The 115,343-nt window shown below is 56.8% G+C and carries 107 protein-coding genes, 1 tRNA gene, 2 pseudogenes and 1 other annotated feature (2 of these 111 only partly in view); of the genes and pseudogenes, 45 read left to right on the forward strand and 65 right to left on the reverse strand.

The features are described from left to right. Both GLP52_RS11660 and GLP52_RS11665 read right to left on the reverse strand, forming a co-directional pair. Positions 1-2,814, reverse strand: the 5' portion of a protein-coding gene (locus GLP52_RS11660; protein WP_237272466.1) for an ATP-binding protein. 621 nt of this gene lie to the left of the window's left edge; 2,814 of the gene's 3,435 nt are visible here — the first part of the coding sequence; the start codon lies at positions 2,812-2,814; its stop codon lies off the left edge, out of view. Further along, entirely contained in the window at positions 2,811-4,040 is a 1,230-nt protein-coding gene (locus tag GLP52_RS11665) for a metallophosphoesterase family protein (protein ID WP_093732698.1), read from the reverse strand. The genes GLP52_RS11660 and GLP52_RS11665 overlap by 4 nt, the downstream gene beginning before the upstream one ends. A 148-nt stretch (positions 4,041-4,188) precedes the next feature. Here GLP52_RS11665 and selD point away from each other — a divergent pair, with 148 nt between their 5' ends. Continuing rightward, a complete protein-coding gene (gene selD / locus GLP52_RS11670; RefSeq protein ID WP_237272467.1) occupies positions 4,189-6,357 on the forward strand; it encodes a selenide, water dikinase SelD in 2,169 nt (722 codons plus the stop codon). A 20-nt stretch (positions 6,358-6,377) separates the two neighbouring features. Here the strand turns inward: selD and GLP52_RS11675 are convergent, their stop codons facing one another. Further along, a complete protein-coding gene (locus tag GLP52_RS11675) occupies positions 6,378-6,869 on the reverse strand; it encodes a MarR family winged helix-turn-helix transcriptional regulator (protein ID WP_237272468.1) in 492 nt (163 codons plus the stop codon). A gap of 135 nt (positions 6,870-7,004) precedes the next feature. Here GLP52_RS11675 and GLP52_RS11680 point away from each other — a divergent pair, with 135 nt between their 5' ends. Both GLP52_RS11680 and GLP52_RS11685 read left to right on the forward strand, forming a co-directional pair. Next, positions 7,005-8,195, forward strand: coding sequence for a hypothetical protein (locus tag GLP52_RS11680; protein ID WP_237272469.1), 1,191 nt, complete (start codon positions 7,005-7,007; stop codon positions 8,193-8,195). Next, on the forward strand, positions 8,195-9,430 hold the full coding sequence (locus GLP52_RS11685; RefSeq protein WP_237272470.1) for a Zn-dependent hydrolase: 1,236 nt from the start codon (positions 8,195-8,197) through the stop codon (positions 9,428-9,430). The genes GLP52_RS11680 and GLP52_RS11685 overlap by 1 nt, the downstream gene beginning before the upstream one ends. A 29-nt stretch (positions 9,431-9,459) precedes the next feature. Here GLP52_RS11685 and GLP52_RS11690 read toward each other — a convergent pair whose 3' ends face one another. Next, positions 9,460-9,915, reverse strand: coding sequence for a prepilin peptidase (locus tag GLP52_RS11690; RefSeq protein ID WP_093732703.1), 456 nt, complete (start codon positions 9,913-9,915; stop codon positions 9,460-9,462). A 206-nt stretch (positions 9,916-10,121) separates the two neighbouring features. Here GLP52_RS11690 and GLP52_RS11695 point away from each other — a divergent pair, with 206 nt between their 5' ends. Continuing rightward, the gene (locus GLP52_RS11695) at positions 10,122-11,747 is read left to right on the forward strand and encodes a DUF4331 domain-containing protein (RefSeq protein ID WP_237272472.1); all 1,626 of its coding nucleotides are present in this window, start codon (positions 10,122-10,124) and stop codon (positions 11,745-11,747) included. A 23-nt stretch (positions 11,748-11,770) separates the two neighbouring features. Further along, positions 11,771-11,968, forward strand: a complete 198-nt coding sequence (locus tag GLP52_RS11700) for a hypothetical protein (protein ID WP_093732705.1) — start codon at positions 11,771-11,773, stop codon at positions 11,966-11,968. Positions 11,969-12,052: 84 nt separating this feature from the next. Here the strand turns inward: GLP52_RS11700 and GLP52_RS11705 are convergent, their stop codons facing one another. From GLP52_RS11705 to GLP52_RS11715, 3 genes are read right to left on the reverse strand one after another with little or no spacing between them, the layout of a single operon-like run. After that, positions 12,053-12,922 carry a general secretion pathway protein GspK gene (locus GLP52_RS11705; RefSeq protein ID WP_237272473.1) on the reverse strand — a complete coding sequence of 290 codons (870 nt, stop codon included), beginning with the start codon at positions 12,920-12,922 and terminating at the stop codon, positions 12,053-12,055. Between the two features lie 11 nt (positions 12,923-12,933). Further along, positions 12,934-13,461 carry a prepilin-type N-terminal cleavage/methylation domain-containing protein gene (locus tag GLP52_RS11710; protein WP_237272474.1) on the reverse strand — a complete coding sequence of 176 codons (528 nt, stop codon included), beginning with the start codon at positions 13,459-13,461 and terminating at the stop codon, positions 12,934-12,936. Beyond that, positions 13,458-14,600 carry a penicillin-binding protein activator gene (locus GLP52_RS11715; RefSeq protein ID WP_237272475.1) on the reverse strand — a complete coding sequence of 381 codons (1,143 nt, stop codon included), beginning with the start codon at positions 14,598-14,600 and terminating at the stop codon, positions 13,458-13,460. The genes GLP52_RS11710 and GLP52_RS11715 overlap by 4 nt, the downstream gene beginning before the upstream one ends. A gap of 20 nt (positions 14,601-14,620) precedes the next feature. Here GLP52_RS11715 and GLP52_RS11720 point away from each other — a divergent pair, with 20 nt between their 5' ends. Next, on the forward strand, positions 14,621-15,253 hold the full coding sequence (locus GLP52_RS11720; protein WP_208596031.1) for a hypothetical protein: 633 nt from the start codon (positions 14,621-14,623) through the stop codon (positions 15,251-15,253). On the opposite strand, the gene gspF is transcribed toward GLP52_RS11720, so the two are convergent. From gspF to gspL, 4 genes are read right to left on the reverse strand one after another with little or no spacing between them, the layout of a single operon-like run. Then, positions 15,250-16,467, reverse strand: a complete 1,218-nt coding sequence (gene gspF / locus GLP52_RS11725) for a type II secretion system inner membrane protein GspF (protein ID WP_237272476.1) — start codon at positions 16,465-16,467, stop codon at positions 15,250-15,252. The two genes, GLP52_RS11720 and gspF, sit on opposite strands and share 4 nt — an antisense overlap. Beyond that, on the reverse strand, positions 16,467-17,999 hold the full coding sequence (locus GLP52_RS11730; protein ID WP_237272477.1) for a GspE/PulE family protein: 1,533 nt from the start codon (positions 17,997-17,999) through the stop codon (positions 16,467-16,469). The genes gspF and GLP52_RS11730 overlap by 1 nt, the downstream gene beginning before the upstream one ends. Continuing rightward, a complete protein-coding gene (gene gspM, locus GLP52_RS11735) occupies positions 17,996-18,451 on the reverse strand; it encodes a type II secretion system protein GspM (protein ID WP_237272478.1) in 456 nt (151 codons plus the stop codon). Before gspM ends, GLP52_RS11730 begins: the two co-directional genes overlap by 4 nt. Continuing rightward, positions 18,448-19,515 (reverse strand): type II secretion system protein GspL, encoded by a 1,068-nt coding sequence (gene gspL / locus GLP52_RS11740; RefSeq protein WP_237272479.1) that lies wholly within the window; start codon positions 19,513-19,515, stop codon positions 18,448-18,450. Before gspL ends, gspM begins: the two co-directional genes overlap by 4 nt. 160 nt (positions 19,516-19,675) lie before the next feature. Here gspL and gspG point away from each other — a divergent pair, with 160 nt between their 5' ends. Genes gspG through gspD form a run of 5 tightly spaced genes read left to right on the forward strand, consistent with a single transcriptional unit; the run spans position 19,676 to position 23,814 of the window. After that, positions 19,676-20,161, forward strand: coding sequence for a type II secretion system major pseudopilin GspG (gene gspG / locus GLP52_RS11745; protein WP_237272480.1), 486 nt, complete (start codon positions 19,676-19,678; stop codon positions 20,159-20,161). Beyond that, entirely contained in the window at positions 20,158-20,640 is a 483-nt protein-coding gene (locus GLP52_RS11750) for a prepilin-type N-terminal cleavage/methylation domain-containing protein (RefSeq protein WP_167354521.1), read from the forward strand. The genes gspG and GLP52_RS11750 overlap by 4 nt, the downstream gene beginning before the upstream one ends. Next, on the forward strand, positions 20,637-20,999 hold the full coding sequence (gene gspI, locus GLP52_RS11755) for a type II secretion system minor pseudopilin GspI (RefSeq protein WP_237272481.1): 363 nt from the start codon (positions 20,637-20,639) through the stop codon (positions 20,997-20,999). The genes GLP52_RS11750 and gspI overlap by 4 nt, the downstream gene beginning before the upstream one ends. Continuing rightward, on the forward strand, positions 20,996-21,871 hold the full coding sequence (locus GLP52_RS11760) for a type II secretion system protein N (RefSeq protein ID WP_237272482.1): 876 nt from the start codon (positions 20,996-20,998) through the stop codon (positions 21,869-21,871). The genes gspI and GLP52_RS11760 overlap by 4 nt, the downstream gene beginning before the upstream one ends. After that, positions 21,868-23,814, forward strand: a complete 1,947-nt coding sequence (gspD, locus tag GLP52_RS11765; RefSeq protein ID WP_237273546.1) for a type II secretion system secretin GspD — start codon at positions 21,868-21,870, stop codon at positions 23,812-23,814. Before GLP52_RS11760 ends, gspD begins: the two co-directional genes overlap by 4 nt. A gap of 34 nt (positions 23,815-23,848) precedes the next feature. Here the strand turns inward: gspD and GLP52_RS11770 are convergent, their stop codons facing one another. The 3 genes from GLP52_RS11770 to GLP52_RS11780 form a co-directional block, all read right to left on the reverse strand. After that, entirely contained in the window at positions 23,849-24,634 is a 786-nt protein-coding gene (locus GLP52_RS11770; RefSeq protein ID WP_167354522.1) for a DUF4198 domain-containing protein, read from the reverse strand. Between the two features lie 553 nt (positions 24,635-25,187). After that, positions 25,188-26,153: an ATP-binding protein gene (locus GLP52_RS11775; protein WP_237272484.1), complete on the reverse strand. Its 966-nt coding sequence runs from the start codon at positions 26,151-26,153 to the stop codon at positions 25,188-25,190. Then, positions 26,150-26,626 (reverse strand): hypothetical protein, encoded by a 477-nt coding sequence (locus GLP52_RS11780; protein WP_237272485.1) that lies wholly within the window; start codon positions 26,624-26,626, stop codon positions 26,150-26,152. The genes GLP52_RS11775 and GLP52_RS11780 overlap by 4 nt, the downstream gene beginning before the upstream one ends. A 66-nt stretch (positions 26,627-26,692) precedes the next feature. Here GLP52_RS11780 and istA point away from each other — a divergent pair, with 66 nt between their 5' ends. The 3 genes and pseudogenes from istA (at position 26,693) to GLP52_RS11795 (ending at position 30,560) form a co-directional block, all read left to right on the forward strand. Beyond that, on the forward strand, positions 26,693-28,222 hold the full coding sequence (gene istA / locus GLP52_RS11785; protein WP_237273547.1) for an IS21 family transposase: 1,530 nt from the start codon (positions 26,693-26,695) through the stop codon (positions 28,220-28,222). Further along, a pseudogene (gene istB / locus GLP52_RS11790) lies at positions 28,212-29,004 on the forward strand (IS21-like element helper ATPase IstB). Before istA ends, istB begins: the two are co-directional and overlap by 11 nt. Positions 29,005-29,102: 98 nt before the next feature. Beyond that, positions 29,103-30,560 carry a TniQ family protein gene (locus GLP52_RS11795; RefSeq protein ID WP_272903456.1) on the forward strand — a complete coding sequence of 486 codons (1,458 nt, stop codon included), beginning with the start codon at positions 29,103-29,105 and terminating at the stop codon, positions 30,558-30,560. Positions 30,561-30,597: 37 nt separating this feature from the next. Here the strand turns inward: GLP52_RS11795 and GLP52_RS11800 are convergent. Further along, positions 30,598-31,841, reverse strand: a protein-coding gene (locus GLP52_RS11800) for an IS3 family transposase (protein WP_237272487.1) whose coding sequence is annotated in 2 segments (ribosomal slippage) — positions 30,598-31,538 and positions 31,538-31,841 — 1,245 coding nt in all. Because the reading frame shifts where the segments join, the coding sequence is not laid out codon by codon here. Further along, positions 31,429-31,545 (reverse strand) — a sequence feature (AL1L pseudoknot). It overlaps the preceding gene by 117 nt. 132 nt (positions 31,842-31,973) lie before the next feature. On the opposite strand from GLP52_RS11800, the gene GLP52_RS11805 reads away from it, so the two are divergent. Then, positions 31,974-32,126, forward strand: a complete 153-nt coding sequence (locus tag GLP52_RS11805; protein ID WP_237273548.1) for a hypothetical protein — start codon at positions 31,974-31,976, stop codon at positions 32,124-32,126. Between the two features lie 207 nt (positions 32,127-32,333). Here the strand turns inward: GLP52_RS11805 and GLP52_RS11810 are convergent. Together GLP52_RS11810 and GLP52_RS11815 are read right to left on the reverse strand one after the other, a co-directional pair. After that, positions 32,334-32,411, reverse strand: a tRNA-Arg gene (locus tag GLP52_RS11810). Between the two features lie 531 nt (positions 32,412-32,942). Further along, positions 32,943-33,602: an acyltransferase gene (locus GLP52_RS11815; RefSeq protein WP_237272689.1), complete on the reverse strand. Its 660-nt coding sequence runs from the start codon at positions 33,600-33,602 to the stop codon at positions 32,943-32,945. 151 nt (positions 33,603-33,753) lie between these two features. Here GLP52_RS11815 and GLP52_RS11820 point away from each other — a divergent pair, with 151 nt between their 5' ends. From GLP52_RS11820 to GLP52_RS11830, 3 genes are all read left to right on the forward strand, one after another. Beyond that, positions 33,754-36,252, forward strand: coding sequence for a glycosyltransferase (locus tag GLP52_RS11820; protein WP_237273549.1), 2,499 nt, complete (start codon positions 33,754-33,756; stop codon positions 36,250-36,252). Between the two features lie 251 nt (positions 36,253-36,503). Continuing rightward, positions 36,504-36,983, forward strand: coding sequence for a CatB-related O-acetyltransferase (locus GLP52_RS11825; protein WP_272903457.1), 480 nt, complete (start codon positions 36,504-36,506; stop codon positions 36,981-36,983). Further along, positions 36,980-37,741, forward strand: a complete 762-nt coding sequence (locus GLP52_RS11830) for a sulfotransferase family 2 domain-containing protein (protein ID WP_237272489.1) — start codon at positions 36,980-36,982, stop codon at positions 37,739-37,741. The genes GLP52_RS11825 and GLP52_RS11830 overlap by 4 nt, the downstream gene beginning before the upstream one ends. Before the next feature lie 6 nt (positions 37,742-37,747). Here the strand turns inward: GLP52_RS11830 and GLP52_RS11835 are convergent, their stop codons facing one another. Beyond that, a complete protein-coding gene (locus tag GLP52_RS11835) occupies positions 37,748-38,671 on the reverse strand; it encodes a glycosyltransferase (RefSeq protein WP_237273550.1) in 924 nt (307 codons plus the stop codon). A 90-nt stretch (positions 38,672-38,761) separates the two neighbouring features. Between GLP52_RS11835 and GLP52_RS11840 the strand changes: the two genes are divergently transcribed. The 4 genes from GLP52_RS11840 to GLP52_RS11855 are packed head-to-tail and all read left to right on the forward strand — an operon-like array spanning position 38,762 to position 42,479. Further along, positions 38,762-40,093, forward strand: a complete 1,332-nt coding sequence (locus tag GLP52_RS11840) for a capsule biosynthesis protein (protein WP_237272490.1) — start codon at positions 38,762-38,764, stop codon at positions 40,091-40,093. Between the two features lie 8 nt (positions 40,094-40,101). After that, a complete protein-coding gene (locus tag GLP52_RS11845; protein ID WP_237272491.1) occupies positions 40,102-40,758 on the forward strand; it encodes an ABC transporter ATP-binding protein in 657 nt (218 codons plus the stop codon). Between the two features lie 24 nt (positions 40,759-40,782). Beyond that, positions 40,783-41,685, forward strand: a complete 903-nt coding sequence (locus tag GLP52_RS11850) for a sulfotransferase (RefSeq protein ID WP_237272492.1) — start codon at positions 40,783-40,785, stop codon at positions 41,683-41,685. Positions 41,686-41,714: 29 nt separating this feature from the next. Beyond that, on the forward strand, positions 41,715-42,479 hold the full coding sequence (locus tag GLP52_RS11855) for an ABC transporter permease (RefSeq protein WP_093732725.1): 765 nt from the start codon (positions 41,715-41,717) through the stop codon (positions 42,477-42,479). Positions 42,480-42,500: 21 nt separating this feature from the next. On the opposite strand, the gene GLP52_RS11860 is transcribed toward GLP52_RS11855, so the two are convergent. After that, positions 42,501-44,990, reverse strand: coding sequence for a calcium-binding protein (locus GLP52_RS11860; RefSeq protein WP_093732726.1), 2,490 nt, complete (start codon positions 44,988-44,990; stop codon positions 42,501-42,503). A 116-nt stretch (positions 44,991-45,106) separates the two neighbouring features. Beyond that, positions 45,107-46,498: a DUF2793 domain-containing protein gene (locus GLP52_RS11865; protein ID WP_237272495.1), complete on the reverse strand. Its 1,392-nt coding sequence runs from the start codon at positions 46,496-46,498 to the stop codon at positions 45,107-45,109. A gap of 271 nt (positions 46,499-46,769) precedes the next feature. On the opposite strand from GLP52_RS11865, the gene idi reads away from it, so the two are divergent. Continuing rightward, positions 46,770-47,288: an isopentenyl-diphosphate Delta-isomerase gene (gene idi / locus GLP52_RS11870; protein WP_237272496.1), complete on the forward strand. Its 519-nt coding sequence runs from the start codon at positions 46,770-46,772 to the stop codon at positions 47,286-47,288. On the opposite strand, the gene GLP52_RS11875 is transcribed toward idi, so the two are convergent. The 7 genes from GLP52_RS11875 to GLP52_RS11905 form a co-directional block, all read right to left on the reverse strand. Next, entirely contained in the window at positions 47,285-48,688 is a 1,404-nt protein-coding gene (locus tag GLP52_RS11875; protein WP_237272497.1) for a hypothetical protein, read from the reverse strand. The genes idi and GLP52_RS11875 overlap by 4 nt on opposite strands. A gap of 26 nt (positions 48,689-48,714) precedes the next feature. Next, complete coding sequence (locus tag GLP52_RS11880; RefSeq protein ID WP_093732730.1) at positions 48,715-49,488, reverse strand: methyltransferase domain-containing protein; 774 nt, start codon at positions 49,486-49,488, stop codon at positions 48,715-48,717. Further along, entirely contained in the window at positions 49,485-49,889 is a 405-nt protein-coding gene (locus GLP52_RS11885; protein WP_237272498.1) for a GtrA family protein, read from the reverse strand. The genes GLP52_RS11880 and GLP52_RS11885 overlap by 4 nt, the downstream gene beginning before the upstream one ends. Continuing rightward, entirely contained in the window at positions 49,889-50,839 is a 951-nt protein-coding gene (locus GLP52_RS11890) for a glycosyltransferase family 2 protein (RefSeq protein ID WP_093732732.1), read from the reverse strand. The genes GLP52_RS11885 and GLP52_RS11890 overlap by 1 nt, the downstream gene beginning before the upstream one ends. 180 nt (positions 50,840-51,019) lie before the next feature. Continuing rightward, positions 51,020-52,264 (reverse strand): polysaccharide biosynthesis/export family protein, encoded by a 1,245-nt coding sequence (locus GLP52_RS11895; protein ID WP_237272690.1) that lies wholly within the window; start codon positions 52,262-52,264, stop codon positions 51,020-51,022. Between the two features lie 171 nt (positions 52,265-52,435). Further along, positions 52,436-53,095 carry a YjbF family lipoprotein gene (locus GLP52_RS11900; RefSeq protein ID WP_093732733.1) on the reverse strand — a complete coding sequence of 220 codons (660 nt, stop codon included), beginning with the start codon at positions 53,093-53,095 and terminating at the stop codon, positions 52,436-52,438. After that, positions 53,092-55,176, reverse strand: a complete 2,085-nt coding sequence (locus GLP52_RS11905) for a YjbH domain-containing protein (protein WP_237272499.1) — start codon at positions 55,174-55,176, stop codon at positions 53,092-53,094. The genes GLP52_RS11900 and GLP52_RS11905 overlap by 4 nt, the downstream gene beginning before the upstream one ends. A gap of 176 nt (positions 55,177-55,352) precedes the next feature. On the opposite strand from GLP52_RS11905, the gene GLP52_RS11910 reads away from it, so the two are divergent. Both GLP52_RS11910 and GLP52_RS11915 read left to right on the forward strand, forming a co-directional pair. Continuing rightward, positions 55,353-56,087 carry a metallophosphoesterase gene (locus tag GLP52_RS11910; protein ID WP_093732735.1) on the forward strand — a complete coding sequence of 245 codons (735 nt, stop codon included), beginning with the start codon at positions 55,353-55,355 and terminating at the stop codon, positions 56,085-56,087. 105 nt (positions 56,088-56,192) lie between these two features. Then, positions 56,193-56,858, forward strand: coding sequence for a sugar transferase (locus GLP52_RS11915; RefSeq protein WP_093732837.1), 666 nt, complete (start codon positions 56,193-56,195; stop codon positions 56,856-56,858). 44 nt (positions 56,859-56,902) lie between these two features. Here the strand turns inward: GLP52_RS11915 and GLP52_RS11920 are convergent, their stop codons facing one another. Both GLP52_RS11920 and secA read right to left on the reverse strand, forming a co-directional pair. Further along, positions 56,903-57,172, reverse strand: a complete 270-nt coding sequence (locus GLP52_RS11920; RefSeq protein WP_093732736.1) for a spike base protein, RCAP_Rcc01079 family — start codon at positions 57,170-57,172, stop codon at positions 56,903-56,905. A 121-nt stretch (positions 57,173-57,293) separates the two neighbouring features. Next, positions 57,294-60,032 (reverse strand): preprotein translocase subunit SecA, encoded by a 2,739-nt coding sequence (gene secA / locus GLP52_RS11925; protein WP_237272501.1) that lies wholly within the window; start codon positions 60,030-60,032, stop codon positions 57,294-57,296. A 176-nt stretch (positions 60,033-60,208) separates the two neighbouring features. Here secA and GLP52_RS11930 point away from each other — a divergent pair, with 176 nt between their 5' ends. The 6 genes from GLP52_RS11930 to GLP52_RS11950 all read left to right on the forward strand — a co-directional run bounded on the left by GLP52_RS11930 (position 60,209) and on the right by GLP52_RS11950 (position 64,797). Beyond that, positions 60,209-61,099 (forward strand): peptidylprolyl isomerase, encoded by an 891-nt coding sequence (locus tag GLP52_RS11930; protein WP_237272502.1) that lies wholly within the window; start codon positions 60,209-60,211, stop codon positions 61,097-61,099. A gap of 3 nt (positions 61,100-61,102) precedes the next feature. Further along, on the forward strand, positions 61,103-62,329 hold the full coding sequence (gene argJ, locus GLP52_RS11935; RefSeq protein ID WP_237272503.1) for a bifunctional glutamate N-acetyltransferase/amino-acid acetyltransferase ArgJ: 1,227 nt from the start codon (positions 61,103-61,105) through the stop codon (positions 62,327-62,329). Continuing rightward, on the forward strand, positions 62,326-62,724 hold the full coding sequence (mutT, locus tag GLP52_RS11940) for an 8-oxo-dGTP diphosphatase MutT (RefSeq protein WP_273053666.1): 399 nt from the start codon (positions 62,326-62,328) through the stop codon (positions 62,722-62,724). The genes argJ and mutT overlap by 4 nt, the downstream gene beginning before the upstream one ends. Positions 62,725-62,850: 126 nt before the next feature. Then, positions 62,851-62,985 (forward strand): hypothetical protein, encoded by a 135-nt coding sequence (locus GLP52_RS19510; RefSeq protein ID WP_272903362.1) that lies wholly within the window; start codon positions 62,851-62,853, stop codon positions 62,983-62,985. Between the two features lie 85 nt (positions 62,986-63,070). After that, entirely contained in the window at positions 63,071-63,994 is a 924-nt protein-coding gene (locus tag GLP52_RS11945; RefSeq protein ID WP_237272504.1) for a diacylglycerol/lipid kinase family protein, read from the forward strand. Beyond that, positions 63,991-64,797: a metallophosphoesterase family protein gene (locus GLP52_RS11950; protein ID WP_237272505.1), complete on the forward strand. Its 807-nt coding sequence runs from the start codon at positions 63,991-63,993 to the stop codon at positions 64,795-64,797. Before GLP52_RS11945 ends, GLP52_RS11950 begins: the two co-directional genes overlap by 4 nt. A gap of 1 nt (position 64,798) precedes the next feature. On the opposite strand, the gene infB is transcribed toward GLP52_RS11950, so the two are convergent. From infB to pip, 6 genes are all read right to left on the reverse strand, one after another. Next, positions 64,799-67,282: a translation initiation factor IF-2 gene (infB, locus tag GLP52_RS11955; protein ID WP_237272506.1), complete on the reverse strand. Its 2,484-nt coding sequence runs from the start codon at positions 67,280-67,282 to the stop codon at positions 64,799-64,801. A gap of 9 nt (positions 67,283-67,291) precedes the next feature. After that, positions 67,292-67,912, reverse strand: coding sequence for an RNA-binding protein (locus tag GLP52_RS11960; RefSeq protein ID WP_093732744.1), 621 nt, complete (start codon positions 67,910-67,912; stop codon positions 67,292-67,294). A 22-nt stretch (positions 67,913-67,934) separates the two neighbouring features. Further along, complete coding sequence (nusA, locus tag GLP52_RS11965; RefSeq protein WP_237272507.1) at positions 67,935-69,563, reverse strand: transcription termination factor NusA; 1,629 nt, start codon at positions 69,561-69,563, stop codon at positions 67,935-67,937. Then, a complete protein-coding gene (gene rimP / locus GLP52_RS11970) occupies positions 69,564-70,142 on the reverse strand; it encodes a ribosome maturation factor RimP (protein ID WP_093732746.1) in 579 nt (192 codons plus the stop codon). It abuts the gene before it with no gap. A 163-nt stretch (positions 70,143-70,305) separates the two neighbouring features. Further along, a complete protein-coding gene (locus GLP52_RS11975) occupies positions 70,306-71,154 on the reverse strand; it encodes an ABC transporter substrate-binding protein (RefSeq protein ID WP_093732747.1) in 849 nt (282 codons plus the stop codon). Next, entirely contained in the window at positions 71,151-72,122 is a 972-nt protein-coding gene (gene pip / locus GLP52_RS11980; RefSeq protein ID WP_237272508.1) for a prolyl aminopeptidase, read from the reverse strand. The genes GLP52_RS11975 and pip overlap by 4 nt, the downstream gene beginning before the upstream one ends. Positions 72,123-72,170: 48 nt before the next feature. Here pip and ubiG point away from each other — a divergent pair, with 48 nt between their 5' ends. Further along, positions 72,171-72,917 carry a bifunctional 2-polyprenyl-6-hydroxyphenol methylase/3-demethylubiquinol 3-O-methyltransferase UbiG gene (gene ubiG / locus GLP52_RS11985; protein ID WP_237272509.1) on the forward strand — a complete coding sequence of 249 codons (747 nt, stop codon included), beginning with the start codon at positions 72,171-72,173 and terminating at the stop codon, positions 72,915-72,917. A gap of 12 nt (positions 72,918-72,929) precedes the next feature. Here ubiG and GLP52_RS11990 read toward each other — a convergent pair whose 3' ends face one another. From GLP52_RS11990 to GLP52_RS12005, 4 genes are read right to left on the reverse strand one after another with little or no spacing between them, the layout of a single operon-like run. After that, positions 72,930-73,367, reverse strand: a complete 438-nt coding sequence (locus GLP52_RS11990; protein WP_093732750.1) for a MarR family winged helix-turn-helix transcriptional regulator — start codon at positions 73,365-73,367, stop codon at positions 72,930-72,932. A 9-nt stretch (positions 73,368-73,376) separates the two neighbouring features. Further along, complete coding sequence (locus GLP52_RS11995; protein ID WP_237272510.1) at positions 73,377-74,207, reverse strand: carbon-nitrogen hydrolase family protein; 831 nt, start codon at positions 74,205-74,207, stop codon at positions 73,377-73,379. Further along, positions 74,207-74,464, reverse strand: a complete 258-nt coding sequence (grxC, locus tag GLP52_RS12000) for a glutaredoxin 3 (RefSeq protein WP_093732752.1) — start codon at positions 74,462-74,464, stop codon at positions 74,207-74,209. Before grxC ends, GLP52_RS11995 begins: the two co-directional genes overlap by 1 nt. 36 nt (positions 74,465-74,500) lie before the next feature. Beyond that, entirely contained in the window at positions 74,501-75,229 is a 729-nt protein-coding gene (locus GLP52_RS12005) for a ComF family protein (protein ID WP_237272511.1), read from the reverse strand. A gap of 17 nt (positions 75,230-75,246) precedes the next feature. On the opposite strand from GLP52_RS12005, the gene GLP52_RS12010 reads away from it, so the two are divergent. Both GLP52_RS12010 and hemH read left to right on the forward strand, forming a co-directional pair. After that, positions 75,247-76,065: an SAM-dependent methyltransferase gene (locus GLP52_RS12010; RefSeq protein WP_237272512.1), complete on the forward strand. Its 819-nt coding sequence runs from the start codon at positions 75,247-75,249 to the stop codon at positions 76,063-76,065. Positions 76,066-76,117: 52 nt separating this feature from the next. Further along, positions 76,118-77,164: a ferrochelatase gene (gene hemH, locus GLP52_RS12015; RefSeq protein ID WP_237272513.1), complete on the forward strand. Its 1,047-nt coding sequence runs from the start codon at positions 76,118-76,120 to the stop codon at positions 77,162-77,164. A 155-nt stretch (positions 77,165-77,319) separates the two neighbouring features. On the opposite strand, the gene GLP52_RS12020 is transcribed toward hemH, so the two are convergent. Both GLP52_RS12020 and GLP52_RS12025 read right to left on the reverse strand, forming a co-directional pair. Continuing rightward, the gene (locus tag GLP52_RS12020; RefSeq protein WP_138924608.1) at positions 77,320-77,502 is read right to left on the reverse strand and encodes a hypothetical protein; all 183 of its coding nucleotides are present in this window, start codon (positions 77,500-77,502) and stop codon (positions 77,320-77,322) included. 140 nt (positions 77,503-77,642) lie between these two features. Then, positions 77,643-78,248 (reverse strand): L,D-transpeptidase, encoded by a 606-nt coding sequence (locus GLP52_RS12025; protein ID WP_093732757.1) that lies wholly within the window; start codon positions 78,246-78,248, stop codon positions 77,643-77,645. Positions 78,249-78,419: 171 nt separating this feature from the next. Between GLP52_RS12025 and GLP52_RS12030 the strand changes: the two genes are divergently transcribed. Continuing rightward, a complete protein-coding gene (locus GLP52_RS12030; RefSeq protein ID WP_237272514.1) occupies positions 78,420-78,929 on the forward strand; it encodes a CAP domain-containing protein in 510 nt (169 codons plus the stop codon). 32 nt (positions 78,930-78,961) lie between these two features. Here GLP52_RS12030 and GLP52_RS12035 read toward each other — a convergent pair whose 3' ends face one another. The 8 genes from GLP52_RS12035 to hslO all read right to left on the reverse strand — a co-directional run bounded on the left by GLP52_RS12035 (position 78,962) and on the right by hslO (position 88,096). Then, the gene (locus GLP52_RS12035) at positions 78,962-79,459 is read right to left on the reverse strand and encodes a L,D-transpeptidase family protein (RefSeq protein ID WP_093732759.1); all 498 of its coding nucleotides are present in this window, start codon (positions 79,457-79,459) and stop codon (positions 78,962-78,964) included. Positions 79,460-79,545: 86 nt separating this feature from the next. Further along, entirely contained in the window at positions 79,546-80,319 is a 774-nt protein-coding gene (locus GLP52_RS12040) for an ion transporter (protein ID WP_237272515.1), read from the reverse strand. A gap of 27 nt (positions 80,320-80,346) precedes the next feature. Then, complete coding sequence (locus tag GLP52_RS12045; RefSeq protein ID WP_237272516.1) at positions 80,347-81,585, reverse strand: class I SAM-dependent RNA methyltransferase; 1,239 nt, start codon at positions 81,583-81,585, stop codon at positions 80,347-80,349. A 38-nt stretch (positions 81,586-81,623) separates the two neighbouring features. Further along, positions 81,624-83,450: an ABC transporter ATP-binding protein gene (locus GLP52_RS12050; RefSeq protein WP_237272517.1), complete on the reverse strand. Its 1,827-nt coding sequence runs from the start codon at positions 83,448-83,450 to the stop codon at positions 81,624-81,626. Further along, complete coding sequence (locus GLP52_RS12055; protein WP_237272518.1) at positions 83,450-85,291, reverse strand: ABC transporter ATP-binding protein; 1,842 nt, start codon at positions 85,289-85,291, stop codon at positions 83,450-83,452. Before GLP52_RS12055 ends, GLP52_RS12050 begins: the two co-directional genes overlap by 1 nt. A 69-nt stretch (positions 85,292-85,360) precedes the next feature. Next, positions 85,361-86,545, reverse strand: coding sequence for a CCA tRNA nucleotidyltransferase (locus GLP52_RS12060; RefSeq protein ID WP_237272519.1), 1,185 nt, complete (start codon positions 86,543-86,545; stop codon positions 85,361-85,363). Then, the gene (locus GLP52_RS12065; RefSeq protein ID WP_237272520.1) at positions 86,524-87,120 is read right to left on the reverse strand and encodes a CoA pyrophosphatase; all 597 of its coding nucleotides are present in this window, start codon (positions 87,118-87,120) and stop codon (positions 86,524-86,526) included. Before GLP52_RS12065 ends, GLP52_RS12060 begins: the two co-directional genes overlap by 22 nt. Continuing rightward, positions 87,110-88,096 carry an Hsp33 family molecular chaperone HslO gene (gene hslO, locus GLP52_RS12070; RefSeq protein WP_093732766.1) on the reverse strand — a complete coding sequence of 329 codons (987 nt, stop codon included), beginning with the start codon at positions 88,094-88,096 and terminating at the stop codon, positions 87,110-87,112. The genes GLP52_RS12065 and hslO overlap by 11 nt, the downstream gene beginning before the upstream one ends. A gap of 78 nt (positions 88,097-88,174) precedes the next feature. On the opposite strand from hslO, the gene GLP52_RS12075 reads away from it, so the two are divergent. Continuing rightward, positions 88,175-88,621, forward strand: a complete 447-nt coding sequence (locus tag GLP52_RS12075) for an NUDIX domain-containing protein (RefSeq protein ID WP_093732767.1) — start codon at positions 88,175-88,177, stop codon at positions 88,619-88,621. Between the two features lie 14 nt (positions 88,622-88,635). Here GLP52_RS12075 and GLP52_RS12080 read toward each other — a convergent pair. Next, positions 88,636-89,880: pseudogene (locus tag GLP52_RS12080) on the reverse strand (SpoIIE family protein phosphatase); the annotation flags it as partial. A 66-nt stretch (positions 89,881-89,946) separates the two neighbouring features. Here GLP52_RS12080 and GLP52_RS12085 point away from each other — a divergent pair. Next, positions 89,947-90,513: an Hpt domain-containing protein gene (locus GLP52_RS12085; protein ID WP_237272521.1), complete on the forward strand. Its 567-nt coding sequence runs from the start codon at positions 89,947-89,949 to the stop codon at positions 90,511-90,513. Here GLP52_RS12085 and ilvA read toward each other — a convergent pair. Next, complete coding sequence (gene ilvA, locus GLP52_RS12090) at positions 90,476-91,708, reverse strand: threonine ammonia-lyase IlvA (protein ID WP_167354524.1); 1,233 nt, start codon at positions 91,706-91,708, stop codon at positions 90,476-90,478. The two genes, GLP52_RS12085 and ilvA, sit on opposite strands and share 38 nt — an antisense overlap. A gap of 125 nt (positions 91,709-91,833) precedes the next feature. On the opposite strand from ilvA, the gene GLP52_RS12095 reads away from it, so the two are divergent. Further along, entirely contained in the window at positions 91,834-93,054 is a 1,221-nt protein-coding gene (locus GLP52_RS12095) for an argininosuccinate synthase (RefSeq protein ID WP_237273551.1), read from the forward strand. Positions 93,055-93,113: 59 nt separating this feature from the next. Here GLP52_RS12095 and GLP52_RS12100 read toward each other — a convergent pair whose 3' ends face one another. The 3 genes from GLP52_RS12100 to GLP52_RS12110 all read right to left on the reverse strand — a co-directional run bounded on the left by GLP52_RS12100 (position 93,114) and on the right by GLP52_RS12110 (position 95,218). After that, positions 93,114-93,527 carry a DUF7282 domain-containing protein gene (locus GLP52_RS12100; RefSeq protein WP_093732771.1) on the reverse strand — a complete coding sequence of 138 codons (414 nt, stop codon included), beginning with the start codon at positions 93,525-93,527 and terminating at the stop codon, positions 93,114-93,116. Positions 93,528-93,617: 90 nt separating this feature from the next. Continuing rightward, positions 93,618-94,310 (reverse strand): HAD family hydrolase, encoded by a 693-nt coding sequence (locus GLP52_RS12105; RefSeq protein WP_237272523.1) that lies wholly within the window; start codon positions 94,308-94,310, stop codon positions 93,618-93,620. Beyond that, positions 94,310-95,218: a D-amino acid aminotransferase gene (locus GLP52_RS12110; RefSeq protein ID WP_237272524.1), complete on the reverse strand. Its 909-nt coding sequence runs from the start codon at positions 95,216-95,218 to the stop codon at positions 94,310-94,312. Before GLP52_RS12110 ends, GLP52_RS12105 begins: the two co-directional genes overlap by 1 nt. A gap of 151 nt (positions 95,219-95,369) precedes the next feature. Here GLP52_RS12110 and msrA point away from each other — a divergent pair, with 151 nt between their 5' ends. Next, positions 95,370-96,035, forward strand: coding sequence for a peptide-methionine (S)-S-oxide reductase MsrA (gene msrA / locus GLP52_RS12115; RefSeq protein WP_093732774.1), 666 nt, complete (start codon positions 95,370-95,372; stop codon positions 96,033-96,035). A 27-nt stretch (positions 96,036-96,062) separates the two neighbouring features. On the opposite strand, the gene GLP52_RS12120 is transcribed toward msrA, so the two are convergent. Together GLP52_RS12120 and GLP52_RS12125 are read right to left on the reverse strand one after the other, a co-directional pair. Then, positions 96,063-96,941 carry a ribokinase gene (locus GLP52_RS12120; protein WP_237273552.1) on the reverse strand — a complete coding sequence of 293 codons (879 nt, stop codon included), beginning with the start codon at positions 96,939-96,941 and terminating at the stop codon, positions 96,063-96,065. Next, on the reverse strand, positions 96,938-99,196 hold the full coding sequence (locus GLP52_RS12125) for an NADP-dependent malic enzyme (RefSeq protein ID WP_237272692.1): 2,259 nt from the start codon (positions 99,194-99,196) through the stop codon (positions 96,938-96,940). The genes GLP52_RS12120 and GLP52_RS12125 overlap by 4 nt, the downstream gene beginning before the upstream one ends. A 200-nt stretch (positions 99,197-99,396) precedes the next feature. Here GLP52_RS12125 and mutS point away from each other — a divergent pair, with 200 nt between their 5' ends. Further along, positions 99,397-102,018 (forward strand): DNA mismatch repair protein MutS, encoded by a 2,622-nt coding sequence (gene mutS / locus GLP52_RS12130; RefSeq protein WP_237272693.1) that lies wholly within the window; start codon positions 99,397-99,399, stop codon positions 102,016-102,018. 79 nt (positions 102,019-102,097) lie between these two features. Here the strand turns inward: mutS and GLP52_RS12135 are convergent, their stop codons facing one another. Both GLP52_RS12135 and hrcA read right to left on the reverse strand, forming a co-directional pair. After that, positions 102,098-102,661 carry a nucleotide exchange factor GrpE gene (locus GLP52_RS12135; protein ID WP_093732777.1) on the reverse strand — a complete coding sequence of 188 codons (564 nt, stop codon included), beginning with the start codon at positions 102,659-102,661 and terminating at the stop codon, positions 102,098-102,100. Positions 102,662-102,670: 9 nt separating this feature from the next. Then, positions 102,671-103,705, reverse strand: a complete 1,035-nt coding sequence (gene hrcA, locus GLP52_RS12140) for a heat-inducible transcriptional repressor HrcA (protein WP_093732778.1) — start codon at positions 103,703-103,705, stop codon at positions 102,671-102,673. Between the two features lie 130 nt (positions 103,706-103,835). On the opposite strand from hrcA, the gene rph reads away from it, so the two are divergent. Genes rph through hemW form a run of 3 tightly spaced genes read left to right on the forward strand, consistent with a single transcriptional unit; the run spans position 103,836 to position 106,307 of the window. Continuing rightward, complete coding sequence (rph, locus tag GLP52_RS12145) at positions 103,836-104,549, forward strand: ribonuclease PH (RefSeq protein ID WP_237272526.1); 714 nt, start codon at positions 103,836-103,838, stop codon at positions 104,547-104,549. Beyond that, complete coding sequence (rdgB, locus tag GLP52_RS12150) at positions 104,546-105,157, forward strand: RdgB/HAM1 family non-canonical purine NTP pyrophosphatase (RefSeq protein ID WP_237272527.1); 612 nt, start codon at positions 104,546-104,548, stop codon at positions 105,155-105,157. The genes rph and rdgB overlap by 4 nt, the downstream gene beginning before the upstream one ends. Continuing rightward, on the forward strand, positions 105,150-106,307 hold the full coding sequence (gene hemW / locus GLP52_RS12155; RefSeq protein WP_237272528.1) for a radical SAM family heme chaperone HemW: 1,158 nt from the start codon (positions 105,150-105,152) through the stop codon (positions 106,305-106,307). The genes rdgB and hemW overlap by 8 nt, the downstream gene beginning before the upstream one ends. On the opposite strand, the gene GLP52_RS12160 is transcribed toward hemW, so the two are convergent. The 7 genes from GLP52_RS12160 to GLP52_RS12190 all read right to left on the reverse strand — a co-directional run bounded on the left by GLP52_RS12160 (position 106,304) and on the right by GLP52_RS12190 (position 113,643). Next, positions 106,304-107,191 carry a ParB/RepB/Spo0J family partition protein gene (locus tag GLP52_RS12160; protein ID WP_093732782.1) on the reverse strand — a complete coding sequence of 296 codons (888 nt, stop codon included), beginning with the start codon at positions 107,189-107,191 and terminating at the stop codon, positions 106,304-106,306. The genes hemW and GLP52_RS12160 overlap by 4 nt on opposite strands. Before the next feature lie 15 nt (positions 107,192-107,206). Continuing rightward, entirely contained in the window at positions 107,207-108,007 is an 801-nt protein-coding gene (locus tag GLP52_RS12165; protein WP_093732783.1) for a ParA family protein, read from the reverse strand. Continuing rightward, complete coding sequence (gene rsmG, locus GLP52_RS12170; protein ID WP_093732784.1) at positions 108,000-108,605, reverse strand: 16S rRNA (guanine(527)-N(7))-methyltransferase RsmG; 606 nt, start codon at positions 108,603-108,605, stop codon at positions 108,000-108,002. Before rsmG ends, GLP52_RS12165 begins: the two co-directional genes overlap by 8 nt. After that, positions 108,605-110,467, reverse strand: a complete 1,863-nt coding sequence (gene mnmG / locus GLP52_RS12175) for a tRNA uridine-5-carboxymethylaminomethyl(34) synthesis enzyme MnmG (protein ID WP_237273553.1) — start codon at positions 110,465-110,467, stop codon at positions 108,605-108,607. Before mnmG ends, rsmG begins: the two co-directional genes overlap by 1 nt. 14 nt (positions 110,468-110,481) lie before the next feature. Beyond that, positions 110,482-111,768, reverse strand: coding sequence for a tRNA uridine-5-carboxymethylaminomethyl(34) synthesis GTPase MnmE (gene mnmE / locus GLP52_RS12180; protein WP_237272530.1), 1,287 nt, complete (start codon positions 111,766-111,768; stop codon positions 110,482-110,484). Positions 111,769-111,798: 30 nt separating this feature from the next. Next, positions 111,799-113,070 (reverse strand): transcription termination factor Rho, encoded by a 1,272-nt coding sequence (rho, locus tag GLP52_RS12185; protein ID WP_093732787.1) that lies wholly within the window; start codon positions 113,068-113,070, stop codon positions 111,799-111,801. Positions 113,071-113,193: 123 nt separating this feature from the next. Then, complete coding sequence (locus tag GLP52_RS12190; RefSeq protein ID WP_093732788.1) at positions 113,194-113,643, reverse strand: CopD family protein; 450 nt, start codon at positions 113,641-113,643, stop codon at positions 113,194-113,196. A gap of 404 nt (positions 113,644-114,047) precedes the next feature. Between GLP52_RS12190 and GLP52_RS12195 the strand changes: the two genes are divergently transcribed. Both GLP52_RS12195 and GLP52_RS12200 read left to right on the forward strand, forming a co-directional pair. Further along, on the forward strand, positions 114,048-114,647 hold the full coding sequence (locus GLP52_RS12195; protein ID WP_237272531.1) for a Maf family protein: 600 nt from the start codon (positions 114,048-114,050) through the stop codon (positions 114,645-114,647). After that, positions 114,644-115,343 carry the 5' portion of a shikimate dehydrogenase gene (locus GLP52_RS12200; RefSeq protein ID WP_237272532.1) on the forward strand. It continues 134 nt past the right edge of the window, so the window shows 700 of its 834 coding nt (coding positions 1-700); its start codon is at positions 114,644-114,646; the stop codon falls past the right edge of the window. The genes GLP52_RS12195 and GLP52_RS12200 overlap by 4 nt, the downstream gene beginning before the upstream one ends.

The raw sequence follows: 115,343 nt of genomic DNA on the forward strand, positions 1-115,343 counted from the left end.
CGACAGATCGCCGGCAAGATCCGCAACCTCCGCCTTGGCCTGCTCTATCGGGGTGGCTGCCAATATATCATGCGCCTGCCCCCAGGTGGCGACATTAAGCGCTGCGCGTATCCGGCTCAGGACATCGGCGCTTTGGTGGCGCAATGCGATAGCCTGCTGCGCGGTTGCAGTCGCGCGGCGCAAGGCATCCAGCGTCGAGGTGTCGATCATGCTATCAAATGCGCGCGCCAGAAGATGGGCCTGATCGTCAAGCACGGCGATCTCGCGCTGTGCCTCCTGCGCTGCCTCTTCCGCATCCGCTGTCCGTGCGGCTAGATCACGGCGACGGGTTTCTGCCTGACGGGCCGACGTCACCGCTGTTTGCAATGCGGCATAGCGGATCAACGGCTGTTCTTGTGCGGTAGCACCGCCATCCAATGCATCCAGCCGTTCAATGAAAGCTGCGCGATCAAGCTTGATGCCCGCAATCTGTCGCTGGACGCCCACCATCCGAGCGTTGACCTCGCGCAGACTGCGCAATCCGGTCAGACCGTTCCATGTATCCACATCTGCATCAAGCGCGGGCAGATATTCAGCGACGCAGCTGCGCCAGTGGTCCAGCGCGTCGGCAACCGCGGCTTGCGCTTTTTCAGACGCAGCCGCGCGGCGCGCCGCTTCGGTGCTGGCGTGCCTCACTGTGGCTTGCGCCAGCTTTTGCGCGTTCTGATGCGCGTGCAACGCGGTGATCTGCGCCTTGGCCATTTGCACAACCGTCCGCAAGGAGGCTTCCCCCGCGTGTAGCCGGGCAGCAAGATCGTCGCGCATCTGGTCGGCGTCGCGCAAAAGCGCGGCATGGCTCTGTGCAATCGTCTCGCACTTTACTGCTGCACTTTGCGCCGTTTCAGCATCGCGCAGCCAGTCTAACAACTCCTCGGCCGAGAGGGCTTCGGGCAAACCGATTGACTGTAGATGCGACCTCAGCTCGGCCGTCAGCTTTTGATGTGCGGCCTCTGCCCTATCGCGTTGAGCTGCGGCAGCTGCATGGGCCTCGCCGGTCTCTATCCCCCTGCGTTCTGCTTGCCGCATTTCCGCAAGAGACTGACTTTGGCCGGCACGCAGAGAGGTTTGCGCGTCATCCGCCTGCATCGCGGCTTCAAAAGCCGTGGCCGAGGTCCCATCCAACACTTCTTTATGCACCGCCCAAAGCGCATCCCGCTTCTGGCGGCCACGGGCGGCGGCATCATCGCTTACCAAGTCAGGCGTTGCGGCAACGCTGCGCTGTGTTTCGGCCTGTGCAAGCCGGTCGGCCGCGGCGATTTCAGCCTGCTCGGCCGCACGCAGGGCAAGCTGCGCATCGGTTAAGCTTTGCGCCAGCGCTTGCGCCCGACGTGGGGAGACAGGGAGCACCGGCACCGCATCAAACGTTACCCCCTGCCGCGTCAATCGACGCAGGGATGTATCCGCCTCTTGCCGCGCCGTTGCCAGGATGCGCAGGGCATCACTATATCTACCTATTAAATCCTCGGCTTCGACCTGAAGGAACAGCCGTTCGATATCCGGATCAACGGCGGTCTCTTGCTCTGTTTCATTCAAGGCACGGGTTGCATCTTCGTGTCTGTCGCGTGCGATTGCAGCCTCGCCCTTTGCGGTCTTCAGATGTTTGCGCGCATCGTCCAGCTGCACGCGCGCGTTCTCGAGCGTTGCGAGAGCAGGATCGGCGAGGATGAACTGCGCTAAATCACCGTCGGCGGCGAGGCCCAAGGTGGCCAGCTTGCTGCGCATGTCGGCCGTATCGTGCAACAACTGGGCTTCGCGTTTCGGCAGATCGGACTGCCCGGCCTCTACTTTGCTCTTCGCAAACGCGAGCGCATCCACCTCGTCCCCTCGGGTCAGATCGGCTGCATCCACAGTTATTGCATCACGTTGCGCACGCAAGGTGCTGGCCTCGGTGGCAGAGCGTTCGAGCTTGGCAACAAGCGCGATCCGTTTGGTCATCATTTTAATCAAGTCTTCGCCATCAAGCTCCAGCACCTCAGGATAATGCGAGATCGGGGTCAGCTGGACCTGAAGTGCCTGCCACTCTGTCGCCAACGGATGCGCCTCCAGAATGGTTTCAAGACGAATTTTCCGAAGTGAAAGCTCGGACTTGGCTCTGCGCAGACGGTCTTCCTCTGCGCGCGCGTCTGTCCGCGCTAGACGCAAATCGCGAAAGGCCAACGCGCTGATGTCGTGCTCTTTGATCTGCTGGACCAGCTCCGCATGAGCCGACTTAAGGGCTGCGAATTCGGATTTTGTGCCGCCTTTTAAATAAAGCTCGCGATTGCCCTGGTCTACCCGTCCCAGTACCTGCGACAAATCACTGATGCCCGCCGCCGCCGAAAAGAGAAGCTTGCCGATATCGCCTTCGCTTTTAGTAATCTCTTCGCCGCCGGCCTCGATGGTTTCATCGTCGAGACAAAGCAGGCTCTGGTATTCTTTTCGCGACACCCCGCGCAAGGCGGCAGACAATAGGGCATCCGGAACCGGTTGGCCCGCATCATCCACAAGGTTTCCCGACCGCTTGGGCAAACGCGCCAGCTGGTGGATCTGCCCGTCGATATCAAGGGTACCGCTCACCCGAAGGTTCGCGCGCGGATGTTTAAAGGCATAGGGCTCGCGTGCAGCAAACCCATACAGCAACCTCAAATATCCCTCCATCAATGTGGTTTTGCCGGCTTCGTTGCGGCCGAAAACGATGTGGAAATCAGACCCGTCAGCGGGGCGCGCCCCAAAGTCCAGCACACGGTCAGTGAAGTGGCCAAAGCGATCAAGCGTCAGCTGTTGCAGCCGCATCATGTCCCCGTCCCCCGCATCTGCGCCGCTATTGCCAGCACCGCGTCGTCGGTAAGCTGCTGCAACAGTGCCTCTTGTGCCTCGGCGTCGGGGGCCAAAGCGCGGCGCTGTTCTGCGGGCAAAAGACCCAGAATTTGGCTCAATTCCTGCCGCAAGCCGTCACGGGATGCCGGTTCTGCCGCGACCTCTGTCATCAGTTGTTGCACCTCGGAAACAGCACTGTCTGCGGCGTCCTGCGATAAAGGCGTCACGTCCAGCGTCATCTTTTCGATCCAGAGCGTGCCGATGCTTTCCGCGATCTCATCCGCTTGGGCGCGCCATGCGTCTGCCAGCTGCCTGAGTTGCCACGCCAGCGATGTTTGCCCCATCAGGCGCAATCGCAAAATCGCCGCGCCCCTCCCTGCCTGCGCCTGCAGCGCCGACCGTAGTGCCGCGCGCATATCTTCATCGGTTTCCACACCGGTCAGATCACAGTCGCACCGCCGAAACTCTACCACCGACGTTGCGACTTCGGACACCGATATTTCTCCGCGCTCGACCGTCAAGAGGGTCGCTGATTTTGGCCCTGCCTCTCCGATATCGCGCCCTTGCGGCATGCCGGGCATGACGACCCAAGGGGTTTCACTGTGCACCGCGCGTTTATGAATATGTCCCAAAGCCCAATAATCAAACCCGGCCCCGACCAGGTCCCCCACCGATACAGGCGCATACAGATCGTGCCCCTCTGCCCCGGCAAGCGAGGTGTGCATCATCGCGATGTTGACCGCGCCAGGTTCGGGCGCGGTGTATTTCGGCAGCAAGCTTTCCGGCGCATGGCGGTCGCGAAAACTGACCCCGTGAATAAAGAGAGGATGCCCCCCCAATTGCACCTTTTCACCCCGCCCCTCGAACACATGAACGTTGGATGGCAGATCAATCTCGCCCGCGATGGGGTTTTCCGCATCGTGGTTGCCCTTGATATAGAACACCTGCACCCCGGCCTGCGCCAATCGGTGCATCTGCGCAGCAAGATAGGCGGCGGTTTTCGCGCTCCGCTCTTGTCCGTCGTACAGATCGCCCGAGATCAAGAAAGCCGCGACATCTTCGTCGATGCAATACTGCACCATCGTTTCAAGCGCTTGCCGGCTTGCACTGCGCACCTGCGCCGCCAAACGGTCGTCTTTCATCGCGAGACTGCGAAGCGGCGAATCCAGGTGCAGGTCGGCGGTGTGCAAAATACGAACGGTCATGGTCAGCCACCTTGGTCGGGGAAACAGATACTGGTCTTGTCACGTAGTTCACATTCCGTTGCAACGGGCCTGCTGAACCTGCTTGCAGCCTTGCCGCTCAGGTCCAGCAGGCTAAGACTGTTTCAACGACGTGAAGGAAGGCCACCCCATGCACCGCAGCGATATCCCCCTGACCCAAGATCTGGTCATGATCGGTGGCGGGCACGCCCACGCGCTGGTCTTGCGCAAATGGGGGATGAACCCGCTGCCCGGTGCGCGGCTGACCGTGATCAATCCGGGCCCGACAGCACCCTATACTGGCATGCTTCCCGGCCATATTGCAGGGCATTATTCACGTGAAACACTAGAGATTGATCTTGTCCGGCTATGCCGTTTTGCCGGGGCGCGGTTGATCTTGTCCCATGCGACGCAAATCGACCGGGAGCAGCGTTTGATCCACGTCGACGGACGCCCGCCCGTTGCCTATGATGTTGCCTCCTTTGATATCGGGATTACCGCCACGATGGATATCCCGGGTTTCGCGACCTTTGGGGTTGGGGCAAAGCCTCTTGATGTTTACGCCCGCCGCTGGCGTGATTTCCTGTCCGCCGTTGAACAGGGTGACACCGCCCCCGAAGTTGCCGTGATCGGTGGCGGGGTGGCTGGTTGCGAGCTCTCTCTTGCTATGGCCCACGCGCTACGCGCCAAAAACATCCAGCCGCGGGTGACCCTGCTTCATTCCGGCCCTTCGCTTTCCGGCCTCGGCAATCTTGCCCGTCAGCGCATCGAAGCAAAGCTTCGTCGCGCCGATATCGACATCTATACCGGTGTCCGGGTGACAAAGGTCGCCGCGGACCACGTCGCCCTGCACGACGGGAAAAAGATCCCGTCGCGATTGACCGTGGGTGCCGCCGGTGCCGTGCCACACAGCTGGCTGAGCCAAACGGACCTACCGCTGAGCGACGGGTTCATTGAAACGACCCCTGATCTGTCGATCAGAGATGACCCCAGCGTCTTTGCCGTTGGCGACTGCGCCGCGATGCCCTTTGCGCCACGCCCTAAAGCCGGTGTATTTGCCGTGCGCGCGGCCCCGGTTCTGTTCCACAATCTGCGTGCGGCCCTGACCAACGGCCCCCGCAAGCCCTTCAAACCACAGAAAGGTTACCTAAAGCTTATCTCCCTCGGAGAAAAATCGGCGTTGGCGGAAAAATTTGGGCTGGCGCTTTCGGGGCCGATGCTTTGGCGCTGGAAAGATCGCATCGATCGCGCTTTCATGAAGAAACTGGACGATCTGCCGCGACCACGGCCTGCCGCATTGCCTGACCTTGTCGCAACCGGTGCACGCGAGGTGCTGGGATCAAAACCCTTGTGTGGGGGCTGTGGCGCAAAAATCGGCAACACCGTTCTAAATGACGGGCTATCGCTGCTGCAACATCCGACCGACGATACCATTCTGTCGACCCCGGGGGATGATGCCGCTGTATTAAGACAACCCGGTGGTGGCTTTCAGGTGATCAGCACCGACCACTTGCGCGCCCTGATCCATGATCCGGCTGAAATGGCACGCATCGCTGCCGTCCACGCTTTGGGCGACATCTGGGCCATGGGGGCGCAGCCGCAAGCAGCCCTGTCGAGCATCATACTCCCCCATATGTCACCGGCGCTACAGTCCAGAACGCTTGGTGAAATCACCGCGGCGGCAAACGATGTGTTCTCTCGTGCTGGGGCAACGATCGTAGGCGGACACACAACAATGGGTGCCGAAATGACCATCGGCTTTACCGTGACTGGCACCTGCACGTCGTCGCCGATCTCTTTGTCCGGCGCGCAAGCGGGCGATGTCCTTGTGCTGACCCAGCCCATTGGATCAGGCGTTTTAATGGCCGCACATATGGAGGGGTCGGCCCGTGGCGCGGATGTTGCTCAGGTCCTGGCCGAGATGACGCAGCTGCAAGATCGTCAAGCGTTTCACCTGCGTCACGCACATTCCATGACCGATGTGACCGGCTTTGGCCTTGCGGGGCATATCGCTGCAATCTGCCGGGCGTCGCATCTAAGTGCTGAAATCTTGGCAGATGCGGTTCCTGTTTATGCCGGTGCGCGCGCCCTGTCAGAGCGCGGGGTACAATCGTCGCTCTTTCAACCCAATATCGAAAACGCCCCGACGCTGGGGCGGCAGGACCCGTTGTTTCACGATCCCCAAACCGCAGGCGGGCTACTGGCGGTTTTGCCCCCCGCTGACGCCGAGGCTGCCCTTTGCAATATGGCTGCCGAAGGGAAAAAGGCGTGGATCATCGGGCGTATGATCGACGGCGAAGGTGCAGTCACGATCATATAATCCCGCCACCAAACACGCGGCTACATCGTTTCTGAACGGTGCAGGCTGGGGTCAGCTGCGATTTTGCGGCACAGTTTCAGAAAATCCTCCCGCTCGCTATCCGTGAGACTGCCCAGCATCTCGTTCTGCCGGGAAAGCACCTTGGCTTTGATTTCGGCCAACAGCTCTGTTCCTTTGGGCGTCGCATAAAGCAGCTTTGCGCGGGCATCGGTTTTCGAAACCTCTTCGCGCACAAGGCCGCGATCGACAAGCAGACGCACGACGCGGCTGATCGAATTCTGGGGCCGCGGAAACAGGTGTTGGATATCCTTGCTGCGCAGACCGGGAAAGGACGTGATCGCATAAAGCGCTGACCATCCATGCACCGGCATCTGATATTCACGCTCAATATGTCGACTGGTGACCTGATTATTGCTTAACACGATATAACTCACGGCCAGAAGGTAGCGCAGCTCTGAGCCGAACATCTGATCGAGCATTTCCGTCGCTGGTTTAGAGCCTTCGTTAATCATTAATACCCCCTGCCGGAGTTAAACGAAATTTTATCTTGCAAGATACATCCATATGGAACAATTGTGTCGCGCGAGCGGCCGGACCCATGTCAGTACAGCCCCGACGCGTCTTATCGCCACCAAAGGATTTTCGTTATGCCACAGTTAATTGCCTTCTCTCTACTCGCTGCCATTCTATACATAGGCGATGTGTTGTCGACACGAACGAAGTCCTGGTTGCCGTCGGTTTTCGTCTGCGCGGTCTTGTTTCTTTTGGGCTACTGGACGTTCTTCCCTGCCGATATCGTGGCGATCGCCGGGTTCCAGACGCCGATTGTCTATCTGGCGATCTTCCTGCTGATCACAAACATGGGCACGCTTCTTTCTGTTCGCGAATTGATCGCACAATGGAAAACTGTCGTCGTAGCGCTGTCGGGCATCGCAGGGATCGTCGTGCTGCTGTTCACCGTGGGTCTTTTGGTGCTCGATTGGGAAACGGTCGTCGTCGGTGCGCCCCCGTTGGTAGGCGGCGTCGTTTCGTCCCTCATTATGTCACAAGCCGCCGCAGAGGCCGGACTGACCAGCCTGTCGGTATTGGCCATCTTGATCTATGTGATGCAGGGCTTTGTTGGGTACCCGCTGACCGCCATCATGCTCAAGCGCGAGGGAAACACTGTACTTCGCCGCTATAGAGAGGGCACTTGGCAGGTTCAGGCGGACCAACAAACATCGCCCGTGAACGCCGAACCAGCCCCCGCGCGCTTGTTCGCGAAACTGCCAGAGGCCTATAACACCGTTTACTTCAAATTTCTTCGGCTTGGGCTGGTTGCCCTGCTTGCATGGGGCGTTTCTCAGGCTGTTGACCCGATCTTCACCATCAGCCCCTTCGTTCTTTGTCTGGTTTTTGGCGTCATCGCCACCTCGGTCGGGTTTCTCGAGCGTGAACCGCTCCGCTCTGCGAATGCTTTCGGCTTCACGATCCTCATTTTGATGGTGTTTATCTTCGATGGACTGAAACGCGCCACGCCGGATATGCTTGCCGAGCTGGCGTTGCCCATGGTGGGCCTGATCGCCATCGGTATCTTGGGGATGTATATCTTTTCCTTTATCGCGGGCAAGCTGGTCGGAATCAGCACAGCGATGGCTTTTGCGTGCTCCTTGACCGCGCTTTATGGTTTTCCGGCAGACTATGTGATCACCAAAGAAGTCGTGAACGCGTTGACCGATGACGTCGAAGAACGCGAGATCCTAACGGCGCATATGCTGCCGCCCATGCTGGTCGCAGGGTTTGTCACTGTAACGATGGTTTCCGTCGTCATGGCCGGCATCTTCGTGGGGCTGCTGTGATGACAAATTTCGCAAATCCCGACCGCATCCAGTCAATGATTGACGGTCTGGACGCCTTTAACGCGACGCCGGGCGAAGGGACGACACGCGCGACATTCAGCCCCGAGTTCCGGCAAGCAAGCGACTATTTGCGCGCCCAGATGGAAAAGGCGGGTCTTGTTGTGCGCGAAGATGCTGTTGGCAATCTCTTTGGGCGACTGGTCGGGCGCGACCCCGCTCTTGCCCCCGTGCTTGTCGGGTCTCATTTTGATTCCGTGCCCCATGGTGGCAAATTTGACGGGCCGGCGGGTGTGATCGCGGGCATCGAAACAGCCTTTCTGTTTCAAGAGCAGGGCATTACCCCCACCCGCTCCATCGATGTCATCGCCATGATCGAAGAAGAAGGGAGCCGTTTTGGAAGCGGCCTCATGGCCTCGCGGTTGCTGACAGGAAAACTGCCCACGCAGCAGCTGTCACAGATCAAGGACGCTGCCGGCATCAGCTTTACAGAAGCGATGCGCAGCTATGGTCTGGACCCAGAACAGCTAAGGGACGTCCTCCTGCCCAAAGAGGCGGCTCATGCGTTTCTAGAGCTGCACATTGAACAGGGGCCGGTGCTCGAAGCGCAGGGCGAGGACGTGGCAATTGTTGATAGCATTGTCTGCCTGACACAGCTGCGCGTCCGTATCTATGGCGCCGCAGGCCATGCAGGGACAACGCCGATGAATGCGCGGCGCGATGCGTTGGTCGGCGCGGTCGCGGTCTTGTCAGAGCTTCCGGGCCTTGCGAAGGATATTGGCCAGAATGCCGTGCTGACGGTTGGTAAAGTCGACGTAAAACCCGGCGGTGCCAATGTTATTCCCGACGAGGTGGAATTCACAGTCGACATCCGCGCACCAGAGGAAGACGTGGTACGCCAGCTGGTCGCGCAAACACGTGCGGCAGTGGCGCGGGCAGAAGATGCAGGGTTTAGAACCGATGTGGTCGAAGACCTGTTCGCCCAGCCGACAATGCTTTCATCCGAGATCCATACCCGTTTAACCAAACACGCAGATCAGCTTCAGCTCAAATCTCGTAGCATGGTCAGTGGTGCCGGGCATGATGCTATGATTATGGCGGATTATGTCCCGACAGGTCTGATTTTCGTCCCAAGCCGGAACGGGGTATCCCATTCGCCTGACGAATGGACGGATTATGATCAGCTGGCCCGTGGGGTTGATGTGATCTTTGCCACCATTCGCGAGATGACGGAGTAAAACGCCGTCCGCAGGGGCGAAAGACGCTGCTATACCCCTGAAAAAAGCCCTTTTCCGAACCAGATCAGGAGAAGGGCTCCAGCAATCCAAGGACCAAACGCGAGGCGCTCTTTGCGCCCGTGGCCTGACAGCACTGCGTACCCAAGGGCACCCAGAGCCGACAGAAGAACGACCCAAGGCAAGGCGAGAACCCCAACCCAAGCACCCGCTGCCGACAGCAGCTTTGCATCGCCCAGGCCCAACCCTTCTTGGCCACGGCTGCGAAAATAGACAGCTCCGATCAGCCAGAATACGACATAGCCAAGGATCGCGCCCCAGATCGCCTCCGTCGGAAGGGCACGCTGCGCCAGCGCATTCGTCCCCAGTCCGGCCCAGATCAGGGGAAGAGTATAGTGATCCGGCAAGCGATGTTCGCGCAGATCAATACGCACAAGCTGACCCAAAGTCAGAATCAAAATGATCGAGGACAAGATGAACACAGGCATTCGCGCATAAAACACGGCAGGCAGTGAAAACGCCAGTGTGCCTAGGTTCCAACTAAATGAGATATTTTATCATGACCTGTGAAACTTTCTCGGCGGCGGCACGTGACTCGTTCAATGCGGGTAGTGAATAGCATTTTTCAGCGCGCGCAGGGCGATCCGATGACCGTTGGTCTCGGTACATAAATAAGCCAACTAGGGAGTGGAAAATGACTTTTAACCTTCGTACCTTGTTGCAGGGAAGCTGCGCGACAGCGCTTTGCCTGACAGCAAGCATTGCATCTGCATCATCGCACCGTGAGGCGCCGGGTATCACCGAGCAGCCAAAGATCGACGCGACAGATTTCTACATGTTCAAAAGCTACGAGGCAAACCGCGGCGACTACGTGACCCTCATTGCAAATTATCAGCCTTTGCAAGCCCCCTATGGTGGACCCAACTATTTCACCATGGACCCCGACGCTATCTATGAAATCCATGTCAGCAATGATGCCGATGCCGAAGAAGAGATCACCTTTCAGTTCCAATTCGACAACAATCTGAAAGACGGCACTGGTATCCAGCTGGACATCGGCGGCGAGAAAGTCGGCATTCCGTTGCGCGCCGCAGGCCAGATCACAGCCAGCAACCCGACCGCTGCTCTGGGTGAAACCGAAAGCTATAGCGTGACCATGATCACGGGGGACCGTCGCAGTGGCAAAAGAACGTCGTTGTCGCATGGCGGCGGGACGACCTTTACCAAGCCGCTCGACAACGTTGGCAATAAGACCCTGCCTAACTATGCCGAATACGCAAACGCCTATATCTATGACGACGTAAAGATCCCGGGATGCGGAACGGGCCGGGTTTTTGCTGGCCAACGCGCAGAGGCGTTCGCGGTGAACCTAGGCGAAATCTTTGATCTGGTGAATCTGGTGCCAGTGCAGGGACCAGACAACCCGATGTGGTCCCAGTATAACGATCCCAATTTCAACGCGAACGGCATCGTGCAGGACCGTGCCAATGACGACCTGATTGGCAAAGCCAATGTTACAACGCTGGCTTTGGAAATCCCGATCTCCTGTCTGACCCAAGGCGATGAGCCGGTAATCGGGGCATGGACAACTGCCAGCCTGCCGCAAGGCGAATTGGAAGATCCGTCGCCAACCTACGAGAAGACCTCGGTTTATGGTGGCGCTTGGGTACAGCAGTCGCGCTTGTCCAACCCGCTGGTCAACGAGGTGGTCATCGGCCTTTCCGACAAGGATCTGTTTAACGCAGCAGAGCCCACAATTGACGAGGCCTTGGCTGTCTATGTGACCAATCCGACCCTGCCTGCGCTGCTGGACATTCTGTTCCGCGACGCTTTGGGTGCATCGGGCAATATCGCGCCGTCGAACTTCCCGCGGAACGACCTTGTTACCGCGTTCCTCAGCGGTTTCCCCGGCGTGAACCAGCCTGCTGGTTTCGATGCGGCGACAGACCTGTCTGAAATGCTGCGTTTGAACACGACGTTCCCGGCGACACCTGCGTCCGAGCAGCACACCTTTGGCCTTCTGGCTGAAGACCTTGCGGGTTTCCCAAACGGTCGCCGTCCAGCGGATGACACTGTCGATCTTGCGCTGCGCGTAATGATGGGCCGGTTGTGCCATGACGTGCCTCTGGGGCAGGAGCTTAGCGGTGACCCAAGTGCCGAAGACAACGTAAATCTGGGTCTTTGCGGTGCAGGTGATCCCAACGATACCGCGCCTGCTGGCCAAGTACCGTTGACCGATGGGGCACCTTTGCGCGCCACCGAATTGCAATCCGTGTTCCCCTACTTGAACACACCGATTGCTGGTTCGCCGAACAACTAAACCCATAGAATAGGAGAATTCCGATGTTGAAGAGTATCTCAGTTCTTGTGGTTGTGGCTGGCGTTCTAGTCGCTTGTGGTAGCAGCGGCGCGCTAAACGGCATTTCCAAATTGGGGGCAGACTTTGCGCGCGCCTTCAACCAGGATCGCAATGCCGAGCCGATCTCCCTTGCGGGGGTCACCCTGCCACGGTTCCCGACAAGCGAACCTTTCAACCCTTAGGTTGATCGGCTGCCCTTGAAGGGTACGAGAACAGACAAGAGGCGCGGCGGCTCGAAAGAGTGGCCGCGTTTCGCATTTTATCCCTTAGGGACGGAAGGGCGTTGGGACCGGCAAGGCCCCCTTCGCTGCAAGATGCGCTGAAAAGCTGCGCTCGATCGCATAGGTGTCTTTCTGCCCCAGCCTGTCTTCGCGCAGCAGCCGGGACGTCAGAATAACCGTGGTGCCATCGACTTCTGCGCGGCTTTCCACGTCATATACGTCTGACGTGAAACCAATACCGTTCAGCGCGACAATGCCAGCGTCGGTCACGTCCCCGCGCGTGAGGAAACCGTTTTGTTCGCGCCGTTTGACCAACTGTCTCGCGGCGGTTGGCGATCCCAGCACTGCCGCGATCACCGCTTCGCTTGCAGTGTTGATGTTCACATCCCCGGGTTGCGGCAGCAGGCTGACGTGTGGGGCCAGTATCGCGCGCGTCTGCGCATCCAAAAGCTCGACCTCGGACAACGCGCGTATGGGGCCGCGGCGGGAAATTCGGTCGTTGATGTCCAACGCCACGCTGTCGGGCAGGTCCAGAGATTTGACCAGCCGCGCAAGGATTTGCTGTTGCAAAAGGCGGCCCGCTGCAAGCCCGTTTAGATCAAACCGCGCTTGGGCATCTGATACGCTGATCGCAAAGCTACCCGTCTCTAGTTGCACTTCTTCTTGTGCTGCCAGCGCCCATGGTTCGGCCATATGGTCCGCCTCGGGTGCGACGTCCATATCCCGGCGTAACGCCACGATGATCGAGGTCTCCGCGCCCAAGGCCAGCGCCTCGGCTTGGGTCGCCGCGGCCGCACGCTGGGTGCGTTCCATCAGGGTCTCTTGCGAGGTAAACATCAAGACAACGATCGCCGACCCCAAAGCGAGCGCCACCAACACGTTGATCAACACGACGCCGGCGTCCGGATATCGCATACCGGCGCGGTTCATCGGGGCGCAGGGCGGGTCAAAGACGAAAGCCGCCTGAGACTGCCAATTGCATTGATGTCCACGCGCATATCCACGGCCAGAGCTTCATTCTCGCCGGCGGGGTCAGGCCACGCCGAATGCCAGTTGCGATCCCTATCAAGCACGCGAAACGTCACCGCGCTCACATCCGGTATCAGGGCTTGCCGCAACAGGTCGTCCGCGTTTCGGGGGCCTATCTCGCGGCTGAGCGTATTTGCATCGTGCAGATATTGGCGTTTGGTCTGGCCATCATGCCCGAGAGTGGACAAGACACCATCCTGAAGCGTCACCGTACGTGGGTCCGCCTGCACAATATCGCGCCCGAAGATCAGCAGTGCCCGGTCCAATTGCGCGAGATGCTCGAGCCGGCCATCGGTGCGTTCGCGCACGCGTAAGATTGTGTCCAACGTGGTAAACGAGGCAATGCCGACCAAAGCAAAGAGACTAAGCGCGACCAGCATCTCGATCAGAGTCACGCCAGCCTCTTGATCGCGGATAGCGGTCATGCCCCGGTGGAGCCGATCAGGTTATTCGCGCCGGTTGTCACGCTCAAAATAGCCAGCCCGCGTGCGCATTGTCCGTCCTTTTGGAAACGGTAGGGGCCGACGACACCGTCGAAACCGGCTTCGCGCAGCAGCCCTTTGCGGTTCTGCTGGCCGATGCGACCAAGAATTCGCGCCATTTCGACGGCATCAAAGGCCAACCCGCCAAGCACGCCCGCTTCGGTTTCACTGAACGCGGTAAAGGCTGTGGCAAAGGCTTCGAAACGAACAGGGTCGGGTGCGGCAAACCAACCATCCTGCAGGGCGTCGATCCGGTAAGGGGTGATAGAGGCCCACTGTTCCGAGCCAAGCAGCTGTATCCCCACGCCCTTGATCGCCGCGGCCTGTTCTTCAAAGGGACCGCCCACAACGGGCAGATAAACCGCATCCGGAAGCGCACCGCCGTTCGCGGCGCGGATTTTGTCGATCAGGCCAGCGGCGGATGACGCGACAATCGCTGCCGGAGCCGTACCACCTGTCGCCGCGGCGACGGATTGCGCTGCCTGTGCGGACAAGGCACCAAATGGCCCCGGAGGAACAACGGTAACAACATTGCGCTTGCCGCGGGTTGCCGCGAAGCCGAGGATTGATTTCGCTGATTGCTGCGGTGTGATGCCGAATACGAACAGGTTATCTCCGGCGATAGAGCTGTCGTTCGACAATGAAACAACGGGCGTACCGCGCCCGACGGCTTCGGTGACGGCGCGGCTCTGGCCTGAGAAAAGCGGACCAAGGAACATCTTCGCCCCTCCGTCCATCGCTTTTTGTGCGGCAGCAACGGCTGTTTCGGGGCTATCGCCGGCATCGACCACCTCGACCTCGGCCCCCGGTCCGGTCGCGTTGCCGCCAAGGCTTGCGGCTGCCAGCATGATCTGTCCTAATGACGCTCGCGGGCCGGTAAGCGGGGCCAGCAAAACGGCCTGCCCTACCGCATTTTCCGGCGGCAGTTCAGTGTCACCTGTCAAAGACAACCCGCCGCAGCCCGACAAACCAATGAGCGCCGATGACCCACCAAGACCCAACAATACCCGCCGCCGCGACAGAGGGGAAAAGGCACCGGAAGCCACGCTTTCGATGGATTTTATCGGCTGTGCTTTTGGCATCTTTTGCATTCCTCGTTTACGTGACGACATTGATTGTCACCCTCCCGGCAACGGCCTTGCGCCGTATTGCCGTCATCCCTGCTCCGATTACTGACCTGTATGGCGGCCTGTGGGAAGGGCGTGCTGTGCTGGACGGTGGATATTCGCTGGATTGGGACCTGCGCGGCTGGCCTTTGTTCGCTGCACGCGGGGTCGCGGACTGGACCCTGCAAGGGCCCGATACCCAATTGACCGGCGTCGCGACCTTTACCCCAGCATCAATAAGCGCGGCAGATATCGTGGGACGGATCGGGCCCGGTTTGGTCGACCTGATCCCCGGGGCCGCATTGAAAAACTGCACGTCGCAGGCCGTCGTTGATGTGCAGCGGATGAGCTGGCGCAAGGGTGCCGCTGCTGCTGCGGGCGCGGTTCTGATCAGCGAAGGGCGATGCAAAGATCTATTGGGACGCGACACAACAGTGCCGCAGATGACGCTGGACCTGACAACCGAAGGCCGCGACGCCCAAGCCCTGTTGAAGGACCGTGACAGCACGCTGGCCAAGGTCACGGTAACAGGGGAACGGCGGCTGATCGCGCGTATTGAGCCCGAAGGCGCCGTGCTTGTGCCGGGCATGCCGACGAGCGGGCCGATGATCATCGAAATGCCATTCTAGTTCACCAGATTGTTGAGGTTAACGATCGGCAGCAGGATTGAGAGCACCAAAAGCATCACGATTCCCCCCATGATCAGCAGTACGGCCGGTTCAACCAGTGCCACCAGTGCGGCTACCAATGCATTCAGATCGCGCTCCTGATCGTCAGCCGCGCGGGTAAGCGTTGTCCCCAGCACGCCCCCCGCTTCGCCACTGGCGATCATCGCGATCAGCATCGGGGGGAAAACTTTGGCATCGTCCAGCGCCCGTGACAGCGATGTTCCTTCGCGTACGCGTGCCGTTGCTTGCGCCACTTTTTCGCGGATGTGCAAATTCGGCACAGTCTGCGTAGCAGCGGTCAAGGCATCAACAAGCGGCACGCGACTGACGGTCAACGTCGCCAAGGTACCCGCGAACTGCACCGAGTTTGTCTTGAGAGAGAACCCCCGCGTCAGCACCGAACGCGATAGAAACCAATGCCAGCGCAGCCGCATCGCCGGTTGTCGCAGCAGGCTGGCCCCGCCAAGGATGATGGCAGCGAGCACGCCTAACATTACAATCCCCCATGCGTTGATAAAATCGCTTACGGTGATTAACGAACGGGTCAGGAACGGCAGCTCCGCCCCGCGAGAGGTAAAAACGCGCACAATGTCAGGCACGACAAAGGTCAACAGCGCGACGATTACCGCAAGCGAAACGACGGCAAGGATGGCGGGATAAAGCAAAGCAAGCTGCACCGTCTGCCGGTTCTTGGCGCGGGTTTCCACGAAGCCGGACAGATGTTCCATCACTTGGCCAAGCTGCCCCGAGGTTTCCCCCGCCGCGACCGATGCGCGGTAGAAGTCGCCGAACACCTGAGGATACGCGCCAAGCGCCTGCGCAAAGCTGCGCCCCTCGAGCACTGAGGCGCGTAGGTTCAACAACAATGATGTAACGGCAGGCTTGTTCTGCTGGTCTGCCACTGTCTTGAGCGCTTGTTCCACACCGATCCCCGAACCGATCAGCGTGGCAAGCTGCCGGGTCAGTAGGGTCAACGCGCGGCGCGAAATCTTGGCCCTGCCAAAGCCCGCCCCCTTCGTCGCCTTCCCCTTCTTTGCAACTGTTGGTTCAACCGACAGCGGCGCGAGGTTGCGCTGGCGCAGACTGCTGCGTGCGGCGGCGGCACTTGCGGCCTCTATGATCCCCTTGGTCGACTTGCCCGCGGGCGTCATCGCTTCATAGGCATAGGCTGGCATTATTCATCCTCTTGTGATGCGGCAAGCGACACGCTGGGCTGCGGCGGGGCACCGTCGTGGATGGCGCGCGCGACTTCCTGTGCAGTGGTGAGGCCCAAACGCATTTTGGCGATGCCGTCGTCCAGAATGCTCGGGCCGCGATCCCGCGCCGCGGCGATCAATTCTGCCTCGGATTGTCCTTCGTGCATCTTGCGTTCAAGCGCGCCGTCGACCTCGATAATTTCATATAACGGCAAACGTCCGCGAAAGCCGCTATCTTGACAGGTATCGCAGCCAAGCCCTTTTCTGACGATCTCTCCTGGCTTTATCTTATGCCCCAAAAGATCGCTTTCGGCCTGCGTGATTTCGTGGTCCCCCAGACAGTCGGTGCAATTGCGCCGCACCAGGCGCTGCGCGATCAGCCCGCGCAGCATAGGGGCCAGCAAGAAGCGTTCGACGCCCATTTCGACCAGTCGAGAGACGGCACCGATGGCCGTGTTGGTGTGCAAAGTCGAGATGACCAGATGCCCGGTCATGGCGGATTCCACGGCGATCTGTGCCGTCTCGCGGTCCCTAATCTCGCCGACCATAATCACATCCGGATCTTGCCGTAGAATGGCGCGCAACCCTCTGGCAAAGCTAAGATCGGTCTTGGCGTTGACCTGCATCTGGCCAACGCCGTCCATCGTATATTCAATCGGGTCCTCGACGGTCATGATATTGCGCTGCCGGTCGTTCAGCATATCCAGACCAGCATAAAGCGTCGTGGTCTTGCCCGAACCGGTCGGGCCAGTCACCAGCACCATGCCGTCGGGCAGCGCCAGAATACGTTTCAGCACCGTATTATCGCGATCCGACAGGCCAAGATGGTCAATCCCGCGCAGTGTCTGCCCGCGGTCCAAAAGACGCAGCACCACGCGCTCGCCAAATTGAGAGGGGATCGTCGAGATGCGCACATCAAGGTCATACCCACCGACCCGCAACGACACACGGCCGTCCTGCGGAAGGCGCTTTTCAGCGATGTCGAGTTTGCCCATCACCTTGATCCGGCTGACGAGCAGCGGCGCGAGCGCCCGTTTCGGGCTGATCACCTCGCGTAGAATGCCGTCGACCCGAAAGCGCACCAAAAGCCGCCGCTCTTCGGTTTCGATATGTACATCAGACGCGCCTTCCTTGACCGCCTCCAGCAGCAGGGCATTGATCAAGCGCACCACTGGCGCATCGTCATTTTGGGCCAGCAGATCGTCTATCGAAGCGGCCGTGTCCGCCAATGAGGCCAGATCATCGTCTGCATCTGCGGCCACTTGCGCGGCCTCGGACGCGGAATCGCGGTAGATCGTGCCAAGGGCCGCTTCAAATTCGCCAGCCGATATTTCTTCGAATGTCACAGCCGCGCCAGATACGCGTTGCGCTTCGATCAGGGCTTCGAAAGAGGCATCATGGCGGTATTGGCAGCGCGGCTCTGCGCGGTCTTCAGAGACAGGTAATAGAATGACCCCTTGGCTTTGCGCGAAACCATAGGAAAGGCGGGTCTGGGTGCTGGCATTGGTCATTGCGACGATCCCAAGAGTAAACGCGCCGAGACACGACCCGGTGCCGGGCGTCGATCCACCTCGAGCGCCTCTACCTTCACGTCGTGCTGCGCTTCCAGATCAGAGAGCCACAGCAATATCGTCGCAAAGGGCGTATCATCCAAAGTGACCCGAATGCTGTCATTTTCAGGCTCAATGCGCCGCAGGGTCAGATTTGCCGCGGATGCCGAGGTGGTGATCCGCGTGGCGAGAGGCGTGTCGTTGAGCGGTGCCACTGCCACGATCGTGTCGAATGACGCAAGCGCAGCTGTGTCCTGAACAAGGCGAAACGCCAGAATATCTGCGCGTGCTTCGGCCTGCGCACGTTGCAGGGGGGCCCAAAGGAATTGATAGCCCGCAACCACGATGGCGAGGGGCAGCACAATGCTCACCAGACGCTTTTCACGCGGGTTGAGCGCGGCAAAAGCTTTCATCCGCTATCCCCCCGCGCGATCCGCATTTCGACCTCTGCGCCGCCATCGCCCGCTGTGGCGGCACCGCTGCGCACAGCGAAGCCTGACGCCTCTAGGGTCTGTTCGATGCCTTGCAGGTCATCCAGACCAGGGCCCTGCATGAGCACCACCAACGTATTTTCGGTTGCGCCCCATGCCATGCGCCTGAAACCAACCGGCGCGTCCGTCAGCACGCGTGAGATATCGCTGAGCAGGGGCAAAAAGCTGCTTTCCGTTGCAACCACCTGCGCGGGCGTCAGGCGTGCCAGAACGGGGCCGACCTCTCGGGTTAGGGTCATGCCGGGCAGGATGTCCGATATGGCCAGCTCTGCGGCGCGGCGCTCTGTCTCGGCAACCTGAGAGAGGGAGCGCACGTTGAAAGCCGCGACGGCCAAATGCAGCACCAAGGCGGAAACCACGGCGGCGGCGGCCCATTTCCACGCAGCCAACCCCCGCGCTGCAGCGTTGCGCGGCCGAGCAAAACTAAAGGCCGCGTCCATCGGGTCCGGTGGCGGTGGGGCGTCCGACAGATCTTCGGCTGGAAGAGCATCGCCCAATGGTTCGCCGAGCGCACGCAATGACGGCCGGCCAGCGCGCTGCCACAAAAGCGGCAGCATATCCACATTTGCTGCAAAGCCCGTCCCGTCAGAGCAGCGCACAACCGCGCGATTGCCTTCTCTCCAGACAGCCCAAACGGGACCGGCATCGAACGGAGGCCGCGGGATCAGAAGATATTCGGGGAGGTGCGGCGCATCTTCCTGTGTTACCTGCGCCATCACATCATTGGACAAGACAAAAGCCAGATGATCCCCGGACGCGGCACCGGAAAGCGGGCCCTGGACGATCTGCACGGACTGCAGCGGGGCGGCGACCCGCTCTTCGACGGCAAAGGTGATCAGCGCCTGCCGTTGCCGCGCATTGGATTTGGGGACATGGACGATAAAGCTGCTGACGTGTTCTGCGCTGACCAGTCGGGCGGCCAGTCCATCGACCTGTGGGCAATAGAGTTCGGCGCGTGCAACCATGGCCAAATTTTTCGTCGTCAAAGGCACCCTTAAAGCAACAGACGCGGGCAGCCGTACAGGGCGCTCCGAGGCGTTTAAATCTGGCTTAATGCCTTGACTTATCACGAAAAATTACCTTTTCAATCGTCCCGTTGTTGCAATAGTATACGGAAAGCCACGTAACAGATAGGGAAACAGTTTCATGCGTCACTGGAAAAAGCTGCGGGGCCGCCCCGCGTCCCACCGCAGCCGCCGCGACGGTGAAGCGGGCGTAACTCTCATCGAGATGATGGTGGTGCTGGTCATTATCGCGCTGGTGGCGGCGATCATCGTGCCCAACGTTATCGGGCGTCCTGACGAGGCACGTGTGACCGTTGCGCAGTCGGACATCCGCGCGGTTGGCTCTGCGCTTGAACTTTACCGACTGGACAACCGCACCTACCCCACGACCGCACAGGGATTGCAGGCCTTGGCCGTGCGTCCCACCGCGCCGCCCGAACCCCGCAACTGGGTTGCGGGGGGGTATCTGACGGCTGTGCCGGTTGATCCGTGGGGGAATGATTACATTTACGCCTCGCCGGGTGCGAATGGTGGGTTCGATCTGGTATCGCTTGGGGCAGACGGTGCACCCGGCGGCGACGGGGTCGCGGCAGATCTTGCACATGGGCAGTTGCAGGCCAGCAGGTGAAAATCACGGCCACCCCTGCACGACACCAAGACGCGGGCGTAACGCTTGTTGAAGTGCTCGTGGTGTTGGTGCTGGTTGGGATTATGGCCGGGATTGTCGGGCTGAGCATCGGCACCGGATCACGGGGTGATATTGCCAAGCAAGAGGCCGATCTTCTGGTCGCCAGGCTCAATCGCGCAGCGGACGATGTGATCCTGACGGGGGTGCCGATGGGCTTCGTTTGGGGCGCAGAGGGATATAGGTTCGATGTCTATGACGGAGAGATCTGGGTGCCGCATCCTTTGCCCGTCCTGAAAGAACCGCATCTGCTGGCCGGTCGCACGCGGATCGCTGGAAGCGCTGGCACGATCGTCGTTTCCACAGATTCGCGCCCGTCCGAGGACAGCCCCTTGTCGCTTGAGCTGCGTGCGGGAGACGGCGCGGCGGAATATGTTCGGTTCGACGGCATCAGCGCGGCGCACCTTCAGGAGGTAGAATGACACGTCAGGACGATGCAGGATTCACGTTGATCGAGGCGCTGGTGGCGATGGCCGTCCTTGCCTTGGGCGCGGTATCGCTGCTGTCGGCCACGCAAGGGCATAGCAAACGCATCACCGAGCTGTCGGATCGGGTCGCGGCACGGTGGGCCGCCGAATACCGCCTTTCAGAAGTTCGAGCAGGCGTGCCAACCGGTGCCGAGCCGCTTGAGGTCTACGGCATTGAATTCGATCTCAACGTGACGCGCCGCCCGACGAACGATCCCGCGGTGCAGGCCGTCTCTGTCGACAGCGCCCTTTCCGGGACGGATCGGGTTTTGTATATTCTGGATGGATATGTCGCGGCAGGAGACCCGTTATGATGCGCTTTGATCATGGGGCCAAATGGCTTCGGTTGGGCGTAATCCTGACCGCCTTTTCCAGCGTGGCTGCGGCGGGTGCGGAAGCGACTTGGCATGTGCTGGGCCATGATCGCGTCATCCCCCCTGTCGCGAAGCTTCGGATCCCCGCACAAGAACCTGAAGCACCGCCCGATCTTGCGCCTGCGCTGGCTCTTGCGCCGTTTGGCGCTGCGGAAGTCGTGGTGGTAGATGCGCAGACCGCCGCGATTCCACAGGCCCTGATCTTGCTCGGGGTCATCGTGCGCGATGATCCGACCCGCTCGCTGGCGTTGCTGCGGTCAGACACAACCGAGGGCAACTACCGCATCGGCGATGAAGTCGTCCCCGGTACAACGCTTACCGCTATTTCACAAAACCATGTGACCGTGCTAACGAATGGCACCGAAAGCCGCTTGTATTTTGCTGGCGCGGATCTGGTCGCCGATGGTCCGCAGGTCCCCACCGGCGCAGAACGGCTGCTGGCGCTTATTACCTCTGGGCAGGGCAGTTCCATCAGTGAACAGGTGGATGCCGCTGCACGCGTTCAGCCCGTGACAACACAGGATTACATCGACATGTGGCGCGACCGCATCATCGCCAACCCCGCTGAGGTTCTGGATACGATTGGCTTGGTGCCAGGGGAAAAAGGCTATACCATCGCTGAAAAACACGACGTAGGCGTAAACCGCGCCGGTCTGAGAGCAGGTGACATCGTGACAAGCGTAAATGGTGAAAGCGTCGGCAATGTCGATCAGGATCGCGCGCTGTATGACGTGATCGCGGCCTCTGGCTTGGCCCGTATCGAAGTCGAAAGGAATGGCCGAACGATCGTTATGTCATTCCCGCTGCAGTGAATATCGCGCTTCGCCATATAGCGGCATTTGTCCTTGCAGTTTTGCTGATGTTGCCCGCTCCTGTGCGGGCTCAGGAAACCTTTGTCATCAACCTCCGAGACGCAGACATCTCTTTGCTTGTTGAACAGATTTCCGAGATTACCGGCCGCACCTTGGTGCTTGATCCGGGATTGGTAGGCGAAGTGACTGTCGTCTCCGCGGAGGCGCTGGACAGTGAAGGCGTCTGGTCGTTGTTCCAGTCCATTCTGCGGGTACGCGGATTTGTTGCCGTTCAGGCCGGATCGATCTGGCAAGTGGTCCCCGAGGCCGAAGCACGCACTGCGAGCGGACCCAATCTAGGCGAAGAGGTCACCGCCGGCAGCCAAGACTTCGTAACCGAGATGTTGCGCCTGAACCGACTGCCTTCTGCCGAGGCCGTGCGCGTCCTGCGCCCGCTCGTCGCGGAATCGGGCTATATCGAAGCCGTCGAAGATCCCAATGGCGTGGTCATTACCGATACCCGCGCCAATGTGGACCGGATCATGGCCATTGCGCGCAGCTTTGACGGGGATGCCCTTGTCCGCTCTGAGGTGCTGCGTTTTCGCAGCGCCGATGCGGTCACCGTCGGCAGCGCTATCCTAGAGGTGCTTGGCCAAGCGGGCACAGGCGCGCGCCTGTCCGTTGATGCAGGGTCCAATCTACTGTTGGTACGGGGCACGCCCGAAGACATTGCAGAAATTCGCAGCCTTGCCATCGCCATGGACGTCGCGCCGCGCAAAGACCCACGCGAAGCCGTCGCCACGACTGTTTTCAATCTCCAGTATGGCGACGCGCAGATCATCGCGGACATCATCAAAGGTACGGTGGGGGATGCCACTAACATCACCAACGCAGTTGCCGCCGACGTGGGTGCACAGACAGCCGAAGCCACTGCGGACGGGCAATTTGTACCGCTAAACCGCGTCGTCGCCCCTGACGCTGTCAATATCACCGCCTCTGTCGAAACCAATTCTATTGTCGTTCGCGGCACAGCGGCGCAAGTCCAGGAGGTCGGGCAACTTGTTCATGCCCTTGATGTCCGTCGCCCGCAGGTCATGATCGAAGCAGCTATTGTCGAAGTGTCCGGCGAGGTCGCAGAGCGGCTTGGCGTGCAATTGGGGCTTGGCCCGAATGTGCCAAATGGTGCAATCGCCGCCTCGAACTTCTCTAATGGGGGGGGCGTATCGCTGGGGTCCGTGCTTGCTGCTGTTGGTGTACCCGCCGGATCGGCCTTGTCTACGGGGCTGACGCTTGGTGCCGGTGGCAATGACTTTGGTATTCTGGTGCAGGCCCTGTCTCAGTCCACGAGCGCGCGGCTTTTGTCGACGCCATCGGTCACGACGCTGGACAATGAACCCGCGACCATCGTGGTCGGACAGAACGTCCCCTTCCGGACAGGAAGCTTTGCCACCGACGGGAATACCGCGACCCCATTCACCACGATTGAGCGACGCGATGTCGGCATCACGATGAATGTCGTGCCCCGTATCACGGCCGGAGGTGTGGTTCAGTTGGTGATCGAACAGGAAATATCCAGCCTGACCAACGCCAATGTCGAAGGTGCTGCGGATCTGGTGACCAACCGGCGGGTGATCAACACAACTGTAATGGCCGACAACCGCGGAACGGTCGTGCTTGGCGGACTGATAACCGACGACCGGATCAATGGCAGCAGCAAGGTGCCCGGTCTTGGCGATCTGCCGGTGGTCGGTGACCTTTTCAAATCACGCAATGCCCGCAATACCCAGCGTACGCTTTTTGTCTTTCTAAGGCCCACAATCCTGCGCAGTCGTGAAGATATCACCGAAGCCTCTTCGCGCCGGTACAACCGCCTGAAAGCAGCCGACGCCACACAGCAGCCCAGAACGATCCTTAAAAAACAGGAAGTGCAGCAATTGCCGCTGGAAATTCAGGGTCTGTATTGATCCCAGCCGCCGCCCCCCAGCCACTAGGATGCTGCTACCGTGCAAAGGTGAGCGACGCCCAGTAGCTGACCCAGTCAAAATTTTCATGCTTTACCGGCAGCAACTTTACACTGTTGATCATGATTTCACCGCGAATGTCATCCGGAAGCGCCAATATGCCATCCGCATCCGTCGCCATATGCAGCGGTTCGGTCTCGGCCCCGGACGCAGCGTCCCGCGCAAACACCTGCACCGGTTGATTGGCGTTTGCTTCGCCATTCAAGAGCAGTTGAAAGCGGAGCGGTCCCTCCAAAGTGACGTAAGGGTTGTCCAGCGCTACCCATTCGTAAACTGCGCCATATGCATGATCTTGCCCCTTTTTGTCACCAACCCCCACCAAGGTCTTCGCGTAGCGGAAATAGGCTTCTCTGATGGGCTGATCTGGGCTGGTGCCAAAAACTTCGGCCCCACGCCCTACGGTTTCGGCAAATTCACGAAAATCGGCAAGCGTGTCATGCTTTAACGTGCTTGCATTTGAAACAAGCACAATAGCGTGCAGCCCGTTTTCGCCCGACTGGAGGCTCAGAGACGGATTGTCCTGACCGGTAAATGCCAGTTCTGTTTCGACGCCGTTTCTGGAAAATCGGGCCGAGCTGTACCCTTTGGGAATGAAAATATAGTCCTGACCGACAAATTCGGACCCGACGAATAGATCGGCTGCAATCGTTGACTTCGATTCGAAGGTATAGGCGCGGGGTTCAATCCAAAATTCATGCGCCAAGCCAGAATGGGAGGCCAGCAGCCATATTACAAAAGACTTGCTGTAAAGTGTCATGATCATACCGTCTCCAGGTTCAGCCAACCTTGGCGCAATGCGGGATGGAAGGATACTAACCAATTGGTGATGCGGGACCGAGTCTGAGATTTCTGGGCTATCCACAGGATGCCGCGCAACGGTTCTGATGCCGTCCGCGGTCATGTGAATGTCTCTGCTCAGCAGCTTCGTGCGCGTTCGGTGTACCTGTCCATTCATGTGTTCACGAGCACAGTTCTACGCATGCGACGGTGTCTCCGGCAGACGAGGTGCACTTGGATCCGCCACATGTCGCTTAGCAGCTCTGCGGCGATTTTCCTCTATCAAGGGTGGGGATGAAACTGCGCAAAAGTGAGGCGTATCGGCACTTTTGCCAACGGGGCAAATGAATGCACACAGAAGTGACCCGGCCCTCCCGAATCACTCGCAATGAATTGATAACAAACGATAATTATAAGAAGCCTGCGGTTGGAGGGTCAAAAGCATGCGCAGTGGGACCAAAAGCGTGCGCAACTCGGCTTGGACGCTGCAAAAAAAAGGCCCGCAAAAAGCAGGCCTTAAATGTCGTGGTCTCAGTGTATCAGCGCGATCGATCGAGCACTTGCAGCAGTATATCCTGATCAAAGCTGTCGCGATAATTCGGTACCGTGAACGGGGAATATCCTACCGGGGTCGAGTACTTCTGCGCGAACGCTTGTGAAAACTTGTCCTTCGAACAGTCCTTCTCACCGGCGACCTGAGATAAAGTGAAAGTTTCGATAAGTAGCTCGATAACCAAACCCCACCGATCGCAGCAAGAAAAGGAAAGTCGCTCAAGAAAGTCTTTTGTCGCCAGAGGGTCGAAGTTCAGTCCGGCTTTGTCGGCGTAGCTGTAAGTCAACTGGACCAGTTCTTCCATGTCAGCCTTGCTTCCAAGGTTAATGCAATCGAAGCGAACTGTCCGAAGTAGAAAAGCCAGTTGTTCCTCCTTCGCAATGTGGCTGGAAAGGCTCGGAATCCCCGACAAAATTAGCATGAGAGGCCAGCGGGTCTCTTTCAAGAGCGTTTTGAAGCTGTCCAAGATTTGTTGGTTTGTCCGTTGGCCGTCATCCGTGAAGACATGCTGGCATTCATCGAAGTGTATTCCGACTACGCCCTGAAGCTCGGCATATTTGATGACCATATCCCAGATATCGGCTTGAGTACGGCGGCCTCTCAACTTGTAACCAAGCAGCTCCAAGATTTTTACACCCAGGTCCTTCCAAGTCACCTTGCCCGAAAGGATGCAATGTAGAATTTTGGCGGGGCGACCGTCAGGCATGACAACCGAACCATCGTTGAATTGGGTCAGTACCTTTTGGATTTCATGGGATTTTCCTTGGCGTGACTCGCCAATTACCAGAACGCCACGTGCTTCGAAGGGGTTACCTATCCGAGCTTTGGTATAATAGTCCGTCACGCAAAATGATAACGCGTCGAACAGTGACTCTGCCCGAGGGAACGGGAAATGGGCCTCCTTCAGCGGTGCGGAAAATTCTACCACCTCAGTTCTGACAAACTGGTTCATTTGAGTCCTTTCAGGTTTTTAGGGCGGGAAAGAGTTTGGACGGGTGCTGCAGGCTTTTTCGGGTGCTTTTGTTTTCCGGCCGTTCCGGCGGCCTCCGAAGTGCTCGATGGAATTTCGTGGCTCTGCAGGGCAGCCGAACTTTCAATCTCGAAATTGGAACTTTCAGTATTCTCGACGTTCATTGCCACGCCGTCGATCAAGGTGTCTTCACCGCCTATGCTGTAGACGCCGTCAGCCGCCTGTAGGTCGGTGATCTGGCCTGGTGGTGTCGTGCCGTAGAGGGGTTCCGCGGGAACTACCCGCGCTCCCGCGAAGACTGCTTTTGCCATAATTTTACATTCTTCAACGGTAGAATAGCTCCGCGACAGATTGTGCTCGACTCCGATGGCCGTAATTTTGTCATAGCGATGCGATCGTGTCCGCATGTGTTGATTGTCACCGAGAACTGACCCGGCAACTTTAGAAATTGTCATTGAGAATTGACCCATGTGCAACCTTGCCCCTGCTTGAATCAGCTAGGAGCTATTGGAGTGTTAGACATGGGATTTCTGAGGATTATTCGGAAATGGGCTCTGCGAGACAAGATGCCCATCCGCGAGATTGCGCGCCGGACAGGGGTGTCTCGCAACACGATCAAGAAGTATCTGCGGACAGGGATAGTTGAGCCCGAGTTCCAGATTTTGGACCGACCGAGCAAGTTGGACCCTTATGCTGATAAGCTGACAGGCTGGTTGCTGTCTGAGCAGCGTAAATCACGGAAGGAACGGCGAACGGCCAAGCAGATGCATGCGGATCTGGTTCAGCTCGGTTTTGATGGTTCATATGAGCGTGTCGCGGCCTTCGTGCGGAACTGGAAGGGCGAACGACAGCGTGCTCAACATACGACTGACCGTGGTGTTTTCGTGCCGTTGGTCTTTCAGCCAGGCGAGGCGTTCCAATTCGATTGGAGCGAGGACTGGGCCTATGTCGGGGGCGAGCGCCTCAAGCTTCAGGTCGCCCATATCAAGCTGTCACACAGCCGCGCATTTCTGGTGCGGGCCTATCGGCTGCAAACGCATGAGATGCTGTTCGATGCCCACTGGCATGGCTTTCGAGTGTTTGAGGGTGTTCCGGGGCGTGGCGTCTATGACAACATGAAGACAGCCGTCGACCGGATTGGCGTCGGCAAGAAGCGCGATGTAAACGCACGGTTCCTTGCGATGACCAGCCATTATGTTTTTGACCCTGAGTTCTGCAATCCCGCGGCAGGGTGGGAGAAAGGTCAGGTTGAGAAGAATGTGCGCGACGCCCGCCATCGGCTTTGGCAACTCATGCCCGCCTTTCCGAACCTCAATGCGCTGAATGAATGGCTGGAGGAGCGCTGCAAGCTTCTGTGGGCCGAAACACCGCATGGCAGATTGCCTGGCAATATTGCGGATGTCTGGGACGCCGAGAAGGCCGCGCTGATGCCACTGCCCACAATGTTTGACGGCTTTGTCGAGCAGAGCAAGCGGGTATCCCCCACTTGTCTGATAGCATTCGACCGTAATCGCTACTCAGTGCCTGCCAGCTTTGCGAACCGCCCTGTCAGTCTCCGCATCTATCCTGAACGGCTGGTCATCGTCGCCGAAGGCCATGTGGTCTGCACGCATGAGCGCATTATTGAACGCTCACACCGTCAGCCAGGGCGCGTTATTTATGACTGGCACCATTATCTGGCGGTGGTTCAACGCAAACCCGGCGCGCTGCGCAACGGGGCACCCTTCGTTGAGATGCCAGAAGGGTTCCGGAAGCTGCAGGATCATATGTTGCGTAGGCCAGGTGGTGACCGCGAGATGGTCGACGTCCTGTCCTTGGTGCTCCACCATGACGAACAGGCCGTGCTTTGCGCGGTGGAAATGGCGCTGGAGGCGGGCGTGCCAACAAAAACCCATGTCTTGAACCTACTTCACAGGCTGGTGGATGGCGCACCGATAGACCAGCCCGATGTGACCCCGCCTGCGGCCCTTTCTTTGAATAAGGAGCCCGAGGCCAATGTCGCACGATATGACGGGCTACGCACTACAGGAGGAACACGTCATGCGTCATGATCCCGCCGGCGCTGCCATCGTCATTATGATGCGCAGCCTGAAGATGCCGGGCATGGCACAGGCCGTGCAGGACCTGCATGAGCAGGGATCGCCCGCTTTCGATGCAGCGATCCCCATGTTGTCGCAGCTGCTTAAGGCCGAGATTGCTGAACGTGAGGTGCGTTCCATCGCCTACCACATGAAGGCAGCACGCTTTCCGGCATACAAAGACATCTCTGGCTTCGACTTTGGCACCAGCGAAGTCCGTGAAGCTTTGGTCCGCCAACTTCACCGATGCGAGTTCATGGAGGCGGCTGAGAATGTAGTGCTGATCGGGGGGCCCTGGAACGGGAAAATCGCATGTCGCTACCGCCCTCGGCATTCAAGCAATCGAGCATCATCGCAAGCGTGTGCGCTTCTTCTCCACGGTCGAGTTGGTCAATGCGTTGGAGCAGGAAAAGGCCCAAGGCAAGGCAGGAAAGATCGCCGAGGCGCTGGTGAAAGCCGATTCGTTGATCTTGGATGAGCTGGGATATCTGCCGTTCAGCGCTTCGGGTGGCGCGTTGCTGTTCCACCTTCTGAGTAAACTCTACGAGCGCACCAGCGTCGTTATCACAACCAACCTGAGCTTTAGCGAATGGGCCAGCGTGTTCGGTGATGCCAAGATGACCACCGCGCTCCTCGACCGCCTCACACATCGTTGCCACATTCTCGAGACCGGCAATGACAGCTATCGGTTCAAGGCCAGCTCGGCGACAGCCAAACAAAAACGAAAGGAGAAAGCGGCATTGACGCCATCATAAAGCAAAGAACATAACAACTGGGTGGGTCAAGTCTCGGTGAAAATGCCGGGTCAGTTCTCAGTGACAATCAACATCAGGAGACCGAAGCGTTTGAAACCCTGGCTGATTGGGCAGGCCTTAATCTTCAACAGAAGGATGAAATGCTCTCTTGGACCGGAATCCGGGCCGGGAATGTAAGGATGCAGTTCCGCGGAGGGTTGTTTGTGTCACGGGCGCTGTGCAATCCGGTGATGAGGGGATGTCCGGTTTGTCTTCGTGAGGATGCAGCCCGCCATGGCGGCCCAGCGACTGCGGCCATGATCATGCGTGGGGACTGGCAGTTGCGGGAGGTCGTCTCTTGCGTCCGGCACCGCCACCCTCTGGTTCCCCTTTGGAAATCTGACAAGCCCCGGGAGCGATATGACATCCGGGCCCGCCTTCTCGAAATTGAGGGGGAAATCTTAACAGGAACCCTTGATCAGCCAGAAATACCCCTTTTTGACTACGATCTATGGCTGGATGGTCGGCTTCAGAATAATCATGACGATACTTGGCTCAAGGGTCAGCCCCTATTTGCTATAACAACGGTTTGTCGATTGCTTGGGGAAGCCCTTCTGAAGAAGGATCAACTCGAGGAGACGCCTGTCAACAGTACTGAGCATGCTGCGGGGTTCGGTGTCGTGCGGCACGGAGAGGCTTTTATCAGACAAACTCTCGACCAGATTGCTGCGTCGACCACTGGGCATCTTGATGAACCAAATAAGGCCTTCGGTGCGATGTATCAGGCCTTCAACGGAACTAATGCGGTGGAGGATGGATTTGCCCCGTTCTGTAACATCTTGCGAGAGTGCATCCTTGATCACTGGCCCATCGCGCCAGGCGACACCCTACTGGGAGAAGTTGTAGAAGAACGCCGCCTGCATTCCCTCGTCACAGCGGCGAAAGAGATCGGCATCGGTGTGCAGGTTATCGAACACTTTCTACTCGAAGTTGGCGCTCTGCCCGAACAGGATGATCGCCCGTGGAGCCGCCGCGTGTTCGACGCGCAGGCGCATGCCGAGCTGTTGGCAGAGATCCCCACCCTTGTAGGGCCTAAGGTCATGCGTGGAACCATGGGAGCGACATTACATGAACTTAGGGCACTGGAGGATGAGGATCTTCTGATTCCCCGCACACGCATCGCCAAGGTCAAGAACCCATGGCGGACTTCGGACGGGACAGCTTTTGTCGCAGAACTTCTAACCGGGGCGGTCCCCGTCGTAGAGGCAGACAACAGTTGGGAAAACCTGCTCTTTGCCCGCAAACGGTCAGGGTTACGACTTTCGGATCTGATTCAAGCGATCCGAGAAGGACAGCTATCGGTAGGGCATCGGATGGGGGTTTCAGGCTTTCATGGGATCGTCGTCAACAATTGCGAGGTCGATCTCCTCGCCTCAACGCTCTTAACGCCCAAGAAACCCATCGAGATGAAGCCCCCTGGTAAAATAAGCGCTGCCGAATTCGGTCGCACCGTCGGGCTGCGAGATCATGGAAGCTTCATTGCGTTGGTCAAGGCTGGCCAAACACCTGCGTTGTGAACCGCCCCGATTTTACCGGAGGGTGCTTTGTTCAACGTCAGGCTACTTTATCGAGTGTGTTTAGATTTGCATAGAATACCTCCTCTGCTTCTGCGGGTGTGATGTATCCGATGGGACCGAATAGCCGACGGTTGTTATACCAATCGACCCATTTCAGCGCTTCCCATTCGACTTCGCGCCTCGATTTCCATGGACCGATCTGGTTGATGACCTCTGTTTTGAACAGGCCAATGACGCATTCAGCGAGGGCATTATCATAGGAATCGCCGACTGTTCCAACCGATGGATCAATACCGAATTCGACAAGGCGCTCGGTATACTTGATCGAGAGATATTGCGATCCACGGTCTGAGTGGTGAACCAAGGTATTGTTATCAAGTGTTTTTCTTTGCCAGATTGCTTGATCCAAAGCGTCGAGAACGAACTGCGTCGCCATTGAGGTCGATACGCGCCAGCCAACGATCCGGCGCGCAAAGACATCGATGACGAAAGCGACATAGACCGTTCCCGACCACGTCGGGACGTATGTGAAGTCAGAGACCCAGAGCTGGTTAGGCCGATCTGCTTTGAACAAGCGGTTTACCTTGTCGTCAGGGCACGGCTGGGAGGTGTCCGGATTAGTCGTGACAACCTTTTTACCCCGAACTACGCCCTTGATGCCCAAATTGCGCATCAACCGCTCCACCGTGCATCGTGCGATCTCCTGATTATCGCGCAGTAAGACATGCCAGATCTTCCGCGCACCATAGAGCTTGCGGTTCTCTTCCCAGGCCGCATTGATCTTGATGCACAGATCAGCGTCAGACTTCGCCCGGGCTGAAGCCCGATCAGGATCACGCGCGATGGAGCGCCGTTCATAATAGGTGGACTGGGCGATTTGCAGCATTTTGCACATCGGCTCGACCCCGAACTCACCGCGATGTTCTTCAATGAAAGCAGTCACTTGCGAAACGGGCGGTCGAGCTCCGCCTGGGCAAAATACGCTGATGCTTTCTTCAGGATCTCATTGACCTGCCGGAGTTCGCGCACCTCGCGCTCCAACTCCTTGATCCGCGCTTTCTCGGCACTGGTTTGGCCAGGCCGTTCGCCGCCATCACGCTGAGCCTGCCGGACCCAAACGCGAAGACTGTCTGGCGAACAGCCCAATTTGCTTGCGATCGCTGTGAATAAAGCAGCTTCGCTACGATACTCATCGCGGTGTTCCATCGCCAACCGCACCGCACGTTCGCGGAACTCAGGTGAATACGGCTTCGAGGTCTTCTTGTTGTGTGACTGTTCCATAATGGGCAATTCTCCGAAAGTTTTGCCCTCCGGTAAACCCGGGGCGGTTCATTGCAATGCACGCACCCCCGCACGCAACGCATTCAATATCGGCTCCGCGCAGAAGATATTGCATCGTTCCGCCGGCGTTTCGTGACGCTGACCACGCTGATCGAGGAAACAGGGCTCCACCGCAACACGCTGAAAAGCCTTCTCGCAGCGTCCCATGTTAAACGCTTTGCGCCAAATGGTCAGGATTTTGGTCCCGTCTATTTGAGGTCTGAGACCGTCAAAGCGCTCAAGTAGCGGGATTATCGTCGACTGGTCCGATAGTGCGTGATGGTCTGTGTTTTACTGAGTAAATATTGCGGACTTCACGAAATATCATAAAGTTATTTCAATACAGTCACTTAACATAATACGCCAAAATCTCACAAATTTTCCTTGACAGGGGTGCGCACGAAAAATCATCGTTTTGCGCATACTTATGCCCCTTTGACAACTTTGGGGAATTGGCGAGCCGTGGAGGACTCGAACCCCCGACCTGAGAATTAGAAGTTCCCTGCTCTAATCCAGCTGAGCTAACGGCCCGCACTTTGTGTTGAGGGTTTCTGTCGAGGCCCTCAACATTGTCAATGTTGGCAGGCTTGCGACATGCCTACCATCAAAAAAAATTCGTTCCGTTTCAACAGCATAGAAACATGAAAGTGCTCGATGCACCATCTTGCTTCAATCCAATTGGAAAACGCGGACGCATTTGGGGAGCTTATCCGCTTGATGCTAACGCGTGTCAATACGCGGTGGCTACTTGTGCCGCCTACCGCCTTGGTATCACATGGTCTAAGCGCGTGCCCTTCAGGGGGCTACTTCTACCTTAATGCCGCTAAGCCTCCGGCATCAGGCGATTTTCGATGCCTCCTATTGATGCGCTAAATGACAAATGGCACATGGCACAGCTAATGTCGTTTCAACAGCGCGTAAGTTAAGGGCTTGTCCGAGGTATGTAAGGCGTTGACCGACAAACGATGCACCCATTGAACCGCGCCTCTCCCTCAGGAGATAGCGCACGACCGACACCAAAGATGAAATCTGCTAGTGCGCTGTTGTCATGCGCCCCCAGAATTATTCACCTGCCGATATGCCGTCTAGCGGTTCAAGCATCCCCTCAGTGACCTGAGTGCCAAGCATTTTCTTGGCGCCCAACCGTCGACGATCCCAGGTTATCCCAGATCGTACAACGCGCGCAGGCACCCCAACCGCAAGAGAATGCGAAGGGATCGCCCCCATCACCATCGACCGGCTGCCGATAACGGAATGCTGCCCAATGAGCGCTCCCTTCATGATCCGTACCCCTTGGGCCAGCCAAACATGATCGCCGATCTCAATATCCTGCGCTGGGTTCAGCCGCGCACCTGTCTCAGCATCAAGAATAGAGTGCATGTCGCTAACATCCATCATGATGTCCCCTGAAAACATGCAGTCCTCGCCGATCGTGATGGTCCCCGCTTCATGCAGACTGAGATGCGCCATCATCGTGGTGGTACAGTCACCGATTAAAATAGATGTGTTCCGCGCGCGGCATCGAAATGATCCCGCGAGACGGCAATTCGCGCCGATACGTATCACGCTATCGTGGTTTCGCATCTCGACTAGGCCGGCAGAAATGACAGTCTCTTCGCCGATAATCACGTGATTATTGTTCCCATGGAAAACGATGCGCGCCCCACCAGAACACGCAAAATTTGGGGCAATATCTACCTGATTATTATGGCCGTTATCCATCACGGATATGCCGCCCTGCGATCCGCCCACCCAGGCTACCTCCATCCGATGCGCCTAACATTTACCTCAAAAACCAGAATAAAATTAACCTCTCCTTAAGGGCGGGCATGCTGAATTAGCCCTCGATATCTACAACATAGAATCGAAAAGATTGATTTTGTATAAACAGCTCAAAGCCCTTTTTGCCCGATACATCGCCGCCCATTTGCAGGCTGAGGGACGGCCAGTGTCTATCCTTGGCCCAACGGGAAAGGTCGTCGGTGCCATTGACGTTCTGCATGTCAGCTCGGGCAGCATCAGACTGGCAGGCTGGGCCTTTGCAGACGACATTGTTCTGCACATGAACGGCATCAAAGTGAGCACAAAAGCGGACTTGCCGCGCGAAGATGTTGCGCGCGCCCATGGCGCTGGAAAACATGTCGGATTTGATTTCACGAGTCCGCTCGGCCCCACGCATTTACACGAGATAAACCGCTTCGGAGCGGAGTTTCACCATTGCCGCGGAGCAGAAGCTCCAATTGCCAAAAACCTTATCTTTGTGCGACTTTGGTGGGCAGAGTCACGTCTGTTGTTCTCATTTTTTGTGTCATTGATCCTGCAGCTCCCCGCTTTTTTAAAATGGCGCATCTCGCGCGATCCCTCACTTCGATCTCAGATCAAGAGGGGCTTGGGACTCTGCCCTATTCCTCGAATGCGCGAGCTTGATCCGGACCTATTCCGTCCCAAGGCCGTTCCAACAACAAATACCGCGATAACAATAATTTTGCCGGTATTTAATGCCTATGATGTACTGAAAGAGGCGCTTCAACGCATCGTGACGAATACCGACCTGCAGTGGCGCATCATCCTTATCGAAGATTGCTCGACCGACAAACGCGTACTGCCTCTGCTTCGCGATTGGTCAGCAACTCACAAAGATCGAACGACTTTTATTCAAAACCCAGAAAATCTTGGCTTTATAAAGAGCGTGAACAAAGGTCTTAATTGCGCACGACGCTGGCCGGATACCGTAGTATTGCTAAACTCGGACGCTTTGGTGCCCCCGAAATGGGCTAGCCGACTTATTCAGCCCCTATACCATTACCCCCGAGCTGCCACCGCGACGCCCATGTCGAATGATGCCGAAATATTTTCGGCTCCGTTGATCTGTGCGCCTCAGAATCTTGGCTTTGGACAAGGTGACATTATTGATGCGACAGCGGCAAGACTTAATCCTGAAGCCTATACCACAGCCGCACCGACAGGAGTGGGGTACTGTATGGCGATAAACCCTAAATACCTAAAAAAGGTGCCTCAACTAGATACCTCTTTTGGCAAAGGGTACGGCGAAGAGGTTGATTGGTGTCAGAAGGTACGAGCGGCAGGCGGACTGCATTACTGCGCAATTAACCTATTCGTAGAGCATCGTGGGGGGCAGAGCTTTGGCTCGGCAGAAAAATTGCGCCAAATTTTAAAAAACAACGCGCTTATATCCAAGCGCTATCCTCTTTACGACACCGACGTCCAAAACTTTATCAAATCGGATCCGCTCGTTTCGCCACGCATCGCATTGGCGCTGGCCTGGATAGCGGCTCAAAATACCTATCCGGTGTCAATTTACTTCGCGCACAGTATGGGCGGCGGTGCCGAAGCATACCTCCAGCATCGAATAAAATCCAAACATCACGCTTTAGATCGCGCTGCTATTGTCATCAGAATGGGCGGAAAGATGAAATGGCAGATCGAACTACACTGTCGGGATGGTATCATCTCTAGCGGCACGAACAATCTCGACTATATTGTTGAGCTTCTTCGGCCTTTAAAGCAGCGAAAGCTCGTTTACTCTTGCGCTGTGGGGGCACGCGATCCGCTCGGCGTTCCGAGATCCATTTTACATTTAAGTCAAAATGGAAAGTATAAACTAGAATTTCTTTTTCACGACTATTTTCCAATTTCTCCGGCTTACACACTTACTAATGAAAATGGCATATATATTGGCCTGCCGAAGGTCGATGAAAACGCAATAGTTTCGGATGGTGTGCATGTTAGCATCGAGCAATGGCAGAACGAATGGGCGCGACTTTTAGAGACATCTGATGAAATATCGGTGTTTTCGAACAACAGCAGAGATATCGTTTGCAAAGCATATCCTGAGCATAGGTCGAAGATAAAGGTCAAACCGCATAAAATGCTACAGCCGGTTCCGCTGATCAAGCGCCCTGAAGGTCAGATACGCCGTGTCATTGGTGTCTTAGGTGATATCGGGGTGCAAAAAGGCGCAATGATTATAAGTCGATCAGCAACCTCAATTGAGAAGCTTGGGATTGGCCTTGTAATCGTTGGCAATTTCGATCCAGCCATACCTCTCCCGCCCTCCGCTCGGATTCACGGAAGCTACAGTGTTTCAGATCTGGGGAAAATTGCGGGTCAATATGATCTAACAGATTGGTTGGTTCCCTCGGTGTGGCCAGAAACCTTTTCATTCACCACGCATGAAGCGTTGGCGACTGGTCTGAACACCCACGCCTTCGCTATCGGGGCTCAAGGCGAGGCCGTTGCCAAGGCGGAAAATGGCTATGCCGTCCCTTATTTTACCGAAAATGATTTAGCTAAAACCCTACTATCTCATATTGAAACTCATATCGTCAAAAGGTGGGCGCTGGCCTCATGACACAAGTCAGCGTTTCCCTCTCTTCATTCCGTAAACGTGGTATTGAGGTGCTTAGCCGTGGCGCACCTACGATAAAGCTACCCCAACACACCGTATTGGAGATCCCGACAAGTTTAAAGTGGACGCAGTATGAACATTCTCTCGAAATGGGCGCGTTCTCTTATCAGGTTTCGGGATACTGCTTCGCCGGCCGGATAGGTCGCTATTGCTCCATGGGAGAAAACGTACAAATCGGGCGCCAAAACCATCCTATGAATTGGGTCTCGACGAGTCCCGCCTTATATCTTGGAAATAGAATATTCGACCTAGATGACGGGTTCGAAGCCGCAGAGCAATATCACAGCTCTCGGCTATCACACACCAGGCCTCCAACCAGAGTAAAAGTAACTACGATCGGAAATGACGTCTGGATTGGGCACGGGGCGTATATCGCCGCCGGGGTGACTGTTGGCGACGGGGCGATAGTAGGGGCCCAATCGGTCGTAACACGCGATGTCGCCCCCTATACCGTCGTCGCAGGGAATCCGGCCACTATAAGACGTATGCGCCTTCCGCCAAGCCTTATCAGTGTCTTACTGAGATGCCGCTGGTGGCAATTCGCGCCCTGGCAGATCGATCATCTCGATCCGTCGAACGTGCTCGAATTTAGCAAAGGGATACACAGCATGTTGCGCCAAGTAAAACCATGCACTCCAGAAATAGTGGACTTACGGACAGGTAGCGCTCTATGAAAAAGATTGTATTTTTACATATCCCTAAAACTGCCGGACAATCAGTGCACGCCGAGCTATCCAGAATTTATGGAAAACTCAGAACGTCTCCTATTCGGGTGCACAATCAAGCCGGTCAAAATCAACAGTTTCCCGTTGGATTTGACCTCTATTCCGGGCATCTAGATTGGCACTATCCCACTCAGCTTGGAGAGAATGTCTTTTCTTTCACCATTTTGCGCGAACCGTATGAAAGAATAGCATCGTTTTACTTCTATCTCCGCGAAAAAGCACACCATGCTTCAGAGAGCATGCTTTCATCGCCCGAGCATACCGGATTGCGCCGCGTCAAAAATTGGACGCTCGACGATTACTTTTTTGGAGGGGACGTTGCTTGGCAGAATTTTATCAAGGATCACTACGATAATTTTTACTGTCGTTATATGGCAACCGGCAGAGTCCGCGGCGCAATCCAAACTGCCGGTATTTCCAAAGATGCGCTTATTGAGCGCGCAATCAACAGAGCTCGAACGCTGACCCGCATCTACCAGCTAAGCAATCTTAATTACTTGGAGGAAGATATTTATACGTTAACAGGGCATAAAGTTTTCATTCAGGACACGCGTGTCAACGCTGGCCCCAAAGCCATTCGAAGGACCAGGTGGCAGGATCTCATGGCGCTAACTAACGATGAAACAACACAGACGCGATTAGAAGCCTTTGCCAATACCGACGTCGCCTTTGTAAAACGGCTGGGCGATGAACGATTATTGATCTAAAATTTCTTACAGCCATCCACAGCGTGCGAACAGGTTCAAGGCAATATCACCAACATAGGTTTGTCTGTAGATCCCCATTGAATTCAGGGTTGGGCGCCGCCTAGTGTTACATGTCATCCTCCAATCCAAAAATCTAAGCAACTTCCCTCGAGCCGGTGCATCTAGAACCGAGCTCAAACGAAGCATAGCCGACGCGTTGGAATCGACCCAATTCGCAAATTCACCCTTCGCAATGTGAACCAACCGATGCTTCAGATGGCTGACCGGTGCACCCATCACGTTTGCATTATGTTGTCGATATAATATGCTGGGCTTCCTATCGTGGATGACGCTAAATCCCGCTCCCGTGAGTGCTTGATACATCCACCAATCGTGAAAGGGAATTTCAGCATTCGCCGTGGTATACAAAATACTGCGAAGGTAATCCGTTACGCCGGGGGGGCAAATAATCGTATTTCCCCTGAGACAATTTTGAACAATTGAATTTCCGAAGAGACAGGGTCGCATAGGCTCAGGAGACACTCCAATACCTGATAATTTAGCGTCAACGTAAAAACTTCTACTGCTATAGACATGGGAGTTCTCACGATCTTTAAGAAGCTTCACTCCACGCGAAATTTTATGCGGCAGCCAGACATCATCTTGATCGCAAAATGCGACCCATTGTCCTGCTAGCTCTCTTTGCGCCAATAGATAAAAATAGTTCGCAGCCACTCCGACATTCGGCCCCTTGAGTAGGCGAATGTCATATTCAGGCGTATTGGATCGAAAATCTAATAACCCCTCCCACGTGCTATCGATCGAACTGTCATCGCTAATCCAAAGGCTCCAATCGCGATGATTTTGCCGGCGAATTGATGCTAGTTGATCCGAAAGGAACGCACCCGCGTTTTTTGTCCCCATTAAAATATGAACATGCGGTTGGTTCATTCCATATTCCTGTAAAGTTCTACTTTCTTTCTTTGGACTATCTTGCAGCGATTAATAAATCATGAGGATTATTCAGTTACTCCCCTGGTTATGAACCAATCAATCGCCCAGGCAGCGGCAAATTTACGGTCCCACGCGGGCCGCAAGGAACGAAAGCGTCAGGAGCGTGAAGAGGCGCTCGCGCGTATAGAGAAGCAGCGCCGCAGAAAAGTGCGCGCAATCAGGGCTCAGGAAAACAGCGCAGATGCGGCGGCCCAGCCGAACGTGTTGCCTCTACCGCCCCCCCCCATTGCTGCGCCTGTGCCGAATGCGCGTCTTCAACTACGGCATCGCCTTGCTTTTGTAAGTTTCGTGCTCTCGGTTTTAGGGTCTAGCCTTTTGGCTTCATGGTATCTTTGGGAACGCGCCGCGGACCGCTACACCTCGGTGTCGGGGTTTTCGGTTCATACCGAAGATATGAGCTCGGCTATTGAACTTCTGGGTGGTGTGGCGAACCTATCAGGCAGTGGCGCTGAGTACGAGGAGATGCTCTATCAGTTCATCAAAAGCCAAGAGCTCGTCTCGCGAATAGATAAGACCCTAAATTTACGCCACTTATGGTCCACTTATTCCACGGAAATGGACCCGATTTTCGGATACCATTCCCCTGGCACCATTGAAGATCTGACCAAATACTGGGGACGAATGGTCAGCGTTTATAGCGATAGCAGCAGTGGACTGATCAGCCTCAAGGTTCAGGCCTTCACTCCAGAAGATGCGCAGGCCATCGCAACTGAAATATTTCAGGAAAGCTCCAATCTAATTCATAAGCTGTCGGCTATTGCACGTGAAGACTCGACCAAACACGCGGAAGAAAGTTTGCGCCTAGCAGCACAGCGGCTTAAGCTCACCCGGCGCGCTCTTTCAGATTTTAGAATTAATAATCAAATTGTTAGCCCGGATTCGCCTCTTCAAATCCAAACGGGGCTTCTATCATCCCTAGAAGCGAAAATGACAGAGACCCTGATTAGTTTAGATATGCTTAATCAGACTACTAACAATACGGATCCCCGCGTCAGACATGCAGAGCGAAGGCGCCAGGTTATCGCAGACCGCATCTCTCAAGAGCGAGAAAAACTGAACTATGGACAAAGTGCTCAACGCCCCGCCGGATTTGCCAAACTATTCGGGCAGTTTGAGAGCTTAAAGGTAGATTTAGAGTTCTCTGAACAGGCCTACCTAGCGGCGCGAGCTTCCTATGACGCTGCAGTTGCTGAGGCGCGCAGAAAGTCGAAATATTTAGCGGCACACATTCCGCCAACGCTATCAGAAACAGCAGCGCTTCCAAACCGCCCGTTCCTACTCGGAATGACATTTATCACTAGTTTCACGCTATGGACAATAGTAATGATGATTGTGTACTCGCTACGCGATCGGCGATAGCCTCGCCAATGATCATCCTTCGAGATTTAACAAAAATTTATAAGATCCGTGGTCGTCGGAAAACGGTTGCATGCGGTATGAACGCCGTCTTCCCGAGTGGAATATCGGTGGGATTGCTGGGCCGAAATGGAGCGGGGAAATCAACGCTCCTCAAACTTATCGCAGGCTCTGCCGATCCAACGTCCGGACACGTGATCACCAAAGGACGGACTTCATTCCCCGTTGGCTTTGCTGGATCGTTCCATCCCGACATGACGGGGGCACAAAACACGCGGTTTGTAGCTAGGATCTATGGTGCAGACACATCAGCATTGATCGACTATGTCGCAGATTTTGCAGACCTTGATATTCATTTCCATCTGCCTTTTCGCACCTACTCCGCAGGCATGAAATCGCGTCTAGCTTTTGGTGTGTCCATGGGGCTCAAATTTGACACATATCTTATTGATGAGATTACTGCAGTCGGTGATGCCCGTTTCAAGCAAAAAAGCCAGCAGATTTTCATGGACCGGCTTTCCACAGCAGGGGCCGTTTTTGTTAGCCATGCCAATGGGATGCTGCGCGAACTATGCACTGCAGGTGCTGTCATCGAGGGGGGCAAGCTGACATACTTTGATGACGTTAACGATGCGATAGCACATTATAAATACAGTACAGCCAAGTGATGACTTGATCCCAAGGCGTAGCATATGGCCCCACCCTTCCTGCCCGAAACCACAAAGTTGGCGTATTGCATCGGCGCGCAAAAGGCTGGGACGACATGGCTGTATGAGACGCTGCGAACCAGCAACGAAATACACTTTTCACGCAACAAGGAACTGCACTATTTCGATGTAATCTCTGGTAAAGCTGAACAGGTCTTCAGGCTTCGCATTAACGCAGTCAAGACTTTGGCGAAGGAACTGATTTCGGAGCACGGCAAAATAAACAGAAGACGGCTTCAAATTCTGACGGAATTGACGGATCTTTTGTCCATATACACCGATGATGAGGGGGATCATGAGGCATATCTGACCTACCTTTTACAAGGGTTCACCGGACAACGAGTAATCTGCGATATTACCCCCGCCTATGCAATTCTTGATGCTAAAGAGTTTGCTGAGATGGGCAAGCTCGGGCAGGCATCTTTTATCTTTATCATGCGAGATCCGATCGACCGTATGTGGTCACAGATCAGGATGGCAGTCAGTTCAGACCGTTCCCAGTTCAGTGATTTCCAACATGCGTGTGAGGTACGAGCCCAACATCTGATCGATAGCAATAGATTGGCCAACCTAGAGCGGGCAAATTATCGTCGCACAATGTTAGAACTTGAGGCAGCTATACCTCGTGACCGGATCAAATATGCCTTTTACGAAGATCTTTTTCATGTCCGCACCATGCGAGATATCTGTACCTTTCTGGAAATAGCGCCACTGACACCTAAAGCTGGCCTTCGCAGCAACACCGGGCGTCACGCTATGCTGCCCGAGGTATTGAAAGAACAATTTCGCCATGCCTTCTTTGCGCAGTATGCATTTATCCTGGACCGTTTTAAGTCAGCAACCCCAGCCAGATGGCACATTAACTTTTCGCCTCAGGGCATGGGTTAGTGAAGTTAAACTTGCGTCATAAACGAACGATGCTTTTCGCAACGCCCCGCATAATTTCTGCGCTCATTTTGCGTGAGATCGGAACAAGCTACGGCAGATCCCCGGGGGGCTACCTTTGGGCCTTGGCCGAACCGGTTCTGGGAATTGCACTTCTAACTGTCATTTTTTCAATCGGTTTCCGGACACCTCCAATCGGCGTAAATTTTCCACTTTTCTACGCGACCGGGTTGTTGCCTTTCTTAATGTTTGTTGATCTCAGCAATAAGGTTGCGCAGGCCATTAATTATTCGAAGCAGCTACTCGCTTACCCCAGAGTGACCTTCATAGATGCTCTATTGGGTAGGTTTATTCTGAATTTTTTAACACAGTTTCTTGTGGCATTTATCACTTTAGCTGGTGTTATATTGTGCTTCGACACACGGGCAGCACTCAACTTTTCACAAATTGCGTCCGGGTTGGGGTTGATCGCCGCATTGTCGTTTGGCCTTGGCACATTCAACTGCTTCATGATGTCTATGTTCCAGATTTGGCAGCGCATTTACGCAATCTTCACGCGACCGCTTTTGCTGCTTTCTGGCGTCATTTTCGTGTATAGCACGGTGCCCGAACCCTATCGCGGGTGGCTATGGTATAATCCTCTTGTTCATATTGTGGGGCGCGTGAGGGCCGGATTCTACCCCAACTATGACGCACCTTTTGTCTCCGTATCATACGTTTATGCCATATCAGCATTTTTCGGTATATTCGGGCTATTGCTTCTCAGACGCTATCACCGTGACATCTTAGAACGCTAGAGGACCGCATGCGGTGGTCCGCTAAAAGGATTCGAAATCCCCTTTTAAGTCGGAAAGGTCAGCCACACCCATTAGGTCAAGCGTCCTCCCACTACCGAAATCCAACGCGATATCCCCGCCATCACTTTGGCGAGCATACGATTGCAGCAGTGTCAGGGTAACACTGCCTCCCCCCCACAAAGTGGAGTCCAATGCGAGTGTGTCAATTCCGGGCTGGAAGCTCAAAATTGTATCTTGGCCCGACCCGTAAATAAATGAGTCCGCGCCAATCCCGCCCGACAGAATATCGTCGCCCGCGCCTCCATCAAGCGTATCACGACCGGCGTTTCCCTTCAGCAGATCATCGCCATCGCCCCCTATGACCAGATCTGACCCATTGTCGCCCGACAGCGTGTCGTTTCCTGACCCTCCGTTAACTGTATCGTTATTGATCCCACCGGCCAAACGGTCATTCCCGCTGCCGCCTTGCAGCACATCAGCGCCCGCATTTCCAAATATCTGGTCATTCCCACCACCGCCAAACAGGTGATCCGCGCCCGCGCTCCCCTCTAGTCGGTCCTTGCCCGCCCCGCCCCACAGGCTGTCCGCGTTCAAGCCACCGATCAAATGGTCGTCGCCGCTATCGCCATAGATTTTATCTGCACCGTTGTTTCCTATTAACGTGTCGTTCCCGTCGCCACCACCTAGCGCATCATATCCATCCCCCCCGGTCAGCGTGTCATTGCCATCGCCACCTCGGATGGTATCCCACCCGATGCCCCCCCAGATCTGATCCGCATCGGCGCCCCCGTCGATCAGGTCGCTGCCGGCGTTGCCATAGATCATGTCGGCACCGCCTTCGCCCAAGAGTGTGTCGTTGCCGCCCCCCCCGCTCAAACGGTCCTCCGACCCGCGCCCGCTGATATGATCGTTTGCACCCTCCCCCACCAGAGTATCTGACTGGGGCGTCCCGACCAGCACCAACGGGATTGGCGCGGCTGGTGCGGTTGACGTGTCAGGCTCTTCTGGCAGGATCCAATTGGGCATGAAACGCGACTGCCCGACCACATCTAGGGATTGGATGTCGCTGATGCTAAGGGATTGACCGTTCGACGTTTTAATCACCAATTGTTCGTCACCGAAGGACAGAACGGCACCGTCACTAGTAGAGACAACCGACAGCTGCGAAGCATGCCGCAGAAACGGCCATCCGGAAAGATCGATGCTGTCCTGCTTAATATCAAAATCAACAATTGTATCTATGGTACCATCTGAGGACAGAACAAACCGATCACGACCAGCACCGCCAGCCAGCGCGTCTGCGCCCCCACCGTCACGCAAAATATCGTCGCCCTCACGCCCCGATATTTGGTCCCCTCCCGCCCCGCCGGACAACAGATCATCCCCCGAACCCCCACTAATCGTATCCCCTTGCCCGGTCCCTATTACTGCGTCGACACGGGTAGAGATATCGACCGTGAAAACGCTTAGTCCCGCTTCTGCCCCTGACGCTACGGCAAGGTGCAGCACATCACCCATGAGTGAAAAGTTAATGGCTGAAACAGCATCGAGGGTGCTGTCCTCCGTGTCTTCAATCGAAACAAGATGCAGCAACCGTCCGTCGTCCAACAGCTCGAACACCGAGACGCCATCGTCCCCACCCGCAGCCGCGAGGTACGCGCGGCCGTTGTGCGCCACGGTTTCAATCACATGTACACCGTCAAAACGCGTCGCCCGTGTATCGAGCACATGATCGGTTAAGGTTAACGTACCATCCGGCGCGAGCTTAGCGACGCTAAGAGATGAGCTCCCCGCGGCGGCCAATACTGCAAATCCCTGCCCCCCGGCTTCGACAAATGTGGTCGCTATCGGCACACCGATCCCCACGCCCTGCTCCGCCGCGATGCGGGAAACCTCTTGGGGGACACCGTTTTGGTCAATTTCGTACGAAACCAATGCGTTATCTTGGGCCGACGCCGCCAGAAGATAGGGTGTCCCGCTCGCATATCCGACGCTCAATCCGGTGAGACCTGCCTCTGATCCGGTACCGCTTTCGCTTGAAATCCGCGAAAGGGTTCCGTCATCGTTCAACCGCCATGCTCCGATGCTATCGGCCCCGCGCACCAGACCGTACAAATAGCTTTGGCCGTTGGCGTCCAGCATTTCGGTCCCAAGCAGTTGCGCTGGCATGTCCCCCCCGGTCACGGCGGACGCCTCTCCAAATCGACCATCATTGGTCAAGCTTACCCGGGTGAGCGCGGCATTTTCCGCACCTGTTAGCAGCAATGCCCCTTCAACAACTTCAATCTTGCTGGTGACACCAGCCTGCGTCCCCCCCCCAATGGGGCGACTGTCCAGAAACCGTAGCCCCCCTGCGTCATCTATACGATAGGCCAGTAAATCACCGCCCCCAAAACGCGAGGTCGTGTATAAAACCGACCCGCCAGAGGACTGTACAACAGCCATATCCGTTACCCCCGTCAGCGCCAGATCCGCCCGGCTGGGTAGCGTGATTAAGTGGTCAAGCTCCATCGTTTTGTCCCCGCATTGGTGTTGCGGGGACCAAGATGCGCTGAAGGTCTTAACGGTGGCTTCATGATTTATGGCGGCATTATGGTTCTTTCATACAATTTTCGGGATTTACGCGCTTAGACATATATACCGCCGCTTTGGACGCTGCCCGCCGTATCCCCAGGCAGCACAATACCGCCACTCTGGATCACGCCCTGGGTCGCCACATCAAAGCGCTTTCCCGTGGCCGCCCCCGCGAAACTATGCCCGCTAAAATCCGCCTGTCCCGCCATCGTGCAGATCGCAAAGGCAGTGGTGAAATTTGGCGTATTGGATAAGGTTAGAGCCTGAACACCGCCCCCAAGCACTGCCCCCTGCGACAGCCGCAAGTGATAGGCCGCGCCGCCGTCGATCGCGTAAGAACCGCCCCCTTCTAGCCGCCCGCCCACGAGATCAATATGCCCGCCAGCAGTACCAAAGGTGACCTGATCCACCTCTAGCACGCCACCGGACAAGACGCGGAGTGTCGGCTCGGTGCCGGACATCTCCAGCCTTACCCCACGCAGCTTCAGCCGTCCCGTGACCAGCTCCATCGCAGCCCCCGAGGAGGTCACGGTCACAGCGTTGGGGTTGGTGACATTACCAATAATCTCAATACCGCCGCCCCCCAACGGAGCCATGATCCCAACCGGCACAGCGCCCAGATCATAGACACCATCGGCAAGCTGCACCGTCACCAGATGCCCGCTCCCGTCGACATGCGCTACTTCCGTCACTGCACGGTCGAGCGTCGCAAAGGCACCCTGGCCAGCGGCCTGGCCGTCGCGGGTATCGCTTCCCAACAGCGGATCGACATAGTAGGTGCGCGGGCCGGTCAGCATCTCGCGCCAACCCGAAACCGGGGCCGTCACCCGCCCCGTCGCCGCTTCGATCCGCAAGGCTTCGGCCCAGCTGCTGCCGTCCGCGCTCACCTTGAACGTGAAATCATCGCTTCCCGCAGTCCCCAACTCCGCACGCCCGCCGAATCCGGTTTGGAACAACAGACTGGCGGTATCCCCCGCCGCCGCTTTGTTTATCTTGACCTGATGGCCGGCACCGGCATGGTTAAAAAGCACCGCATCCGACGCCACAACCAGCCGGTTATAGCCATCGGGGGTCGCGCCCACGCCCAATTGCGGCACATCGCTGAGACTGGGCACCGCCCAGCGCGTCCCGTCATACACAACATGTGCTTGGCTCGGACTGACAAGCGCCACCCAACCGGGCAAAGCTGCGATGAACTGCCAAGCACCATCTACAAAAACCGCTATCTCGTGGTCATGCCCGGCCCAGTCTGCCTGACCGTCTGCCGCCACAAGAAATCGGTCCCCCTCCGATGCTGTCGAAGGCGGCACCTGCTGGGTATAGGATTGCACAGCCAGTTGAACCACAGCATCCAGCAATCGCAACGCCTCGTTATGGGTGACATGCTTTTGGGCCTGTGACGGCTGGATATACGGCAGGGCAAGGACGGGGGACGTATCGGTCATATGGCGGCTCCGGTTTTGGTGAATTCAATCGACCGACACCCTGCGGCATTTCGGTTAACACACCCCTGCACCACCGCACGGCACCAGTGGTGGGCGCGCCCCAAGACGCTGGCCCTGCCGCTTAGGAGCTCGTAGCGCCATTACGCATCCAGCGGCTGACATTCCGTGCGCGACCCGCTAGACACTTGCTAGCAAGGATCGGCCAACTGGCCACAAGGACCAGAACAGCGGATATGACACCACCACGACGCGACCAGAACAGGGCAGCCATATGACCACGATGATCCCCGCCTGGGTCAACGGAAGGCTCTCTCCCGTCGAAAAGCTGGAGGTCCACGAGCGCGGCCTGCGCCACAAGGCGATTTCGGTATTTGTGATGCGCGGGCACGAAACGCTGATCCAACGTCGGGCGCTTGGGAAATATCACACCCCCGGCCTTTGGGCGAACGCCTGCTGCACGCACCCATTCTGGGACGAACCGGCCCTGACCTGCGCTAAACGGCGGCTGGACGAAGAGCTAGGGATCACAGGGCTTCGGCTAGAGCATCGCGATCAGGTCGAATACCGCGCTGACGTGGGCAATGGCCTGACTGAACACGAACTGGTAGAAATCTATGTCGCCGAAGCTGTCGCGCTGACCGATGTTACCCCCAACCCCGCAGAAGTGATGGACACCGCCTGGGTCGATCTGACCGAACTGGCCCGCAAGACCCGCGAAACGCCAGAGCACTTCACTCCCTGGCTGCGCATCTATCTTGCTGACCATATGGACAGCATTTTTAGTGATTAGTCCTCAGCGTCCTTGGCTGGTTTCGGGGTGAAGACCATCAACAATGCATCGTCCTCGCGCAGCAAATGCACTTCAGCCCCGCTTGCGACGATCTCGGGCCGTGTAGGGCAGTCTTTTGGCGCTTCGACGCAGGCGACAGCAGTTTTGCCGGTCAGCTGCTTCAACCGCGAGGGCAGCGCTTTGTAGGACTGTATACCCGCCTTCACCCCCGAGGCGATTTTCGATGGATCGCCAAAGATATAGACCGGCCCTTCGGTCGCCTGCACCTCCTGCGCCCAGGTCTTTGTATCACTGCGCCAGGCATTCGCCTGACCATAGGCCAGAAACAGCTGGATAAACCAAACACCGATGATCAGCAGCAGCGCATTACGCCCCAATCTACCGGATAGACCCTCCTCATCGCTCAGCAGCTGGACGGCACGTACGGTGGTCAGCGCAAAAAACACCCAGAAAAAGATGAACGCCCGCGGCGGTACGATCACACCAAGCTTCAGCGCCTGAGCCACCACCAGCGCCAGCCCGATGGCCAACCCAGCCCCGAGATAAAGCGCCTCAAGCGGCGCGCGTTTGCGCAGCACATTCAGCGCCAGAATATACAGAAAGGGAATAAAGCCGATCAACGGCGGATACCCGATGCCTGTGCGGTTCAGGAAAAGCATCAGGCTCTCCCCCAGTTTCGGAAGGTTCGCGATCATCCCGCCAAGCCCGTGCCCGGCCGTCGGCTCACGCCAATCAGCCACGGGCACGCCAAACACACCATGCACCTGCCAGTTCAACGTATAAACAGTCAGGACCGCCACGACAAAACTGGCGCAGAACAGCACCAGTAATCCCGCAAGATCGCGCACTGAACGGACCCGCGTGCGGGCAATACACACCGCCAGCAGCAATAGCGGATAGGTGGTATAGGCCATAAAGCTGACAATCACGAACAGCGGCAACAACCTGCGCAACTGCGTACTAGAGAGATAGCACGCCAACACCGCAAACAGCGTCACAACGGCCAGCCCTGGTATCAGCGTGTTGAACCAAAGCGAGATCAACATCTCGGACGGGCAAACCAGCACGAGCAGGGCCAGAACGACCGTGAACCACCGCGACGCGTCCGGCCCTAGTGTGGTCACCGCAAGCGCTGCCACGAAGCCCGCCCATAGGCTCTGATACAGGGAAAAGTTCAACCACGCGGGCGTCACGATCTCGCGCAGGTGCCAGATATAATTCAGCCATCGCCCCTCGTGCAGCGTCTTGTTCCAGAACACAGGCGCATCGCCGAAAAAGGCAGGATAGTCATCATGGCGGATCATCGGGTCCAACAGGTTTTGTCCCGTCAGCAGAAAAGCCGCCGCCAGCGTGATCCAGAACATTGGCGCAAGCTGCACCCGTTCGGCATCAACCCGCATCGCCGACCGCTCCCCGACTGCCGCCGTCATACAGCCGCGCGACCCACAGTCTTTGCCCGACGGGCCCGCAGCGCCAAAACCAAAGCCCGCGCCTGTGCAATCGCAGTGACTGCACCGCGTGGCAGGGTCTTTACCACGGCCAGACGTAACCGCCAAACCAGACTGCCCGCGTTTCCGACCTTCTGACCTGCAGGGACCTCGGTCGCAAGGATCTCTGCTGGCAACCCGTCGCGACCGGCTGCATTCACATAGAGGATCGCGTTATAGCGATACCAAGGCGCGATATCCTTGTTGTCCTTCAATGCGGGGCGCACGCAGTCATAAGCGACATAGCCCTTCGCGGCGAACAGCTCTTGCCAGAAGGACAGGGGTTGTTCGTTTACGTGAAACTCTCCGCCTTGGCCCGTGACCGCAGCAGAAAACAACACCCGATCCGATGCGCGGGTCAGACTGTCGACCAGAACCTGCGACGCTTCGGTCGGCAGATGCTCCCCGACCTCAAGGCTTTGCGCCAGATCAAAGCGCCGGCCCGTCTCGACCGGTTGGGTCAGGTCGGCCGCCATGAACTGCTCGGGCGCGACCGCAAGCTGCGCCCGATCGACATAGTCCCCGTCAACGGCCAGCACATCACCTGCACCGCCTTTGCGCCATTCATCCATCCAAACGCCGCGCCCACTGCCCAGATCAATAACCGAAGATGGCTTGAGCAATGGAAACAGCAACGACACAAACGGTTTGGCCGACGCGCGCGCGCTTTGGTTGATGTAGTCGAAAAACGTATCGCTATAGATATGGCTCACGATGTGTACTCCTTTGTGGGGTGCGGCAGGGCGAACACCCAGAGGGTCATCAAAATAAAGTTTTGCACCGGCAAGTACAGCGCGACAGCCAGCGCCGCGGCCCAGGCAGGTACGCCCAATGCCTGCGCGAAAGGACCCGTCACAAGCGCCGACATCGCAAAGCCGCAGCCGGTCATGATGGCAAACTTTGTGATCTGGCTGCGATCGACCAACCGGCGTTCAAAGGTGAACAGCGCGTGCCCGATATATTGCAGGACGATAGCCAGGAAAAACGCCGCGGCATTCGCTTCTACTTGCGGCAGCCCCGCCGCCAAAAACGCCGGATACATCACCACATAGGACGCTGCAGTCACAGCCCCAATGAGAGCAAAACGGGCACATTTATAGTCTAAAATAGGCATTATGCGCGCAACCTTTTCACGTCAGGGACCATATCGCGGGTATCGTCGCTCACGAAGTACAGCGGCCGATCCTTGGCTTCGACGTAAAGGCGACCGATGTATTCCCCCAGAATTCCCAGCGTCAACAGCTGCGCCCCCGAGAAGAAGCTGACTGCCAGCACCACCGAGGCCCAACCGGGCGCGGTCTGGTAAACGATCAGCGAATAAATCACATAGACTGCCATCAACGTCGCCATCAGCAGGCTGACAAAGGACAGACGTGTCGCGAGCTTGAGCGGCTTCGTCGAAAAGGCGGTCATCGCGTCGATGGCAAAGCGCATCATCGCGCGGAACGGGTATTTGGTCTCTCCCAAGGCGCGTGGCGCACGGATATATTCGATCCCAACCTGCTTGAACCCAGCCCACGCAAACATGCCACGAATAAAACGGGCCTTTTCGGGCATCGCCAGAACAGCGTCGAGCGACCGGCGGTTCACCAGACGAAAATCGCCAGTATCCTGTGGGATCGGCACATCAGACATGGCGTTCAGGAAGCGGTAGAACAGATGCGCCGTGGCTTTTTTGAACATCGTCTCGCCCTGACGCTCGCTGCGCCGGCCATAAACCACGTCAAATCCGCGATCCATCATGAACATCATATCCACCAGCAACTCGGGCGGGTCTTGCAGATCGGCATCCAGCATGAAGATACGTTCACCCTGCGCGGCCTCAAGCCCCGCAGTCAGCGCGATCTGGTGGCCACGATTGGCAGACAGTTTGACCCCCACCAATTGCGCACAGCTTGCTTGGGCGACCTCGATCGCTTTCCATGTGGCGTCTGTCGATCCGTCATCGACGAGAATGATCTCTGCACGGTCTTTCCAAGGCGCGATGGCCTGCGTCAGCCGCGTCACCAAACCCGGGATCGAGGCTTCCTCGTTCATGCAAGGAATAACAACAGAAAGATACATTTCACACCGCCTGAATAGTTGACCTCTTTAGGGGTAATCAGGCGATGTGGCTGAAATAGGGCACTGATTGGTTCAATTTACGGAGACCTCGACGACCTCAGAACCCATCCGGCCATCCAGCCCCACAACGCAAAAGGCCGGACATTTCTGCCCGGCCTTTGCTAGTCAATCGTGGTCAAATCAGTTGCTGACGGCGCTCCCCACGCTTAGGATCTGTGGCAGAATTTGCGAGACAGCGCGGCTCCATTTGGTAACGGGCTGTTGCGCGATAAAGATGATGTCATCGGGGCGCAGCTCGAACTTCGGAGCCAGGGCAAAGTTCGCCGCATTACGAGCATCAAGATGCCATGCCGTGATCGCCCCCAGCTCGCGCGGATCAGACGATGCGCGCAGAACATACACTTGCGACACATCACCGGTCGACGACGCCACGCCACCTGCATCGTACAATGCGTCGGCCAGACTTGCTTTGCGTTCAAACGGCAGCGCAAAACGCGACTGCGTCCCGACCTCACCTGCCAGATAAACATATTCGCGGTCGTCAGCACCAAGCTCGCGACGCGTCTGATAGTTGCTGCGTGCCTCCTCTAAGCTTGAACGACGCAGGGACACCTCAAACTGCAGCTCTTGCAACGCAGAGGCACGGGCTGCCTGACGCGCTTGCACCAAGGTGATCTGTTGGGCGAAATATTCCTGCGCGCGGACCAGTTCATATGCCGTATCAACGAAAATCGCATCGCCGGGCAGCAGGCGCGTCTTGGTCAGGCTGGCGCGGGAATAGAGCTGCGACAGAGGAATCTGGTACAGCGTGCCATCGCGGTACAGACGGATCGAGGCATAGTCCTGATCTTCGACCGTGATCCCGCCTGCAGCGGCCAAAGCCTCTTCCAGATACAGCGGCGTCAACGTCACCGGCACAACCGTTGGCTGCGACACAGCACCGCCGATAGAAACACGCCGCGAATTGAATTCAGAAATCTCGAGGCTGAACGTCGGGTCAATCTGGTTCTCGACCAGACGCTGGAACAAGGCAGCCTCGGCGTCCTCGATGGTCAGACCGGCGATGCGCACGCGGCCCACGTCGGGAATGTTGATCGAACCGTCATCCTGCACAGTATAGCCTTGGCGCGAGTTTTGCGCGGCCAGCAGCCCGGACAGTTGTTCGACCGATCCAGCAGCACGTGGCGTGGCCAGCAACACGACATCGCCGACACCAATTTCATAGGGGCCAGGATCATTTGCGGGGGGCAAACGCAGCTCAAGCGCGTTAGGACGGGTTTGAACGTCAAGCGTGGGCGAAGGCAGCGCCCCGGTCCCGCGCAGGCCGGAACCGCTTCCGGCAGTACGCGAAAAGACAGCTGGCAGGCTTTGCGGCGCATAGGCAGATCTATTCGCCTGAATGACAGTTTCAGCGGTCAGGTTCAGCACGCGTACGTTGGTGCCGCCTGCTGCGCCCTCTACCACCTTAGGTGTTCGGTAAACCGTACCACAGCTTGCAAGGGCCAGACCCAAAATAGCTACCACTAGGTATCGCACTTTAATACTCCCATTCATCATGTGACACCTCGCCCCCAGACAGGTTCGGCCCCGGTTAAACTAGCGTGCAGCAGCCTTGGTCATAAGATACCCGACTTCGCCGCCAGCCCATTGCCGCGCCTGAACAATGGCACTGCTGTTTACACTGACCCAATACGTATTCCGAAACGACTGGTCCAGACTTTTACAATCCTCTGTCACCTTACGCGTCGCCACTGCGCCGATTTCAAGCGCCAGTGTTGCACTGCCTTGATTTTCGACCAAACACCGGTATGCCCGCGTAGAGATTTCATCGGTCCCCGTCAGATTGCTGTGCAGCCGGTCGGAATAACCGCCACGCCCAGACAAGATCAACGCTTTGGGCTCGGACACATCCGCGGCAAACAGCTCGGAGCCAAGCCCACGCGTGCCCTGCAGCATGCCGTCTTCCAACATCAGCGCCGTCAAATCCGAACTCAGCCAGGTATCGACGCCGTTCACCCGCGCTTCGCGCAGCATGCGGCCGGTTTGCTTTCGGTTTTCCACCGTGAGCAGCAGCGCGGGATTAGAGGTGTCCTCCACCAGCGCAGCAAAGCGTGGTGGGAACCCCTGCGAGGTCTTGGGCACAACAGAATCGTCGTCCACAGCAACCGCGACACCACGTGCCAGCAGGCCTTTGCTTTCACTACAGGCGGACAGGCCCGCCAGACATAACCCGAGGGTAAGCGCACGTAAGATCATCGCAGGTATCTCCCCCAGCTGTCCCGCAGCTCTTTGCCGCGATAATCGCGCACGACCCCATGCAAACGGTTGGCCACAGCAAGACGCGCGCCACCGTCACGGGTGATCGGTTTGATGGTTTGTTGGATTTTCGTACGCGACGGACGCCCGGTGATCCACGACAGAGGCACCTCGAACCGCAATCCTTTGTCAAAGGACCCTTCGCCAAAATCGTCAAACGACACATCCGTCAGCGTGAAATACCCGCCAACCTTGAACCCGTTGTTGAACTCGCGATCCAGTGACAACGTCGCGCCGTAATCGCCCGCGAGATAGCGACCCACGTCAAGCTGGCCGTAAAACCCGTTGCCCAGATCGTAATAGGCCGAAGCGTGACCGGTCACGACATCGTAATCCTGGAACCCGAACAACATGTCAAAATCACGCTGTTTGACATAGTTTAGCTCCGCACCAAGCGCGAGACGGCTGGCCATCGGGTACCACAGCACCTCGGTCGAAACACCACCGAACATCCCTTCGAGATACCCAGCCGAGACGCGGCCAAACAAGTCCTTGCCCGGACGGAACAGATATTCGGCTGTCAGGCTGTTAACCTCAAGATCAGATTCCTTGGCATAGCGCACAGCATTCGTACGCACTGGTTCGATGACCGAGTCAGACACGCGGAATGAATCGGCGATATTGCCCACCAGCGGGTAGCGGAACCGACCGGCAAAGGTCAGGCCCGGACGCGGCCGGTAATCCATCTTGAGCTGAACACCAAAATCGGCCCGAATTGGGCTGTTCGGGTCAAAATACGACGTCGCCAGATAGGGTCCGAAAGACGTGTCGAACACGGGATAGATATCCGCCAACTCGCCATCACGCCCCTGCGTATGCCCGTCTTCCAAACGCGCCCGCGCCAAGCTGCGCCACGCACCGTCATAATCATACTGCAGCTCTTCCAGATCAGACCGCTGCGTGACGATCTGGCTAAGCGGCACGCCGCGTTCAAGGAAAACGACGGTGAATTCTTCGATAGCGGGCGGCAGTGTCACCGCCATGGCCCGCGCTGTGCGTCCCGCCGCTTGGGCTTCGTTATTGAAACGGCTATTCTCAACACGCACCGTCGCGCGGGTGCCCGACATGATGAACCCTTGCAGCTCCAGCCCGTCTTCCGCGAGCACGCGCTGCAACACAGTCTCTACCGCATTACGCCCACCACCCGCAGCCGCGTTGTTCCATTCTGCAATGGCCAACCGATTGCGTGCGCCGACCGTCCGCGGGGCCTGCTCCAACCCGCCGGGAACCGATGGGGTCTTGGGATTGATGATATAGCTCAGTTGCGCGCCGACCTCATGCCCACCCACAACGAACCCCTTGAGGTTGACGCCGTTCTTAAACCGATACTCCAGCCCCACATTGATCGGCGAAGACACGTCAATACCGGTGTTCACCGATTCCCGCGTGTATTCATCAGGCGAGTATTCCGCAAACAGCGTCGCTTGATCAGAGAGGTTCCATTTCACGCCGACAAAGGGAGAGGTAGGACCGCTGAACCAATTGCCGGTCTCTAACTGCCCGCCACGGTTCGCATCCCGCGTCCTTGTATCAAAACGCTCAGAGAGCACACTGAACGGGTTCGAAAATGAATTCCGCCCCGCAAGACGCCCCCAGCCCAAGCCGCCGGTGACTTCCAGCTTTGAGCCAAAGCTTTTGGTGGCAACGAAATATTCGCTGCTCAGGATACCGGTACCCAGAAAGTCGCGCAGGCCCACGGCAAACGCGGGGCGCACATCGGTTTCGTCCCAAATCTGGTAATGAACATCAAAACTACGGTCAAAGGTATCGCCGTCCAGTACCGCACTGGAGCTGATATCCTTGATACGAGAGTAGCGGAATGTACCATAAAGGCGCGGCAAAACCTGAAAGGTCGCGGAATACCGATAATTTGGACCAAAGGCGCTGGCCGTAAATGCCAGATCGCCATCCTTCAGCACTCGCGCCGTTGGCATTTCGATCAGACCGGGCGTCCCGTAGGTCGACAGCGATTGGGCAGATGTCTGGGAAAGGCTGACAACGCCGAACACTCCGGCTAACATCGTACAAGCGAGTTTCCTCAAGTGGCCTTGCATCTGACAACCTGCCTATTAATTAACTGTTTCCAATACCGGGACCGTAGAGAAGTTTGAGGTGGACTACACTTTGTGTGCCGCCAGTCAACGGATTTACCATTGCGTTGCGCCAGTTTTGCAACACAGAGGACGCTTGAAAAACGATGCTAAACCGTTGGTTTAAACGCCGTCAACCAGACCCAGAGCCTGAACCGCATTTCGACCCCATCACGCCGGACGTACCCGTGGTCGCGATTGGCGATATCCACGGTCGTTTCGACTTGCTGGAGCGGCTTCCAGAACCCTCTCGTGGTACGCAGGTGATTTGTGTCGGTGATCTGGTCGACCGCGGCGAACAAAGCGCACAGGTCTTGCGCGCCCTGCACAGCCAGCCGGATATCATTACGCTGATGGGCAACCACGAGCAGATGATGCTAAAATTTATTGATAATCCGAAAGAGAACGGCCAGCGCTGGCTGCGCTATGGCGGGCTGCAAACCCTATCGAGTTTTGACGTCTCGGGCGTATCGCAAACCTCTTCTGGAGCCGAGCTTGAGCGGGCCCGTGATGCATTGCGCGAGGCCATGGGCGATGCGCTGGTTGACTGGGTGACCAACCTGCCGACCTCTTGGGTCAGCGGCAATGTTGCCTTTGTTCACGCCGCGGCTAACCCATTGATTTCTCTAAAGGATCAGGAAAGCCGCACGTTGCTTTGGGGGCATGAGGATTTCGGGCGCAAACGCCGTCGCGACGGTATGTGGATCGTGCACGGGCATACGATTGTCGACACGCCTATGGTCAAGGGCGGCGTTGTTTCGATCGATACCGGAGCCTACGCAACCGACAAATTGACCGCCGCAACCATCCATAATGGTGAGGTCGAATTCAGCTACGCCTGATCTGATAGCGGCCCGGCTTTAACCGCGCCTTAGGATACCTCTGCTTTAGCTGACACATCGGCAAAGTCGCCGGTTTTACTTGTTGGTTCAAAGCACGGGGTGATGATGGCGTTTATCGAGGTAGGGATAAGACGGGGCGGTGGTCCCTACGTGGGCCGGCTACTGTATCATCGCGTAGGAAAGCGGCTGTTCGATCTATCAGTCAGCCTTGTGCTGCTGCCCTTGATACTACTGCTGATCGTTCTGTTGTGCTGTTATATGGCCACTCACGGGCAAATCGGTCTATATGCCCATCCACGAATCGGACGGGCTGGCAAACCGTTCCGCTGCTGGAAAATCACGACAATGGTACCCAACGCTCAGGCCGTCTTGCCAGCGATTCTTTCTGCCCGACCGGACTACGCGCTGGAATGGGCCCTGTACCAAAAGCTGAGAAATGATCCCCGTGTCATCCCCGGCGGCCAATTTCTGCGGCGCACGGGCTTGGACGAGTTGCCCCAAATCTGGAATGTCCTCCGGGGCGATATGTCGTTGGTCGGACCTCGTCCCGTGACGCGCAGCGAGTTGCACAGCTATGGGGAAGCACGTGGCGCGTATCAATCGGTGCGCCCCGGCATCACCGGACTATGGCAAGTCGCAGGGCGCGGTGTAATGCTGTTCGATGAACGCGTCACGCTTGATGAACGCTATACGCAGCAGATGTGCTTTGCCGGTGATCTACAGATCATCGCACGGACCCTGCCCGTTTTGCTGCGCCCCACCGGTCACTAAGGGGGCGCAGCACTGGCCACAGTATGTGGCAATCGGCTTGCGCGCTAAACCAACCCTTTGATCCCTGTGGCCGTCGTACCGGTGCCCCGCACTTGCGCGACCCGAAACGGATAGACGACCCCGGCCATCAGCCCGACCAACGTGATCGCATCCCCGCTCTTAAGCGTCACCGCTACATCGCCTGGCCCACCAATCATAAAGCCTCGTGTGACCTGCGGCAGGTCGGCGGCATCATCTGGCACGACATCAAAGGCCCCACAAATCGGGCCGGTTAATCCTGCAGTATAGTCCCTGAAATTGTCAGTAATTGGCATGTCACTCTCCTTTATTGGACAGCGCAGCTTGGTCTACTGACCCTACCTAAAACTTATCCCACCGTACGGTCCTGCCGCAAAAGGGGCCTCCAAGGCCGTCAAGCGGCCTTGGAGCTATCACTTACGCAAGCTTGCCGTGGCAATGCTTGAATTTCTCACCAGATCCGCAGGGACATTCGTCATTGCGCGAAGGGTTGCCCCATGTGGTCGGGTCATTCTCGTCAAACCCAGCAACGGCAGTCGATCCCGTCTCCGTAGTCGCCGTAGTCTCCGTAGCCGCCGGCGCTGCGCTGTTGTCTTCGGCCGCTTGCGCTGCTGCAACCTGTGCACCTGCCTGACGTTCCTGCATTTGCGACATCAGCTGCTGTTGTTCTTCTTCCGTCATCGGACGGATTTGACCCAGTTTCTGTGTCACTTCGGTCCGGAGACTGTCCAGCATGCTCTCGAACAGCTGGAAGGATTCGTTTTTATACTCGTTCAACGGATCCCGCTGCGCGTAGCCGCGGAAGCCCACGACCGACCGCAGATGCTCTAGCGTCAAAAGGTGGTCACGCCATTTGCCGTCGATCGCCTGCAACAACACCTGCTTTTCAATGTTGCGCATGTTCTCGGGGCCGAACTGTTCAGCCTTTTGCGCCATCATGGAATCGCTGGCCTCGATCAGACGTTCGCGGATCACTTCGTCGTCCACGCCCTCTTCTTCACACCAGGCCGCGACAGGTTCGTTCAGGTTCAACTGTTCGACAACCGCGGCTTGGAAACCTTGTGTATCCCACTGATCTGCATAAGTTTTTGGCGGCATAAACTGGTCGATCAGATCGTCAATTACCTGCTCGCGCATGTCGGCGGTGATCTCTTGCAGGTCGGCGGCTTCCATGATGTCGCGGCGCTGGCCAAAGATGACCTTCCGCTGGTCGTTCATCACATCATCGAACTTCAACAGCTGTTTCCGAATGTCAAAGTTGCGGCCTTCGACCTTGGCCTGCGCTCGTTCAAGTGACTTGTTGACCCAAGGGTGCACAATCGACTCGCCCTCTTTGAGACCAAGTGTGGTCAACACTTTCTCAAGCCGTTCCGACCCAAAGATACGCATCAAATCGTCTTCGAGCGACAGATAGAACGACGACCGGCCCGGGTCACCCTGACGGCCGGAACGACCACGCAGCTGGTTATCGATCCGCCGGCTTTCGTGACGTTCAGAGGCCAGAACATAAAGGCCACCGGCCTCCAGTACTTTTTTCTTTTCGTCCGCGTGCTCCGCCTCGATCTTTTCACGAATGGCAACGGGATCGGCCTCTGGATCGGCGTCCAGTGCTTCGATCACCTTCAGCTCGACGTTGCCGCCCAGCTGAATGTCGGTGCCGCGACCGGCCATGTTTGTGGCAATGGTCACCGCGCCGAATTTGCCCGCATCTGCGACAATCTGGGCTTCTTGTTCGTGCTGGCGTGCGTTCAAAACATTATGCGTAATGCCCGCTTCGGTCAGCATCTGGCTAAGCATTTCAGATTTCTCGATAGAGGTCGTTCCCACCAGAACCGGCTGGCCTATCGCATTGGCTTCTTTGACCTTTTCGATCATCGCCTGATATTTCTCCAGCGCGGAACGATAGACTTGGTCATCTTCGTCCACGCGTGCGACGGGCACGTTGGTCGGCACAACCACAACACCCAGACCGTAAATTTCGGCGAACTCTTCGGCTTCGGTTTCGGCAGTACCCGTCATGCCCGCCAACTTGTTGTACAGTCGAAAATAATTCTGGAACGTGACGGAGGCGAGTGTCACGTTTTCAGGCTGGATCTGGCAACCTTCCTTCGCTTCGATCGCTTGATGCAACCCGTCGGACAGACGACGACCAGACATCATACGCCCGGTGAATTCGTCGATCAGCATCACTTCGCCATCACGCACGATGTAATCCTTGTCGCGCTGAAACAACTTATGCGCCCGCAAACCTTGGTTTACGTGGTGCACGACCGTGGTGCTTTCGGGGTCATACATCGTGAACCCTTCTTCCAGCAGTCCGCGGCTCAGCAGCTCTTGCTCGAGGAAGTCGTTCCCTTCGTCAGTAAAGGTCACGTTGCGGGTTTTTTCGTCCAGCTCGTAGTGGCTTTCATCAAGCAGCGGGATCACATCATCGACGATTTTATACATCTCGGAGCGGTCTTGCGACGGGCCAGAGATAATCAGTGGCGTCCGGGCTTCATCGATCAGAATACTGTCGACCTCATCCACGATGGCGAAGTTGTGCTGCTTCTGGAAAATCTGACTCAGCTCGGATTTCATGTTATCGCGCAGATAGTCAAAGCCCAGCTCGTTGTTCGTGGCGTAGGTCACATCGCACTCATACGCGGCGCGTTTGTCTTCCTCGGTCATGCCGGACACCGCAGCACCCGTGGTCAGCCCCAGCGAGGCAAAGACCTTGCCCATCCAGTCGGCATCCCGCTTTACGAGGTATTCGTTCACCGTCACGACGTGCACGCCCTTGCCGGTCAGCGCATTTAGATAGGCGGCCAGCGTGGCGGTCAGGGTTTTACCCTCACCGGTTTTCTGCTCGGATATGTTGCCCTGATGCAGGAAAATGGCCGACATCAACTGCGTGTCAAAGGCGCGCAGACCCAAGGTCCGGCGTGCGCCTTCACGGCAGTTTGCAAAGGCTTCCGGCAGCAGGTCATCCAGGCTTTCGCCATCGTTTGCCCGCTTGCGCAGCTCTTCTGTTTTTTGCTTTAGACCGTCGTCGGTCAAAGCCAAGAATTCGTCTTCCAGCGCGTTGATTTGTTCAACCAGCGGGCGGGTCGCCTTGATTTTACGGTCGTTTGGAGTCCCAAAGACTTTTTTGGCGAGTGTTCCGATGCCCAGCATGCAATCTCCTGCCGAAGTTAAGTTCCTAGGCGTCCATCTGCTTGCCGAGCCGCCGGACAGCCCCTAGATACAAGACTGAACGTGCGCCAAGGCCGCGCCCATAGGGCGATGTAAGGGTCGCACTAAACCGTGTCAATGTAGCAGCCCTTTGCGGCTGCCAAACCAAGGACAGATACATGCAAAAACCTCTCACTTTTCTGGCACCATTCATGGTGGCAGCGTCGCTTGCCCTGCCCACTTTTGCGCAGGACGATGCTGCCGCAAACACCGATGCGCAGACCGATGCACAAACGGACGTTACCGCTGAAACAGTAGTTGCTACAGTCAACGGCACCAACATTACGATCGGCAACATGATCATCGCCCGCGCCACCTTGCCAGAGCAGTATCAACAACTGCCGCCAGAGGTTCTGTTCAAAGGTATTCTGGACCAACTCGTGCAGCAAACCGCTCTTTCGCAGGATTACGAAGGCGATCTGCCAACGCGCATCACACTGGCGCTGGAAAACGAACGCCGCCAGCTGATCGCAGGCGAAGTGATCGAAAAAGCGATGGCACAGGACGTGTCGCAGGAAGAGCTGCAAGCCGCCTATGACGAAGCCTACACCGATGCGGAACCAACCGAAGAGTTCAGCGCGTCGCACATTCTGGTAGAGACAGAAGAAGATGCCAAAGCCGTCAAGACCGAGCTTGATGAGGGTGCGGATTTCGCCGAGCTGGCGAAAGAAAAATCCACGGGTCCCTCCGGTCCTGCAGGCGGTACTCTGGGATGGTTCGGGCCCGGCATGATGGTGCCCGCGTTTGAAACCGCTGTCGCCGAGCTTGAAGTCGGTGCTGTATCCGAACCGGTTGAAACCCAGTTTGGCTGGCATGTCATCAAACTGGACGAGAAGCGCCAGAAAGAAGCGCCTACGCTCGACGAAGTAAAAGACGAGCTGGAAACTCAGGTGCGCCAAGTCAAAGCACAAGCCTTGATCGAAGAAACCACCGAAGCCGCAGATGTTGACCGTTCGGCTGCTGACGCAGTTGATCCCACGGTTCTGACCAACCTGGGCTTGTTGGAGTAATCAATGGGCAAGATCACCGCTGTATCCCCGCTGGCACCCGATCACTTTCCTGATCTTCCTGTCATTGATGGTGTGCGTTTCGCCACCATCGCGGCGGGGGTACGGTATCAAGGCCGCACGGATGTGATGCTGGCTGAATTGACTCCCGGCTCTACGGTGGCGGGGGCGTTTACCCGCTCTGCCACCCGTGCGGCCCCTGTTCTGGACTGTCAGGCCAAAATCGGCGCGACATCGGATACGGGCGCTGCGATCCTGGTCAATTCTGGCAACGCCAATGCCTTTACCGGCAAAGGCGGCGTCATCGCAGTCGAGGCGATTACCGCCGCGGTTGCCGATGTGTGCAACATCCCCCAGTCGCGGGTTTTCACCTCGTCGACCGGCGTGATTGGCGAACCATTGCCCCACGACCGGATCACGGCTGTTCTCGCCGACCTCAAGGGCGCGCTGTCCGACAAGGGCATTTCGGATGCCGCCAAGGCGATCATGACCACGGATACCTTCGCCAAAGGGGCGCGTGCCGAGGTCGAAATTGACGGAAAAACAGTCTCTATTGCGGGGATTGCGAAGGGATCGGGTATGATCGCGCCGGATATGGCGACGATGCTGGTCTATATCTTCACCGACGCAGTTGTTAGCCAACCTGCCCTGCAAAAGATGCTGTCGACCCACACGGATAGCACTTTTAACTGTATCACCGTCGACAGCGACACATCGACCTCCGACAGTTTGATCCTTGCAGCGACCGGCGCGTCGGGCGTGGACGCAAGCGAGAGCGAAGCGTTTTCTGATGCGTTGCACGGCGTCATGTTGAACCTTGCGCATCAGGTTGTGCAAGACGGCGAAGGGGCGACCAAATTCGTCGAAATCGCCATCACAGGTGCCGCGACGGATGCGGATGCCAAGACGCACGGCATGGCTATTGCCAACTCACCGCTGATCAAAACCGCGATTGCCGGCCAAGACCCGAACTGGGGCCGCGTTGTTATGGCGATCGGTAAATCCGGTGCCGCGGCGGATCGTGATCGGCTGTCGATCCGCTTTGGCGACGTTGAGGTCGCAAAAGACGGCTGGCGCAGCCCCGACTACTCGGAAGAGGCGGCGGCGGCGCATATGAAGGGTCAGAACATCACCATTGGTGTTGATCTGGGACTTGGCGACGGCAAGGCAACGGTTTGGACCTGCGACCTGACCCACGGCTATATTGAAATCAACGCGGACTATCGCTCGTGAAGGTTGTACTGGTCTCGGCGGTTGCCCTGATCGATGTGGACGGGCGCGTACTTTTGGCACAGCGCCCGCCCGGCAAATCCATGGCTGGACTGTGGGAATTTCCGGGCGGCAAGGTCGAAGCGGGCGAAACACCCGAAGCCGCGCTGATCCGCGAATTGCAGGAAGAGCTGGGCATAGATACATGGACGTCCTGCCTTGCGCCGCTGACCTTTGCCAGCCACGCCTATGATGATTTCCACCTGCTGATGCCCCTGTTTGCCTGCCGCAAATGGAATGGCACGCCGCAGGCGCGCGAAGGACAGACTCTGAAATGGGTCCGTGCTAATGCGCTGAAGGATTATCCGATGCCCCCTGCGGACATCCCCCTGCTCCCGATCCTGCGCGACTGGCTTTAGGGCCAGCGCCCCTACGCCTCTGTTTCTTTAAGCGTTAAAATGCTGCGCTATCGACTTTTTTGTTGCTAGACTTGAGCAAACAGTCGCTTATAAAGTTGCAACTGCAGGTTCTTCGGGGAGGAAGTAATGCTACGTACAATTACAATTGGCTCTACAGTGTCCGTACAGGGTATTTTCGTACGCGACATGCCAGATGGCCGGATATCGGTTAAGGTCGATAACGCGATCTACACAGGCAAGCCAATCCAGCGCCTAAGCTGACCCTCCAACACGCCAAACTGCCGCGAAACATCTGAACTATCCTCTTTCCCAAGCGTTTGCTTAGGTCATCAAGGATGGATCAAGCATGAAGCCTTCGCGCGTAGTCGTTATTCTGAACAAGGGCTCTGGCCGCAAAGACGGCATAGAACGCAGGTCCCGTATTTCAGACCGGTTTGAACACCACGACATTTCCGTCAGCTTCGTTGAATTTTCGCCCAATGGCGCAGATCTTGGTAAGCTGGCGCAATCTACAGCCGAGGATAACCCCGACGCGACCATCGTCGCCTCCGGTGGGGACGGCACTATTAGCGGCGTTGCCGCTGGGCTGGCGCATGTGCCCAATCAGATGGGCATTATTCCTGCGGGGACATTCAACTATTTCGCGCGTTCTTTGAACCTGCCCGAAACGGTCGATGAAGCCGTCGATGTCATCGCCAATGGCGTGTTGCGGCCCACGGATATCGCTAAGATCAACGGCAACGCCTTCCTGAACAACGCCAGCATCGGGGCCTATGCCGCCATTCTGAAAACCCGCGAAGGCATATACGACCGCTGGGGCCGCAGCCGGATCGCCGCCTATTGGTCGGTGGTCAAGGCGTTGGCTACGCTTCGTGCGCCGCTTAAACTGACAGTCACAGTCGATGGAAAATCGTTTAAACACCGGACCCCTTTGGTCTTTGCTATCAGCAACGCTTTTCAATTGAACCAGATGGGTCTCAGTGGTGAAGACTGTATCGCCAAGGGCGGCATGGTGCTGCTGGTCGCCCCGGACACGAACCGTTGGGGCTTGTTGAAACACGCCGCAGCACTGGCGTTTGGCGTTGCGAAACGGGAAACCGACTATCAAATGCACTGCGGGAACGAGATCACGCTTGAAATGGCCCACAAATCACGCCCCATCGCCCGCGACGGAGAGCTGAGCCGCATGAAAGGTCCGTTCAAGCTAGAGATGCAGCGCGAGGCGTTGCAACTTATCGTGCCCGCCGAATTCAACGAGGTTGTAAGATGAGCACATTGGTGCACCTATCCGATTTACACTTTGGCAAAGACCGACCGGATCTGCTGGAACCGCTGGTGACCTGCGTAAACGCGCTTGAGCCGGATATCGTCGCCATTTCAGGCGATTTCACGCAACGCGCCCGGCGTAGTCAGTTTGAAGAAGCCCAAGACTTTATCCAGCGCCTCAATGCCCCCGTTCTAGGCGTGCCGGGCAACCATGATGTGCTGCTGGACCGCCCCTTTCAACGGTTTTTTATGCCGTGGCGCCGGTACCGTAAGTGGATCAACCCCGACCTTACCCCACGGTTCGAGGATGACGAGATGGTGGTGATCGGTATCAATTCGGTCGACCGGTTTTCATGGCAGACAGGGAAGTTGACAGCGGGGCGGATTGCCCATGCCTGTAAAGCGATGGATGATACCGCCGCGCGCAAGGCGCGCATTTTGGTGGTCCACCATCCGCTACAGCATCCCAACCATACCAAAAAGAAACCGATCCCCGGCGCGGACATTGCATTGGAAAAGCTGCTGTCGTGCGGGGCGAACCTGATCCTCTCGGGGCACTTACACACGTGGCACGCGGAAAACTTCACCGTCGAATCCGGCGGCACCACTGCGATCCAGTTGCACGCCGGGACAAGCCTGTCGTCGCGGGTCCGCGGAGAGCCGAATGACTTTAACCTCGTCAAAATCACGGACGACCAGGTCTGTGTCGACCGGCTGAGCTTTAATGAGGATAAACGGGCGTTTGAAACGACAGAAGCCCGGACATTTAACCGGGCTTCTGATCATCAAATATCGAACGAGGTTTAACTCACTCGAGCGTGCGGACGACTTCTTCACGTGTGAAGATCTCGATAACGTCGCCGGGACGGATGTCTTCGTAGTTCTCGAACGCCATACCACATTCCTGGCCTGACGGTACTTCGGAAACTTCGTCCTTGAAGCGCTTGAGCGTTTTCAGTGTGCCCTCGTGGATCACAACGTTCTCGCGAAGCAAGCGAACACCAGCAGCGCGGCTTGCTTTGCCTTCGGTCACAAGACAGCCCGCAACCTTGCCAACGCCGGTCACTTTGAACACTTCCTTGATCGACGCATAGCCGATGAAATGTTCGCGGATCTCGTTGCTCAGCAGGCCGCTCGCCGCCGCTTTCACATCATCAATCATGTCATAGATGACAGAGTAATAACGGATCTCGACGCCTTTTTGGTTGGCTGAGGCACGGGCCGACGCGTTTGCGCGGACGTTGAAGCCGATAATCGGCGCGTTCGATGCTTCGGCAAGGCCGACATCGGTGTCTGTGATCGCACCGACACCCGAATGCAGAACCCGTACGCGGACTTCGTCGTTGCCGATTTTCTCCATCGCTTGCACGATCGCTTCGGCAGAGCCACGCACGTCTGCTTTGATCAACAAAGGCAGCTCGCTTACTGTCTCGTTCACCTTGGCATTCGCCATCAGCTGTTCCAGCGTCGTCGCCGCACCGGCCGCAGCGCGTTTATCCTTGGCGGCTTTTTCGCGATATTCTGCGATCTCACGCGCCTGCGCTTCGGTTTCGGTCACGTTCAACACGTCGCCCGCACCTGGTGTCCCATTGAGGCCAAGCACCTCGACAGGCACCGACGGGCCGGCTTCTGTGACGCGTTCACCCATGTCGTTGATCAGCGCACGAACCTTACCGTACTGCTCGCCCACGACAAAGATGTCGCCTTGGCGCAGGGTACCATTCTGAATAAGCACAGTTGCGACAGGACCACGGCCCACGTCAAGCTGCGCTTCGATCACGGCACCAACCGCGGCACGGTTCGGGTTCGCTTTCAGTTCCAACAGTTCCGCCTGCAGCGCGATGGCTTCCAGCAGTTCGTCCAGACCTTGACCCGTTGCAGCCGACACTTCGACGTCCTGCGTTTCACCGGACATCTTTTCGACGATGACCTCGTGTTGCAGCAGATCGGTACGAACTTTGTCAGGGTTGGCTTCGTATTTGTCGATCTTGTTGATCGCCACGATCATCGGCACTTTTGCCGCTTTCGCGTGGTGGATCGCTTCGATCGTCTGAGGCATCACAGCGTCATCCGCAGCGACGACCAGCACAACGATGTCGGTGACTTGCGCACCGCGCGACCGCATCGAGGTAAAGGCAGCGTGGCCCGGTGTATCGAGGAAGCTCAGAACCTGACCGTTGTCGGTTGTGACCTGATAGGCACCGATGTGCTGCGTGATACCGCCCGCTTCACCAGTCTGAACCTTGGCCTTGCGGATCGCATCAAGCAGCGATGTTTTACCGTGGTCAACGTGGCCCATGATTGTGATGACCGGAGGACGCGAGACCAGATCTTTCGGATCGTCTTCGGCTTCTTTGATCACATCTTCGACGTCGGCGTCAGAGACGCGTACGACTTTGTGGCCGAATTCCTCGATGATCAGTTCGGCAGTATCCGCATCAATGGTTTCATTCTGCGTCACCATCATGCCGTTGGTCATCAAAGCTTTGACAACCGCGCCGACGCGTTCCGCCATACGGTTGGCCAGTTCAGAGACAACAATCGCGGGGGGCAGATTGACATTGCGCACAATCTTTTCACGCTCGACCGAACCGCCCATGGCCTTCTGGCGCTGACGTTCCTGCTTGCGCTTCATCTGCGCCATAGAGCGCTGACGGCCACCTTCGCCACCGGACAGAGCCTGGTTCAGCGTCAGTTTGCCGGAACGACGGCTGTCGTCGCCACCCTTGTTGCGCTTGTTGGTTTCCTCGCGGTCGCCTTCTTTCTTGCGTGCCACAGGTGTTGGCGCGCCAGATTTTACGTTTGGCGTACGCGGTGCGGCAGGGGCCGCTGCGGGTGCTGATGCAGCGACTGCCGCGGCTTCCGCTTCTTTTTTGCGACGCTCGTCCTCTTCGGCTTTCGCCTTCAGGCTTTCGATGCGCTCGCGTTCTTCGGCTTCTTTCGCGTCGATTTCGGCACGACGGCGCTCGCGGTCTTCCGCGCGGGCCTTTTCGTCGGCTGCGCGTGCTTCGGCTTCTTCTGCCTCGCGGGCACGGGCAGCCTGAACCGCCTTCAGCCGGCGTTCCATTTCGGAATCCGTGATGCCTGCCGGACGCTTGGAGGGATCCCCGAGCGATGGATTGCTACCGCCGCCGGCTTTTGCGCCAGCAGGTTTGGGCACCACAACGCGCTTGCGCTTGGTCTCGACCACGACGTTTTTAGTCCGTCCGTGGCTAAAGCTTTGCTTTACGTTACCAGGGCGCGAAGGCGCACCCCGCAGGCCCAATGTCTTTTTGCCGTCACTATCGCTCATGAAGCTCGTCTATCCTTTCGGGTGACCGTTGCCACCCTCGTTTATGCGCACGCCTTTTAACCGCTGAGCTTCCTCTACAACACGAGAGGTAAGACCACCAGAGGCGAGCGCCCCATGTATCACAGTTTGGCGTCCGAATGCCAAACCCAATTCGTCTGCCGTCAGCCAGCCAATGTAATGACCGAAATGCGGCGTACTTAGTTTCGATTTGCCGCGGCCTGATCCATCTACTGCTTGGATCAACACTTCGGCTTCTTCCATTTGCAGCCAACCTTTGACTTTTTCGTAGCCCGCAACGGCCTTACCGGCCTTGCGTTGCAACGAAATCAGGTCAACCACACGGCGAACAAGCTGCTTTTCAACTTCTTCCACCAAATCATCGGCAACCTTTACAGGTTGCTTGGCCGAGCGGGCGAACAAGCCCTTCTTGGCCGCTTTTTCCAACGCATCCCGATCTGCCGACACATACATCCCCCGACCGGGCAGTTTTCCCAGAATATCCGGGAAAACATGCATGTCGGGACCAACAACAAAGCGGATCAGCCCGTTTTTGGGCTGCGCCTCGCCAGTGGCGATACACTTTCGTTCGGGACCGTCTTCCCGGTCTTTAGAAACGCCACCACGTGTCATATCGTTCCCCAAAGCCCCGCGATCAGGCCTCGGCCTCCTCGTCCGTGTCGATATCGGCATCAAGGTCTTCTTCAACCTCGTCCGCCTCAAGCTCTGCGGGATCGACCCAGCCCAGCAAGACGCGCGCCGTCATGATCAACTTTTGCGCATCTTCCAGCGAAAGGTCGAAAGGTTCAAGTGTCCCGTCATCCTTGGTGCGTTCGCCATTCACGGTCGTCCAGCCGCCAGCCAGTTCCCAATCCGCGCAAGTCGCGAAATCTTCGAGCGTTTTGACGTCGTCCTTGGCAAGTGCCTCAATCATTTGGGGTGTCAGGCCGTCGAATTCAATAAGCGTGTCGTCCACGCCCAAGGCACGGGCCGCATCAATCGCCGCTTTGTTCTGCGCTTCGATCACATCACGGGCACGGGCCTGCAGTTCGCTGGCCGTGTCTTCGTCAACGCCGTCGATGACCAAAAGCTCGTCTACTTCGACATAAGCAACTTCTTCGAGGTTGCTGAACCCTTCGGAAACCAGAAGCTGGGCAAAGAATTCATCCAGATCCAGATTGTCCATGAACAGCTTGGTGCGCAGTTCGAACTCGGCCTGACGGCGCTGGCTCTCTTGCTCTTCTGTCATGATGTCGATGGCCAGACCGGTCAGCTGCGATGCCAGACGTACGTTCTGACCACGACGGCCAATCGCCAGCGACAGTTGCTCTTCGGGCACGACGACTTCGATTTTGCCGGCTTCTTCGTCCAGAACAACCTTGGAGACTTCAGCAGGCTGAAGCGCGTTGACCAAGAATGTGGGCTGGTCTTCGTTCCATGGAATAATGTCGATCTTCTCGCCCTGAAGCTCGTTCACGACGGCCTGAACACGGCTGCCGCGCATACCAACGCAGGCACCAACCGGATCGATCGAGTTATCATAGCTGATCACGGCAATCTTGGCACGCGAACCGGGGTCACGGGCAACGGCCTTAATCTCGATGATGCCGTCATAGATTTCGGGCACTTCCATTTTGAACAGTTCGGCCATGAATTCAGGCGCGGTACGGCTCAGGAAGATTTGCGGGCCACGCTGTTCGCGGCGCACGTCTTTGATGTACACGCGGATACGGTCGTTCGGACGGTAGCTTTCGCGGCCGATCTTTTCGTTACGACGCAGGATCGCTTCGCCAGCACCCACATCGACGATGACGTTGCCGTATTCCTCGCGCTTGACCAGACCATTGATGATTGTACCGGCGCGGTCTTTGAATTCTTCGTACTGGCGGTCACGCTCAGCTTCGCGGACCTTTTGCAAGATCACCTGTTTGGCGGATTGCGCCGCGATGCGACCCATCTCAACCGGTGGGACTTCTTCGCTGAATTCCTGACCGACTTCGGGGTTGGTCATATACTGCTTGGCCTGCTCAACCGTGAATTCTGCCTGATAGTTTTCAAACTCGTCGTCGGACACAACCGTACGGACACGGGTAAAGGTCGCGCGACCGGTCTTGCGGTCGATCGCGACGCGAATGTCCATTTCAGCGCCGTAGCGCGACTTGGCCGCCCGAGCGAGCGATTCTTCCATCGCTTCAACCACCAGATTGGGGTCGATCATCTTTTCGCGGGCCACAGCCTCGGCGGTTTGCAGCAGTTCCAGCTGGTTGGCAGATGTAATGGCCATTTAGTCGTCTCCCTCGGTGGACCCTTCGGTCTCGATGTCATCGAATTTGGTTTCGTCAATCGCACCGGACGCTTTACGCTGGCGCAGCATTTCTTTGATCAGGTCGTCGGTCAGAACCAGTTTCGCGTCGGTCAGCCAGTCGAACTTGAGCCCGATGGTGCCTTCTTCAACGTTGATGAGCACCTCGTCGCCCTCAACGCCCGCCAGTTCGCCCTTAAAGCGACGACGCCCATCGATCAGGTCGGCAGTTTCGATCTTGGCCTCATAGCCCTCGAACATCTCGAAGTCCTTGAGGCGCGTCAGCGGGCGGTCGATGCCGGGGCTGGAAACCTCAAGAGTATACTCTTCGATGATCGGGTCCTCAACGTCGAGAACGGCGCTGACAGACTGGCTGATCAAGGCCAGCTCGTCCACTTCGATGCCGCCGTCAGGACGGTCCGCCATAAGCTGTAAGGTGGTCGTTTTGCCTGACATCAGGCGCACGCGCACAAGTTCAAACCCCAGATCCTCGATCACCGGTGTGATGATCTCGGCCATACGGCGATCAATGGCTGCTTTTGCAATCAGGTCGTTGTTCATATTCTCACTATCATCCTGCAGTTTTGAGCAGGCACAAAAAAACGGGCGCGCGGCCCGTGTTCAAGATCGGTGGAGCCTCAGGTGTGGACCCCGGTGCGCCGCTGTTATGACGTCATATACGCCTGTATATGTGAAACTGCAAGCCCCCGTCTGCCTGCCCCGCCTAGGCCAGCCACCATCGCTCGGCCGCACGCAGGTTATCCAGCGGTCGGTGTTGGCCGGTACGCAGGGGCATGGCGATGCTGCGCGACACCGCGTGCGTCACCCCCCGGGCATGGGGCAACAGGGCAATATCATCATAGGATTGAAGGGCTTCGCCATCGTTCAGGTCGGCAGCCTCGACCAGATATTCGGCCATCGCCTGAGCACGGACCTGCTGCGCGGGGATGGAAACCAGTTCCACCGTATCGAACCATCCGGCGCTGCGCCCTTTGTAATGATCTGCCACACGTTCGGCCAAAACCTGCTGACCCGGCGTAAATCTTCGCAGACGGTACAGGCCGGTGCCGATGCCGTCGTCCATCGCATGGGCCGCGCGAATAACATGGCGCGGGTCCGCCAGCGTAAAGGGCAAATCCATCGCAGGCATAGTCATCGTGATGCGCACCTGATGCGTTCCGGTCGCCTCCACCACACCGTCCAATGCCAAGGACGCGACAATATCGCGCGCAGTCATGGGACGTTGATCGTGAAACAGCACATCCTTGCGCAGATCAACCAGCCAGACGCGCCCGTTGTCGCTGCCCTGCCACGCGGTTGCCAGCTCTCCGCGCAATGTCCCGTCTGCAGCGATTTCGGTCAACGTGTCAAAGATCAGCCCCTGCCGCGCCACCTGCATGAACAGGCCATCGCCCTGCCCCCATGTATCGCTGCGCGCCGCCCCCGAGAGCGCCATCCGCAACCGTCCGCCCGCTTTGGGCATCGACGCCGCCGACACACCCGTCGCAGCCAACAAGGCAGCAGCGGCACCCGAGGCAAATAAAGCACGACGGTCCATCAAAGAGCGGGTCATTGCGCTGCGATCCGGTCCATCGTGCGCACCAGTTCGGCGCTGATCCCGGGTTCGGACAGCGCATGGCCCGCATTACGCACCATCTTGAGCTCGGCATTAGGCCAAGCCTGCGCCAGCTCATACGCGCTTGAAGGGGGGCAAATCATATCGTAGCGGCCTTGCACAATCACGCCAGGAATATGGGCAATGCGATCCACATGCGCAAGGATCTGGCCGTCAAACTCAAGAAAACCCGCGTTGGTGAAATAGTGATTCTCAAGTCGGGCAAAGGTGCGCGAATACTCTCCGGGTCCCTCATACGACCCGCCCGATGAATGGATCGACGCCAGCCCGTTTTCCCACGCGGCCCAGGCCTTGCCGTATTTCACTTCGGTCATGCGGTCGCCACAGAACAAGCGCCGGTGATAGGCCGCGATCAGATCGCCGTGCTCTGCTTCGGGGATCAGGCCGGTGAACCGCGCCCAAAGGTCAGGCCAGAACTTGCCCGCGCCACCGCCATAGAACCAGTCAAGCTCGGCCTGCGTCATCATAAAGACGCCGCGCAGGATGATGTTGCGGACCCGATCAGGGTGCGCTTCGGCATAGATCAACGCCAGCGTCGCCCCCCAGCTGCCGCCAAAGGCGATCCATTTCTCGATGCCAAGCGCTTCGCGGATATGTTCGATATCCGATACCAGATCCCACGTCGTGTTGTTGATGACCGACGCAAAAGGTTTGGACCGCCCGCACCCGCGTTGGTCAAACAGGATCACATGGTACTTTTCGGGGTCGAAATAGCGCCGCATCGACGGGCTGCACCCGCCGCCGGGGCCACCATGCAGGACCACCACGGGGATGCCATCGGGGTTGCCGCATTGCTCGACATAGATCGAATGACCATCGCCTACGTCCATCATCCGCTGATCGAACGGATCGATCGGTGGGTGAAGATATTGCACTGCGCGCTTTTGGTCCGGGATTTTGTCCATTACAGCCCTATATAGTCATTGGACCCAAAAGAGCACAGAGAGATCAGAATGCAAGCGCCTCAAAGCACAGTTGACCCCGCCGAGATCGAAAAGTTTCAGGCCATGGCCGCTGAATGGTGGGACGAGAACGGCAAGTTCAAGCCGCTGCATATGCTCAACCCATGCCGATTGGATTACATCACCACCCAGATCGCCGGAGAGTTCGACCGCGATCTGAAATCGCCCGAACCGTTTCGTGGGCTGCGGATTCTGGACATCGGCTGCGGCGGCGGGCTGCTGTCTGAACCGATGGCGCGTTTGGGCGCGACTGTGATCGGTGCCGATGCCGCCGCGGGCAACATTCCGGTGGCGCAAGTCCATGCCCAGCAATCGGGGCTCGAGATCGACTATCGCCACACCACAGCCGAGGCACTGGCTGAAGCGGGTGAACAGTTCGACGTTGTGCTGAACATGGAGGTGGTCGAGCACGTCGCCTCGCCCATCGACTATCTGATCGCCTGCCGCACCTTGCTGAAACCCGGCGGGCTGCACATCTGTTCGACACTGAACCGCAACCCCAAGTCTTTCATGATGGCGATTGTCGGCGCAGAGCATGTCATGCGCTGGCTGCCCAAAGGCACACATGACTGGTCAAAGTTCATCACACCTGACGAACTCTTTGACCTGCTGCATAAGGCAGGGCTAACGGCGGTAGATCGCAAGGGGTTCGTGTTTAACCCGATCGCATGGTCTTGGCGTCTGTCCGATCGTGACCTGAGCGTGAATTACGTCACCGCCAGCCTTAAGCCAGAGTGACCCAACCCGGCGTCAGCCTTCCAGCTGGCGCCGCAGAGCGCGTAGGGTTTCGAGCGTGGCACGCACCTGCGCCTCGCCCAGATCATCGGCCACGTCATTGATCAACGGCGAGATTTGCCGGATCGCATGGTCCCGCGCATTCCGGCCCGCAGGGCTGATCGCCACCATCTTGCGCCGTGCATCGTCCCAATCCGGGCGGATATGCACATAGCCCGCCCAAACCAGTTTGTTCAGCGTATTCGTCATCGCGCCGCGGGTCACGTTGAACGTTTCGGCCAGTTGCGCGGGGGTCTTTTCGCCGTCATGCCATGCCAGATTGTTCAGCACCGAAAAATGCGAAATCTCCATCCCTTTAGGCAGCGCCCGGGTCAGCCGGGTGCGCATCCGTTGATCAGCCGACAGCAATTCGCTGATCAAGGTGATCGCAAGTGAGTTTCGATTTTCCGTCATAGTCGTCTTCTAAGGTGCCCCAAATTCCCGCCGGTTGGCAAGACTGGGTACGCGGGTACGTGCCTCATGTACACGCGCCATGTCCAGCGTGAACGGGTAAATGCCCGGCGCGGTGCCGGCATCCAAAAGCACCTCTCCCCACGGGGCGACGACCAGCGAATGGCCAAAGGTGTCGCGGGTCTTGTGACGATCGCTGGGATGGGTGCCGGTTTGCGCGGGGGCCAACACGAAACACCCTGTCTCGATCGCGCGGGCGCGCAGCAGCGTATGCCAATGGGCCGCACCGGTCACGGGCGAGAACGCGGCAGGCATGGTCAGGATCGTGGCCCCTGCATCCGCCAGCGCCTGATAAAGCTTGGGAAAGCGCATATCGTAACAGATGCTCATCCCGATTTTGGCAAAAGGGGTCTGCGCCACAACGGCTTGATCGCCGGGACGGTAGCCAGCCGATTCGCGGTAGCTTTCGCCTTCGTCGATATCCACGTCGAACATGTGGATCTTGTCATAGCGGGCTTTGATCTGGCCCTGCGGATCAATCACAAACGACCGGTTGGCAAAGCGCCCGTCCGCATCCCCCGTCTTGAACCCCAGCGATCCGATCAACAACCAGATGCCAGCCTCTCGCGCCGCGTCGCGCAGCGCGGCTAGAGTGATGTCGTCTTCCTCGTACTGCAAAACGCTGCGCTGATGATCGCGGCTGGTGGACACGCAGTTCGTCACCTCGGGCGTCAGAATAAACTCCGCCCCCTGCGCTGCGGCATCGCGCACCATCTCTACCGTGCCCGCCAGATTGCGGGCCGGTGTGTCGCTGACATTCAGCTGGATCAGGGCCGCCCGCATTAGGCTGCCAACAACGCGTCCAGCTTGCCCGCACGTTCCAGTGCATACAGATCGTCACAGCCGCCAACATGGGTATCCCCGATAAAGATTTGCGGCACCGTGCGCCCGCCATTGGCACGCGTGATCATCTCGGACTTGCGCTCTGGCTGAGCCAATACGTCGACTTCGGCAAAGCTGATGCCTTTTTCATTCAGCAGACGTTTGGCAGCATGGCAAAAACCGCAAAGCGGCGATGTATAGATCTCGACAGGTTGCATGTTGATGTCCTTTCAACAAATGGGTTGGATTAAGACTTAAGTATCTTTTGCCACTCTTGCCAGTGTCACAATGCAGATTGGACCTGCCCCGACCGCCAGACAGGCAGACGCTGCCGCCTGCAACGTCGCACCAGAGGTCATCACGTCATCCACCAACAACACAGGTCGCCCCACCATTACGTGGGCGCGGCGCGGGTGGGCCGTGATCGCACCGTCCAGATGGGCAAAGCGTTCGCCCCGCCCTTTGCCATCCAGCGATTGCGTACGCCTGACCCTGCGCAGCGCATCGGGGCACCACCCGAGCCCCCGCTCACGGGCAATCGCCTTGGCGAGCAGGGCCGACTGGTTGAACCGCCGTTTCCACAGCCGCGACCAATGTAGCGGCACCGGTATGACCAGAGTCGTGGGGGTGACGAACGGCGCAATCACGCGTGCCATCCAGCGCCCTGCGGGTTTGGCGATGTCCTGACGGTCGCCATGCTTGAGCGCCAGAACCAGACGGCGGCCCGTCTCGCGGTATAGCAGCGCCGCCCGCCCATGATCCCACAAAGGCGGATGGGCCAGACAGGCGTCGCATAAAGCATCCCCGTCGGCACCGTCGCCCAGCAATGGCACACCGCAGGTTTCACAAACAACGCCGTCAATAAACGCCGTATCCCGCCAGCACGGCCCGCATAGCCCGCCATCCCCGTCCACAGGTGCGCCGCACGCCAGACAGGACGGCGGGTAAATCAACGCAACAGCGGTTTGTAACTGGCCTCGCATGACCTTATTATCCTTTCATGAACGCTTCACACACCCTGACAGATCGCGCGGCCCTGACCCGCAACCGCAGCCGCGCCACAGATGACGCCCTGTTTCTGCACCGTGCCGCCTTTGAAGAAGTCGATGATCGGCTTGCTCTGGTTAACAGAAGCTTTAAATCTGCGGCGATTGTCACAGGTTTTCCGCAGGTCTGGGGCGCATTGCACCCGACTGCGACGCTGGTCAGCGATACGGACACGCTGGCGCTGACCCAAGGCGCGCATGATCTGGTGGTACATGCCATGGGGATGCATTGGGCGAATGATCCGGTGGGGCAGATCATCCAGTCGCGCCGTGCACTGCAACCGGACGGGCTGTTCCTCAGCGTCGGGTTCGGGGGGCAAACCCTGCATGAACTGCGCGCCTGTCTGGGGCAAGCCGAAGCCGCAATCACCGGCGGCCTGTCGCCGCGCATCGCCCCTATGGCCGAGTTGCGTGATATCGGCGGGCTGCTGCAACGGGCGGGGCTTGCGCTGCCGGTGGCGGATTCCGTGACGCTGACCGTTGAATATACCGACATCTGGCACCTGATGCGCGATCTGCGCGCCATGGGCGAGGCCAACGCGATGGACAGCCGGTTGCGCCGCCCCAGTGGCCGCGCGATTTTTGACGCCGCGGGGCAGCTATACCATGACCACTATGCGACCCCAGAGGGGCGCATCAAAGCGACGTTTGAGCTGGTGTTTCTGGCGGGCTGGGCACCGGCCGACACCCAGCCGAAACCCTTGCGACCCGGCTCTGCGCAGCAGCGGTTAGCGGATGCGCTGGCCACCGCAGAAACGCCGCTGCGCGATTGACGCCCGACCCAAACCGTTTATCTCAGCGATAAATGCTGAAAAGGAATGCCAGATGACGCAGCTGCGCCCAGCCCATGCCCCACCTGACCACCCCGCCGTTCCCTCCGCCAAGGTGGGCATCCTGCTGGCCAACCTCGGCACGCCAGACAACTACGATTACTGGTCAATGCGCCGTTATCTATCGGAATTTCTGTCTGACCGCCGCGTGATCGACTATAGCCCGTGGAAATGGCAACCGTTGCTTCAGCTGGTGATTTTGTCAAAACGCCCATTCACCAGCGGTGCCGCCTACAAGTCGATCTGGAACCACGAGGCGGGGGAAAGTCCGCTGATGACCATCACCAAACAGCAAACCGCGAAGGTAAAAGACGCGATGCAGGCGCGGTATGGTGACGCAGTCATGGTCGATTACTGCATGCGCTATGGCAACCCGTCGACCCAATCCAAGGTGGCGGCGATGACCGCTGCGGGCTGTCAGAAAATTCTGTTCTTCCCGCTTTATCCGCACTACGCCGGTGCCACTTCGGCCACCGCAAATGATGCGTTTTTCGCGGCGTTGGGAAAAGAGAAATGGCAGCCCGCCGCGCGTACGGTGCAGCCCTATTTCGACCGCCCCGATTATATCGAAGCGCTCGCCACCTCGATCGAGAAGGCCTACGCCAAGATGGAGACGAAGCCCGACAAGTTGCTGTGCTCCTACCACGGTGTCCCGCTGCGCTATCTGATGGAGGGCGACCCCTATCACTGCCAGTGTCAAAAAACGACGCGCTTGTTGAAAGAACGGCTGGGCTGGGACGACACGCAGATCATGACCACCTTCCAGTCGAAGTTCGGCCCCGAAGAATGGCTACAGCCCTATACCGTGGAAGAGGTCGCGCGGCAGGCCGAAGCCGGCAACAAAAAGATCGCCGTCTGCGCGCCGGCCTTTTCAGCCGATTGCATCGAAACGTTGGAAGAGATCAACGAAGAGATCAAGGAAAGCTTTGAACACGCGGGCGGGGAGGAGTTTCACTATATCCCCTGCCTCAATGACGACGCCCTGCACATCAAGGCCCTGTCGAATGTGATCGAGGAAAACCTACAGGGCTGGATCGACTGATCCACCCTGCCCCGTCAAGCCCGGGTCTGGAAACAAAGAAAGCGCCTGTTGCTATAGGCGCTTTTCTTTTGTCCGTATGCCATCTGGCGCCGGCCATCAGGCATAAGAAAAGGCGGTGTAAAACACCGCCTTTTCTAACTGAAACTTCGACTAAATTAGTCGGAAGCAACTGCAGCAGCTACAACGGCCAGCAGCAGCAGGGGGATCAGGATGCCCGAGGAAGAAGAGGTGGACTCTTCAACGATTACGGGTGCTTCGATGATTGGCTCTGCGAGCGAACCAGCGAATGCTGTCGATGCGGCAGCTGTCAAAGCAGCGGCGAGAACAAGTTTCTTCATAACATAACCTCCAGAAAAGGCGTACTTCACAGGGTGATAGCACGCGCCCAAGACTTACCTCGTAAAACTTTCTAAACAGCATCAGCGGGGAATTGCAAACACGGATTCAGCATTTCAGCACCACAATCGCTAAAAAGTTGTCAAATAAGCAACACTTGGGTGCCTACGTTTGCCATGCCGAAAAGTTCAGCGATATGTTCATTGTACAGGCCGACACAGCCATTCGACGAACGACGGCCGATCTTGCGTGTGTCATGCGTCCCATGGATACGATAATAAGTCCAGCTGAGGTACAGCGCATGGGTGCCCAAGGGGTTGTCAGGGCCCGGCCCGATGACCGCAGGCCATTCCGGGTTACGTTCCAGCATCGACGGTGTGGGGCGCCATGTAGGGCCGACAACCTTTTGGATAACGCTGGTACGACCACGGCGGGTCAGCTCTTCGGTCAGCGGCACGCTAGAGGGGTACAGCTTGTAGATCGACTGGTCTTCGGACCAGTAATGCACGGCGCGGCTGTCGATATCGACCAGAATGGCGCCGTTCTTGGTGTTGGTGAAATAGGGCTGCCAATCCAGCGTGCGAAAGCTAGAGGTGTTGCGGCGCACGCTTTCGGTCAGGTCACGCTCCGTCTCGGTCGTCGCGTCGCCGTTCACACTGCTTTGGGCCAAGGCAGGTGTTGCGAGCATCGCAGCGCTTCCTGCAAGGAAGGCACGGCGTGACGAAAGGGTAAATTTCTTATCAGACATCAAATGTCTCCTGAAGGTAGTTACAACCTAGTATAATATTGTCGTATATGGCTTGAAAGTCGCAGTTTCAAATCAAACAAGCGTTAACAGGCGCGCTCACGCTCATGTGCGTTTGATCTGCAACGCATCACGCTGTATGGCACAACAAAACCAATCGCGTGGAGTTGCGCCATGATCCGTCTGTTTTCAATCCTTATTTCCCTGACCGTGGCGCTGGCGGCTTGTACCCCTGCGCCGCAAACCATGGCACCTGACGGCCGCGCGGCCCCATCCGTGTACAAGATCGGCCGCAATGACACCGGCAAATTGCAGTTCCGCATGCTGGATTCCGTAAACGCACTGCGCGGTGCTTCGGGCCTTTCCCAAGTGCAACTGAACGCACAGCTTAACGCCGCCGCGGCAACCCATGCGCGTGATATGGCCGTACAGAACCGCCCTTGGCACTTTGGGTCGGACGGGTCGTCGCCCGTCGATCGTATTCAGCGCGTGGGCTATACCGGTGCGTTGGTCGGCGAAGTCATCTCGGAGACCTACGAGACAGAGCTGGAAACCCTCGCTGCCTGGATGGAACAACCGGATACCCGCCGCATCGTCATGTCAAAAGACGCTTTGAACATGGGCTTTTCCTGGCACCAGGAAGAAAACGGCAAGATCTGGTGGACGATGGTGATGGGAAAGTGACCATCACGGTCACTTTCTAAAGTTCTGACTACTCAGGGGTTCAGCGCGATGGGTGTATTATTGCCGACCATCGCGTAGATATCCTCCATCTCGTCATTCGTGACTGAGATACATCCCCACGTCCAATCCGTGCGATTCTTGTCCTTGGCAGTCTTTTGACCATGGATAAAGATATCGCCACCGGGGCTTTTACCCATCTCATTGGCGCGCGCGCGGTCCATCTCGTTGGGGTAATCGATCCCGATCGACAGGTGGAACCGACTGTTCGGATTGCGCCGATCGATCCGGTAGATCCCCTCGGGCGTGCGGCCGTCCCCCTCATAGACCTTATGGCCTACGGGTGCGAATCCCAGTTTGATATCATATGATTCCAGCACCTTATCGTGGTGCATCAGGTACATCCGTCGGTCGCCTTTGTTGACGATCACATAGGTGACCTGTGGCCCGTTGTACCGTTTGAATTTACTGCTGCTGCAAGCCCCAAGCGCTACAAGCGCGGTGCCACCCAGAATCAGATTTCTGCGTTTCATGTTCACAATGCCTCGTTCCCGCGGCCTTTTCGGCCCTTATGTGGATGCCCTACCATGTAGCAAATATCGATGCGGTCAAAAAGCCGTTACTGGCGGGTGGTCTCTGCCAGCCGCTTTTCGATTGCTTCCAGCTTCTCCATCACCTCAAGCCGATAGGCATCGGTGCGCACGGTTTCTTCTTCGTTATGCGCATCCTGCATCGAGTTCACGATCAGACCGACCAGCAAGTTCACGACGGCAAAGGTCGTGACCAGAATAAACGGCACGAAAAACACCCACGCATAAGGGTACACTTCCATCACGGGCCGCACGATGCCCATCGACCAGCTTTCCAACGTCATGATCTGGAACAGGCTATAGGCGCTGGCGGGCAGCGATCCGAACCATTCGGGGAACTGGTCGCTGAACAGCTTGGTCGCGATCACCGAACCGATATAAAAGATGATTGTCATCAGTAAGAACACCGACCCCATACCGGGCAGCGCGGTGATGAAACCTTCGACGACGCGGCGCAGACGGGGGGCGACGGATAGCACGCGCAACACCCGCAAAATACGCAATGCGCGCAGTACCGACAGCCCCTGCACGGCAGGCACCAGCGCGATGGCAACGACGGTAAAATCGAATACGTTCCAGCCGTTGCGAAAGAACCCGATCCCGCGCGCAAATATCTTGAGCGTGATCTCGGCGATGAAAATGAACAGGCAGACGCGATCAAGAAACAGGATCAGCGTGCCGTATTTCTCCATCAGGGCGGGGGCTGTCTCCATCCCCAGCAGGGCGGCGTTGAACACAATGACGCCAATGATGAAATTGCTGACGGCCCGTCCTTCGACCCATCTTCCCAGACGTTCCCGCATGTTTGTCGTGCCCACCTTAGCTGTGCGTTATTTGCGCTTGCGTTGTACTTCCGGCGCAGTGAACTGCGCTGCCAGCTCCACATGGGATGACCAGCGGAATTGATCAACGACTTGCACCCAATTCAACGTATAACCGGCGGCAATCAGCACGGCGGCATCTCGCGCAAAGGTGACCGGGTTGCACGAAACATAAGCTAGAACGGGCGGCATCGCTTTGACGATCTCGGCAATCTGCGCCTCTGCGCCGGCACGTGGCGGGTCGATTACGACCGCGTTGGTCTTGGCCAGTTCATCGGGCAGCAAGGGACGGCGGAACAGGTCACGCGCTTCCGTCGTGACGGGCTTTAGGCCGGTCGACATACGCCACCCGTGGTCCAGCGCCGCGGTCATAGCGGCGTCACCCTCGACCGCATGTACCTCTGCACGATCAGCCAAGGGCAGACTGAACGTGCCAGATCCCGCAAAAAGATCGATCACGTGGCGCGCATCGCCAACAGCCTCGCGCACAGCAGTGATCAAAGCAGCCTCGCCATGGGGGGTGGCTTGCAGGAACGCGCCGGGCGGGGGCGTCACCTTGGCCGCACCGAACCGCTGTACCGGCGGCGTGCGCATGGCGATCACTTCGCCATCCCACGTCAGCCGCGCCAGTCCCAGACTGTCACACAAATGCGCCAGCTCTTGCCGCAGCGGGCCATCAAGCTCCTTGCCGTTCTGGACCGAGATATCGAGCCCCCCGCGCGAAGCGGTCACCGTCACGGCAAGTGGTGCCTTGCGGCTGGTCCCGATCACGGCCAGCTTTTCGGCAATTGGCAATGCGCCCAGTACGGCAGGGTCCAACAACTGACACCCTGGAATTTCGATCACGACATCGGACCCGCGCCCGTGAAACCCCGCCATAGCGCCCTTTTTGGTGCGTTTTGCCGCAAAGGTCGCACGACGGCGCGATTGCGCTGGCGAGGTTTGCAGCGGCTTGAAAATAGTCTCTATTCCATGGGCATCCAGCGACGCTTTGACCACGCCCAGCTTGAATTCCGCAACGAAATCGTCTGACGCATGCTGCAACTGACATCCGCCACAGGCCTTGAAGTGGCGACACGGGGGTGCGACCCGCTTTTCAGACGGTCTGACGATACGAATATCGGTCAGGGTCTGGCCGTCAGGCGTGCCTGTGACCACCTCGCCCGGCAGGGTCATCGGTGCAAATAAAGGGCCGGACGCAATGCCGTCGCCCAGGTGGCCAAGTCGCTGGATTGTATATTCTGTCATGCGCAGGGCTTACCGCGAAGCCGGGCGCAGCAAAAGCCTTATTCTGCGGCCTTCATATCCAAAAACCCACCTGACTGCCGCTGCCAGTACCGCGCATAAAGCCCGTCCTTGGCCAGCAACGCCTCGTGGGTGCCTATCTCTACGATGCGGCCAGCGTCCATCACAGCGATGCGGTCCATTTCGGTCAAGGTCGACAGACGATGCGCGATGGCCATAACGGTCTTGCCCTCCATTACGCGGGTCAAAGCGCTTTGGATGGATGCTTCAACCTCGCTATCAAGCGCGCTGGTTGCCTCGTCCAATATCAGGATTGGCGCGTCTTTCAGGATCGCCCGTGCCAGCGCGATGCGTTGACGTTGCCCGCCCGACAGCTTCACACCACGTTCGCCCAAATGCGCGTCATAGCCGCTGCGGCCCGTGTGGTCCTGCATACTTTCGATGAACGCATGCGCTTCGGCTTTGCGGGCGGCGGCGATCACCTCGGCTTGGGTCGCATCGGGCTCGCCGTAGCGTATGTTGTCGAACGCCGACCGGTTGAACATAGCGGTTTCCTGCGTGACCATCCCGATCTGACGCCGCAGGCTTTGCTTGGTGACTTGGCTCACATCCTGCCCGTCGATCAAAATGTGACCCTGCTCCGCAGGATAGAGCCGCAACAGCAATGAAACCAAGGTCGATTTACCCGCGCCAGAGGCACCTACAATCCCGAGTTTTTCGCCCGGCTTGATCGACAGATTCAGTTCTTCGATGCCGCCTGTGTCGCGGCCATAGGTAAAGCGCAGCCCCTCAAACTGGATCGCCCCTTCGTGCACATTCAAATCCGCGGCACCATCCGCATCACGCAGCTGCTGCGGGGCCGCGAGGGTGCGCATCCCGTCCTCGACCTCGCCCATATTCGCATAAAGCGCCATGAGCGTGAAACTGACCCAGCCGGTCATTTGCGCCAGCCGTAACGACACCGCCCCCGTTGCCGCGATATCGCCCGCCGTCACCAACCCAAGTGACCAATACCAGAGCGCGCCACCCACCAGCAGCACCGGCAGAACCCCCGCAATCGCCATCAACCAGAACCGGAAAGAGACACTAACCCGCCCAAAATCGAGGCTCGTATCCAGAAATTTGCGCATCGCACCTAAGGCGGCGCGGTCTTCGTGGTCGGCATGGGCGAACAGTTTCACGGTCTTGATGTTGGTGATCGTATCGACCACCTGCCCCGTCACCATCGCGCGCGCGCCTGCCCGCGCCTTTGAAAATTTGCGCACCCGAGGCATGAAATGGCGGATCAAAAAGACATACCCCACCATCCACAACACCAAACCAGCAGCGATACGCCAGTCCACCGTCCCGAGCAGCATCACCGCCCCGATAAAGGACGCCGCCGCGAACAGCACCGTGTGCAGCACCTCGGTCACAACATCAGTCAGCGCACGGCTGGTCTGCATTTCTTTTTGGGAGATTCGGCCGGCGAAATCATTGTCGAAAAACGTGACCGCTTGCCCCAGCGTGTAGCGATGCAGCCGCGACAGCACGAGGTTGAAGACATTGGGTGCCACGACGATCGACTGCATATACGAACTGACGCCAAACAGCGCCGGACGCAGCAGCAAAAAGAACGCCAGTCCCGCCAACAGCAGCCCCGTATGGTCCGCAAAAACGGCCCCCGCTTCTGCCGCAAGTGCTGCGTCAACAACCCAGCCAAGGACCAATGCGGCCATGACTTCGATCACGCCAGCGCAGATAGAAAGCACCCCCGCCACACAAAGCGCGGCACCGCTGCCCTTTAAAGCCCAGCGAAAGAAAGCCGCCAGACGGCGCGGCGGCGCGGTATCGGCGGGGGAAAACGGGTCGATCCATTTGAACGGCATTACGATGTCGGCTCTTCTGTGCGTAGGAACCCGCCGGATTGCCGGTTCCAGAGATCTGAATATAGCCCGCCCTTGGACAAAAGCACCTCGTGGGTGCCTTCTTCGACAATACGCCCCCCGTCCATCACCAAAATGCGGTCCATCTCGGCGATGGTGGACAGGCGATGCGCGATGGCGATCACGGTCTTGCCCTCCATCATGCCATAAAGCGTCTTCTGGATTTTGGCCTCTACCTCGCTGTCCAGCGCGCTTGTGGCTTCGTCCAGCAAAAGGATCGGCGCGTTCTTCAAGATAACACGCGCCAAGGCGATACGTTGCCGCTGTCCGCCAGACAGTTTCACGCCCCGTTCCCCGACCTGTGCATCATATCCAGACCGGCCCCCTTGATCGTTCAAATCCTGAATGAAATCATGGGCCTGGGCCTGTTTTGCGGCGGCGATCACCTCTGCTTCGGTGGCGGAGGGGCGCCCATAAAGGATGTTCTCGCGGATCGACCGGTGCAACAAAGCATTGTCCTGCTGCACCATTCCGATTGCTTGCCGCAGACTGTCCTGACGAACGGTCGTGATATCCTGCCCATCAATCAGAATACGGCCGCCTTCAGGATCGTAAAAGCGCAACAGCAGCTTCACCAAGGTCGATTTACCCGCGCCCGACCGCCCAATCAGGCCAATCTTTTCGCCCGGGCGCACTGTGATATCAATGTGATCCAACCCGCCTGACCTGCGCCCATAGTGATGGGTCAGGCCTCGCATTTCCACGCAGCCATCTGTCAATACCAACGGCTGCGCGTCGTGTTCGTCCACCAGTGTGATCGGCTGCGCAATCGTCTCAAGCCCCTCAGCAACCACGCCAAGCTGCTGAAAAAATGTCGAAAGTGCCCACATGATCCACGCGGTCATAGAATTCAGCCGAAGTGTCAGCGCCGTCGCCGCCGTCACGACACCCACGGTGGCATTGCCCGTGGACCACAGGTAGAACGCCCACCCTACGACCCCAACGATTAACAAACCGTTCAAGCTGACCAGACAGATATCCATGATGGTGAATATCCGCATTTCCTTTTGGAACGTGACGCGCGCATTCTCTATCGCGCCCTTGGCATATTCAATTTCGCGGTCATGATGGGCGAACATCTTGACCGAATGGATGTTGCTATAGCTGTCGACCACACGGCCCGTCACCTCGGACCGCGCATCCGACGCCGCTTGCGAGGCGACCGCAACACGTTTGATAGTCCATCGGGTGAGCAGCGCATAAAGCGCAAACCACGCCACCAACGGGATCAACAGCTGCCAGTCCGAAGTGGTTAACAGGATCGCCGCGCCTATAAGATAAGCAAGCGCATAGGAAATCGCGTCGAACACCTGAAAAACGACCTCTCCCGCGGCGGGAGGCGTTTGCATGATCCGGTTGGCAATGCGTCCGGCGAAGTCGTCTTCAAACCAGCCTACCGATTGACGCAACACTTGCCGATGCCCGCGCCAGCGGAACAGTGTGCCGTAGTTCGGCAATACGGCGTTGTTCAACAGCAACACATGCGCGGCTTGGACAGCTGGGCGCGCGATTAGGATCAGCAACGCCACGACGATAAACTCCGCCCCATAACTACGCCACACCTCGGCGGGGCTGCTCTCCATCAGATCGACGAGGCGACCCATATAGTAAATTAGACCGATCTCGATCGCGGCGACCACAATCGACAATACGCCTGTCACCCAGAATACAGTTTTGAACGGCCCACTGTAGCTTCGGAAAAAGGGCCACAGCCGCGTGGGTGGCGTGTCTTGTTCGGCGTAATCTGCGTAGGGATCGACAAGATTTTCGAAAAATCGAAACATATTTCACCTGTAGGCCGTGTGTTCGCCGCCACTATAGGAAGAGCCGCGTCAGAATGGCCACAGGGTGCGTTAGCTTTCCGGCGTATCCAACAGGCTATCCCGTGTCGCAGCGAACCCCGAAGCAATCCAAAGCGCTTTTAACGCGGCCAACCGTTTGCCCAACTCAGGGCCGCGATATCGCGGCATCAAATCAGCGGCTTTCACTGGAAACACAGCATTTTGCGCTTGAAGAATATCCTCAAGAACGGCGGGATCGGGCGGCGCTTCAGAAAGGCAGGCCCGCAGGATAACAACCGCGCGCGCAATATCCCCGCCATCCAGATAGGCAATTGCGGCCACGGTCTCGGCTCCGAAGGCGGCCTCCCTTAGCCGACGAAGGTATTTCGCGTCTGCCTTGCTCAGCCGTAATCGTTGGTCCACGTCTTCGCCGCCAACCGCTGCCAAACGCGTGCGCCAATCTGGGGCCAGCTGCAAAAGATGTTCAAAATGCACGACCATTGCGAGCCAGCGATCGTCGCTGCCGGGCAGGATGACCCGCAACACACCGGTTTGGCGCATCGCTGCCACCGCTGGCGCAGGGTCCGGCGCGGCCAATAGTTTCGCAAGTTCCGCCCCGATACGTTCGGCCGACAGGCTTTCCAGGCCATCCGTATGCGCCGCAATCGCGGCCAAGGCATCTGGATTAAACCCCTCTGCCGGGTCGGCATACCACGCGCAAAACCGGAAATATCGCAATGTGCGCAGATAATCCTCGCGGATACGTTGCGCCGCATCCTCGATAAATCGTATCCGCCGCGCCTGCAGATCAGGCAGACCTTCAAGCGGATCAATCACCCGACCCTGCGCGTCCGCATAAAGAGCATTCATGGTGAAATCACGGCGCAACGCGTCGTCAGTGATGCTGTCAGAGAAGGCAACCACAGCGCGCCGCCCATCCGTTTCTACATCGCGCCGGAAAGTCGTTACCTCGAACCCTTTGCCGCCACTGACCACAGTGACCGTTCCATGTTCCACCCCCGTCGGCACGGCTTTGAGCCCAGCGCGCGCTGCGAGCGCCATCACCCTTTCCGGCAATGCATTCGTCGACATATCGACATCGCTGTCGGCCACGCCCAGCAGCGCATTGCGCACACAACCGCCGACGAAATAGATCACATGCCCCCCATCCGTCACCGCATTGCACACAGCTTGGGCGTCAGGGTCAGCAAGCCAGCGGGTACTCGCGGGAAGGGTCACATCATACGTTCGGTCCATGCCCGCAACATACGCGCGGTTGCCCCCCAAATGTAATAGGGACCGTAAGGAACCGTGTAATAATACCGCCGTTGCCCCTGCCATCGTCGTGACTGAACCACATAATTGGCAGCGTCCAGCACATGATCCAACGGAACGGTAAAGACTTCCTCAACTTCGCCCGGTTCAGCGACAATTTTGAAATCTTCTTTCACAAAGGCGATCACCGGGGTCACTAGAAAGTTGGTCACGGTTTCATGTGCGGGCAACGTGCCCAACACCTCAACCAGATGCGTCGGCAAACCGATCTCTTCTCGTGCCTCACGCAACGCTGCCGCCACCACGTCAGCATCGTCACCATCTTGTTTGCCGCCAGGAAAGGAAATTTGTCCTGGATGGTGCTTTAGAGCCGATGACCGCTTGGTCAAGATAAGCTCAAAACGGCCATTTCGCTCGATAATCGGGGCCAGCACGCCGGCAGGACGCAGGGTGCGATTGGCCGGCAGCACCGTCTCTTTGTTCAGGTCAAAATCAGACGACGTGACACCAGTTTGCGCCAACGCCGTCCGAAAATGGGCAAGTTGATCAGCTGCCACTGTTATCTTCAGCCTCGAACCCGACAGTTTTCGGGTCCAGATCGTAATGCGCGCCACAGAACTGACAATCTGCGGTGACCCGACCGTCGTCAGTTGTCATCGTTTTAATATCGCCCGCTGAATAGATAGACAGGCTTTGCCGAACCCGATCTTCCGAGCAGGTGCAGCCGAATCGAACAGCCTGCGCGTCGAATACCCGCGGCACTTCCTCGTGAAACAGGCGTTTCAGCAAGTCGGTCGGTGGCAGACTTGGCCCGATCAGTTCAAGCTCGTCTACTGTATCCAGCAGCACATTCACACGGCGCCAGTTATCGCCCTCTTCGCCGTCAACGAGGTCGGAGGCAAGAAGCACGTCACCGCTGCCTTCGCCCTGCGCGGCAAAGGGCGACGCTTTGGGCATATGTTGCAGCATTACACCGCCAGCACGCCAGTGTTCATCCTGACCAGGCGTTGTGGATTTGCCAAAGCTCAACTCGAACCGGGTTGGTAGCTGCTCGGACTGCGCGAAATACGCCTCTGCACATTCGGAAAGGGATTTCCCAGTAAGCGGCGTAATCCCCTGATAGGGCGTCATACCGTTCCCCTGATCGATCATAATAGCGAAATATCCTTCGCCGACCTGATCAAAAGCTGGCCCATCGGTGATCCGGTCAGCATCATAACTGGCGTAGGCACGGATACGCGCAGGTTCGCCATCGTCCGTCGGACCATAATAGTCCGTTGCAATCATCCGCACGGGCCCTTTTGACTGGACCTGCAGTTGCAGTTTCCAGCGCAGTTTGATCGTCTGGCCGATCAACGCTGTAAGCAAGGCCATTTCCGCGACCAGTGCTTCGACCTTTTCGGGATAATCGTGCTGACGTAAGATCCCTTCCAGCACGCCATCCAGACGGGCAACGCGCCCCCTGATATCAGAGGCATCGAGTTGAAAGGGTAGAACGGTATCGTCCCACGCGATTTTGTTTCCTTGGGTCATTTGACTTTCCTTACCGGCAGACGGTTGGCATACCGCGTCTATATAAGCGCAACAACCCGTGCGAAAAGGGGGTATCAAATGATGCGACGTGTAGGGAAGCCGCCCGTGCCCGGCAAAACATATCGATCACGCCCCGGTGTCTATGCGATCCTGCCCCTTAAGGGGCGGTTTTTGTTGACTGCCCAGTTGCGCCCCGAGGTCGATGTTCAACTCCCTGGCGGTGGCGTTGACCTTGGTGAATCGCCGCTTCAAACGCTCCACCGCGAGGTAATGGAGGAAATCGGGTGGACCATCGCCCGCCCCCGGCGTTTGGGGGCGTTCCGGCGGTTCGCCTATATGCCCGAATATGACATGTGGGCCGAGAAAATCTGCCAGGTATATGTTGCCCATCCAGTCCATCAGGTTGCCCCGCCGATCGAGCCGGACCACGCCACGGTTGTTATGTCGGGGGAAGAAGCCATTTCTGTGCTAGGGAACGACGGAGACAGGTTTTTCCTTGATCGATTTTTGGCGATGCGACCCTGATAATCGAAGCAAATTCCCGACACATCATCCGGGAAATCTACACCGCCTGCATAGTCCTCCAGATGGGTGGAAAGCGCGTCGAAAAACTGCGCACCTCGAGCGGAATATAGGTCATGCAGAACGCGAGCCACCCCATCGTCGTCTAGCATTTGCCCCGATGCGTCGGGACATTCCGTTACACCATCGGATAAAATGATAAATCGATCGCCTGGTTCAAGCTGTGTGACAATCGTCTCATACTGCGCACCTGCTATCAGACCGACAGGCAGCCCCCCCCGCCCTAACTGTACCAAATCGCCATTTTTCCTTTGTATATATGGGTGAGGATGGCCGGCCTGCGTTGCTTGAATATGACCGGTATCAAGGTCAATTTTAGCTAAAAAGATCGTGAAATATTGCTCCGTCTCTATATCAGAAAGGACCAAGCTGTTCAGGTCCGCCACCACTTGATCGGGCGAGCGCATCCTGTACGCCCCGTTCGGTTGGCGCACCAAAGCAATGTTATGATCCGGCGCGACAGCAGATAAGGTTCCGGCAAGACGCGCCGCCATCAGGGCGGAGCTGACACCATGTCCAGAAACGTCCAACCCATAGACGCCCAGGTGCCGGCCGGCTGCGAAATATCCCACCAAGTCGCCACCCACGTGACCACTTGATCGCAGCATCAGGGAAATTGTTCCTTCGTTAAAGTCGTGCAGCGGATCCTGCAGCAAAGATTCCTGAAATTTTCGCGCCTCATCGAGATCACGATCAAGCGCGCTATGTACCGCCTGAAGTGCAGACAGTGCTTCACTGATAACGCGATTTTTCGATGACAGTTCGCGTTGCATGGTCAGGATTCTTTCACCCGCCATGATGCGAGCGCGAAGTTCGTCCACGTTAACCGGCTTGCTCACGAAATCATCCGCGCCGCTATCGAGCCCCCTGACCACCTCTGATTTATCGGTTTTTGCAGTCAGTAGAATGAAATATCCGTAGCGCCCCTTAGAGAGTTCGCGGAACGCCCGACAGAATTGTAACCCCGACATGCCGGGCATAATCCAGTCGCTGATGATCAAATCTGGTAGATGATTTCGGCACATTTTTAGCGCGTCCTTTGCCGAAGACGCCTCCTGAATGGTAAACCCCCATCGGGTCAAGGTTGCCGTTAATATGCGCCGTTGTAGCGCGCTGTCGTCCACAACCATGACCGTTTTTATCGCACGAAACCGCGACGATTCAGGTGGTATCTGTGTTATTCCAGTTGTCTGCGACAGCATTTTAAAAGCTTTCGATATCTCTTATCGGAAACCTAGGCGATGTCAGATTAAGATACGGTGAATCCTGTGAAATATTTCGGAGCAAAGCCGTTAATGGGCTTCGCGCAAACGGACGATTGTCCCTGCGGTGGGATCTTCCTCGTCTCCAAGGCCATCATTCATCAGACCCAGCGGCCAGCGCCAAAAGATCGCAACGAACAGATAAGCAGACGGAACTATTTGTTAAGGTTTTCGCGTCAGGGTGAACGCAGAAAAGGAGGCGAATCGTTGATCGACTGGGAGCAAATCACTTTGCTGAACGATGCTGTTGGACCCAGCGCATTCGAAGAAATTATTGTGGTGTTTTTTTTGGAGGTAGAAGAAGCGAAATACAAACTTCGGGATAGCAGGCCTACTAAAACCACTCGAGACACTCTTCATTTCGTTAAAGGAAGTGCCCTGAGCCTAGGTTTTATCGCGTTTTCGGAATATTGCCTGCGCGCTGAAAAAGAACTCGCATTAGGCAATCCTATGCAACCCGTCCTGGAGGACCTTTTCATGATATACGAAGAATCCAAGCTGCAGTTTTCAACCAGGTATGGGTGGAAATCCCGCACTATAGCACAAATTGCGCCAGCGTTTCATCATTCGTGATGTCGGTATAGGTAAACCCAGCTGCGTTTAGCTGTGACAAGAAAGGAGCGAAACTATCGGAACTGCGTGTTTCGATCCCGATAAGTACTGACCCAAAGTTACGTGCTGATTTTTTCAAATATTCGAAACGACAGATGTCATCGTCAGGCCCTAGAATGCCCAAAAACTCCTTCAGCGCACCGGGCCGCTGCGGCATCCGCAGGATGAAGTATTTCTTGACCCCAGAATATCGCTGAGCCCGCTCTTTAACCTCAGGGAGACGTTCAAAATCGAAGTTCCCGCCTGATGCGACACAGACGACGGTCTTGCCCTTTATCAGTTCAGAAACCTCACCCAAGGCTTCGATTGAAAGAGCGCCGGCAGGCTCAAGAACGATGCCTTCGACGTTCAACAATTCAGCGATCGTCACGCAGATACGATCTTCGGCCAAGTGGATCACGCTCTCAACGGGCACAGTACGCAAACGCTTAAAATTACGCCCACCAATTTTTGCAACGGCGGCACCGTCAACAAAACTATTGATAGGAGAAACATCAACAGGAGCGCCAGCCACCAATGCCCGAGCTAGACTAGGCGCACCTTTAGGTTCAACGAAGCTATATCGACATGTATCTTGGAAATAACTGTAGATCCCCGACGACAATCCGCCGCCACCGACGGGCAGCATGATGTGGTCGGGAACACGGCCCAACTGCTCTTCTATTTCAACCGCAACAGAGGCTTGTCCCTCAATGACATCTTCATCATCGAAAGGAGACAGAAAATGTGCACCCTTTTCCGTGCAATATTGCTGCGCGGCTTGTAGGGTTTTATCGAAATAGTCCCCAACCAGACGCACCTCCACTTGAGGCCCGCCAAAGATCTTCGTTTTCTGGATCTTCTGCTGAGGGGTCGTTACGGGCATAAATATAACGCCCTTCACACCAAAATGACTGCACATAAATGCAACACCTTGGGCATGATTTCCTGCGCTTGCACACACAAAAACCGCCTGTTCGGGGATCACCTTGCGCATCGCGTTGAACGCGCCGCGCAGTTTGTATGATCTGACCGGGCTAAGGTCTTCCCGCTTCAACCAAATATCTGCGTTATATTTTTCGGACAAATGTTCGTTGCGCATCAATGGGGTGGCAGGAAACACCTCGCGCATCGAGAGCGTCGCGCTGCGTGCCGCATTTTTGAACAGATCCGTCATTTCATTGACCTTTGCGTTGGATACCTTTCGATACGATCCCGCGCCGGTGCGGTCAACGCAGCCTTCAATCTTGCTCATACCATGGAAAACAGGTACTTCGCGGTGCAAACCGAAAAGGAAACATCATGTCCGCGCCCAAAAAAGTTGTGCTCGCCTATTCTGGTGGGCTTGATACCTCGATTATCCTAAAATGGCTGCAAACCGAATACGGCTGCGAAGTGGTCACCTTTACCGCTGATCTTGGCCAAGGCGAAGAACTTGAGCCTGCCCGCGCCAAAGCCGAAATGATGGGCGCGTCGGAAATCTATGTCGAAGATGTGCGCGAAGAATTCGTGCGCGATTTCGTCTTTCCGATGTTTCGCGCCAATGCCGTCTACGAAGGGCTATACCTGTTGGGCACATCGATCGCTCGGCCGTTGATTTCTAAACGCTTGGTTGAAATTGCCGCCGAAACTGGTGCCGATGCGGTTGCGCATGGTGCAACCGGTAAGGGCAACGATCAGGTCCGTTTCGAATTGGCGGCCTATGCTTTGAACCCTGACATCAAAGTAATCGCGCCTTGGCGTGAGTGGGATCTGACCAGCCGGACGAAACTGATCGAATTTGCTGAAAAACACCAGATCCCCGTGGCAAAAGACAAACGTGGCGAAGCACCCTTTAGCGTGGACGCAAATCTGCTTCACACCTCTTCCGAAGGAAAAGTGCTAGAAGATCCGGCCGTCGATGCACCCGAATATGTTTATCAACGTACGGTTTCGCCAGAGCAGGCACCTGACACCCCCGAATATGTCGAAGTCGGATTTGAACGTGGTGATGCGGTCAGCATCAATGGCGAAAACATGTCGCCAGCGACACTTTTGGCTAAATTGAACGAACTTGGCGGCAAGCACGGCTGCGGCCGCCTTGATCTTGTTGAGGGGCGCTTTGTCGGTATGAAGTCCCGTGGGATCTATGAGACCCCCGGCGGGACATTGTTGCTCGAAGCACACCGCGGCATCGAATCGATCACCCTCGACCGCGGCGCGATGCACCTAAAAGACGAGCTGATGCCGCGTTATGCAGAGCTAATCTATAATGGTTTTTGGTACAGCCCCGAACGCACCATGCTGCAAGCCGCGATTGATGCCTCTCAGACACATGTAACCGGTACAGTTAGATTGAAATTGTACAAAGGCCATGTCCGCACTGTTGGCCGCTGGTCGGAGCATTCGCTTTATTCCGAAGCGCATGTCACCTTCGAAGATGACGCTGGTGCCTATGATCAAAAAGACGCTGCGGGCTTCATTCAATTGAACGCGCTTCGCCTAAAGCTTTTGGCGGCACGTGACAAACGCCTCAAAGGTTAAGGTAAAAAGGCCCGGACAGAGCATAATCTCTCCGAGCCTTTTCTTTAATTTAAAACGGTTTATTCGGCAGTGATGACCGTCATCACCAACTTACCATCAGGCTTGATAGGACCGTCTTCCTTGGCGCCCAAAGTGTATTCAAAGCCCCCGGTTTTCATGCCGCCCTCTTCGGAGTGGACCATAAGCATCAGCATATCGCCGGATTTAACGTCTTCTTGCAGAATGGCGCTGACGTCGATGTTTTCACCGGCACGCAACGGGGCGTAGCCGACGACCGGGCCCGGCTTCATCTCTGCATCAGTGCGGTGCACGACCATCCAGCCATTTTCCGATGCCATCACCTTATCGGCGCTGACGACGCCGTTGGATACATCTTGATCCATCGCTTCTACCATAGCGTTGCTGTGCGCTGCGGCGAAAGCCGTGCCCGCGACGAGCGTGAGGGACAGTGCGGTTGCTGCAAACATCTTCATGTTAAATCTCCTGGTTGTGTTGAACTTGTCTGATAGACACGCCAACCACCGAGATTTAGTTTCGATACTCCGCCTTTTTCTAGCCATTACTCACCTAAGTCTTTGATCATAAAGCTTTTGGTAATGGGGCATTGCCTGCGCGCACAGCGTTTCCGCCTCACCGGTGAGCGTAGGCAGAGGCCCTTCGGCCCCGGCGAACCCGGTGCTTTTATGAACGGCACCGTACCAATGCGCTGCCCAGATCCCGTCTTCTGCGCGGGGACCGGCGGCCCAAGACAGCATAGCGGGATCGAAACGCAGGTCGATTGCGCAGCAAAGTTTGCGCAGCATCTGTTCCGGATTCGCCCTGATATCTGCTGAATCAATCACCATTCCGCCAATTTGATCGAAAAGCGCGGTTTGTTGACCATAGCCGATATCGTTAAAATTCGGTGCTTCTCGCTTTGCAGTATAGCTGGCAATTACGTGCGCAGGATGGCGTATCAGATGGACATGGACACAGCCTTTGGCCCAATCCATCGGAAAGCCGTCAATCATGTGATGCGGCATATGCTTCATATAGCGGTGTGGGGTGCCGGCGAGCGCGCACTGCGCCGCGACTTTGGCAGGGTCACATTCATGGTGCGCGATGATTTCTTGGTGCATCGGATGGTTAATGCCGGTTTGTTTGAGATAGGGTGCATAGAACGGCTCATCCATCGCGGTGAAATCAGCGCGATTGCCGAAACTATACATCATCGCCGTGCTTAGATTACGCGGGCCGGACCACATTGCGATACGCATCAGGCACATTCCTTTGCGATAAGGACCTTATACAATTCGCGTAGTTTTTTGGTCACAGGCCCCATTTCGCCGTCGCCGATCTGGCGACCATCGATCATCGCGACGGGGGTTTGCGCCCCGAATGTGCCGGTCAAGAATGCCTCATCGGCACCATAGGTATCGACCAGTGAATAATTCCTTTCGAAACACGGGATATCATTGGCGCGGCACAGGTCGATTACCTTCTGGCGGGTGATCCCATTCATGCAGTAGTCGCCGGTGCTGGTCCAAACCTCCCCCTTGCGGACGATGAAAAAGTTACAAGCGTTTGTTGTATTCACGAACCCGTTAATATCCAGCATCAAACCCTCGTCGGCGCCGGCTTTTTCCGCGGCAATACACGCGAGAATACAGTTTAATTTGGAATGACTATTCAGCTTCGGGTCCTGCGTCATCGGCAGCCCCCGCAGATGCGGCACGGTAGCCAGCCGGATCGGACGCGGCATATTCGGGCGGGAATGTTCCATAATGATCGCGATTGTGGGCCCGGATTGCGACAGAGACGGGTGCTGGAACGGACGCGTTTTAGGGCCACGGGTGATCATCAATCGCGCGTGGGCGTCGCTGGTCATTCCATTGGCCTTTTGCGTCTCTAACAATCCGGAGATCAACGCTTCACGTGTCATCCCGATGTCCAGATCGATCGCTTTTGCGGCTTCGAACAGGCGGTCGAAATGATCGCTTAGGAAGGCCCATGTACCATCATACAGACGCAGCCCCTCCCAGATACCGTCCCCCAACATGAAACCGCTGTCGTAGACGCTGACGACCGCCTGTGCCTTGGGGACAATCCGGCCATTTAAATAAATCAAAATGTCTTCGTTACGGGAATCTTCTTGGGCTTGGTGTGTGGTGACGTGATCTTCCATCAAATTGCTCCTTCTTTGCGGCTGACGCTAAGAACTTCAGGTCACGGGGCCAAGGGTGAAACCTACATCACTAGGGCGTGACATCACGGGCACCTGAGTTGCCTCGCGACGCTATTGGCGTCACGGTTTGGAAAAATGATGGAGAGTATTCATGAGTATTGCCACAAATATGCGCCTGATTGTACTGAGCGCCGCCATCGGTCTGGGCCTCGCGGCACAGGCGACAACCGCAAAAGCCGCCGGAACAGAGACGCTTTTGGTTGCTGGAGGCTGCTTTTGGTGCGTCGAATCCGATTTCGAAGCCGTGAAGGGCGTCAAAGAAGTTGTATCCGGTTTCGCGGGCGGAAATGTGAAGAACCCGACGTACAAGCAGGTCGTCGCGGGCGGAACGGGCCATTATGAAGCGGCGCAGATCCAGTATGATCCTGCGGTTGTTTCTGCCGACCAATTGCTGGCGATGTTCTTCCGCTCGGTCGATCCGACCGATGCCGGTGGGCAGTTCTGCGACCGCGGCGACAGCTATCGCACTGCGATCTTTGCGGATGGTGCCGGCCAGAAAGCCGCTGCAGAGAACGCAAAATCACAGGCTCAGGCCGCTTTAGGGAAAACCGTGGTCACCCCGATCTTGGGGAAAACTGCGTTCTATCCCGCCGATGCCTATCATCAGGACTATTACAAAAGCGATGAACGCCTTGCCTTTACCAGCGTCGGGTTGGGTGTGAAAAAGTCCGTCGCATATAAACGCTATCGTAACGGATGCGGGCGCGACCAGCGCGTGAAACAGCTTTGGGGTAGTGCTGCTCCGTTCGCAAATTAAGTATTAACCCAGCGTTAATTGCTGAGTTCAATCACCGTCGAAACCGTGGTCTTGGATGTCTTTGAGGTCCGGGATCACGTCGGCCGTTCCCTGACGTGTCACCATCAAGGCACCCGCCTGCATCGCCAGTATAATCGCATCCTGCATTGAAAGTTTGCGATCCAATGCGGCTATTAAATAACCGGTAAACGTGTCTCCGGCGCCCGTCGTATCGACGACATTCACCGGATAGGCTGGGAAATTCATCACCGATTTTGCCTGTTTAGAGACCCATTTGCAGCCCTCGGCCCCCAAGGTTACGATAATATCGTCGATCGGCAACGCGTCGATACTTGTGCCAGTGGTTTTTTCCAGCGCGGCAGCTTCGACTTCGTTTAGGACAAGCAGATCGATGTCGGGCAGTACCTGCGCCACTATCTCGGCATCGAAGGGTGCGGCGGCATAGGCCACGCGCAATCCCAGCGTATGCGCCGTGCGCGCGGCAAAGCGTTGGCCCAATGTTTCGTTTTGCATGAGCAGAAAATCACCCGGCGACGCCTCGGACAAAGCAGCGCCGATCATCTGGGTGGTGATTTCGTGATTGGCCCCTGAAAACAAAACGATAGCGTTTTCACCATCATCCGCGACACAGATATTCGCATGGCCGGTGGCCGTATCGATCATGCTGATATGCTGCGTCTCGACACCATATTCCAGCAGTCGTTCCACGGCCCATTTGCCATCCGGCCCCACGGCGCCGATATGCGTGACGCGCGTGCCGGCACGAGCGGCGGCGACCGACATATTGGCCCCCTTCCCGCCCAAACCCTGCCGGGAATCATGCGCGGCAATCGTTTCCCCCGGCACCGGCAAATGCCGCAGATAGTAGAAGTTATCTGCGTTGATAGAGCCGAGGTTCCAGATCATTCGCCGACCTTACAGGCTGCTAGAATGGCCATGTTCAAAATGTCGTTCGCCGTAGATGTCGTCGAACAAATCTGGATCGATTTGTCCAAACCGGTCAAAATCGGCCCGATCACAGTGGCACCCGCCATTTCCTGCATTAGTTTCACAGAAATGCTCGCGGAATGTCGCGCGGGGACCACCAGAATATTAGCCGGCCCCGTCAAGCGCGAGAACGGATAGTTCTTCTGGCTCTCGGCGTTCAGCGCGACATCAACGGTCATCTCGCCTTCGTATTCGAAATCAACGCCGCGGGCGTCCAGCACATCGGGGGCGCGCTGCATCTTTTCCGCCCGCTCGGAAACCGGATAGCCGAAGGTAGAGAAGCTGACGAAAGCAACCCGAGGCTCAAGCCCCATGTGACGCGCGACCTTAGCCCCTTTTTCGGCAATGTTGGCCAGATCCTCTTCGTTTGGCCATTCGTGCACCAGCGTATCGCCGATAAATACGATCCGCCCCTTGTGCAGCAACGCGGTAATGCCGACGGCGCCATGTTGGGCGTTGGCGTCGAACACGTGGTTCAGCCGTTCAAGCACATGCGCAGATTTACGCGTCGCACCGGTCACCAGACCATCGCCATGCCCATGTGCCAGCATCAATGCGGCGAACACGTGACGATCCCGCGCGGCCAGACGGTGAATGTCTTTGCTGTCCGACCCTTTACGCTGCAACCTGTTGTAAAGATATGACTTATACGTATCCAGATACTGGGTATTGGCCGCGTTCACGATCTCGAGCTCGCGGTGTGCGTCCTCCATGCCTGCGGCGGTCAGCTTGGCCTTGACGTCGTCGGGGCGCCCAACCACCAGAGCCTTGCCCAACCCCGAGCGTTGGTACATCACCGCAGCACGCAGAACCTTGGGGTCATCCCCTTCGGCAAAGATCATCCGCGCCTGATTGGCCCGAGCACGGGCATTGATCCCCCGCAGGATATTCGCCGTCGGGTCCATGCGCGACTTCAGGCTCAGCTCGTAGGCATCCATATCGATGATCGGACGCCGCGCGGCACCGGTATTCATCCCTGCACGCGCAACGGCCGGCGGAATACGGTGGATCAATCGCGGGTCAAACGGCGTCGGGATAATGTAATCGCGACCAAACGTGAGGTTCTTGCCATAGGCCAGCGCCACTTCGTCCGGCACATCCTCGCGCGCAAGATCTGCCAGCGCGTGGGCGCAAGCGATCTTCATCTCGTCGTTGATGGCGCGCGCATGAATATCAAGCGCCCCGCGGAACAGATAGGGAAAGCCCAACACGTTGTTCACCTGATTGGGGTAGTCACTGCGGCCTGTGGCGACAATCGCGTCGGCGCGAACCTCGTGCGCCTCTTCGGGGGTGATTTCGGGATCAGGGTTTGCCATCGCAAAAATCACCGGATTATCGGCCATACTGGCGACCATCGCGGGCGTCACAGCGCCCTTGACCGACACGCCAAGGAAAACATCCGCGTTCTTCATCGCTTCTTCCAGCGTGCGCAGATCAGTCTGCGCGGCATGCGCCGACTTCCATTGGTTCATGCCTTCGGTACGGCCTTGATAGATCACGCCTTTAGTGTCGCACATGATGCAGTTGTTATGCTTGGCCCCCATCGCCTTGAGAAGCTCAAGACAGGCGATCCCCGCCGCGCCGGCGCCGTTCAAAACGATCTGCACGTCTTCGATCTTTTTGCCCGAAATGCGCAACGCGTTCAGCAGTCCCGCGGCACAGATCACTGCCGTGCCGTGTTGGTCATCATGAAAGACGGGGATATCCATCTCTTCTTTCAGGCGCTGTTCGATGATGAAACACTCAGGCGCTTTGATATCCTCAAGGTTTATCCCGCCGAACGTCGGGCCCATCAGCTTGACCGCATTGATGAACGCTTCGGGGTCTTCGGTATCCAGTTCAATATCGATCGAATTCACGTCGGCGAAGCGTTTGAACAGCACCGATTTGCCTTCCATCACAGGCTTTGATGCCAACGCACCAAGGTTGCCCAAACCCAAAACGGCTGTGCCGTTAGAAATTACCGCGACCATATTGCCCTTGTTGGTATAGTCATATGCCAGCTCGGGGTTCTCGGCGATCGCTTCGCACGGAACGGCGACACCGGGGGAATAGGCAAGGCTCAGGTCCCGCTGGGTCGTCATCGGGACGGTCGCGGTGATCTCGAACTTGCCGGGTGTAGGTTCAAGGTGAAAGGCGAGCGCCTCTTCGGACGTAATACGGTTTTTGGTCACTAGAACGGCTTTCCTCATGGTTTCCCGCTTGATATCGCCGATCGGCCCCTCACACAATCATGATGGCGCTCACGGTTTGCGCGACGTCGCGGCGACGCCTGCGTGCAAAGCCGGTCCGCCCTTTCGTCTGGGGGCGCGGTTTTGTACACAGCGTTAACTCGAACCGGGGGCGCAGAGTGACCGAAGAAAAAATCACGCCGATGATGGCGCAATATCTAGAGCTCAAATCCCAGTACGCCGAAGCGCTGCTGTTCTACCGTATGGGCGACTTCTACGAGATGTTCTTTGACGATGCCGTTGCGGCAGCAGAGGCACTGGACATTGCCCTGACCAAACGCGGCAAACACGGCGGCGAAGACATCCCCATGTGCGGCGTTCCGGTACATGCCGCCGAAGGATATTTGCTGACGCTGATCCGCAAAGGGTTTCGCGTCGCGGTCTGCGAACAGATGGAAAGCCCGGCAGAGGCGAAAAAACGCGGCTATAAATCCGTGGTCAAACGCGATGTCGTGCGGCTGGTTACCCCCGGCACATTGACCGAGGAATCCCTGCTCGAAGCGCGGCGCCACAACTATCTGGCCGCTTTTGCAGAGGTCCGCGATGGCCATGCGTTGGCGTGGGTTGATATCTCTACCGGTGCGTTTCACGTGATGCCCCTGACCCTGTCGCGTCTCGGCCCCGAACTGGCACGTCTGGCCCCGTCAGAGCTGATCGTGTCAGAGGCCAAAGAGGCCGATTTGCGTGATTTAGTATCTGATTTTGATATCTCACTTACCCCAATCGCCCGTTCCGCCTTTGATAGCAGCGGGGCAGAAAAACGGGTCTGCGATCTGTTCGGTATCGGATCTCTGGATGCGTTCGGCAGTTTTGAGCGCGCCGATATCTCTGCCATGGGCGCGATCATTGACTACCTTGAGATCACACAAAAAGGCAAACTACCGCTGCTCCGCCCGCCGCAAAAAGAGGCCGAGGCACGCAGCGTGCAGATCGACGCCGCCACAAGGCGCAACCTTGAACTGACACATGCGCTGACTGGTGGTCGTTCGGGCACGCTGCTGTCGGTGATGGACAAGTCTGTAACCGCAGGTGGTGCGCGTCTGCTGGAACGGCGCATTTCGTCGCCTTCGCGTGTGTTAGAGACGATTCAATCCCGTCTGGACGCGATCAGCTTTGCCTATGACACGCCCACCATCCGTAGCGATATCCGCCAGCACCTGCGCAACGTCCCTGATCTGGACCGCGCCCTGTCGCGCCTGTCGCTTGATCGTGGTGGGCCCCGCGACCTTGCCGCCATCCGCAATGGCTTGACCGAAGCAGGGCAATTGGCAGAAAAAATGCACATTGCCACCCTACCTGATCTGCTGGCCCAAGCCGCCAAAGGGCTCACCGGCCATGACAGCCTGATTGATCTGCTGGACGAAGCCCTGATTGCTGAGCCGCCCCTGCTCGCCAGAGATGGCGGGTTTATCGCGCCCGGTTACAACAGCGAGCTCGACGAAGTGCGCACCCTACGCGACGAAGGCCGCAGCGTCATCGCGCAGATGCAACAGGATTTCATCTCGCTCACTGGGATCTCGACGCTCAAGATCAAACACAACAACGTGCTTGGCTATTTCGCCGAGGTCACAGCGACCCATGCCGAAAAGATGCTGTCGGCACCGCTGTCCGATACCTTTATCCACCGTCAGACCACCGCCAATCAGGTCCGTTTCACAACCGTGGAACTGTCAGAGATGGAGACAAAGATCCTCAACGCGGGCAACCATGCGTTAGAGATTGAAAAGCGGCTCTATGAAACACTGAAATGTTCAATTTTGGACCACTCCGGCCCCATCGGCGTCGCCTCGGCCGGACTGGCAGAAATTGATTTGGCCACCGGTCTGGCCGAGCTTGCGCAGTCTGAGAACTGGGTGAAACCCCGCGTCGATAATTCACGTGCTTTCGACATTCAGGGGGGTCGTCATCCGGTCGTGGAACGCGCCTTAGCCCAGCAATCGGGCAGCCCGTTTATTGCCAACGATTGTACCCTGTCGGCCGATGGCGACAACGCGAACATCTGGCTGCTGACCGGTCCCAACATGGCAGGTAAGTCGACCTTCCTGCGGCAGAATGCGATCATCGCCCTGATGGCGCAAATGGGCAGCTACGTGCCTGCCGCCACCGCGCACATCGGCCTGATCAGCCAGATTTTCAGCCGTGTCGGCGCCTCTGACGATCTGGCACGGGGCCGTTCCACGTTTATGGTCGAAATGGTCGAAACCGCCGCGATCCTCAATCAGGCAGACGACCGCGCGCTGGTGATCCTGGATGAAATCGGGCGCGGCACCGCGACCTATGACGGCTTGTCCATCGCGTGGGCCACGCTGGAACATCTGCACGACATCAACCGTTCGCGTGCGCTCTTTGCCACGCACTACCACGAAATGACCGCGCTTTCGAACAAATTGGGCGGGGTCGATAATGCCACTGTCGCAGTTAAGGAGTGGGACGGAGAGGTGATTTTCCTGCACGAAGTCAAGAAAGGCGCGGCCGATCGGTCTTATGGCGTGCAGGTTGCGCAGCTTGCCGGATTGCCGGCCTCCGTCATTGCCCGCGCTCGTGTCGTGCTTGAAGCGTTGGAAAAAGGCGAACGCGAAGGCGGCGCGACGCAGAAAACACTGATCGACGACCTCCCCTTGTTTGCCGTGGCGCCGGCACCTGCGCCTCAACCCAAACAGAGCTCCAAGCTCGAAGAAACGCTGGCCGAGATTATCCCCGACGAGCTCTCTCCACGTGAAGCGCTCGACCTGCTCTACAAACTAAAAGAGGCGGCCAAAACCTGACCGCCTCTCTCATTTCCAAATGGATAAAATCCTCCCCGAAGGGCCGCTCTATCCCGGGCGTTTACCCTGCCCCGGGCGTTTACCCTGCGGGGGTAGAGGATACGCCGACCTGCGCCGGACGCAGCAGACGGTCGTGCAACATGAAGCCTTCGGCGGCAACCTGAATGATATCGCCTGCTTTGGTGTCTGGCACCGGGGCCTCGAACATCGCTTGGTGGTGCTGCGGATCAAATTTTTCGCCCACTTCCGGGGCAATCACTTCGATACCGTGTTTCTTGAACACGCTCAGCAACTCGCGCATCGTCAGCTCGATACCTTCCAGCAACGGGCCGGAAATTGTGCGCTGCTCTTCCGTCGCGGCCTCCAATGCGCGTTTCATATTGTCGTAAACTGGCAACATGTCTCGGGCCAGCTTTGACCCGCCATAGTTCTCTGCCTCGCGACGGTCTTTGTCAGACCGTTTGCGCGCGTTCTCTGCGTCGGCCAAGGCGCGCATAAAGCGGTCTTTCAGCTGATCGCGTTCGGCACGCAATTCGTCCAGTTCCAGCGCTTCGTCGTCAATCTCGGACATCTCGTCCGCATAGGCCTCGGCCTCTGCGTCATCGATATCATCCAGAAATTCGTTCTCTTTCGGCTCTGCCATAATTCACCTCTAGCTGCGGTTCGAAATCAGCTTTCCAACCAGCTGCGCCGTGTAATTCACAATCGGCACGATACGTCCATAATTCAGGCGCGTGGGGCCGATCACACCGACCGCCCCGATCACCTTACGATCAGCGTTCATATAAGGGGAAACCACCAGAGAGGAACCCGAAAGTGAAAAAAGTTTATTCTCAGAACCAATAAAAATGCGCACACCGTCGCCCGCATCGGCCAATTCGAGGAATTCGGCGATGTCCCGCTTGCGTTCAAGGTCGTCAAACAGCTGGCGGATCAATTCAATGTTCTCTGCCTCGCCTTCGGCGTTGATCAGATTCGACCGCCCGCGCACGATCAATCGCTCGGGTGTCTCGCCCTCACCCTGCCATAAGGCCAGCCCGCTTTCGACGAGTTGCTGCGCCAGAATGTCGATCTGCTGGCGTCGCTGGCTGATCTCATGCGCGATGGTGCGCTGCAATTCCGAGATGGTTTTCCCCTCGACCAGCGCGTTCAGGAAATTCGCAGCCTCGCGCATGCTGCTGGGGGTCTGGCCCGGCGGGGGCGCAAACAAGCGGTTTTCCACGTGACCGTCTGAGAATACCAGAACCACCAGCGCCCTGTCGTGAGACAGTGAAACAAATTCGATATGCTTGATCGGCGCTTCGTGCTTTGGCGTCAGCACCAGTGAGGCGCCTTGTGTCACGCCAGACAGCGCCGACCCTACGCGATCTAGGATACCACTGACATCCGCGTTGTTGCTGCCAACCGTCGCGTCGATCTTTTCGCGGTCCGTTTCTGTCGGATCGCCGATCTCGATCATGCCGTCGACGAACATCCGCAGGCCCATCTGCGTCGGGATACGGCCCGCGCTGACATGGGGGCTGCCAAGCAGGCCCATATATTCAAGATCCTGCATCACATTGCGAATGGTGGCCGCGCTGACCTTTTCGCTGAAATCCCGGGTCAGCGTGCGCGACCCTACAGGGTCCCCATTGGCCAGATAGCCTTCGACCACGCGGCGGAACACCTCGCGCGAGCGGTCGTTCATTTCATCTAAAACTGTTGGTGCTTTGTCCATGTAGGCAGAAGTATGTGCGTCGGGGGGCAAACGTCAATCGGGGTTGCATCGCGCAGCAACGCAGAGTTATCCCCAAAGACAAATGGAAAAGGAATACCCTATGCGCCCCTCTGGTCGGAAACTTGATGAACTGCGTGCCGTGTCGATTGAAACCGGCTTTACCAAACACGCCGAAGGGTCGGCCCTGATCAAAATGGGTGACACCCACGTGCTGTGTACAGCAACGATCGAAGACCGCGTGCCGCCGTTTATCAAAGGCTCCGGTTTGGGATGGGTTACCGCCGAATACGGTATGCTGCCGCGCGCTACCAACACCCGCATGCGCCGCGAGGCCGCAATGGGCAAACAAGGCGGGCGCACCGTCGAAATTCAGCGCCTCATCGGTCGCGCCCTGCGTGCCGGCGTGGATCGCAGCGCTTTGGGCGAACGTCAAATCACTATCGACTGCGACGTGCTGCAGGCAGACGGTGGCACACGTTGCGCGTCTATAACGGGCGGTTGGGTCGCATTGAAGCTCGCCGTAAATAAGCTCATGAAGGCCGGCGATGTCATCAGCGACCCGCTGGTTGATCCGGTCGCCGCGATTAGCTGCGGCATCTATGCGGGCCAGCCGGTGCTGGACCTTGATTACCCCGAGGATTCCGAAGCGGGCGTTGACGGTAACTTTATCATGACCGGCAGCGGCAAATTGATAGAGATCCAGATGAGCGCCGAAGGCTCCACCTATTCGCGCGACCAGATGAACCAGCTGATGGACCTCGCCGAAAAGGGCGTGGCAGAGCTGGTCGAGAAGCAAAAGGCAGCCACCGCATGACCCGTAAATTCACCGGCGACCAGATCCTGGTCGCCACCCACAACGCTGGCAAGCTGCAGGAAATGACGGAGCTTTTCGCGCCCTTCGGCGTCACCGTCAAAGGCGCCGCCGAGATGAACCTAGGCGAGCCCGAAGAAACCGAAAGCACCTTCGTCGGCAATGCCCGCATCAAAGCACGGGCAGCGGTCGAGGCAACAGGCCTTCCCGCGCTAGCAGATGATTCCGGGATCGAAGTCGAAGCGCTGGACAATTACCCTGGCGTCTATACCGCCGATTGGTCCGAAACGCCCAACGGCCGCGATTTCGTCATGGCGATGACCAAGACCCACAATCTGTTGGAAGAGGCGAACGCCCCTCACCCGCGCCGCGCGCGGTTCTGCGCGACATTGGTTTTGGTCTGGCCCGACGGACATGAAGAGATTTTCGAAGGCCGCGTGAATGGCACTCTCGTCTGGCCCATCCGCGGCGACATCGGTCATGGCTATGACCCGATGTTCCAACCCGACGGGCATGATCAGACCTTTGGCGAAATGTCTGCCGATGCCAAGAACGCAATCAGCCACCGTGCGGATGCTTTCGCCAAACTGATCTCTGCCTGCTTTGACTGAGGATTGGCGTCAGGGCGGCTTTGGCCTTTACATTCATTGGCCTTTCTGCGAAGCTAAATGCCCCTATTGTGACTTTAACAGCCATGTTAGTCGCTCAATTGACCAACGCGCTTGGCGTGACGCCTATCTGTCAGAGCTGGAACGCGGCGCGGCCGAAACCCAAGGACGCGTGTTGAACGCTGTCTTTTTCGGCGGCGGCACCCCAAGCCTGATGGACCCTGACGTCGTCGCGGACGTCATCGCCGCAATCCGGCGCCTTTGGCCAACAGCTAATGACTTGGAAATTACACTTGAAGCGAACCCAGGCTCGGTTGAGGCCGATCGCTTCGCCGCCTTCCGACAGGCCGGCGTTAACCGTATTTCTATGGGGATACAGGCGCTGAACGACGCTGACCTGAAACGGCTTGGGCGTATTCATACTATAGCAGAGGGGCTGGCAGCGTTCGATATTGCCCGCACGACATTTGACCGCGTCAGCTTTGATTTGATCTATGGACGCCAGAATCAGACTTTAGCTGACTGGCAGACCGAGCTAAAGCAGGCCCTATCCCTCGCGATAGACCATATGTCTTTGTACCAATTGACGATCGAACAAGGCACCGCCTTTGGGGATCGCTATGCGGTCGGAAAACTTCGCGGGCTTCCGACCGATGACCTTGGCGCCGATATGTATGCTGCAACCCAGGACATTTGCGGAGAGATGGGTATGCCATCTTACGAGGTGTCTAACCATGCGCGCGACGGTGCCCAATCGCGGCATAACCTCATCTACTGGCGGTACGGCGATTACCTAGGCATTGGTCCCGGGGCGCATGGGCGTTTAACCCAGAATGGTAATCGGTTTGCGACCGAATGCTTCAGCAATCCTAAACGCTGGCTTGATGCAAGCGTAAGTGGAGCCACAGAAAAACCCCGCGAGCTGCTTACCACCGAGGATCAAGGCAGCGAGTTTTTGATGATGGGTCTGCGCTTGAAAGAAGGTGTCGACCTTCGACGTTACGAGGCCCTCGCGGGTGCCCCCCTATCAACAAAGAAAATCACCCAGATGCAGGACATCGGGATGATTTCTAGGGTTCAAGATCAGCTTTTCGTCACGGATCAGGGCTTTATGGTGCTGAACGCTATCCTGGCCGAGCTATTGTCTGACTAAGAAGCCGACAAACGTTGGCAGAGCTCGTCCAGCTCATCCATCGTTGTGTAATGCAATACCATCTGGCCGGCTTCCTGCCCGGGTTTATGGTTAAGCGTTACCTTTAGGCCCAGATTAGCCGACAGATCCCCCTCAAGTGCGCGGGTGTCTGCATCTTTCTCACCTGTCGGACGCGCAGTGCGCTTTTCGGAGCCTCCGTTTTCGGCCTGATGCTCTTTCTTGATCAAAGCCTCGGCAGCCCGTACTGACAAGCCACCTGCAATAATCTGCTTCGCCAACTTTTCAGGGTTCTTTGACGGCACCAAGGTCCGTGCGTGTCCGGCCGTCAGATCACCCTGCCGTACCAGTTCCAGCACATCTTCGGGCAGGTTCAAAAGCCGCAGCAAGTTCGCAATATGGCTTCGACTTTTACCCAAGGCTTCAGCCATTTTTTCCTGCGTGTGCCCGAAACGATCCATCAGCTGCCGATACCCTGCAGCTTCTTCAATCGAGTTGAGGTCCGCGCGCTGAATGTTTTCGATAATCGCGACTTCAAGAACTTCAACGTCGGTAAATTCGCGAACAATGATCGGCAGCTCGTGCAGCTGCGCCATCTGTGACGCACGCCAGCGCCGTTCACCGGCAACAATCTCGAAGGTTCCGTCGTCGCGGCGGCGCACGATCAGCGGCTGGATAACGCCCTTTTCGCGGATCGAATTTGCGAGGTCATCCAGATCCTGCGGATCAAACCGCTTGCGTGGCTGCTCCGGGTTAGGAGAAATTTTTTCAATCGGAACATATTGTTCCGCTGCGCCTTCTGATGCCACCGTTTGTGTCTCCGCTACATCTGCCATCAACGCCGACAATCCGCGGCCCAAACCGCGTCGTTTGTCTCTATCTGCCATTGTCTGACCCCTTATTTATATAACACTATTTGCCAGTACTTCTTGCGCAAGATCGCGATATGCTTTCGCTCCCTTCGATCCACTGTCATAGCTCAAAACCGGCATCGCATAGCTCGGTGCCTCGCTAACACGGACATTCCGCGGAATCACAGTTTTATATACCAGCTCACCCAAATTGCTCCGGGCGTCCTGTTCAACCTGCTGAGACAGATTATTCCGCCGATCATACATCGTCAGAAGAACTCCCTCGATACGCAGGTCTTTATTTCCGTTCTGCCGCACCTCTCGAATTGTAAGCATCAGCTGCGAGAGACCTTCCAAAGCAAAAAATTCGCTTTGTAGTGGCACCAGAACTGAATGCGCCGCAATCATCGCGTTCACTGTCAGCAAGTTCAGCGATGGGGGGCAGTCGATCAATATATAGTCAAATGCGTAGCTGTCCATTTGGGTCTGACGCAAAGCATCATGCAAAAGAAAGCTGCGCTTCTCATTGGAGATAAGCTCCATATCTGCCGAGCTCAGGTCAACCGTCGCAGCAACGATATGCAAACCCTTCGTCTCGGTCGACATGATAACCTGGTCTAGATCAATATCTTCGAGCAATAATTCGTAAGTTGTGAATTCTCTATCATCAAGCTCGATGCCCAAACCCGTCGATGCATTCCCCTGCGGGTCTAAGTCTATCACAAGAACACGTTGCTTTTGCTCGACCAATGCGGCAGCCAAATTAATCGTCGTTGTGGTTTTGCCCACCCCACCCTTCTGGTTCGCAATTGCGATAATCTTTGGTCCTGATGGCCGAGACAGGTCAGACATGTTTGATTTCCTTGATCTTAAGGATTGCGGCAGCGCTGTTCGTCTTACTCGGGATCGCCTCGCAGGTATAGGCCCACTTCAATTTTGCCACGCTATGCTCTTCACGCCAATTTCCGCCCTTCGGAAAGAGTGCAGTTCCAGATGGGCTCATATGAAGGCTCGCAAATCCCATGAGGGTAGATAGATCGGCGAGTGCCCGTGCGCTAAGCACATCTGCAGACAATGGCTCGATGGACTCAATCCGATGATTTACCACCAGCGCGCTGAGATTAAGTTCGCGAATGGCCGTGCGCAGAAATACACACTTTCTCTGATCGCTCTCGACTAGGGTGAATCTGGTATCTCTTCCCTCTTGCTCTGCCATTAGGGCAAGTATTATTGCAGGGAAGCCGCCCCCACTGCCTAAATCGACCCAATGGTCCGCCTTTGGTGCGTGGGCATAAAGCTGCATAGAATCCCGAATATGCCGATCCCACAGTTCGGAGACGCTAGACTTGGAAACGAGATTAATCTTCGCCGTCCATTTTTCTACGAGATCTGAAAAAAGCTCGAGCTTTTTTAATGTTTCACGTGAAACATCGCCCTCTGGTACCGTCATTATGCTGACTTCTTTCGGCTGTCACGTTTGAGATGTGACAGTAGCAGCGTCAGAGCAGATGGAGTCATGCCATCAATTCGGGCTGCTTGGGACAGATTTCCTGGCCGAGAAATCGATAGTTTCGATTTGAGTTCGTTCGACAGGCCATCAATTGAATTATAGTCGAACTCAGTTGGAATAATATGTGCTTCGTCCTTCCGTAAAAGGTCTATATCCCTTTTTTGGCGCACAATATAATGTGCGTACAGTGCGTCCCGCTCGACCTGACGCCGAATTTCCGGCTCGATGATCTCAAGCTCCGGGTTGATCTTAATGAGATGTTCGAACGTCACATCTGGAAAAGCTAAAAGTTCGAATCCTGTTCGCTTTGACCCATCCTGGCTTACCTTAATCCCAGCAGCCTCTATAGCCTTTGAGGCATAAGCATCTTTGGTAAGTATCGCCATAGCGTCATCGATTTTAGACATCTTGGCCTGAAAGCGCTCAATCCGCTTCGTACCAGCCACACCCAGTGCGATGGCAATCGGCGTCAACCTTTGGTCGGCATTATCTGCGCGAAGCGAAAGACGGAACTCAGCGCGCGATGTAAACATCCGATAAGGTTCGGTTACGCCCCGCGTTGTAAGATCATCGATCATTACGCCGATGTAGCTTTCTGACCGGCTAAAAGTAATTGCTTCCTTACCTTGTGCCAGCAGTCCCGCATTCAATCCTGCGACCAAACCTTGAGCTGCAGCCTCTTCGTACCCCGTCGTGCCGTTAATCTGGCCCGCCAAAAAAAGTCCCGGTACGCTTCGCACGGAAAGCGTGAGATCGAGGGCCCGGGGGTCTACGTAGTCGTATTCAATCGCATAACCAGGCTGAATGATCTCAACCCGCTCTAATCCAACCATAGAACGCACATATTCAAGCTGCACTTCCTCGGGTAAAGATGTAGAAATACCGTTCGGATAAATGGTGTGATCGTCGGCGCCCTCGGGCTCTAGAAAAACCTGGTGCGAGGTTTTATCCGCAAACCTTACCACCTTATCTTCAATTGAGGGGCAATAGCGCGGTCCAACACCGTCAATATGACCGCCATACATCGCAGAACGCGTCAGATTGTTGCGAATAATGTCGTGCGTTTTCTCATTAGTATGCGTGATACCGCAGGAAATTTGACTTGCCGATGTCGCTTCAGACAAAAACGAAAAAAGTACTGGCTCTGCATCCCCCGGCTGCGATTCAAGTTTCTCCCAGTCAATGGTTCGCCCATCTAGCCGTGGTGGCGTTCCGGTCTTCAATCGTCCAAGAGGTAAGTCAAATGAATCGATCCGGTTTGCAAGGTCGACTGAAGCTCTGTCGCCCATACGACCCCCAGATCGTGCTCTATCACCGATATGAATAACGCCGCGAAGGAACGTGCCTGTTGTCAAAACAACCGCCGCTGCGGAGATTTCCATCCCATCGGACAGTATAGCACCGGCTACGCTGCCTTTTTTAACGATAAAGTCGGTGACTTCGCCCTCAATTATCTCGAGATTGGCTCGCTGTTCGGTCTCTGAAAGCATTTCGCGACGATATATAGCACGGTCTGCCTGGGCGCGCGGCCCTTGTACGGCTGGGCCCTTGCGGCGATTTAGAAGGCGAAATTGAATGCCGGCCTTATCTGCGACACGGCCCATTACGCCATCCATCGCATCAATTTCACGCACAAGATGACCTTTACCCAATCCGCCTATTGCGGGATTGCAGGACATCACCCCGATTCCATCGCGCGACATTGTTATCAAAGCGGTACTTGCACCTAATCGAGCTGACGCATGCGCAGCCTCGGCCCCGGCATGTCCCCCACCGATAACAATGACATCAAAATGTTTCACGTGAAACACTCCATCTATTTACCCAAGCAAAAGCTTGAAAAGATTACATCTAGCAAGTTCTCAACGTCAATCCGACCAACCAATGCCTCAAGCGCGCGAATCGAATGGCGCAACTCTTCTGACGCTATATCATATTGATCAGGTCCATGATCCAGAACCAACATCGCAGTTGCCAAACCTTCGGCTGATTTTTGCAACGCAACACGATGACGTTCATGTGTTGCCAAACCAGCATTTAAGCTACGAATACTTAGAACTTCTTGAATTCTATTAATAAGTTGCTTTACGCCCTGCCCAGTAACACCTGAAATTGCGCCCTCTGGATTCTCCAACAGATCCGCTTTTGGTCGCAGAATGATATCATCGGGCATAACGGAGACCGGAAGCTCTTCGTATTTATCAACTAAAAAGACCCGAAGGTCGGCCTGTTCAGCGCGGATCTTAGCACGGTCAATTCCGATTGCTTCGACTTCGTCGGCGCCCTCTCGTAGGCCGGCAGTATCAAGGAGTGTGACGGGCAATCCGCCTAGATCCATTCGGACCTCAATGATATCACGCGTTGTGCCAGCTACAGCCGAGGTGATCGCTGCGTCGCGGCCCGCCAGAGAATTTAATAAAGTCGATTTGCCAGCATTCGGCCGGCCGATAATAGCGACTTCGAACCCCGTTCTGATCCGTTCGGCACTGTGAGTACCTGCGATTTCCTTTAAAATATCGGAATTTACCGCAGTAAGAAGCGTATTCACTTCAGGCGAAACGTCCACAGGGACATCCTCGTCAGCGAAATCGATGGTGACTTCAAGCAGAGCAGCAGCGCGTATTAGTTTTTCGCGCCAGCTGTCAACTTTGTGGCCCAAGTGACCGGACAAGACGCGCAAAGCTTGTTTGCGCTGCGCCTCAGTCTCAGCCTCGATCAAATCCCCCAAGCCTTCGACCTGAGTAAGATCAAGTTTACCGTTCTCCATCGCTCGACGCGTAAATTCTCCAGGTTCCGCGAGGCGAGCATTATCGAAACCGGAGAGTAATCGTAGCACAGCCCGCACGACCGCAATACTGCCGTGGAGGTGCAACTCTACCGTGTCTTCGCCAGTAAAACTGTTAGGCCCCTCAAACGAGAGCACTAATGCACGATCGAGGATTTGCCCTTCGGCGTCGCGAACTGCGCGAACCGCAGCCAACCGCACTGCCGGCAACGGCGATGCGATCGTATTTGCGATTAAAAAAGCCTGCGGGCCCGAGATACGAATGACGCAAACACCGGCCCGCCCCTGCGCTGTGGCTTGGGCGAATATCGTATCCATATCATATAACCCACTGAATTAAGTGAATATTTAGCTGTTCATCGAGTCGAAGAAATCGGAATTTGACTTCGTTTGCTTCAATTTTCCGATCAGGAATTCGATTGCATCCGTGGTACCCATCGGGTTCAGGATACGACGCAAGACAAAGGTCTTTTGGAGATCAGTTTTATCAACCAACAGATCTTCTTTTCGTGTGCCGGACTTGAGGATATCCATCGCAGGGAAGACGCGTTTGTCTGCGATCTTGCGATCGAGGACGATTTCGGAGTTACCGGTCCCTTTGAATTCCTCAAAGATGACTTCGTCCATGCGGCTGCCGGTGTCGATCAGGGCGGTCGCGATAATGGTCAGCGACCCACCCTCTTCGATATTACGCGCGGCGCCAAAGAATCGTTTAGGACGTTGTAGCGCATTCGCATCAACCCCACCGGTCAGGACTTTACCCGATGATGGTACAACAGTGTTAAAGGCGCGGCCCAAACGGGTGATCGAGTCTAGCAAGATTACGACGTCGCGCTTGTGTTCAACGAGACGTTTTGCCTTTTCAATGACCATTTCGGACACGGCAACGTGACGGGTTGCAGGCTCGTCGAAAGTCGAGGAGACGACCTCCCCTTTGACACTACGCTGCATATCAGTGACTTCTTCGGGACGTTCATCGATCAGCAAAACGATCAAATAGCACTCTGGGTGGTTCTTTTCGATCGAATTGGCGATATTTTGCAGCAGAACGGTTTTACCAGTCCGTGGCGGCGCCACGATCAAACAACGTTGGCCTTTACCAATGGGCGACACCAGATCGATGATACGTGCCGAGCGGTCCTTGATCGTCGGATCATCCACCTCCATCGTGAGACGTTCGTCGGGATAGAGCGGCGTAAGGTTTTCAAATGCAACCTTGTGCCGTGCTTTTTCGGGCGCCTCAAAGTTGATTTTGGTCACTTCAGTCAGTGCAAAGTAACGTTCGGTATCATCCGGCGCCTTGATCAAACCTTCGATCGTGTCCCCCGTGCGCAGCGAATGCTGGCGGATCATCTCGGGCGAAACATAAATATCATCGGGGCCTGGCAGGTAGTTTGCCTCGGGCGAGCGCAGGAACCCGAAGCCGTCCTGCAATACTTCCAGCACACCATCGCCAGAGATTTCCCACCCTTCATCCGCGCGTTCGCGCAGGATCTGGAACATCATCTCGCCTTTACGCATCGTAGATGCGTTTTCGATCTCAAGCTCTTCGGCCATCGCCAAAAGATTCTTAGGCGTCTGCGCCTTTAGATCGGCAAGGTTAAGTGTTTCAGTTGTCATGGAAATATCCTGTTCCGGTCCCGGAATACGGGCGGGTCGTGTCATAAAAATGGGCAGATTAATACAAACCCCGGACGGGGTGCAGCAAACACATACTCAGATTTGCCGGTTTCGTCAATCAGCTTAGAATTTCACGACGACCGAGAACACTATGATGATCATCAGCAGCGTCGGTACTTCGTTCATGATCCGGTAACGTTTACCGCTTAGGCTGTTCTCACCGGCTGCAAAGGCCCGCACACGCCCGACAAGCCACCCGTGAAAGCCCGTCATCGCAAACACGCTGGCGCCCTTCGTCCACGGCCAGACAGCGGCCCAATCAACGATGCCGGGCGTCAGAACCAGCGCCAGCCCAAAGATCCACGTGCCGATCATCGCAGGACGCATGATGACTGTGGCCAGCTTGTACTCCATCATTTTGAAAAGATCATGGGTTTGGCCAGTTTGGCCTACCTGCTCTGTATGATGCACGAGAAGGCGCGGCAGATAAAATAGCGCTGCCATCCACGAAATGACCGAAATGATATGAAGCGATTTTACCCAAGGATAGGCGATGGCAAGCAGGTCGGTCATGTCAGACTCCGGTTTGGGCCTTCTTACTAATATAAATAAGAAAAGAAGAAAGATGATGATGTAAGTAGGGAGACCATTTTCTGTGGATTACTGTTTTGTACCTCGATTTATCCACCTGTGTACTTCGTAAATCCTCTGACAGTGATAAGTCACAGGATGTCAAATTAAAATTATTATTTTCAGTGGGTTATTCGAAAAAAAATCGGGGGATAAACTGTGTAGGTCTGTGGATAAGCTTGGGATTAACTCCGTTCAGGGGAATTCGGATTTATCCTTATGCCTGCCCGTATAAAACGGGAAATTCCGGCTGGAGGGCATGGGTTTTCCCGACGGTTTTGCGGACCCTCGCCATTCGGGGGAAAAATCCCTAAGAACTTCCTAGCGTCGCACACAGGTTTATCCCCATGCCCCAACGTCTCATTCTCGCCTCCGGCTCGTCGATCCGGTCACAGTTGCTGCAACAGGCTTGCGTCCCTCACGAGGTGAGCGTCGCCCAAATTGATGAACAAATGATTAAGATGGCCCTGCTGTCAGAGCAGGCGCCCCCACGCGACATCGCCGATACACTGGCAGAGATGAAAGCCCGCAAGGTCAGCGACAAGACCCCCGGCGCGCTGGTACTAGGCTGCGATCAAGTGCTCGACCATCGCGGCACGCTGCTGTCGAAACCCGCCACGCCCGACGAAGCGATCGCGCAGCTGAAATCCCTGCGGGGTGATCGCCATAGTTTGTTGTCCGCTGCGGTTATCGTCGAAGACGGCAAACCGATCTGGCGCCATGTGGGTCAGGTGCGCTTGCGGATGCGCGATGCTTCGGATGACTATATACACGACTACGTCGCGCGAAACTGGGACAGTATTAGCCACGCGGTTGGAGCCTATAAGCTGGAGGAAGAAGGCGTCAGGCTGTTCAGCGGCATTGAAGGGGATTACTTTAATGTCCTAGGGTTACCCCTGCTTGAATTGTTGAATTATCTGACGCTACGGGGGGATCTATCCGCATGAGCTTGGCAAAAATACCGCTAGCAGGTGTGATCGGGTCGCCGATTGCCCATTCAAAATCCCCACAGATCCATGGCCATTGGCTGAAAACGCATGGCCTGCAGGGGGCCTATATCCCGCTACACGTCGAACCCGACGATTTGCGCCAAACGCTTGAGGTGATGCCGAAAATGGGGTTCGTTGGGGCCAATGTCACGATCCCTCATAAGGAAGCTGTGATCGAGATCGCGGACATCATAACGGATCGTGCTGCGATGATTGGTGCGGTGAACACGATTACCTTTCGCGCCGATGGAAAAATCCAGGGCGATAATACGGACGGCTACGGGTTTATTGAAAACCTGAAAGCCGGTGCACCGGATTGGGTGCCATCGTCTGGCCCCGCATGCGTGTTTGGCGCCGGTGGCGCTGCGCGGGCCGTGATCTGGTCGTTGCTGGATGCGGGCGTGCCTGAAATTCTGCTTTCTAACCGCACCCGAGAGCGGGCCGAGCGCTTACGCTCGGTGTTTGGAAACCGGGTGACCGTCTATGATTGGTCGCAGGCTGGCACGATGGTGGGCCATGCCGCTTTGGTGGTGAACACCACGTCGCTTGGGATGATCGGCAAGTCAGAGCTGCGCGTGCCGCTGAGCGGGCTGCGCGCAGACACGGTCGTTACGGATCTCGTCTATGCGCCGCTAAAGACAAGCCTATTGGCGG

The organism is Sulfitobacter sp. M22 (assembly GCF_021736025.1).
GTDB lineage: Bacteria > Pseudomonadota > Alphaproteobacteria > Rhodobacterales > Rhodobacteraceae > Sulfitobacter > Sulfitobacter litoralis.

Bases quoted from the DNA above. Each gene is read 5' to 3' on its own strand.
- GLP52_RS11855 (WP_093732725.1), top strand. From the start codon at position 41,715: ATGCTTTTCGCAACGCCCCGCATAATTTCTGCGCTCATTTTGCGTGAG.
- GLP52_RS11910 (WP_093732735.1), top strand. From the start codon at position 55,353: ATGCTAAACCGTTGGTTTAAACGCCGTCAACCAGACCCAGAGCCTGAA.
- GLP52_RS11840 (WP_237272490.1), top strand. From the start codon at position 38,762: ATGAACCAATCAATCGCCCAGGCAGCGGCAAATTTACGGTCCCACGCG.
- GLP52_RS12160 (WP_093732782.1), bottom strand. From the start codon at position 107,191: ATGGCAGATAGAGACAAACGACGCGGTTTGGGCCGCGGATTGTCGGCG.
- msrA (WP_093732774.1), top strand. From the start codon at position 95,370: ATGAGTATTGCCACAAATATGCGCCTGATTGTACTGAGCGCCGCCATC.
- GLP52_RS11865 (WP_237272495.1), bottom strand. From the start codon at position 46,498: ATGACCGATACGTCCCCCGTCCTTGCCCTGCCGTATATCCAGCCGTCA.
- GLP52_RS12120 (WP_237273552.1), bottom strand. From the start codon at position 96,941: ATGATCTGGAACCTCGGCTCTATCAACGCAGATAACTTCTACTATCTG.
- GLP52_RS11695 (WP_237272472.1), top strand. From the start codon at position 10,122: ATGACTTTTAACCTTCGTACCTTGTTGCAGGGAAGCTGCGCGACAGCG.
- GLP52_RS11990 (WP_093732750.1), bottom strand. From the start codon at position 73,367: ATGACGGAAAATCGAAACTCACTTGCGATCACCTTGATCAGCGAATTG.
- GLP52_RS11960 (WP_093732744.1), bottom strand. From the start codon at position 67,912: ATGACACGTGGTGGCGTTTCTAAAGACCGGGAAGACGGTCCCGAACGA.
- GLP52_RS12040 (WP_237272515.1), bottom strand. From the start codon at position 80,319: ATGCGGGAACGTCTGGGAAGATGGGTCGAAGGACGGGCCGTCAGCAAT.
- secA (WP_237272501.1), bottom strand. From the start codon at position 60,032: ATGCTGGGCATCGGAACACTCGCCAAAAAAGTCTTTGGGACTCCAAAC.
- GLP52_RS11700 (WP_093732705.1), top strand. From the start codon at position 11,771: ATGTTGAAGAGTATCTCAGTTCTTGTGGTTGTGGCTGGCGTTCTAGTC.
- GLP52_RS11775 (WP_237272484.1), bottom strand. From the start codon at position 26,153: ATGAACCAGTTTGTCAGAACTGAGGTGGTAGAATTTTCCGCACCGCTG.
- GLP52_RS12035 (WP_093732759.1), bottom strand. From the start codon at position 79,459: ATGAAACGCAGAAATCTGATTCTGGGTGGCACCGCGCTTGTAGCGCTT.
- GLP52_RS12020 (WP_138924608.1), bottom strand. From the start codon at position 77,502: ATGAAGAAACTTGTTCTCGCCGCTGCTTTGACAGCTGCCGCATCGACA.
- GLP52_RS11760 (WP_237272482.1), top strand. From the start codon at position 20,996: ATGATGCGCTTTGATCATGGGGCCAAATGGCTTCGGTTGGGCGTAATC.
- rsmG (WP_093732784.1), bottom strand. From the start codon at position 108,605: ATGACGGTACCAGAGGGCGATGTTTCACGTGAAACATTAAAAAAGCTC.
- GLP52_RS12055 (WP_237272518.1), bottom strand. From the start codon at position 85,291: ATGTTTCGATTTTTCGAAAATCTTGTCGATCCCTACGCAGATTACGCC.
- GLP52_RS11835 (WP_237273550.1), bottom strand. From the start codon at position 38,671: ATGAACCAACCGCATGTTCATATTTTAATGGGGACAAAAAACGCGGGT.
- GLP52_RS11770 (WP_167354522.1), bottom strand. From the start codon at position 24,634: ATGATCATGACACTTTACAGCAAGTCTTTTGTAATATGGCTGCTGGCC.
- GLP52_RS11705 (WP_237272473.1), bottom strand. From the start codon at position 12,922: ATGCGATATCCGGACGCCGGCGTCGTGTTGATCAACGTGTTGGTGGCG.
- GLP52_RS12075 (WP_093732767.1), top strand. From the start codon at position 88,175: ATGATGCGACGTGTAGGGAAGCCGCCCGTGCCCGGCAAAACATATCGA.
- GLP52_RS12105 (WP_237272523.1), bottom strand. From the start codon at position 94,310: ATGCGTATCGCAATGTGGTCCGGCCCGCGTAATCTAAGCACGGCGATG.
- hrcA (WP_093732778.1), bottom strand. From the start codon at position 103,705: ATGAACGACCGCTCGCGCGAGGTGTTCCGCCGCGTGGTCGAAGGCTAT.
- GLP52_RS11945 (WP_237272504.1), top strand. From the start codon at position 63,071: ATGAAGCCTTCGCGCGTAGTCGTTATTCTGAACAAGGGCTCTGGCCGC.
- GLP52_RS11850 (WP_237272492.1), top strand. From the start codon at position 40,783: ATGGCCCCACCCTTCCTGCCCGAAACCACAAAGTTGGCGTATTGCATC.
- GLP52_RS11875 (WP_237272497.1), bottom strand. From the start codon at position 48,688: ATGCGGGTTGATGCCGAACGGGTGCAGCTTGCGCCAATGTTCTGGATC.
- gspM (WP_237272478.1), bottom strand. From the start codon at position 18,451: ATGAAAGCTTTTGCCGCGCTCAACCCGCGTGAAAAGCGTCTGGTGAGC.
- GLP52_RS12050 (WP_237272517.1), bottom strand. From the start codon at position 83,450: ATGCCGTTCAAATGGATCGACCCGTTTTCCCCCGCCGATACCGCGCCG.
- GLP52_RS11950 (WP_237272505.1), top strand. From the start codon at position 63,991: ATGAGCACATTGGTGCACCTATCCGATTTACACTTTGGCAAAGACCGA.
- GLP52_RS11860 (WP_093732726.1), bottom strand. From the start codon at position 44,990: ATGGAGCTTGACCACTTAATCACGCTACCCAGCCGGGCGGATCTGGCG.
- ilvA (WP_167354524.1), bottom strand. From the start codon at position 91,708: ATGACGGATCTGTTCAAAAATGCGGCACGCAGCGCGACGCTCTCGATG.
- GLP52_RS11890 (WP_093732732.1), bottom strand. From the start codon at position 50,839: ATGTATCTTTCTGTTGTTATTCCTTGCATGAACGAGGAAGCCTCGATC.
- GLP52_RS11780 (WP_237272485.1), bottom strand. From the start codon at position 26,626: ATGACAATTTCTAAAGTTGCCGGGTCAGTTCTCGGTGACAATCAACAC.
- GLP52_RS11845 (WP_237272491.1), top strand. From the start codon at position 40,102: ATGATCATCCTTCGAGATTTAACAAAAATTTATAAGATCCGTGGTCGT.
- GLP52_RS19510 (WP_272903362.1), top strand. From the start codon at position 62,851: ATGCTACGTACAATTACAATTGGCTCTACAGTGTCCGTACAGGGTATT.
- GLP52_RS11995 (WP_237272510.1), bottom strand. From the start codon at position 74,207: ATGCGGGCGGCCCTGATCCAGCTGAATGTCAGCGACACACCGGCCCGC.
- GLP52_RS11815 (WP_237272689.1), bottom strand. From the start codon at position 33,602: ATGGATAACGGCCATAATAATCAGGTAGATATTGCCCCAAATTTTGCG.
- GLP52_RS11710 (WP_237272474.1), bottom strand. From the start codon at position 13,461: ATGACCGCTATCCGCGATCAAGAGGCTGGCGTGACTCTGATCGAGATG.
- hslO (WP_093732766.1), bottom strand. From the start codon at position 88,096: ATGACCCAAGGAAACAAAATCGCGTGGGACGATACCGTTCTACCCTTT.
- GLP52_RS11675 (WP_237272468.1), bottom strand. From the start codon at position 6,869: ATGATTAACGAAGGCTCTAAACCAGCGACGGAAATGCTCGATCAGATG.
- rimP (WP_093732746.1), bottom strand. From the start codon at position 70,142: ATGAACAACGACCTGATTGCAAAAGCAGCCATTGATCGCCGTATGGCC.
- GLP52_RS11680 (WP_237272469.1), top strand. From the start codon at position 7,005: ATGCCACAGTTAATTGCCTTCTCTCTACTCGCTGCCATTCTATACATA.
- selD (WP_237272467.1), top strand. From the start codon at position 4,189: ATGCACCGCAGCGATATCCCCCTGACCCAAGATCTGGTCATGATCGGT.
- grxC (WP_093732752.1), bottom strand. From the start codon at position 74,464: ATGCAACCTGTCGAGATCTATACATCGCCGCTTTGCGGTTTTTGCCAT.
- gspG (WP_237272480.1), top strand. From the start codon at position 19,676: ATGCGTCACTGGAAAAAGCTGCGGGGCCGCCCCGCGTCCCACCGCAGC.
- GLP52_RS11685 (WP_237272470.1), top strand. From the start codon at position 8,195: ATGACAAATTTCGCAAATCCCGACCGCATCCAGTCAATGATTGACGGT.
- GLP52_RS11665 (WP_093732698.1), bottom strand. From the start codon at position 4,040: ATGACCGTTCGTATTTTGCACACCGCCGACCTGCACCTGGATTCGCCG.
- GLP52_RS12060 (WP_237272519.1), bottom strand. From the start codon at position 86,545: ATGGACCGAACGTATGATGTGACCCTTCCCGCGAGTACCCGCTGGCTT.
- istA (WP_237273547.1), top strand. From the start codon at position 26,693: ATGGGATTTCTGAGGATTATTCGGAAATGGGCTCTGCGAGACAAGATG.
- mnmE (WP_237272530.1), bottom strand. From the start codon at position 111,768: ATGGATACGATATTCGCCCAAGCCACAGCGCAGGGGCGGGCCGGTGTT.
- GLP52_RS11905 (WP_237272499.1), bottom strand. From the start codon at position 55,176: ATGTTAGCCGGAGTGTTCGGCGTTGTCAGCCTTTCCCAGACATCTGCC.
- GLP52_RS11920 (WP_093732736.1), bottom strand. From the start codon at position 57,172: ATGCCAATTACTGACAATTTCAGGGACTATACTGCAGGATTAACCGGC.
- hemH (WP_237272513.1), top strand. From the start codon at position 76,118: ATGACGCAGCTGCGCCCAGCCCATGCCCCACCTGACCACCCCGCCGTT.
- GLP52_RS11975 (WP_093732747.1), bottom strand. From the start codon at position 71,154: ATGACCCGCTCTTTGATGGACCGTCGTGCTTTATTTGCCTCGGGTGCC.
- pip (WP_237272508.1), bottom strand. From the start codon at position 72,122: ATGGACAAAATCCCGGACCAAAAGCGCGCAGTGCAATATCTTCACCCA.
- GLP52_RS12030 (WP_237272514.1), top strand. From the start codon at position 78,420: ATGATCCGTCTGTTTTCAATCCTTATTTCCCTGACCGTGGCGCTGGCG.
- nusA (WP_237272507.1), bottom strand. From the start codon at position 69,563: ATGGCCATTACATCTGCCAACCAGCTGGAACTGCTGCAAACCGCCGAG.
- idi (WP_237272496.1), top strand. From the start codon at position 46,770: ATGACCACGATGATCCCCGCCTGGGTCAACGGAAGGCTCTCTCCCGTC.
- GLP52_RS12005 (WP_237272511.1), bottom strand. From the start codon at position 75,229: ATGCGAGGCCAGTTACAAACCGCTGTTGCGTTGATTTACCCGCCGTCC.
- GLP52_RS11900 (WP_093732733.1), bottom strand. From the start codon at position 53,095: ATGATCTTACGTGCGCTTACCCTCGGGTTATGTCTGGCGGGCCTGTCC.
- GLP52_RS11830 (WP_237272489.1), top strand. From the start codon at position 36,980: ATGAAAAAGATTGTATTTTTACATATCCCTAAAACTGCCGGACAATCA.
- GLP52_RS12190 (WP_093732788.1), bottom strand. From the start codon at position 113,643: ATGACCGACCTGCTTGCCATCGCCTATCCTTGGGTAAAATCGCTTCAT.
- GLP52_RS12045 (WP_237272516.1), bottom strand. From the start codon at position 81,585: ATGACAGAATATACAATCCAGCGACTTGGCCACCTGGGCGACGGCATT.
- GLP52_RS12135 (WP_093732777.1), bottom strand. From the start codon at position 102,661: ATGGCAGAGCCGAAAGAGAACGAATTTCTGGATGATATCGATGACGCA.
- GLP52_RS12100 (WP_093732771.1), bottom strand. From the start codon at position 93,527: ATGAAGATGTTTGCAGCAACCGCACTGTCCCTCACGCTCGTCGCGGGC.
- GLP52_RS12165 (WP_093732783.1), bottom strand. From the start codon at position 108,007: ATGTCTGACCTGTCTCGGCCATCAGGACCAAAGATTATCGCAATTGCG.
- GLP52_RS11825 (WP_272903457.1), top strand. From the start codon at position 36,504: ATGAATTGGGTCTCGACGAGTCCCGCCTTATATCTTGGAAATAGAATA.
- rho (WP_093732787.1), bottom strand. From the start codon at position 113,070: ATGACAACTGAAACACTTAACCTTGCCGATCTAAAGGCGCAGACGCCT.
- mutS (WP_237272693.1), top strand. From the start codon at position 99,397: ATGATGGCGCAATATCTAGAGCTCAAATCCCAGTACGCCGAAGCGCTG.
- GLP52_RS11690 (WP_093732703.1), bottom strand. From the start codon at position 9,915: ATGCCTGTGTTCATCTTGTCCTCGATCATTTTGATTCTGACTTTGGGT.
- GLP52_RS11885 (WP_237272498.1), bottom strand. From the start codon at position 49,889: ATGCCTATTTTAGACTATAAATGTGCCCGTTTTGCTCTCATTGGGGCT.
- argJ (WP_237272503.1), top strand. From the start codon at position 61,103: ATGGGCAAGATCACCGCTGTATCCCCGCTGGCACCCGATCACTTTCCT.
- ubiG (WP_237272509.1), top strand. From the start codon at position 72,171: ATGCAAGCGCCTCAAAGCACAGTTGACCCCGCCGAGATCGAAAAGTTT.
- rph (WP_237272526.1), top strand. From the start codon at position 103,836: ATGCGCCCCTCTGGTCGGAAACTTGATGAACTGCGTGCCGTGTCGATT.
- GLP52_RS12025 (WP_093732757.1), bottom strand. From the start codon at position 78,248: ATGTCTGATAAGAAATTTACCCTTTCGTCACGCCGTGCCTTCCTTGCA.
- gspF (WP_237272476.1), bottom strand. From the start codon at position 16,467: ATGCCAGCCTATGCCTATGAAGCGATGACGCCCGCGGGCAAGTCGACC.
- rdgB (WP_237272527.1), top strand. From the start codon at position 104,546: ATGACCCGTAAATTCACCGGCGACCAGATCCTGGTCGCCACCCACAAC.
- GLP52_RS12195 (WP_237272531.1), top strand. From the start codon at position 114,048: ATGCCCCAACGTCTCATTCTCGCCTCCGGCTCGTCGATCCGGTCACAG.
- infB (WP_237272506.1), bottom strand. From the start codon at position 67,282: ATGAGCGATAGTGACGGCAAAAAGACATTGGGCCTGCGGGGTGCGCCT.
- GLP52_RS12110 (WP_237272524.1), bottom strand. From the start codon at position 95,218: ATGGAAGATCACGTCACCACACACCAAGCCCAAGAAGATTCCCGTAAC.
- GLP52_RS11730 (WP_237272477.1), bottom strand. From the start codon at position 17,999: ATGACCAATGCCAGCACCCAGACCCGCCTTTCCTATGGTTTCGCGCAA.
- GLP52_RS11930 (WP_237272502.1), top strand. From the start codon at position 60,209: ATGCAAAAACCTCTCACTTTTCTGGCACCATTCATGGTGGCAGCGTCG.
- gspI (WP_237272481.1), top strand. From the start codon at position 20,637: ATGACACGTCAGGACGATGCAGGATTCACGTTGATCGAGGCGCTGGTG.
- GLP52_RS11715 (WP_237272475.1), bottom strand. From the start codon at position 14,600: ATGCCAAAAGCACAGCCGATAAAATCCATCGAAAGCGTGGCTTCCGGT.
- GLP52_RS12010 (WP_237272512.1), top strand. From the start codon at position 75,247: ATGAACGCTTCACACACCCTGACAGATCGCGCGGCCCTGACCCGCAAC.
- GLP52_RS11915 (WP_093732837.1), top strand. From the start codon at position 56,193: ATGGCGTTTATCGAGGTAGGGATAAGACGGGGCGGTGGTCCCTACGTG.
- GLP52_RS12095 (WP_237273551.1), top strand. From the start codon at position 91,834: ATGTCCGCGCCCAAAAAAGTTGTGCTCGCCTATTCTGGTGGGCTTGAT.